General features: G+C 43.9%; 97 protein-coding genes, 3 tRNA genes and 2 riboswitches. Of the genes, 49 read left to right on the top strand and 51 right to left on the bottom strand.

Features of this window, described 5'->3' with window-relative positions:
* Nucleotides 1–245: 245 nt before the first annotated feature.
* The 4 genes from msrB to IP485_RS09140 all read left to right on the top strand — a co-directional run bounded on the left by msrB (nucleotide 246) and on the right by IP485_RS09140 (nucleotide 1698).
* Entirely contained in the window at nucleotides 246–671 is a 426-nt protein-coding gene (gene msrB / locus IP485_RS09125; protein WP_194197216.1) for a peptide-methionine (R)-S-oxide reductase MsrB, read from the top strand.
* A 138-nt stretch (nucleotides 672–809) separates the two neighbouring features.
* Nucleotides 810–1295 carry a glutathione peroxidase gene (locus IP485_RS09130; RefSeq protein ID WP_198326982.1) on the top strand — a complete coding sequence of 162 codons (486 nt, stop codon included), beginning with the start codon at nucleotides 810–812 and terminating at the stop codon, nucleotides 1293–1295.
* Between the two features lie 213 nt (nucleotides 1296–1508).
* Nucleotides 1509–1584, top strand: a tRNA-Val gene (locus tag IP485_RS09135).
* 37 nt (nucleotides 1585–1621) lie between these two features.
* Nucleotides 1622–1698 (top strand) — tRNA-Asp (locus IP485_RS09140).
* Between the two features lie 342 nt (nucleotides 1699–2040).
* Here the strand turns inward: IP485_RS09140 and IP485_RS09145 are convergent.
* A complete protein-coding gene (locus IP485_RS09145) occupies nucleotides 2041–3390 on the bottom strand; it encodes an MBL fold metallo-hydrolase (protein WP_198326983.1) in 1350 nt (449 codons plus the stop codon).
* A 337-nt stretch (nucleotides 3391–3727) separates the two neighbouring features.
* On the opposite strand from IP485_RS09145, the gene IP485_RS09150 reads away from it, so the two are divergent.
* From IP485_RS09150 to IP485_RS09165, 4 genes are all read left to right on the top strand, one after another.
* Nucleotides 3728–4090 (top strand): ArsR/SmtB family transcription factor, encoded by a 363-nt coding sequence (locus IP485_RS09150; RefSeq protein ID WP_197177345.1) that lies wholly within the window; start codon nucleotides 3728–3730, stop codon nucleotides 4088–4090.
* 44 nt (nucleotides 4091–4134) lie between these two features.
* Nucleotides 4135–4542 (top strand): arsenate reductase (glutaredoxin), encoded by a 408-nt coding sequence (gene arsC, locus IP485_RS09155; protein WP_198326984.1) that lies wholly within the window; start codon nucleotides 4135–4137, stop codon nucleotides 4540–4542.
* The gene (arsH, locus tag IP485_RS09160) at nucleotides 4529–5302 is read left to right on the top strand and encodes an arsenical resistance protein ArsH (protein ID WP_198326985.1); all 774 of its coding nucleotides are present in this window, start codon (nucleotides 4529–4531) and stop codon (nucleotides 5300–5302) included. The genes arsC and arsH overlap by 14 nt, the downstream gene beginning before the upstream one ends.
* Nucleotides 5303–5366: 64 nt before the next feature.
* Entirely contained in the window at nucleotides 5367–6677 is a 1311-nt protein-coding gene (locus IP485_RS09165) for an arsenic transporter (RefSeq protein ID WP_198327116.1), read from the top strand.
* Between the two features lie 231 nt (nucleotides 6678–6908).
* On the opposite strand, the gene IP485_RS09170 is transcribed toward IP485_RS09165, so the two are convergent.
* A tRNA-Asn gene (locus IP485_RS09170) sits at nucleotides 6909–6984 on the bottom strand.
* A gap of 240 nt (nucleotides 6985–7224) precedes the next feature.
* Nucleotides 7225–8427 carry a pyridoxal phosphate-dependent aminotransferase gene (locus tag IP485_RS09175; RefSeq protein ID WP_198326986.1) on the bottom strand — a complete coding sequence of 401 codons (1203 nt, stop codon included), beginning with the start codon at nucleotides 8425–8427 and terminating at the stop codon, nucleotides 7225–7227.
* 538 nt (nucleotides 8428–8965) lie between these two features.
* Between IP485_RS09175 and IP485_RS09180 the strand changes: the two genes are divergently transcribed.
* The 4 genes from IP485_RS09180 (at nucleotide 8966) to IP485_RS09195 (ending at nucleotide 14020) form a co-directional block, all read left to right on the top strand.
* Nucleotides 8966–9703, top strand: coding sequence for an SDR family NAD(P)-dependent oxidoreductase (locus IP485_RS09180; protein ID WP_198326987.1), 738 nt, complete (start codon nucleotides 8966–8968; stop codon nucleotides 9701–9703).
* 57 nt (nucleotides 9704–9760) lie between these two features.
* A complete protein-coding gene (locus IP485_RS09185) occupies nucleotides 9761–11485 on the top strand; it encodes an NAD(P)/FAD-dependent oxidoreductase (RefSeq protein WP_198326988.1) in 1725 nt (574 codons plus the stop codon).
* Nucleotides 11475–12503, top strand: a complete 1029-nt coding sequence (locus tag IP485_RS09190; RefSeq protein ID WP_198326989.1) for a DUF1365 domain-containing protein — start codon at nucleotides 11475–11477, stop codon at nucleotides 12501–12503. Before IP485_RS09185 ends, IP485_RS09190 begins: the two co-directional genes overlap by 11 nt.
* Before the next feature lie 134 nt (nucleotides 12504–12637).
* The gene (locus tag IP485_RS09195) at nucleotides 12638–14020 is read left to right on the top strand and encodes an SAM-dependent methyltransferase (RefSeq protein WP_198326990.1); all 1383 of its coding nucleotides are present in this window, start codon (nucleotides 12638–12640) and stop codon (nucleotides 14018–14020) included.
* Between the two features lie 153 nt (nucleotides 14021–14173).
* On the opposite strand, the gene IP485_RS09200 is transcribed toward IP485_RS09195, so the two are convergent.
* Nucleotides 14174–15364: an MFS transporter gene (locus IP485_RS09200; protein ID WP_198326991.1), complete on the bottom strand. Its 1191-nt coding sequence runs from the start codon at nucleotides 15362–15364 to the stop codon at nucleotides 14174–14176.
* 108 nt (nucleotides 15365–15472) lie between these two features.
* On the opposite strand from IP485_RS09200, the gene IP485_RS09205 reads away from it, so the two are divergent.
* From IP485_RS09205 to IP485_RS09220, 4 genes are all read left to right on the top strand, one after another.
* Nucleotides 15473–16357, top strand: coding sequence for a LysR family transcriptional regulator (locus tag IP485_RS09205; protein WP_265090944.1), 885 nt, complete (start codon nucleotides 15473–15475; stop codon nucleotides 16355–16357).
* Nucleotides 16358–16395: 38 nt separating this feature from the next.
* On the top strand, nucleotides 16396–16806 hold the full coding sequence (locus IP485_RS09210; protein ID WP_194363925.1) for a DUF2177 family protein: 411 nt from the start codon (nucleotides 16396–16398) through the stop codon (nucleotides 16804–16806).
* Between the two features lie 197 nt (nucleotides 16807–17003).
* Nucleotides 17004–17564, top strand: a complete 561-nt coding sequence (locus IP485_RS09215; RefSeq protein WP_194363926.1) for an acyl-CoA thioesterase — start codon at nucleotides 17004–17006, stop codon at nucleotides 17562–17564.
* Nucleotides 17565–17825: 261 nt separating this feature from the next.
* Nucleotides 17826–18932, top strand: a complete 1107-nt coding sequence (locus IP485_RS09220; protein WP_198326993.1) for a cation diffusion facilitator family transporter — start codon at nucleotides 17826–17828, stop codon at nucleotides 18930–18932.
* Between the two features lie 172 nt (nucleotides 18933–19104).
* On the opposite strand, the gene dps is transcribed toward IP485_RS09220, so the two are convergent.
* Nucleotides 19105–19587: a DNA starvation/stationary phase protection protein Dps gene (dps, locus tag IP485_RS09225; protein ID WP_197177332.1), complete on the bottom strand. Its 483-nt coding sequence runs from the start codon at nucleotides 19585–19587 to the stop codon at nucleotides 19105–19107.
* A gap of 390 nt (nucleotides 19588–19977) precedes the next feature.
* On the opposite strand from dps, the gene uvrB reads away from it, so the two are divergent.
* From uvrB to IP485_RS09240, 3 genes are all read left to right on the top strand, one after another.
* On the top strand, nucleotides 19978–22089 hold the full coding sequence (uvrB, locus tag IP485_RS09230) for an excinuclease ABC subunit UvrB (RefSeq protein ID WP_198326994.1): 2112 nt from the start codon (nucleotides 19978–19980) through the stop codon (nucleotides 22087–22089).
* A 265-nt stretch (nucleotides 22090–22354) separates the two neighbouring features.
* Nucleotides 22355–23407: a histidinol-phosphate transaminase gene (locus IP485_RS09235; RefSeq protein WP_320159130.1), complete on the top strand. Its 1053-nt coding sequence runs from the start codon at nucleotides 22355–22357 to the stop codon at nucleotides 23405–23407.
* A gap of 273 nt (nucleotides 23408–23680) precedes the next feature.
* Complete coding sequence (locus tag IP485_RS09240) at nucleotides 23681–24058, top strand: hypothetical protein (RefSeq protein WP_194363930.1); 378 nt, start codon at nucleotides 23681–23683, stop codon at nucleotides 24056–24058.
* Nucleotides 24059–24195: 137 nt separating this feature from the next.
* Here IP485_RS09240 and IP485_RS09245 read toward each other — a convergent pair whose 3' ends face one another.
* Entirely contained in the window at nucleotides 24196–24594 is a 399-nt protein-coding gene (locus IP485_RS09245) for a hypothetical protein (RefSeq protein WP_198326995.1), read from the bottom strand.
* 164 nt (nucleotides 24595–24758) lie between these two features.
* The gene (locus tag IP485_RS09250; protein WP_198326996.1) at nucleotides 24759–25274 is read right to left on the bottom strand and encodes a hypothetical protein; all 516 of its coding nucleotides are present in this window, start codon (nucleotides 25272–25274) and stop codon (nucleotides 24759–24761) included.
* A gap of 316 nt (nucleotides 25275–25590) precedes the next feature.
* Here IP485_RS09250 and recJ point away from each other — a divergent pair, with 316 nt between their 5' ends.
* Nucleotides 25591–27402: a single-stranded-DNA-specific exonuclease RecJ gene (recJ, locus tag IP485_RS09255; protein WP_198326997.1), complete on the top strand. Its 1812-nt coding sequence runs from the start codon at nucleotides 25591–25593 to the stop codon at nucleotides 27400–27402.
* A gap of 66 nt (nucleotides 27403–27468) precedes the next feature.
* On the opposite strand, the gene IP485_RS09260 is transcribed toward recJ, so the two are convergent.
* The 6 genes from IP485_RS09260 to IP485_RS09285 form a co-directional block, all read right to left on the bottom strand.
* A complete protein-coding gene (locus IP485_RS09260) occupies nucleotides 27469–28134 on the bottom strand; it encodes a trimeric intracellular cation channel family protein (protein WP_198326998.1) in 666 nt (221 codons plus the stop codon).
* Between the two features lie 90 nt (nucleotides 28135–28224).
* Nucleotides 28225–28860, bottom strand: a complete 636-nt coding sequence (locus IP485_RS09265; protein ID WP_198326999.1) for a trimeric intracellular cation channel family protein — start codon at nucleotides 28858–28860, stop codon at nucleotides 28225–28227.
* A 162-nt stretch (nucleotides 28861–29022) separates the two neighbouring features.
* Nucleotides 29023–30156 (bottom strand): multidrug resistance efflux transporter family protein, encoded by a 1134-nt coding sequence (locus IP485_RS09270; RefSeq protein WP_198327000.1) that lies wholly within the window; start codon nucleotides 30154–30156, stop codon nucleotides 29023–29025.
* Nucleotides 30157–30487: 331 nt separating this feature from the next.
* Nucleotides 30488–31219 (bottom strand): 7-carboxy-7-deazaguanine synthase QueE, encoded by a 732-nt coding sequence (queE, locus tag IP485_RS09275; protein WP_198327001.1) that lies wholly within the window; start codon nucleotides 31217–31219, stop codon nucleotides 30488–30490.
* Between the two features lie 241 nt (nucleotides 31220–31460).
* The gene (dapD, locus tag IP485_RS09280; RefSeq protein ID WP_110922464.1) at nucleotides 31461–32282 is read right to left on the bottom strand and encodes a 2,3,4,5-tetrahydropyridine-2,6-dicarboxylate N-succinyltransferase; all 822 of its coding nucleotides are present in this window, start codon (nucleotides 32280–32282) and stop codon (nucleotides 31461–31463) included.
* Between the two features lie 200 nt (nucleotides 32283–32482).
* Nucleotides 32483–33427, bottom strand: coding sequence for an alpha/beta fold hydrolase (locus IP485_RS09285; protein WP_198327002.1), 945 nt, complete (start codon nucleotides 33425–33427; stop codon nucleotides 32483–32485).
* Nucleotides 33428–34073: 646 nt separating this feature from the next.
* Between IP485_RS09285 and IP485_RS09290 the strand changes: the two genes are divergently transcribed.
* The 6 genes from IP485_RS09290 (at nucleotide 34074) to IP485_RS09315 (ending at nucleotide 40212) form a co-directional block, all read left to right on the top strand.
* Nucleotides 34074–35258, top strand: a complete 1185-nt coding sequence (locus IP485_RS09290) for an FAD-dependent oxidoreductase (protein WP_198327003.1) — start codon at nucleotides 34074–34076, stop codon at nucleotides 35256–35258.
* Nucleotides 35259–35501: 243 nt separating this feature from the next.
* On the top strand, nucleotides 35502–36497 hold the full coding sequence (gene arsS, locus IP485_RS09295) for an arsenosugar biosynthesis radical SAM (seleno)protein ArsS (RefSeq protein ID WP_198327004.1): 996 nt from the start codon (nucleotides 35502–35504) through the stop codon (nucleotides 36495–36497).
* Between the two features lie 142 nt (nucleotides 36498–36639).
* Nucleotides 36640–37461, top strand: coding sequence for a DUF547 domain-containing protein (locus tag IP485_RS09300; protein WP_198327005.1), 822 nt, complete (start codon nucleotides 36640–36642; stop codon nucleotides 37459–37461).
* A gap of 70 nt (nucleotides 37462–37531) precedes the next feature.
* Nucleotides 37532–38251, top strand: a complete 720-nt coding sequence (locus IP485_RS09305; RefSeq protein WP_198327006.1) for a TIGR04283 family arsenosugar biosynthesis glycosyltransferase — start codon at nucleotides 37532–37534, stop codon at nucleotides 38249–38251.
* 129 nt (nucleotides 38252–38380) lie between these two features.
* The gene (locus tag IP485_RS09310; protein WP_198327007.1) at nucleotides 38381–39055 is read left to right on the top strand and encodes a TIGR04282 family arsenosugar biosynthesis glycosyltransferase; all 675 of its coding nucleotides are present in this window, start codon (nucleotides 38381–38383) and stop codon (nucleotides 39053–39055) included.
* A gap of 113 nt (nucleotides 39056–39168) precedes the next feature.
* A complete protein-coding gene (locus IP485_RS09315) occupies nucleotides 39169–40212 on the top strand; it encodes a methyltransferase domain-containing protein (protein WP_198327008.1) in 1044 nt (347 codons plus the stop codon).
* Between the two features lie 192 nt (nucleotides 40213–40404).
* Here the strand turns inward: IP485_RS09315 and mtnP are convergent, their stop codons facing one another.
* The gene (gene mtnP, locus IP485_RS09320) at nucleotides 40405–41298 is read right to left on the bottom strand and encodes an S-methyl-5'-thioadenosine phosphorylase (protein WP_198327009.1); all 894 of its coding nucleotides are present in this window, start codon (nucleotides 41296–41298) and stop codon (nucleotides 40405–40407) included.
* 534 nt (nucleotides 41299–41832) lie between these two features.
* Here mtnP and IP485_RS09325 point away from each other — a divergent pair.
* From IP485_RS09325 to IP485_RS09335, 3 genes are read left to right on the top strand one after another with little or no spacing between them, the layout of a single operon-like run.
* A complete protein-coding gene (locus tag IP485_RS09325; protein WP_198327010.1) occupies nucleotides 41833–42867 on the top strand; it encodes a TAXI family TRAP transporter solute-binding subunit in 1035 nt (344 codons plus the stop codon).
* Nucleotides 42845–43405 (top strand): DUF1850 domain-containing protein, encoded by a 561-nt coding sequence (locus tag IP485_RS09330; RefSeq protein WP_198327011.1) that lies wholly within the window; start codon nucleotides 42845–42847, stop codon nucleotides 43403–43405. The genes IP485_RS09325 and IP485_RS09330 overlap by 23 nt, the downstream gene beginning before the upstream one ends.
* Nucleotides 43406–43415: 10 nt before the next feature.
* Complete coding sequence (locus IP485_RS09335; RefSeq protein ID WP_198327118.1) at nucleotides 43416–45419, top strand: TRAP transporter permease; 2004 nt, start codon at nucleotides 43416–43418, stop codon at nucleotides 45417–45419.
* Nucleotides 45420–45544: 125 nt separating this feature from the next.
* On the opposite strand, the gene lipA is transcribed toward IP485_RS09335, so the two are convergent.
* Nucleotides 45545–46588 carry a lipoyl synthase gene (gene lipA, locus IP485_RS09340; protein WP_194363950.1) on the bottom strand — a complete coding sequence of 348 codons (1044 nt, stop codon included), beginning with the start codon at nucleotides 46586–46588 and terminating at the stop codon, nucleotides 45545–45547.
* 148 nt (nucleotides 46589–46736) lie between these two features.
* On the bottom strand, nucleotides 46737–47132 hold the full coding sequence (locus tag IP485_RS09345) for a carboxymuconolactone decarboxylase family protein (protein ID WP_194363951.1): 396 nt from the start codon (nucleotides 47130–47132) through the stop codon (nucleotides 46737–46739).
* Between the two features lie 335 nt (nucleotides 47133–47467).
* On the opposite strand from IP485_RS09345, the gene acnB reads away from it, so the two are divergent.
* The 3 genes from acnB to IP485_RS09360 all read left to right on the top strand — a co-directional run bounded on the left by acnB (nucleotide 47468) and on the right by IP485_RS09360 (nucleotide 51339).
* Nucleotides 47468–50071, top strand: a complete 2604-nt coding sequence (gene acnB / locus IP485_RS09350; protein WP_197177313.1) for a bifunctional aconitate hydratase 2/2-methylisocitrate dehydratase — start codon at nucleotides 47468–47470, stop codon at nucleotides 50069–50071.
* A gap of 191 nt (nucleotides 50072–50262) precedes the next feature.
* Complete coding sequence (locus tag IP485_RS09355) at nucleotides 50263–50703, top strand: DUF805 domain-containing protein (RefSeq protein WP_227680621.1); 441 nt, start codon at nucleotides 50263–50265, stop codon at nucleotides 50701–50703.
* 192 nt (nucleotides 50704–50895) lie between these two features.
* Nucleotides 50896–51339 carry a PACE efflux transporter gene (locus IP485_RS09360; RefSeq protein ID WP_227669542.1) on the top strand — a complete coding sequence of 148 codons (444 nt, stop codon included), beginning with the start codon at nucleotides 50896–50898 and terminating at the stop codon, nucleotides 51337–51339.
* 132 nt (nucleotides 51340–51471) lie between these two features.
* On the opposite strand, the gene IP485_RS09365 is transcribed toward IP485_RS09360, so the two are convergent.
* A complete protein-coding gene (locus IP485_RS09365; RefSeq protein WP_197177311.1) occupies nucleotides 51472–52269 on the bottom strand; it encodes an enoyl-CoA hydratase/isomerase family protein in 798 nt (265 codons plus the stop codon).
* A gap of 357 nt (nucleotides 52270–52626) precedes the next feature.
* Between IP485_RS09365 and IP485_RS09370 the strand changes: the two genes are divergently transcribed.
* A complete protein-coding gene (locus IP485_RS09370; protein WP_198327012.1) occupies nucleotides 52627–53439 on the top strand; it encodes an alpha/beta fold hydrolase in 813 nt (270 codons plus the stop codon).
* 137 nt (nucleotides 53440–53576) lie between these two features.
* Here the strand turns inward: IP485_RS09370 and IP485_RS09375 are convergent, their stop codons facing one another.
* From IP485_RS09375 to IP485_RS09395, 5 genes are all read right to left on the bottom strand, one after another.
* Complete coding sequence (locus IP485_RS09375) at nucleotides 53577–54641, bottom strand: HpcH/HpaI aldolase/citrate lyase family protein (protein WP_198327013.1); 1065 nt, start codon at nucleotides 54639–54641, stop codon at nucleotides 53577–53579.
* Between the two features lie 70 nt (nucleotides 54642–54711).
* On the bottom strand, nucleotides 54712–55893 hold the full coding sequence (locus IP485_RS09380; RefSeq protein ID WP_198327014.1) for a cysteine protease StiP domain-containing protein: 1182 nt from the start codon (nucleotides 55891–55893) through the stop codon (nucleotides 54712–54714).
* 65 nt (nucleotides 55894–55958) lie between these two features.
* Nucleotides 55959–56789 (bottom strand): HAD hydrolase family protein, encoded by an 831-nt coding sequence (locus tag IP485_RS09385; protein ID WP_198327015.1) that lies wholly within the window; start codon nucleotides 56787–56789, stop codon nucleotides 55959–55961.
* 42 nt (nucleotides 56790–56831) lie between these two features.
* Nucleotides 56832–58136 carry a phosphoribosyltransferase domain-containing protein gene (locus tag IP485_RS09390; protein ID WP_198327016.1) on the bottom strand — a complete coding sequence of 435 codons (1305 nt, stop codon included), beginning with the start codon at nucleotides 58134–58136 and terminating at the stop codon, nucleotides 56832–56834.
* Nucleotides 58137–58179: 43 nt separating this feature from the next.
* Nucleotides 58180–59406: a trypsin-like peptidase domain-containing protein gene (locus tag IP485_RS09395; RefSeq protein ID WP_198327017.1), complete on the bottom strand. Its 1227-nt coding sequence runs from the start codon at nucleotides 59404–59406 to the stop codon at nucleotides 58180–58182.
* Between the two features lie 822 nt (nucleotides 59407–60228).
* Here IP485_RS09395 and IP485_RS09400 point away from each other — a divergent pair.
* Nucleotides 60229–60942: a hypothetical protein gene (locus tag IP485_RS09400; protein WP_194363961.1), complete on the top strand. Its 714-nt coding sequence runs from the start codon at nucleotides 60229–60231 to the stop codon at nucleotides 60940–60942.
* Nucleotides 60943–61069: 127 nt separating this feature from the next.
* Complete coding sequence (locus IP485_RS09405; protein WP_197177304.1) at nucleotides 61070–61810, top strand: MHYT domain-containing protein; 741 nt, start codon at nucleotides 61070–61072, stop codon at nucleotides 61808–61810.
* Nucleotides 61811–61936: 126 nt separating this feature from the next.
* On the opposite strand, the gene IP485_RS09410 is transcribed toward IP485_RS09405, so the two are convergent.
* Nucleotides 61937–63076 carry an ATP-grasp domain-containing protein gene (locus IP485_RS09410; protein ID WP_198327018.1) on the bottom strand — a complete coding sequence of 380 codons (1140 nt, stop codon included), beginning with the start codon at nucleotides 63074–63076 and terminating at the stop codon, nucleotides 61937–61939.
* A 285-nt stretch (nucleotides 63077–63361) separates the two neighbouring features.
* On the opposite strand from IP485_RS09410, the gene IP485_RS09415 reads away from it, so the two are divergent.
* Complete coding sequence (locus IP485_RS09415) at nucleotides 63362–64678, top strand: TerD family protein (protein WP_198327019.1); 1317 nt, start codon at nucleotides 63362–63364, stop codon at nucleotides 64676–64678.
* A gap of 125 nt (nucleotides 64679–64803) precedes the next feature.
* On the opposite strand, the gene IP485_RS09420 is transcribed toward IP485_RS09415, so the two are convergent.
* The 12 genes from IP485_RS09420 to queC all read right to left on the bottom strand — a co-directional run bounded on the left by IP485_RS09420 (nucleotide 64804) and on the right by queC (nucleotide 78288).
* Entirely contained in the window at nucleotides 64804–65412 is a 609-nt protein-coding gene (locus IP485_RS09420; RefSeq protein WP_194363965.1) for a TerD family protein, read from the bottom strand.
* A 46-nt stretch (nucleotides 65413–65458) separates the two neighbouring features.
* Nucleotides 65459–66211 carry a TIGR00266 family protein gene (locus IP485_RS09425; RefSeq protein ID WP_194363966.1) on the bottom strand — a complete coding sequence of 251 codons (753 nt, stop codon included), beginning with the start codon at nucleotides 66209–66211 and terminating at the stop codon, nucleotides 65459–65461.
* A gap of 203 nt (nucleotides 66212–66414) precedes the next feature.
* Entirely contained in the window at nucleotides 66415–66990 is a 576-nt protein-coding gene (locus IP485_RS09430; protein WP_110922674.1) for a TerD family protein, read from the bottom strand.
* A gap of 475 nt (nucleotides 66991–67465) precedes the next feature.
* Nucleotides 67466–68395, bottom strand: a complete 930-nt coding sequence (locus IP485_RS09435; RefSeq protein WP_227669543.1) for a glutaminase — start codon at nucleotides 68393–68395, stop codon at nucleotides 67466–67468.
* A 262-nt stretch (nucleotides 68396–68657) separates the two neighbouring features.
* A complete protein-coding gene (locus IP485_RS09440) occupies nucleotides 68658–69719 on the bottom strand; it encodes a DUF475 domain-containing protein (protein ID WP_197177301.1) in 1062 nt (353 codons plus the stop codon).
* Between the two features lie 331 nt (nucleotides 69720–70050).
* Nucleotides 70051–70626 (bottom strand): TerD family protein, encoded by a 576-nt coding sequence (locus IP485_RS09445; protein ID WP_194363968.1) that lies wholly within the window; start codon nucleotides 70624–70626, stop codon nucleotides 70051–70053.
* Nucleotides 70627–70872: 246 nt separating this feature from the next.
* A complete protein-coding gene (rlmKL, locus tag IP485_RS09450; protein ID WP_198327020.1) occupies nucleotides 70873–73179 on the bottom strand; it encodes a bifunctional 23S rRNA (guanine(2069)-N(7))-methyltransferase RlmK/23S rRNA (guanine(2445)-N(2))-methyltransferase RlmL in 2307 nt (768 codons plus the stop codon).
* Between the two features lie 150 nt (nucleotides 73180–73329).
* Complete coding sequence (locus tag IP485_RS09455; protein WP_198327021.1) at nucleotides 73330–74514, bottom strand: mechanosensitive ion channel family protein; 1185 nt, start codon at nucleotides 74512–74514, stop codon at nucleotides 73330–73332.
* 143 nt (nucleotides 74515–74657) lie between these two features.
* Nucleotides 74658–76148 (bottom strand): dihydrolipoyl dehydrogenase, encoded by a 1491-nt coding sequence (locus IP485_RS09460; RefSeq protein WP_198327022.1) that lies wholly within the window; start codon nucleotides 76146–76148, stop codon nucleotides 74658–74660.
* A 122-nt stretch (nucleotides 76149–76270) separates the two neighbouring features.
* Nucleotides 76271–76768 (bottom strand): peroxiredoxin, encoded by a 498-nt coding sequence (locus IP485_RS09465; RefSeq protein ID WP_198327023.1) that lies wholly within the window; start codon nucleotides 76766–76768, stop codon nucleotides 76271–76273.
* Nucleotides 76769–76935: 167 nt separating this feature from the next.
* Nucleotides 76936–77265: a hypothetical protein gene (locus IP485_RS09470; protein WP_198327024.1), complete on the bottom strand. Its 330-nt coding sequence runs from the start codon at nucleotides 77263–77265 to the stop codon at nucleotides 76936–76938.
* A 255-nt stretch (nucleotides 77266–77520) separates the two neighbouring features.
* Nucleotides 77521–78288: a 7-cyano-7-deazaguanine synthase QueC gene (queC, locus tag IP485_RS09475; protein ID WP_198327119.1), complete on the bottom strand. Its 768-nt coding sequence runs from the start codon at nucleotides 78286–78288 to the stop codon at nucleotides 77521–77523.
* Nucleotides 78289–78600: 312 nt separating this feature from the next.
* On the opposite strand from queC, the gene ttcA reads away from it, so the two are divergent.
* Nucleotides 78601–79767: a tRNA 2-thiocytidine(32) synthetase TtcA gene (gene ttcA / locus IP485_RS09480; protein WP_198327025.1), complete on the top strand. Its 1167-nt coding sequence runs from the start codon at nucleotides 78601–78603 to the stop codon at nucleotides 79765–79767.
* Between the two features lie 121 nt (nucleotides 79768–79888).
* Here ttcA and IP485_RS09485 read toward each other — a convergent pair whose 3' ends face one another.
* From IP485_RS09485 to ccoN, 6 genes are all read right to left on the bottom strand, one after another.
* On the bottom strand, nucleotides 79889–80470 hold the full coding sequence (locus tag IP485_RS09485; protein WP_198327026.1) for a FixH family protein: 582 nt from the start codon (nucleotides 80468–80470) through the stop codon (nucleotides 79889–79891).
* Between the two features lie 252 nt (nucleotides 80471–80722).
* Nucleotides 80723–82132, bottom strand: coding sequence for a cytochrome c oxidase accessory protein CcoG (gene ccoG / locus IP485_RS09490; protein ID WP_198327027.1), 1410 nt, complete (start codon nucleotides 82130–82132; stop codon nucleotides 80723–80725).
* Between the two features lie 720 nt (nucleotides 82133–82852).
* On the bottom strand, nucleotides 82853–83992 hold the full coding sequence (gene ccoP, locus IP485_RS09495; protein WP_198327028.1) for a cytochrome-c oxidase, cbb3-type subunit III: 1140 nt from the start codon (nucleotides 83990–83992) through the stop codon (nucleotides 82853–82855).
* Nucleotides 83992–84171, bottom strand: coding sequence for a CcoQ/FixQ family Cbb3-type cytochrome c oxidase assembly chaperone (locus IP485_RS09500; RefSeq protein ID WP_057760804.1), 180 nt, complete (start codon nucleotides 84169–84171; stop codon nucleotides 83992–83994). Before IP485_RS09500 ends, ccoP begins: the two co-directional genes overlap by 1 nt.
* Nucleotides 84171–84809: a cytochrome-c oxidase, cbb3-type subunit II gene (gene ccoO / locus IP485_RS09505; RefSeq protein ID WP_194363979.1), complete on the bottom strand. Its 639-nt coding sequence runs from the start codon at nucleotides 84807–84809 to the stop codon at nucleotides 84171–84173. The genes IP485_RS09500 and ccoO overlap by 1 nt, the downstream gene beginning before the upstream one ends.
* A gap of 9 nt (nucleotides 84810–84818) precedes the next feature.
* Nucleotides 84819–86300 (bottom strand): cytochrome-c oxidase, cbb3-type subunit I, encoded by a 1482-nt coding sequence (ccoN, locus tag IP485_RS09510; protein ID WP_197177291.1) that lies wholly within the window; start codon nucleotides 86298–86300, stop codon nucleotides 84819–84821.
* An 812-nt stretch (nucleotides 86301–87112) separates the two neighbouring features.
* Between ccoN and IP485_RS09515 the strand changes: the two genes are divergently transcribed.
* A complete protein-coding gene (locus tag IP485_RS09515) occupies nucleotides 87113–87502 on the top strand; it encodes an SCP2 sterol-binding domain-containing protein (RefSeq protein WP_194363981.1) in 390 nt (129 codons plus the stop codon).
* A gap of 141 nt (nucleotides 87503–87643) precedes the next feature.
* Here IP485_RS09515 and IP485_RS09520 read toward each other — a convergent pair whose 3' ends face one another.
* Entirely contained in the window at nucleotides 87644–88618 is a 975-nt protein-coding gene (locus IP485_RS09520; RefSeq protein ID WP_198327029.1) for a hypothetical protein, read from the bottom strand.
* Between the two features lie 451 nt (nucleotides 88619–89069).
* Here IP485_RS09520 and IP485_RS09525 point away from each other — a divergent pair, with 451 nt between their 5' ends.
* The 3 genes from IP485_RS09525 to IP485_RS09535 all read left to right on the top strand — a co-directional run bounded on the left by IP485_RS09525 (nucleotide 89070) and on the right by IP485_RS09535 (nucleotide 91542).
* Entirely contained in the window at nucleotides 89070–90305 is a 1236-nt protein-coding gene (locus tag IP485_RS09525; RefSeq protein ID WP_198327030.1) for a lipoprotein-releasing ABC transporter permease subunit, read from the top strand.
* Nucleotides 90306–90386: 81 nt separating this feature from the next.
* Nucleotides 90387–91067, top strand: a complete 681-nt coding sequence (lolD, locus tag IP485_RS09530) for a lipoprotein-releasing ABC transporter ATP-binding protein LolD (protein ID WP_197177287.1) — start codon at nucleotides 90387–90389, stop codon at nucleotides 91065–91067.
* A gap of 169 nt (nucleotides 91068–91236) precedes the next feature.
* Nucleotides 91237–91542 (top strand): hypothetical protein, encoded by a 306-nt coding sequence (locus tag IP485_RS09535; protein ID WP_194363985.1) that lies wholly within the window; start codon nucleotides 91237–91239, stop codon nucleotides 91540–91542.
* Nucleotides 91543–91624: 82 nt separating this feature from the next.
* Here IP485_RS09535 and IP485_RS09540 read toward each other — a convergent pair whose 3' ends face one another.
* Complete coding sequence (locus IP485_RS09540) at nucleotides 91625–92200, bottom strand: DUF2062 domain-containing protein (protein WP_320158532.1); 576 nt, start codon at nucleotides 92198–92200, stop codon at nucleotides 91625–91627.
* A 479-nt stretch (nucleotides 92201–92679) separates the two neighbouring features.
* On the opposite strand from IP485_RS09540, the gene IP485_RS09545 reads away from it, so the two are divergent.
* From IP485_RS09545 to IP485_RS09560, 4 genes are all read left to right on the top strand, one after another.
* Entirely contained in the window at nucleotides 92680–95673 is a 2994-nt protein-coding gene (locus tag IP485_RS09545) for a ComEC/Rec2 family competence protein (RefSeq protein WP_198327031.1), read from the top strand.
* A 182-nt stretch (nucleotides 95674–95855) separates the two neighbouring features.
* Nucleotides 95856–96911: a signal peptide peptidase SppA gene (gene sppA / locus IP485_RS09550; RefSeq protein ID WP_198327032.1), complete on the top strand. Its 1056-nt coding sequence runs from the start codon at nucleotides 95856–95858 to the stop codon at nucleotides 96909–96911.
* Nucleotides 96912–97140: 229 nt separating this feature from the next.
* Nucleotides 97141–98031, top strand: a complete 891-nt coding sequence (locus IP485_RS09555) for an alpha/beta hydrolase (RefSeq protein WP_198327033.1) — start codon at nucleotides 97141–97143, stop codon at nucleotides 98029–98031.
* 69 nt (nucleotides 98032–98100) lie between these two features.
* Nucleotides 98101–98889, top strand: a complete 789-nt coding sequence (locus IP485_RS09560; RefSeq protein WP_227686507.1) for a CPBP family intramembrane glutamic endopeptidase — start codon at nucleotides 98101–98103, stop codon at nucleotides 98887–98889.
* A gap of 212 nt (nucleotides 98890–99101) precedes the next feature.
* Here IP485_RS09560 and dusA read toward each other — a convergent pair whose 3' ends face one another.
* From dusA to IP485_RS09575, 3 genes are all read right to left on the bottom strand, one after another.
* Entirely contained in the window at nucleotides 99102–100073 is a 972-nt protein-coding gene (gene dusA / locus IP485_RS09565) for a tRNA dihydrouridine(20/20a) synthase DusA (protein ID WP_198327034.1), read from the bottom strand.
* A 107-nt stretch (nucleotides 100074–100180) separates the two neighbouring features.
* Nucleotides 100181–101485 (bottom strand): MFS transporter, encoded by a 1305-nt coding sequence (locus IP485_RS09570; RefSeq protein ID WP_198327035.1) that lies wholly within the window; start codon nucleotides 101483–101485, stop codon nucleotides 100181–100183.
* Between the two features lie 423 nt (nucleotides 101486–101908).
* Nucleotides 101909–103525 carry a phospholipase D family protein gene (locus IP485_RS09575; protein ID WP_198327036.1) on the bottom strand — a complete coding sequence of 539 codons (1617 nt, stop codon included), beginning with the start codon at nucleotides 103523–103525 and terminating at the stop codon, nucleotides 101909–101911.
* Nucleotides 103526–103959: 434 nt separating this feature from the next.
* Between IP485_RS09575 and IP485_RS09580 the strand changes: the two genes are divergently transcribed.
* From IP485_RS09580 to IP485_RS09595, 4 genes are all read left to right on the top strand, one after another.
* Complete coding sequence (locus IP485_RS09580; RefSeq protein ID WP_198327037.1) at nucleotides 103960–105252, top strand: O-succinylhomoserine sulfhydrylase; 1293 nt, start codon at nucleotides 103960–103962, stop codon at nucleotides 105250–105252.
* Between the two features lie 80 nt (nucleotides 105253–105332).
* Entirely contained in the window at nucleotides 105333–105662 is a 330-nt protein-coding gene (locus IP485_RS09585) for a YbaB/EbfC family nucleoid-associated protein (RefSeq protein ID WP_198327038.1), read from the top strand.
* Nucleotides 105663–105779: 117 nt separating this feature from the next.
* Nucleotides 105780–106373 carry a recombination mediator RecR gene (gene recR / locus IP485_RS09590; RefSeq protein ID WP_194363994.1) on the top strand — a complete coding sequence of 198 codons (594 nt, stop codon included), beginning with the start codon at nucleotides 105780–105782 and terminating at the stop codon, nucleotides 106371–106373.
* A 135-nt stretch (nucleotides 106374–106508) separates the two neighbouring features.
* Entirely contained in the window at nucleotides 106509–107858 is a 1350-nt protein-coding gene (locus tag IP485_RS09595; protein ID WP_320159131.1) for a ribonuclease D, read from the top strand.
* A gap of 68 nt (nucleotides 107859–107926) precedes the next feature.
* Here IP485_RS09595 and IP485_RS09600 read toward each other — a convergent pair whose 3' ends face one another.
* The 5 genes from IP485_RS09600 to gcvT form a co-directional block, all read right to left on the bottom strand.
* Nucleotides 107927–108616, bottom strand: a complete 690-nt coding sequence (locus IP485_RS09600; RefSeq protein WP_198327039.1) for an esterase/lipase family protein — start codon at nucleotides 108614–108616, stop codon at nucleotides 107927–107929.
* Between the two features lie 206 nt (nucleotides 108617–108822).
* Complete coding sequence (gene gcvP, locus IP485_RS09605) at nucleotides 108823–111720, bottom strand: aminomethyl-transferring glycine dehydrogenase (RefSeq protein ID WP_198327040.1); 2898 nt, start codon at nucleotides 111718–111720, stop codon at nucleotides 108823–108825.
* Between the two features lie 170 nt (nucleotides 111721–111890).
* A complete protein-coding gene (locus IP485_RS09610; protein ID WP_198327041.1) occupies nucleotides 111891–112649 on the bottom strand; it encodes a nitroreductase family protein in 759 nt (252 codons plus the stop codon).
* Nucleotides 112650–113061: 412 nt separating this feature from the next.
* Entirely contained in the window at nucleotides 113062–113442 is a 381-nt protein-coding gene (gene gcvH / locus IP485_RS09615; RefSeq protein WP_194363998.1) for a glycine cleavage system protein GcvH, read from the bottom strand.
* 69 nt (nucleotides 113443–113511) lie between these two features.
* Nucleotides 113512–114705: a glycine cleavage system aminomethyltransferase GcvT gene (gcvT, locus tag IP485_RS09620; RefSeq protein WP_198327042.1), complete on the bottom strand. Its 1194-nt coding sequence runs from the start codon at nucleotides 114703–114705 to the stop codon at nucleotides 113512–113514.
* A gap of 168 nt (nucleotides 114706–114873) precedes the next feature.
* Nucleotides 114874–115022: riboswitch (glycine riboswitch) on the bottom strand.
* Between the two features lie 57 nt (nucleotides 115023–115079).
* Nucleotides 115080–115219: riboswitch (glycine riboswitch) on the bottom strand.
* Nucleotides 115220–115343: the final 124 nt, after the last annotated feature.

The following is a 115343-nucleotide window of genomic DNA, read 5'->3' on the forward strand; positions in this document are numbered from 1 at the left end:
TTAAAGTATTCGATCTGTTATTCTTTTATATTAACTATGGTTATGTCTGATGCCAGCATACTTTTTAGAACACCACCAAAATTCTATCTAATGACATGATGATTCTAAAATATAGGCAGCATTACACTCATATATGCCTTGAATAGTACGTAAGTAATCAACAGATAGGGCACGTCGTTTTCATAATAGTATGGCGATAAACAGTGACAGAGATTAGATAATAAATACTCGAATAAGGACAAACCATGCAAGACAATCAACTAAGTAAAGAAGAGATCAGCCAGTTAACAGAAGCTGATTGGAAAGAGCGATTGAGTGCTGATGAATACCATGTACTGCGTGAGAAAGGCACAGAGCGCCCATTTACTGGTGTTTATAACGATGCGACCGATGATGGTGTATATCGTTGTAAAGGCTGCGGTGCCAGCTTATTTGACTCAAGCAATAAATTTGATGCTAGCTGTGGTTGGCCAAGCTTTGACCAAGGAATTGATAACAGTGCAATCGAAGAGCATGTCGATAACTCGCTAGGCATGACGCGTACAGAAGTCACTTGTAGTAACTGCGGCGCGCATTTAGGCCATGTATTCCCTGATGGCCCTAGTGAAACGACTGGCATGCGCTATTGCATCAACTCAGTATCTATCGATTTAGATAAATCTGAGAAGTAAGTAGTTTAGGCAGTATTAGCAGTATGAGAGGGAAGTACAGAGTACTTCCTTTTCAATAGCGTTTATTATGGATAGGATTAAAAAAGAAATACTGCATGAATACCTAAAACAATAAAAATCTCAATTTAAGGATAAATAATGAGTACTATCTACGATTTTACCGCTGAGCGTATGGATGGCAGTTCGCAAGCATTTTCAGATTACCAAGATAAAGTATTATTAATCGTCAATACCGCGAGTAAATGTGGGTTCACGCCTCAGTTCGAAGGCTTAGAATCACTATATCAACAGTATAAAGATCAAGGACTGGTTGTCGTCGGTTTTCCTTGTAACCAATTTGGTAGCCAAGACCCAGGTAGCAATGACGAGATTGGTGCGTTTTGCCAAAAGAATTATGGAGTCAGTTTTCCAATGATGGCAAAGACTGATGTCAATGGCGCAGATGCTCATCCTATCTATGAATGGCTCAAAGAACAAAAGGGTGGTGTGCTGACAGATGGTATCAAGTGGAATTTCACCAAGTTCCTAATCGATAGTAAAGGTCAGGTCATCGACCGTTATGCTCCAACGACCAAGCCGGAAGCCATTAAAAAAGACATCGAGCAAGCACTGGCTAACAAATAAGTATCAAATCTAAAAAATATTGATTTTGTATGAAAATATAAAATCAATAAAAACAAATGCTTGCTAGATATTCTAATAAATATCGAAAAAAGTGGTAAATACTGTTTGACACCCAACAGTAAATCTATATAATACACACCCACAGCAACGGAGCTTAGTGACAAACTTAAGAGCTCAGTTGATGTTGAATAAATTGCATAGCAATTGTTCGAAGGGTGATTAGCTCAGTTGGTAGAGCGTCTGCCTTACACGCAGAATGTCGGCGGTTCGAATCCGTCATCACCCACCACTTCTTAGCAAGTGGCTAAACAAGCTAAGAGACCTAAGCAGCGGTAGTTCAGTTGGTTAGAATACCGGCCTGTCACGCCGGGGGTCGCGGGTTCGAGTCCCGTCCGCTGCGCCATATTTAAAACGAATTTAGACTTTCGAGTCTAAGCAAGTTTCGCCTCAAACATTAGATTGTTTGGGGTTTTTTTGTATCTGAATTTTATGAGTTATAAGTCATATAAGGAAAAACAGTAAGAGTTAGAATCTAGAACCATGACTTACATTTATTTAAATCATATCACTTAGAGGTCAGCTAAAATGCAAACCCTTCTTTTATATCAGTCTTATATTGAATAAAAGAAGGGTTGTCGTCGTAATTATCTTAGATACAGCGCTTTAAAGTGCCTTTGCTTAAAACGCATTATCTAAAATTTGTGACGCGTTTAGCTCATTGTGGATTTTAGCTACGGATAAAGTGTTAGTCAAGCGTTGCTTGCCATGCGCCCATCGACCCTAGATAGATATCAATATTTTCAAAACCTCGACTAGCAAGCCATCCTGCTGCTATTGTTGCCCGAGCACCACTGGCGCACATCAATGTATAGTGGCGACTTTGGTCAAGCTCATGCCAACGTTCGTTCAGGTGTCCAACATAGATATGCTGTGAGCCTTCAATCGCACTAGTATTTCTCTCATCGATATCGCGTACATCGAGCAATGTCCAGTTTTGAGCATTATTAAGACGACTCTCTACCTCAGTTGTATCGATCATAGGGGTTTGCTGCATCTGTTCCCCTTTGGCAGCAGCAGGGACGACACCCACATAACCACCTATGACATTATCAAAAGCAATACGCACCAGATGCTCCATCGCAGTCGCCAGTTGCTCTTCATCAGAGGCAATCAGGGCCAAGCTTTGTCCTTCCTCGATAAACCATCCAGCAAACGCAGGTAGCATGTTGACAGGTAAGCTCATAGAACCGGGCAGGTGTCCTGACACATACGCCATTGGTTCACGAATATCGATGAGATGATCAGCATCGCAGTCATGCAGCTGTTTGAGCGAAAGGTTACGCGGACGCATAACGACTGGGGGCGCTTCACCACCTTCCATATTGAGACGCTCCATCAATCTGAAGTAGGGCGGCTGATAATGGTTTTCGCTAGTCTTGAAGTCAATAAATGCCTCACGATCGGTAATCTGTAAGCGTGGGTTGTTCATTCTTTCATGACCGACGGTAGAAAACTCGCGTTCCGCCATACCTGAACCACAGACTGACCCTGCACCATGAGCTGGATAAATAATCGCCTGATCACCGAGCGCTAGAATGTCTTGTAATGAGTCATAAAGTAAACCTGCAACTTCTCTACGACGATCAGGATAGAAGTCAGTACGACCGACATCACCTACGAATAGTGCATCGCCCGTAAAAACTCCAACCGCCTTCTCTGGATATGCTGTATCAAACAGCGCATAAGCAAGGTGATCATCGGTATGACCAGGGGTTTCTAAAATACGGATTTCTAATTGGCCAATTGAAAAGAAATCACCATTACGTACTGTCTGAGCGTATACAACAGGTCGTTCTGGATTGGGTCCATGCAAAACTGTTGCTCCTGTCATTGATGCCAAGATAGGTGCACCAGAAACCAAATCTTCATTACGATGGGTCTCAAAAATATGAGTAATCTCAAGCCCTGCTGCGCGTGCCTTTTCTACGTATATCGCACAGTCACGACGTGGATCAATCACGGCTGCTTGACCGCCAGAGCCTACCAAATAGGATAGGTGCGAAAGCCCAGGTGTCTTAATTTTCTCTAGTAGCATAGTCATTTCCTTATTGTTGTTTTAATCATATTCATTGGCAGTATGGTGGGAGAGCTATCAGCCAAATCTAGTTTTACTTTTACATAAGCTTGCATTCAATTTAGCATGAACTTCTAAGTATCATCAATATACAATAACATATACTAAACTTGTTATTTACATAAGGCCAAACGTAGAGAATTTTAGGTCAAAAGGGTAAGTGATCGTTATTTTTACTATTTAGTTAATCGCTTTTACTCGTCGATATATATAGTTTAATTACACAGGCATACATCTTCTAGAATAAAAATATCTGTAAAACATTGAATTATTTTAATATGTCTGTATTATTGGACATATGGAAATAACTAATGCTATCGCAAGCTTTGCTGCGCTCTCTCAAGATACTCGTTTAAAGGCTTTTAAGCTGCTAGTCAGTCATGAGCCTGATGGCCTACCTGCGGGCGAAATAGCCCGTCAGCTCTCTGTCCCTCATAACACAATGTCAGCCCATCTATCGGTGCTGGCACGAGCAGGGTGGGTGATCTCACAGCGTCATAGCCGACAGATTATCTATCGTGCTTCGCTATCTCATATGGATAACGTCATTCAGTTCCTGCTGAAAGATTGCTGTGCAGGACATCCAGAATTGTGTGCGTCACTCATGGATAGTTTGAGTGGCTGCAGAGTAAATGAGTCTACTGAGCAAAGTAATGATTAAACCAATTATCAACTCAATAAATACATAAAATAGGTGTAAACACTATGAAGCCATTAATTTTTCATAATCCTAAATGCGGTACATCTCGTAACACACTTGCCATTATTAAAGCGTCAGGTGAAGAGCCAGAAGTGGTGGAATACCTGAAGAACCCACCAACGCGCGATCGTTTAGTTGAGCTATTGGCACAAATGCAGATTTCGCCTAGAGAGCTATTAAGAAGTAAAGAAGCTATCAATGATGAGCTTGGTCTAGATAATTCTGAGTTGTCTGACGATCAAATTATCGATGCCATGATTGCGCATCCTATTCTAATCAATCGTCCTATCGTGGTGACTGATAAAGGCGCTGCTCTATGTCGTCCTTCAGAACGTGTGTTTGAACTGCTAACAAATCCGGTAAGTAGCTTCACAAAAGAAGACGGTGAGGTTATTACTCATGACAAACACTGAGGTTGACCAAGCATTGGCAGTTGATCCTACTGCTTTATATTCACCTAACTTCGACGAGCTGCCCAATATTGATATAGGTAATCTTCAGCCTGTCGATATTGAGTCTCTGGTCGCACCTAACGACTCACGTCACCCGCCTAAAATATTAGTGCTATACGGCTCTGTCCGCGCGCGCTCGTTTTCTAGATTGGCTGCTGAAGAGTCGAGCCGGTTGCTACGCTGGTATGGTTGTGACGTAAAAATGTTTGATCCATCCGGCTTACCGTTGCCTGACGATGTAGACTCAGACCATCCCAAAGTGCAAGAGCTGCGGGAGCTAGCGCAGTGGTCAGAAGGCATGCTGTGGGTGAGTCCAGAGCGTCACGGTAGTATCACCAGTATTATGAAAGCGCAAATCGACTGGATACCGCTGTCATTAGGTGGCGTGCGTCCAACTCAAGGTAAAACACTAGCACTGATGCAAGTCAGCGGCGGTAGTCAGAGCTTTAATACGGTCAATCAGATGCGTATTCTTGGGCGCTGGATGCGGATGATCACTATTCCCAATCAATCCTCGATACCCAAAGCCTTTTTGGAATTTAACGAAGACAATCGCATGGATATGTCTCCATTATATCTGCGTCTTGTCGATGTCTGTGAGGAGCTAGTGAAGTTTACTTGGCTCACACGTGGACGCTCAGACTATCTCACTGACCGCTATTCAGAACGCGTTGAGAGTGCTGAAGAACTATCGATCCGCGTCAATCAAAAATCGATCTAACCCCCTAATCGATCTAATTCCCTATATTAAATCGGCTGAATAAAGTCAGCTTAAGTAAGGTCGTATAATGCTTGCATTTGCTATTTTTGTGGTCACTTTAGTCTTAGTTATCTGGCAACCTAAAGGGTTGGGTATCGGTTGGAGCGCCATGGGTGGTGCCTTAGTCGCGTTAGCGCTTGGCGTCGTGCAGCTATCAGATGTCGGTGTCGTTTGGGATATTGTCTGGGATGCGACCTTTACTTTTGTGGCGCTGATCATCATCTCGCTTATCTTAGATCGGGCAGGGTTTTTTGGCTGGGCGGCATTGCACGTGGCACGCCTTGGCAATGGGCAAGGCCATCTACTATTTCCGATGATTGTCATACTGGGTGCCTTTATCTCTGCCTTTTTTGCCAATGATGGTGCTGCGCTATTACTAACCCCGATTGTTATCGCTATCTTGCTGCGTCTGAATTTTTCGCCACCATCAGCTCTAGCGTTTATCATAGCGACTGGTTTTATCGCTGATACGGCAAGTCTGCCACTGGTCACCTCAAATCTAGTGAACATCGTTAGTGCCAATTATTTTGATATAGGCTTTGGTCGTTATGCGGCGGTGATGGTACCAGTTAATATCGTATCGGTACTAGCGACGCTGCTTGTGTTGTGGATTGTCTATGCACGTCATATACCCAAGACCTACTCGATTAGTGAGTTAAGTGCACCAGAGTCCGCTATTACAGATCCACTAGTCTTTAGAGCCGCTTTTCCGTTATTAGGTTTGCTACTGGTCGCTTATTTTGCGACAGAGCCGTTGGGGCTGCCTATCTCACTGGTTACAGGTATCGCTGCTGCTGCGCTAATGGCAATCGCTGGACGCGTTTGGCAAGGCGGGCGTGGTGCGGTAGTCTCTGTGAGCGATGTGGTACGCAATGCCCCTTGGCAAATTGTCCTGTTTTCAATCGGGATGTATTTGGTGGTTTATGGTTTGGGCAATGCAGGTCTCACCGACTATGGCGCGCAAGTACTTAACTGGTTGGGTCAACAAGGTGCTGTCATTGCTACGGTTGGAACTGGGTTCTTGTCCGCTATAGTCGCTTCTGTTATGAATAATATGCCAGCGACCTTAGTCGGCGCGCTTGCTATTGATCAAGCACAAGTGCCTGCTGCAACGCGCGAGCTGATGATTTATGCCAATGTCATTGGTAACGATTTAGGACCTAAGTTTACGCCGATTGGTAGTCTTGCAACCCTTTTATGGCTGCATGTGTTAGCAGAAAAGGACTACAGAATTAGCTGGGGACAGTATATTAAGATTGGATTAGTTATTACACCGCCAGTGTTGTTAGTGACCTTGTTAGCATTGGTGTTCTGGTTGCCACTGTTGCCAAGTTAACTGATGAAAAACTTACTACAGTAATATTCGATGGTGACAATGATACTCATTTTTAAATATCATTGTCATAATCAAGTATGAGATAAAGTAGTTGTAAGCGTTTATCAAAATGGTAATGGTGATAAATAATATTAAATGAGAGACATAAAAAAACCCCCATCAAAGTGATGAGGGTTTTGGCAAATGCCATAATTGAATTAATTATAATTCAAAAAATTTACTACTAAAATGTGGCTCTCCAACCTGGGCTCGAACCAGGGACACACGGATTAACAGTCCGTTGCTCTACCAACTGAGCTATTGGAGAATAAGCTATAAGTACTTGAGACCTTACAACGAGCTTTAACAGTCTCTAACGAGTTCTTGCTAAGTGGGGCGTATTCTAACAAAGATAAAAAATACGTCAAGCCTTTTTTTCGGGTTTTACGCATTTTTTGTGAAAAAAACAGGTAAGTGCTTGTTTTATTAAGCACAAAAAAGACGCCTCATTTAAGGCGTCTTTTGTTAATAGCACTAGATGAGGACACGCCCTAATGCAGTCTATAGGTTACTCAGCAACATCTAACTCAGCAACTGCTTGCTCGATACGTGACAATGCGTCTTTTAGGGTGGCCTCATCAGTGGCATAAGATATCCGCATATAACCACCAAGACCAAAAGCATCACCCGGTACAACGGCAACGCCTACTTTATCTAATAACCATTCTGAAAACTCAGTACAGGATGATAAACCAGCAGCTTTGATCAGTGGCACAATGTTTGGATACACATAGAATGCGCCATCAGGACGCAAGCAAGTGATGCCTTTGATTGCATTTAAGCCATCGACTACAAGGTCACAACGCTTCTCAAAAGCGTTTACCATTGGCTCTAGTACGCTTTGGTCACCGCTAATGGCCGCTTCTGCTGCCACTTGGCTGATAGAGGTTGGGCATGAGGTTGACTGTGATTGTACTTTTTTCATCGCGCCAATCAGTTTAGCAGGGCCACCAGCATAACCGATGCGCCAGCCTGTCATCGCATACGCTTTAGACACACCGTTTAAGATGATGGCGCGATCTTTTAGCTCAGGGGCAGCGTTCAAGATATTGTAGAATTTATCACCCGTCCAGCGAATGTGCTCATACATATCGTCTGAGGCTACATAGACGTGTGGATGCTTTTTGAGTACTTCAGCCAGTGCTTTTAGCTCATCTAAGGTATAAATCATACCCGTTGGGTTAGATGGACTATTTAATACCAGCATTTTGGTTTTGTCAGTAATGGCGGCTTCTAACTGCTCAGGGGTGATTTTGAAGTCTTGCTCAGCTGGGCATTTGACGATAACTGGCACGCCTTCTGCGATGATAACCATGTCAGGATAGCTGACCCAGTAGGGGGCTGGAATGATGACTTCATCACCAGAGTTGATAAAGGCTTGAGCAAGATTAAAGAAAGACTGTTTGCCACCGACCGATACGAGAATCTCATTTGGCTCATAGCTGATATCGTTGTCACGCTTGAACTTCTCAATGATGGCGGCTTTTAGCTCTGGTGTACCATCGACAGCGGTGTATTTTGTGAATCCGTTATTAATAGCATCGATGGCGGCTTTTTTGATATGTTCTGGGGTGTCAAAATCAGGTTCGCCAGCGCCCAAACCAATAATATCTTTACCAGCCGCTTTTAGCTCTTTTGCTTTATTAGTAATGGCTAGAGTCGGTGATGGCTTGATGTTATTAACGCGGTCAGATAATTGCAACTCGCTCATGAGAGCTCCTTTTTATATGGGAGAGGGGATATAAAATGTCTACTATTCATTGTATAACTACTGATGGTATCACGTCTTAACGGTCATCAGCACACACTACCAGATGGCACGAAAACAAACAGCCGTTTATGGGTATCACGCTATTTTATGACCAATGATGCGCTGTTAACGGTTTGTGTGACTGATTTTTCATTGTAGCATGTGTTTATTGGGCTGTCTTATGGTGCAAGCCACCAACATGACAACATAAGCGGTATGAGTGTCCCTACAATCAGTAGCAAAAACGTGAAGGTTGCAGGATTTGATAGCGTTAATAAATACGGCCAATTGCGAAGTCACAACAATAAACCTGTCACCGACCACTATAATTATTTAGATTTGTTAAATAAAATGGCTTATCGCTTAATGAAATACGACCAATGGTATCTGTAAAAAAATAATAATAAATAGTTGCTATCAAAGGTCTAAGGTTTCACTAAGCGCTCAGTTTAAGACCATTCATTCTATATTATAAAAATACTCAAAAAGGATATTTACAATGACAAACTCATCTAAAAAGCAACATATTCTCATTACGGGTGCCACCTCTGGTATTGGTAACCAATTGGCAAAAGATTATTTGCTGGCAGAGCATCATGTATATGCTGTCGGCCGTGATGATGAGGCATTGGCTGAACTCAAATCGCTAGGTGCAGAAACAATTGATTTGGACTTAATGGATCGAGACAAGGTCATTGCAGCTTTTGAGACATTAGAACATGTTGATTTGGCAATTTGCGGGGCTGGTATGTGCGAGTATTTAGACATGCCGAATTTTGATAGCAGTGCGTTTATGAAAGTGATGTCCGTCAATATGGGCACATTATCGCACGCGATTGAAGGCGTGCTACCCAAGTTAATCGCCTCAAAAGGTCGTTTGGTTGGCATCGGGTCAGCCTCTGCTTATGTGCCTTTTGCGCGTGCTGAGGCTTATGGTAGCTCAAAAGCGGCGATTCATTACTTGATGAAAACCTTACAGATTAGCCTCGCTCCGCATGATGTGTCAGTTAGCTTAGTCGTGCCGGGTTTTGTAGAAACGCCAATGACCAAACAAAACGACTTTCCTATGCCGTTTATCCAGACGACAGCGCAGGCAAGCCAAGCCATACGTGATGGCATTGAGAATGGTCATGACGTGATCGAATTCCCCAAAAAGCTGACTGTGCCATTAAAGGCATTGGGGGCGTTGCCTGATCTGGTTTGGCAGCAAGTAAGCGAAAAGCTCAATAAAAAATAATTTATCAGCATTAACAGACATATCATTTACCATAAAAATACCAAAGGAAATGCTTTTATGCCGTTTACTCGTTTCAAGCGTGCAAACCGTCAAACGACTGCCAACAATGAGATTAGCAGTAGTGAGACTGCGATAAACTCCAAGCAAACCACAGACCAAAAGCGTATCGCCATCATTGGCTCAGGTGTCTCAGGATTAACCTGCGCGCATTATTTAGGAGCGCAGCATGAGGTAACGGTTTTTGAAGCGGACGATTATATCGGTGGGCACGTAAACACGATCGATGTGACCTTACAAGACGGTAAAAAGGCCAAGAGTAGCAAGACAGAAAGCAGTGCGATAGATACAGGGTTTATTGTTTTTAACGAACGTACTTATCCTAACTTTTTCCGGTTGCTACATGAGTTGCAAGTGCCGTTTCAGGCAACGGATATGAGTTTTTCTGTGAAAAACACTGCCCGTAAGTTTGAATACAATGGCCATACGCTCAACACATTGTTGTCTCAGCGCAAAAACGTGCTAAACCCAAGATTCTGGCGATTTCTCAAAGATGTATTGCAGTTCAATAAGCACATAAAGCAGTTACGCCAAGACTATGATATAGCACGGGCAGAAGGACAAGACGTCAGTGGGTTTACTGAGCAGACCCTAGGTGACTATCTCACACAGCAGAAGTATGGTCAGTTGTTTACCAATAACTATCTGCTTCCGATGGTGTCGGCCATTTGGTCAACCAGTCTCGATGAAGTGCAAGATTTTCCATTGGTGTTTTTTGCGCAGTTCTTTGACAATCATGGCCTGCTCGATGTGGTCAATCGTCCGCAGTGGTTTACGATAAAAGGCGGCTCAAAACAGTATGTCAATAAACTGGTGCCGCGTTTTATTAAAGCGGGCGGCAAGGTGCGAATCAACAGCCCTGTACACTCTGTGGTTCGTGATGGCGAGCAAGTAACATTGACTGTTCAGAATAAAGTTAGTGCTGACAATCATGTTGAGACGCTTGTGTTCGACGAGGTGGTCTTTGCGTGTCATGCAGATACTGCGCTGAACATTTTAGCAGATGCCAGTACTGAGGAGTCTGAGGTGCTCAGTCACTTTCGCTTCACCAAAAACACAGCGGTGCTGCATACTGATACCAGCGTGCTACCCAAAAAACCATTGGCATGGGCAAGCTGGAATTACTTAATAGATGAATCGGACTCAGGCAGTGTTAAGGGTAAGGAACAAGCAGCTAGAAACGGACAGATACCTGCAAAGCCAGTACTAACTTATCATATGAATATATTGCAGCGCCTGACCAAAAAGCACAATTATTTGGTCACATTGAATCACGATATTGACGATACGCAAGTCGTTAAAAGTATTGATTATAGTCATCCAGTGTTTGATCTAGCGATGATTGACGCTCAAACCAAATGGGACAGGATCTCTGGCAATGGCTTGCACACCCATTTCTGCGGGGCCTATTGGTTCAATGGTTTTCATGAAGATGGTGTGCGTAGTGGTCTGCGTGTGTGTCAGGCACTCGGGCATGACATTGCGATAAAGGACGAGGTTGATCCGGCACATTTGCCTGATGCCGATAGCGCGCATACGCCATTTCGCTATAAGGACTTACCCATAAAAGCTGATACAAAGTCGTGCCAACTCAACAACCGTCAAGTGACGATGGCAACGATCAACCAAGAGCTCGTTGAGTATGCTGAGCGTTTGCAAAATACGGCTATCGATACCAATCAAAAGAAAAAACGCAGTTTGTTCGGTCGTCGTCATGCCAAATAAAAAAGCGGCTCAATCCTCTAGTGCTATGCCGAATCACAAGCTGGCTGACGAGGCTGTATTGCCGCATCAGTTATTTGAGGGCACGACGTGGCACAGTCGGCTACTGCCTAATGTGAATAAGTTTGTCTACCCTTACCGCTACTGGGGTGTCAATATCAGTGCATTGGCCACAGGACAAGCGCTGCCAGAAATAACTACAGTAATAACCACCACAGCGTTGGGCGAGAGTAGCGTCATAAAAAAATGGTCAGTGAAAAAAATATTGCCAAAGACGCTGCTAGTGAAAGGTTTGCCGCTGTTTTCGACAAAGAGAAAGGCATTGCAACGATTTTGTCCTGATGACTATTTGCAAGGAATACGCCTAGATAAATCAAATAGCCTAAGCGATTATGATATCAAAGTTGATATGACTCAGAGCGATTTACCATCTGTTCAGGCATTGAATCATCGCCTTAAACAAGCATTTAATCAACATACAGGTAGTGTGCCGACAGGGGATATGTTGGGTCTACTCGTATGCCGTAATATCGGTGTGTACTTCAGCCCAGTCAATTTTTATCTGGGGTTTGATGAGCATCATACACCAACGCATTTATTGGCTGAGGTGTCCAATACACCATGGGACAAACGTCACTGCTATGGGTTTTTGCTAGATGGTGCTGAGACGGAATTTTGCCATGACAAGGATTTTCATGTGTCGCCTTTTAATCCCATCGATCAGCTATATCGCTGGCAAGTTAAGGTAAATCGGCACTCAGATAACTGTTTACAAGTTCGTATTGCCATTAACATCAGTGACGAGCGCGGCGAAGTGTTAAAAACGGGCATTAAGATATCAGGTGTGCCGATGACTGACATGACTGTCCGAAAAAGCTTGCGTCAGAATCCATTGATGAATATGACGTCTGTAATGCGTATCTATTGGCATGCTTTTAAACTCTATGCCATCAAAAAAGTCCCTTATATCAATTACGATGAAAAGCTTGCTGACAGTCAGCAGAAAAATACCGATGCGTAAGAAGCGAGTGTTGGATCATTGAGAAGACAGAATTGAAAATGTAAATCAAGAAGTAGAAATACGTAAATAACAAGTTGCCAGAATTTTTATCTTTCACCCAAAATATAAAGCACTTAGACAAGGACAATCATACGATGTCAGCAAGACCGACCGACCGAGCACCCGTCACCACATTAGCAAAGCTAACCGCCCGCGTGAGTAAAGCTGTGAATCAAAGCACTGTATTGCAGCCAGTGAGCAATAGTGCGAGCCATGTGGCTAGAAAACTGATATTTCGGGCGTTACATCACATTCAATTTGGTAGTCTTACGCTAATTGAAACATTTGGCAAGCAAGCTCCTAAGACCAGTAGCTTTGGTCCTGTGGCAGATAGTGTCATCAGTAGCTCGGCTGTGGGTCGCCATTCGCTACATGTGACGTTGCAGATTCACGATAGCGCTGTCTATCGCCAACTATTACTTGGTGGCTCTATCGCGCTTGCTGACAGTTATATCAATGGCGAATGGGATACGGATGATCTGACAGGGCTGATTCGACTGGCAGCTCGTAACTTAGCAGTATTGAATAAGTTAGAGAACCGTTTTGCTGGCGTGAGCAAAGCCTTTGAAAAAGCCAAGCATCAGCTGCGTAGCAATGATAAATCTGGCTCAAAATCAAACATCCTAGCGCATTATGACCTCGGCAATGAGATGTATGAGCGCTTTTTAGATGAGACGATGATGTACTCTTCTGCGGTATATAAAACGCCTGATGTGAGTTTGAGCGACGCACAGCAGCACAAACTGTCGCTGATATGCCAACGACTACAGCTCAGTGCTGAGGACAACGTAATTGAGATTGGCACAGGGTGGGGCGGTTTTGCGATTTATGCAGCCAAGCATTACGGTTGTCATGTCACCACGACCACCATCTCTGATGCGCAGTATGATGAGGCGCAGCGCCGAGTCGAAGCAGCTGGACTGTCTGACAAGATTACGCTGCTCAAGCAAGATTACCGTGAGCTGACAGGGCAGTACGATAAACTGGTCAGTATTGAGATGATTGAAGCCGTTGGTCATGAGTATCTACCGACATTCTTTGCTAAGTGTAATAGCTTACTCAAGCCAACAGGGCTGATGGTATTACAAGCAATTACCTTTAACGATCAGAATTATCAAGACTACGTAGGGTCGGTCGATTTTATTCAAACCCATATCTTCCCAGGTGGCTGTCTCCTCTCAAATCAGGAGCTGACCACACAATTTACCGAACAGACAGACATGGTCGTCAAGCAGTTGCATGACTATGGCTTTGACTATGCCTACACACTGCGTGATTGGCGCACTGCTTTTATGAAGCAGCGTAATGAAATCAAAGCACTTGGCTACGATGAGGCTTTTATACGCTTATGGGAGTTTTACTTTTGCTACTGTGAAGGGGGATTCTTGGAGCGTACCATTGGCGTGGTACAAGTGACCGCAGTTAAGCCGGACAATATCGACACACTACATTTTTCTGACTTGCCAGCAGCTGTCTAACCATTAGGCCGTTTAGATCATTGATTTTATTTTCAATGAACAGAGCAGGGCGAGACAGCTGCTCTGTTGGTGTCTGAGTTTTCAATGCTCGTATATCAGTGGCTGTATATTTAGTACTACTATATTCACGGTCTCTATTTTTAACACTTGTTTTCAGTAATTATGCTTGGCGGCTAATTGATGTGCTGCACGTTTGTCTAACATACCTGAATAACGCGTAACGACAAGTGCCAGTAGACAGATAACAGCACCTATCCAAGCAGTGTCTTGCAATGACATGTTTTCAACCACGCTGCCACCGATGATAGAACCCAGTGCAATACCGATATTAAATGCAGCAATATTTAAGCCAGAGGCGACGTCGACGGCGTTTGGGGTATATTTTTCAGCTTGCTTGACCACGTAGATTTGTAGGCCAGGTACGTTACCAAAGGCAAATGCACCCCAGACCAGAATCGTCAGCACGGCGGCGACTTTGGATTGCATGGTGAAGGTAAAGATTAGCAAAACAATGCTCAGCGCGCTAAAGATAATGCTAAGCGCACTAATAGGGCCGCGTTTATCTGCAAGCTTGCCGCCCCAGATATTGCCGATAGCAACAGACACACCATATATCATCATGATAAGGGCAACAGCCGACGGTGCAAATTTGGTTTGCTGCTCTAGAATAGGTGCAAGGTAAGTAAATGCGGTAAAAGTACCACCATAGCCAAGGATAGTCATGAGATAAACCAGTAGTAATTGTGGTTTTACAATGACCTGTAATTGCTCTTTGAACGTAGCAGGGATAGATTGTTTGAGGTTTTTTGGTACCAATAGTGCGCTGCCAATTAAAGCGATTAAACCCAAGACCGACACTACTAAAAACGTAGTGCGCCAACCGAAATGCTGTCCAATCCATGTGCCAAGGGGTACACCAGTGACAAGTGCAACGGTAAGTCCGGTAAACATAATGGCAATTGCGCTGGCTTCTTTTTCTTTACTGACAAGACTAGTGGCAATCATGGAACCAATAGAGAAAAACACACCGTGTGCCAGTCCGGTTAAAACACGCGCCAGTATTAAGGTTTCATAACTGGGTGCTTGCCATGCTACCAAGTTACCAATAACGAACAGACCCATCAGGCTCATGAGTACTATTTTGCGATTCCAGCGGCCAGTGAGTGCTGTGAGTACAGGTGCACCAATGGCCACACCCAGAGCATAAAGACTGACTAGCAGCCCAGCTGAGGGCAAGCTCACGCCCAAATCGGCGGCAATGGTCGGCACCAATCCAACAATGACAAATTCGGTTGTCCCGATTGCAAATGCGCTTAAGGTAAGCGCCCATAAAGCGAGTGGCATAACGACATCCTGATAATTAAATGATGTGCGCAGTTTGCCGGATTTATAGTTTGCAAAAAACAGCATAAATGACAAAATATATTTGTCGATTTTGTAAAGGTTAAGATGATGGGGCATGCTAAAACAGAAGATATAGAGATATTTTTGACCGTGGTAGATACGGGTAGCTTTACTAGCGCTGCCAATTTACTGAATCAGCAGGTTGCCAAAGTCTCTCGTGCTGTATCTAGGCTCGAAGACACGCTGCAATGTACGCTGCTCAATAGAACGACACGGCGATTGGAGTTGACGGAGGAAGGGCATGTTTTCATCAGATATGCGCGTGAGAGTTTAAATACCTTATATACAGGTGAAGAAGCGATCAAGCTGCTAAAACAAGCGCCGAGCGGGCATCTACGTATTGATGCTGCCAGCCCGTTTGTGTTGCATCAACTGACACCCTTGGTCGGCGAGTTTTTGTCGCACTATCCACACATTACACTTGACCTAACCTCTCATGACAATATCATCGATTTGCTTGAGCACAAGACCGATCTGGCCATTAGGATTGGCGACTTAAAAGACTCAAACCTGCACGCGCGTCTGTTGGGACAAAGTAAGCTGCGATTGGTTGCTAGTCCTGATTATTTGTCGCGATATGAGGCTTTGACTCAGATAGAGGATTTAGCCACTCACAAATTGATTGGTTTTAACGATGCCTCCAAGTTGAATAAGTGGCCTTTGACAAAGGCTGTCATGCTTGATTTTCACATGACAGCCAGTAGCGGCGAGACCTTGCGTCAGCTCTGTTTGTCTCACCAAGGTATTGCCTTGCTCTCGCATTTTATGATTGGTGCTGATTTGGCATCAGGACGACTCATAGAGGTGTTGCCTGAAGCAATTGTCAGACCGAACCATCGTGAATCGATACAAGCGGTATATTACAAAAACAGTGCCATATCATCGCGTATTCTGGCATTTTTGGACTTTATTCAACCACGACTGACGCTATAACTTTTATTCATTGCGCTTACTTTATTAAGGATATCATTATGGGTTACGTTTTTATTTATCTCGCCGCTGTGGTTATCTTTTTGGGTGTCGATGCCGTTTGGCTGACGACCATGAAAGGGGCTTTTTATGAGTCACGTATCGGGCATCTGTTGGCTGATGAGCCAAATATGATGGCTGCCGGCGTGTTCTATATGTTTTACATATTGGCACTCTGTATTTTGATTCTGTATCCACAAATCAAAGCAGGCGCATCTGTTGGTCATATTTTCTTGCTTGGTGGTTTGATTGGACTGATGGCATATGGAACGTATGACTTTACTAACTTGGCACTGTATAAAGGCTTTACCTTAGATACGGCGTTGGTAGATTTTGTTTGGGGCGGTGTTTTGACAGGTTCAGTGAGCGCGATTGTCGCATGGTTGGCTTATCGTTTTCACTGGTTGAGTTAAAATGATATGGCAGGTATAAAGAGCTTCAGCTTATACTGTATTCCCTTAAGCGTCTCTTATTTGTATAGCCTTGATTACACAACCTAGACTATTTACTGACAGAGGTCTGTTTGTGCTATCCCATTACCTGCTGTATAAATGACATATATCATTAAAAGTCTTAAGACCCAATAAGCCCAAACCATCAAGGGATCGTTATGCCGCAATACAATACCAGCTCATCCGCTCAAAAAGCTCCTTTAAACAGCGAGCTATATATGTCGATACTCATGACGCCCGATATGGCAAACTTCATTGGCAATGTGCATGGTGGTGATTTACTCAAAATGCTTGATCAGGTTGCTTATGCCTGTGCTAGCCGGTATAGCGGTAACTATGTGGTGACACTGTCTGTCGACCAAGTGATGTTTCGAGAGCCTATTTATGTGGGAGAGCTAGTGACCTTTGCTGCCAGTGTCAACTATGTGGGAAATACGTCTATGGAGATTGGCATTCGTGTTGAAGCAGAAGACGTTCGTGCTCGCACAGTGCGCCATACCAACAGCTGCTATTTTACGATGGTCGCTATCGATGATAAGGGTAAGCCAACTGCAGTGCCACCACTTGAGATTAAAAATGATCTGCAACAGTGCCGTGCTGATGCCGCGCTAGAGCGCAAAAACTTGCGTATGCAAAGCTCACATCGTCCAAGCTGCGACTTTGGTGGCATGATTAACGATATAGATAAAAAGGAAGATGCTGAACAAAAAAGTCAGTAGTCTGAGTACCGTCGCTATCAATGGCACTATGTAAGGCCTGACTAAAATAAGGCTGAGCCAACATAGAGCATATCTGAGAGCATTTATTTACAGTCAACCTATGTCATATAGTCAGTCTAATATTAAAAAGAGACAGCGAAACTGGGATGCGTTTTTGTGGGCAAAGCATGTAGATAGCATACTGCAGTCGCTTGATGTCATCAAACGTATCTGTTTTATTTGAAATTGACTATATGCACCTGTTCCTTTAGTGAGTCTGGTATGAGCTTAAAACCATCGATTGCCAATCCGCAGCAGCATCTAACGCCTTCTCGTAGCACCTCCGCGCCTCGTGCGCGTGGGGCTGGCCAGACTGCCAGTATTAGTGATGCTCATTCTGCTCTTACTCCTGGCCCTGACAAAGACCAAAAAAATAGTGACGACGACCATTCAGGTTCGCTTGTTACCGTGCTCATTGCGGTTGGTGCCAATTTTATCATCGCGATTGCCAAGACGGTCGCTGCTTTTATGACCGGTTCGGCCTCTATGATTGCTGAAGCAGCGCACTCATGGGCGGACACGGGCAACGGCACCTTGTTAATTGTCGCAGAAAAAAAATCTATCAAACCTGCTGATAAAAGTCACCCGCTAGGCTATGGTAAAGAGTCTTATGTTTGGTCAATGATTGCTGCTTTTGGTGTGTTTACCGCAGGCTCTATTGTGTCCATTTATACGGGTATTAAGGAATGGAATGCTGCTGAATCTGAGACCAATTACACGATTGGTTTTATTGTCTTAGCAGTGGCGTTTGTGCTCGAAGGGTTTTCGTTAATTCAAGCGTATAGACAGAGCAAAAAACATGGTGAAGCGCTTGATATTAGTGCGCTTGGGTATGTCATGGATACCTCCAACCCGACACTGCGAGGTGTGTTTTTTGAAGATTTGGCCGCCGTTATTGGCTTGGTGATAGCGGCCATGGCAATGGGCATGCATGCTTATACAGGAGAGCCGTATTGGGATGCGCTTGGCTCTATCATTGTCGGCTTGCTACTTGGTGTGGTCGCGATTTTTTTGATCAGTCGCAACCGAGATTTTTTGATAGGATATCGGGTAACTGAGCGCATGCATAATTATGTCTTGGAGGAGCTGCTCAATCACCCAGATATCGATAGTGTGTCCTATCTACATCTAGAATGGGTGGGCCCCAAAAAGATATTTATGGTGGCGGCAGTAGATATTGCTGGTAATCAAAAAGAGGCGCATATTGCTCAAAAATTTGAAGAGATAGAGAATCTTTTTCGTAGTAACCCCACGTTTCAAGAAGCCATTTTGACACTGTCTGTACCCAATGCAGATATTTTGACTCTGTCAGATGTTCAAATAAAGTAATGACTCGTTAGCAAATCCAAAAACGGGGTCACGACAGTTTGCTATTTAGCATAGTATTGCCTGTCAATGCTTCTTACAATGTTCCTTAACCCAAAGCACAAAAAAGCCGTCAATAGTGACGGCTTTTTTTATGTCATCCTACTGTCTGAGGACGCATCATCTTGTACTGCTATTATTTACTTGGGGCATTAGCACCAATGAACCATGCATCTTTGTCAATGATACGGCTAGCTTCTGTGAATAAATCAGCAGTATCTTCATCACCTGCATCGCCAGCAGCAGCGATTGCTTCACGCAACGTTTCAGCTACTTTCTTGTAGCGGCTGGTCAACTCGCGAACATGTTGATCGACTTCAGTAATGTCTGTTGGGTAATCGTCTAGGATAGATTCTTTTACCACACGACTGGCTAGACCGTTTGGCTGACCGCCCAAAATTACAATACGTTCGGCGATAGTATCTGACACTTCAAGGATACGATCTGACGTGTCATCTAGTAACTGATGTACACCGATGAAACCAGTACCCTGCAAGTTCCAATGGCACTGCTTGCCATCTAAAGTCAAATCAATCACGTTTGCCAAATTGGCATTTAACAGGTCGATCATTTTTTTGGCGGTGTCGTCTGAAATTCCACTTGCGTAACGTTCTCTCATATCTTACTCCATTTTCTATTATTGAATATTTGATTTGTTGTTATTTGACATTCTTTATATGAACTACTTGTTGATTCGTTATGAATGATAGCACCTTAAATCACTGTTGAAACCCTTGAGTGTTAGGCTTTGTGAGGTGGTCGTGTAAAGAGTTTGTTAACCATGAAAAACTTTGTAAATATAGCTAAAATCCTGTGAGTTTTTTATAACTGTCTTAGACTTTTTGCCAAAACAGGCGTATACAATATCGGTCTTATGCACCTCTATATAAGCTAAAACTGGTACCCGTTAGCATCGTATCCAGCCCATGATTGTCCTTTAAAAACCATCACTCAGACCCCATATTGTTATAAACCTTACCTCATTATAAAAATTAGGAAGAAAGCCATTATGCGTATGCCTGAACCGCGTTCATCGCGTCAGTTAAATCAATTGGCCACTCAGCTCCAAGGTGAAGCTGAAATCAGTGGTGTCAATGCGTCAGGGACGCAAATATCGAGCCGCGCCTTTGAGATGGTCACGGATTTTGAGCCAGCAGGCGATCAGCCGCAAGCGATAAAAAAGCTAGTCAACGGTATTAACTCAGGTATGGATGAGCAGTTGCTATTGGGTGTGACGGGTTCTGGTAAGACGTATACTATGGCGAAGGTAATCGCTGAAACCCAGCGTCCAACCATTATCATGGCGCACAATAAAACGCTTGCCGCTCAGCTATATGGCGAGTTTAAGTCGTTCTTCCCTAACAATGCGGTTGAGTACTTCGTCAGTTATTATGACTACTATCAGCCTGAAGCTTATGTTGCAGCGAGTGACACCTTTATCGAAAAAGACAGCGCCATCAACGATCATATTGATCAGATGCGTCTGTCAGCCACGCGTGCGCTATTAGAGCGTCGTGATGCGATTATCGTGGCGTCAGTATCTTGCATCTATGGCTTGGGTGATCCTGAAAGCTATCTAAAAATGCTATTGCATGTGGTTGTAGGCGATAAAATAGACCGTACGGCGACGATTAAGCGCCTAGTTGAAATGCAGTATATGCGTAACGAGTTGGATTTTGGCCGTGGTACGTATCGCTTGCGTGGTGAGCTGCTAGATATCTATCCGGCTGAGTCTGAGCAGTTAGCGGTACGTGTGCATTTATTTGATAATGAAGTGGAAAAGATCACTTGGTTCGATCCATTAACGGGCAAGACTGTGCGTAGCGTGCCACGTATTACCATTTATCCAAAATCACATTATGTGACGCCGCGTAATAAGTTGGAAGCTGCTAGCCATACTATACGCGCGGAGCTAGAGCCACGATTGGAATATTTCCGCGAGAATAACAAGCTGATTGAAGCACAGCGTCTCAAAGAGCGTACTCAGTATGATCTTGAGATGATACAGCAGCTCGGCTACTGTAACGGTATCGAAAACTACTCACAGCATCTCTCTGGTCGCCCGTCAGGGGAAGCGCCGCCGACGCTGTTTGATTATATTCCAGAGGACGCACTGCTGTTCCTTGATGAATCACACGTGACTGTCTCACAAATTGGCGCGATGTATAAAGGCGATAGATCACGTAAAGAGAACTTGGTCAATTATGGTTTTCGTCTACCAAGCGCGATGAACAACCGCCCGATGAAGTTTGAAGAGTGGGAGCGTATCAAGCCGAAAACCATTTATGTGAGTGCCACGCCAGCCTTATATGAGTTAGAGCACAGCGAGCAAGTGGTCGAGCAAGTCGTACGTCCGACTGGTTTGATTGATCCTGAGATTGAGATACGTCCTGTACTGACTCAAGTCGATGATGTGCTATCGGAGATTACCAAACGTCGTGAAAAAGATGAGCGTGTATTGATTACCACGTTGACCAAGCGCATGTCAGAAGATTTGACCAGTTATCTCAAAGAATATGATGTCAAAGTCGCCTATTTGCATTCTGATATCGATACTGTCGAGCGTATGCAAATCATTCACGAGCTACGGACTGGCGTGCATGACGTACTGGTCGGCATTAACCTATTGCGTGAGGGTTTGGATATGCCTGAGGTCTCGCTAGTAGCGATATTTGATGCCGATAAAGAAGGGTTTTTGCGTTCTGAGCGTGCTTTGATTCAGACCATTGGCCGCGCCGCGCGTCATATTAATGGTAAAGCCATACTATATGCCGATCGCATCACCAACAGTATGCAAAAAGCGATAGACGAGACCGACCGTCGCCGTGAAAAACAAGTCGCGTTTAACCTTGAGCACAATATCACGCCTAAAGGTGCGCGTCGTAGTATCACGGATAAAATCGATACAGGTGACGATCAGAATGCCAATGACAATCAAGTGATTCCAATCAAGAGCAATCTGCCTGATGTAGACATTAGCATCTTACGTAGCCCTGATTTGCTTGCCAAAGAAATCAACCGTCTTGAGAAGCTCATGAAACAGATGTCGCGTGACTTGAAGTTTGAAGATGCTGCGAAAACGCGTGATAAAGTATTAGAGTTAAAAGCACATTTAATCTGATAGGTCAGCACAGATATAGCAAAGGTGAGGTGATTAAGAATTGCCTCACTTTTTTTATGGTTGATTAAATACCAGAGCACACAGGATGCTTGTAATACCGAGCAATGCCACTTACCATATCGGGGTCAATCTCATCACTCACATAGCATTTTAAAGGTTTGAGCGGCAATAATGTTCATGCGAGGAAAATCTCTAACTAAGCTGAGTATCTTGCCATAGCAAATCAGATCTTTAAAATGAATACAATCTAGGCGTATTATTCACTGTGCTTACCAATAATTTAATAGAATTAAACTCTAACGAAAACTCACTGGGCATGGCAAACTCTGCCAAGCAAGCAGTCATAGATTCTTTAGACATCGGTTTTCGTTATCCAGATGACCAGCGTGCAGCGCTGATTACCAAAGTCGCAGACATAAACGGCGTTACAGAGAGCCAAATCTCACTAGGCAGTGGCTCTAGCGAAAACATCCGTACGGTCATTCAGATGCTACAAAACCAAGCATTAATATCAGGTAAAAAGTTCCAAGTCATAGTACCGCATCCAACCTTTGCTTATGCTGAGCTGTATGCTACCTCCATCGATGTATCTGTGGTAAAAGTACCACTAACAGATGAGAGCTATGCTTTTGACTTGCAAAGTATGCAAAAAGTAGCTGCTGACTTCGATGGTATCAGCTTGCTTTATCTGTGCAACCCAAATAACCCAACGGCGACCATTACCGATACCAAGATATTGAAAGAATGGGTAGGGAGCGCGCCAGACAATCACTACTTCTTATTAGATGAAGCTTATTCAGAGTATGTGACAGATCCAAGCTTTGAGAGTGGTGTTACTTGGATAAAAAAGCCGCATTCAGACAATATCGTCGTGGTGCGGACATTCTCAAAATTATGCGCCCTCGCTGGCATGCGTGTCGGTTATGCAGTCGCTAGCCCGCAAATGATTACTAAACTAGAGGCATTTATATCAATTGATAATACCAATTTGTCAGGGGCTGTGGCTGCGTTAGCGACCTTAGATGATGAGAAGTTTTTGGCATTAAGCTTGCAAACTGCCAATCAATCACGCCAGTTAGTTGAGCAGACGTTAGATGAGCTTGGCCTGCGCTACTTACCGTCGCAGGCCAGCTTTATATTTCATGAGATAAAAGGTGATGTACAGACCTACATTGATAGAATGCGCGAACATGGCATTGCCGTCGGTCGTGAGTTTGCGCCTATTACGGGATTCAATCGCTTGACGCTTGGCAGACCTGATGAGATGGCAGTATTCGTTGAAGTGCTCAAGTCATTTCGTGAGAGAGGTTGGGTTTAATCAAGCTAGATAAGACGGTTTGATAATATAGAAGGGAAGTTACTGATTGGCAGCTTCCTTTTTTAATCACTTGCGATTGAGGTCTCATGTTAGCCTGTCATTTTTACCAACACTAAACGCAGTTTTACATATCGTACCTTAAAAAATCTATTCCTATCTTATAGGATACGTGAACGAAACAAGCATCATTACGCACGCAAAAAAGTACTGAACAATAATCATAAAATTAAGCGTGCTAACGTATCTCATAATTCTAAAGCTAGGGAAGTAACTATGTTCGATATCAAATCATTTTTTAAACGAGAAGTAGAAAAAAAGCTCATCAATGTTGATGACTATATTTTTATGCCGGAGCGCATAGAGATGGAGCTTGAAGGTGGTTTATTGAACTGTGTGTTAAATAGCGACGGGCGCGTGGATATTTTTTATAGTAAGCAAGGGGTGACGGAAGTCGGTTCAGCTTCTCGTAAGCATCCATTTACCGCATTTGAGACAGAGTTATATCATGGTGTATACGATGATGTGATCAATGACTTGACCAAAGAAGTAGATAAGATCATTGATAGCTCTTCTAAGTATTTTCGCCGAGGTAGAGTGTTACCTGTTACAGCTGCCTTATCTTCATCGCCATCTGGTACGGGTAAGTTATAAGTCAGTTCGCACGACCAAACCTATTAAATGACAGAGGCCAATATTTAGTGATAAAAAGTTTGGCAATAAAAAGGGTGCGTTATAGATAACGCACCCTTTTTATTGGTTTACTGATTCTGTTTAGATAACAACTGAATCTATTTGGCAAAACTTGTATAGCAACTCTGGATAGATTTTGCGACGACTTGCGCCACCAATTGGGTGCGGTAGCTTGAGTCAATCGCCGCATTACCCAATTCAACGAGAGTGACCTGTTGAGGTGCTTGCTCACTGACACAACCACAAACATTGGTTTTGACAGATTCTTGCTGTGCTTCAGTCATCGCCACACTAGCAACACGCCAAGCAGTTTGTTTTTCGATTTCGCTACGACATTGGTTGTCGATTGCAGCTTTAAATACGTTCATACCGATACCACTTGCGGTCGTTATGGCTGTATTAGCGCTAGTACCAGCAGTCGTACCAGTGCCTGTTGATGTACAGCCAGCGAGCGCAAGAGTGGCAAGCATAGCAGTCGAAACGAGAAATTTTTTCATATATTAGTCCTTTAATGGGTTATCGGCTCTGCATTTTATCAGTAAAGCATATCAATAACATCACTAACCAACACGCTACTTTTTTATTATAAAGGTGATCCATAAAAAGAGCTGGCCAAAACAGTGTCTTGGCCAGCTCTTTACATGTGTATTTGCTTATTTTTCTAAACGTTTTTGCCGTGTTCTTTTTGCTGAATATCTTTTGCGAGTTTATAGCATTCATTGATATGGTCAGTGGCGATTTTCTTAAAGATCGTGTAACCCATGGTCGCTGCGACCAGTTGACCACCCAGTGGAATGAACTTAGTCACTTGCTTGGCTGCGATACGACCACCAAAGCCTTGAATAGTTTTTTTGACGATACCACGTGTCGCCATTAGACCAGCAAAATCGACAGTACGGTCTTTAACAGCACTCCAATGAACTTCACGTGATTCTAGATTGATGGCAGACTGGCGGTCTTCAATTAAACCAAATCGTTCACTAATCTCAGGAATCAATTGTGTCAACATGCCAGCATCAACTGCCACATCAAAGAAAGGCACAGGAATGATAGCAACACCAGCAGATACTCTGGCACGTTTTTTTACCATTCCAATGCATTCTTTTCGGACTTGCTCAAGATCTAAGCTAGGATCGATAGTGTTTGGTAGTTTTTCAGCAGCTGGTGTGGTTTTCATAAAGAATCCTTATAAATAATTAACATGTAAACAATGAAAAGTTCAATAAATAGCAAGTCTCTCAGTTGCCTACTATTTTATGGATTTCTGAGAGCCATACAATCATTGCTTTGTAGCAAAATGCAGAAAATTAGGGTACCTATGCATCCTTTTTGTAAATAAAGGACTGTATGCAATAGGTATGTACTAAGGGCATTATTTATTAAAGGTGCTTATTAAACTAAGGATTCTTCAGAATGAATACAACATTGAATGATGTACAGAGATGTTATAGATTGCCGTTGTGGCACTCAGTTAAAGCCAGTAGAATACACCCATGCTAAATTTAACCCCCCGTTATACCAGTACTCGCATCGACGAGTTGCCTACCGCGTTGCAACCACTTGCCGCCCAATCATTGACCCTTGCTCGCCTATACGCGGGGCGAGGTATCACTGTGCCTGATGAGCTTGAGACCAGTCTATCGGGTCTATTGCCGGCTGAGGCGCTGCACGGTGTCACAGAAGCAGTGCGTCTATTGGACGTCGCTATCGATGAGGGGCAGCGCATCTTGATCGTTGGCGACTTTGATTGCGACGGTGCAACCAGTACGGCATTGATGGTGCGCGCACTCACAAAAATGGGCGCTGTTGCTAACTTCCTAGTGCCAGACCGCTTTAAGTACGGTTATGGTCTGACACCAGAGATTGTCGAATTGGGTATTAAAACCTATCAGCCAGATATGATTGTGACCGTAGATAATGGTATCTCAAGTCATGAGGGTGTGGCTCGCGCCCAAGCTGATGGTATCGCCGTGATCATCACTGACCATCATCTAACAACCAAAGAGACGCCACCTGCGGAAGCCGTGGTTAATCCCAATCAACTCGCTTGCGATTTTGCTAGTAAGGCACTGGTCGGAGTCGGAGTGGCGTTCTATGTGCTTGGACGTCTAGCCAAGCTACGCCGAGAGGCTGGTAAGTCTACTGTACAAGTGAGCCAGTATTTAGATCTAGTGGCGCTTGGGACGATTGCCGATGTTGGGGTATTGGATAAGAACAATCGCATCTTAGTCCATCATGGGTTAGCTGCTATTCGTCAAGGCCGCTGCTGTATGGGGATACTGGCGTTGCTTGAGCAAGCGGGCCGAGATCCCAAGCAGTTGCATGCACAGGATTTTGGTTTTGTCTTAGGTCCACGTATCAATGCTGCTGGGCGCATGGACAATATGCGCATTGGTATCGAGTGCTTGTTGACGGAAGATTGGAGTACGGCACAGCGCTTGGCGCAAGAGCTTGAGCAGCTGAACCGTACTCGCCGTCAGGTAGAAGGCGAGATGCGGACGCAAGCAGATAGCATTGTAGCCACATTGGCAGTGGAGACTGATAATGATATAGATGAGAGTAGCGATATCATTATTCACAGTAAGCCTGAAAAGAAGGCTGTTAATGGTGCTAAAAGAAGCATTATTTTGTATCAAGATGACTGGCATCAGGGAGTCATTGGTATTGTCGCTGGTCGCCTAAAAGAGAGCCACTATTTACCTAGCATCGTTTTTGCACCAGCAAATACTGAGCGCACTGATGAAGACAGCGCCATTAAAGGCTCGGCACGTTCTATCGCTGGCGTGCATATTCGTGATGCGATTGAGCAAGTGGCTGAGCGTTACCCTGAGTTGATTACTCACTTTGGTGGACATGCGATGGCAGCAGGTTTAACGATTAAGCGCGGTAACTTTGAGGGATTTGTCACAGCTTTTAATGAAGTCATGGCGCAGATGGATGATGAGGTATTTGCTGAGCAGAAATTCACAGATGGGGCATTACAGGCAAGTGACTTTAGCTTATGGTTCGCTGAACACTTGGCGAATGCCAGTATCTGGGGTCATGGCTTTGCACCGCCGATATTTGATGGTATCTTTGAAGTATTAAGTTTTAAAGTATTAAAGGATAAACACCTGAAACTCTCGCTGCGTTATCCAGATGTTCAGTATCCGATTGAGGCAATTTGCTTTAACTTTGATAATGATGCTTGGGATTATCGTGCCAAAAAAGTGCATATACTGTTTCAGCTAGACATCAATGAATGGAACGGTAAACAAAGCTTGCAGCTAATGGTAAAAGACTTGGCTGTAGTAGAGCACGGTTAAAATGTAAACGCTGAACGCGCTCAAATACGGGCGCGTTGGCATTCTTAATGCTTATCTAGGCTAATATCAGTATTTCCACTCAAGCGTCGGGAACTGCCAGTCATAGCGAATAGCGAGCATACGCAACGTAAAGATCGTCGCCATCGTGGATATATCTGCAATCCAGTCTGTCACGCCTAAATTGGTCAGCGCAAAGTAGAGAATACCACCAGTTAGCGCTGCTGTGATATAAATCTCATGCTGTAGGACTAATGGAATCTCATTGCAGATCATATCGCGGATGATACCGCCGACGATGATGGTAATCACACCGAGCAATAACGCCACGGGTACATTGGCACCCATGCTATCAGCGACTTTAATACCGATTAATGTAAAAGCAGATAGACCGATAGTATCTGAGAGTTTAAGAAACTTATCAACGCGTCTAGAGTTGGGATGAAAAAATATCTGCATGACCAATGACGACAGGGTAATAACCGTCAAATAGCTCATATCGACCATCCAAAATAGTGGATGACGATCTAGGATGACGTCGCGTACTGTCCCGCCACCGATAGCAGTAACGATAGACACGAGTAGGCAGCCAAACACGTCAAAGTTTTTGTGTTTGGCTAATATCGTGCCTGACACACTACAAGCGATAATACCAATCATGTCAAAAACGTATATCAAAGAGCGTGGGTCAAACGTAGTAATCAGTACTGTAGGATCCACTGAGAGGGCCAACATGACAAAGTCTCACAAATTTTCAATGGTTATCAATTGATAAGGTAAAGGCTAATACAAAACCTAAAAATTCGATTAGCCATGATTTCCATCTTAAGCAACTAAGCGGATAGAAGGCAAGTGCCAGTCGAATCTAAGGGCTAGCATACGCACGAAAAAGATAACAAAGAGCATAATAAACTCATTGACCCCAGCACTTATCCCAAAGTACTGCAACACCAGATAAGTGACCGATCCTGCAACGCTGGCCGTGATGTAAATCTCTCGCTGTAGCACCAGTGGTATCTCATTACAGATGATATCCCGTAGCAGACCACCAAGAATCGCAGTCCATACGCCCATCATCACAGCGATAAGGGGTGCCATGTCTTGTGTCAATGCAATTTTAAAACCAATCACACTAAATGCTGCGAGGCCAATGGCATCAAAGAGTTTGAGCGCATTATCTATTTTATGATACAGATGAAAAAATATTTGTAAAATAAGAGACGTCACAGTAATAACAATCACGTAATTGAGGTCAGTCATCCAAAACAGCGGATGACGATCTAGCGCCATATCTCGTAGCGTACCACCGCCAATCGCATTGACCATCGCCACTAAGATACAGCCCGAAATATCGAAGCCTTTATGTTGAGCAAGTAGCGTACCTGCTATCGCGCACGCAATTACGCCCACCATATCTAACAAGTACAATAAAATATCAGGAAAAATTAAAGCATGAGCCATGGTTGTATTACCAAATCTAAATCATCAAAAATAGTAGAATGTTAAATAGCTGAATATAAAACCGCTGGTCATCAAGTGGCCAAACGTTAGGTCGTAGGGTAAGACACTTTTTGGCCATTTCTAGCCCAGCTAGATAGCTATCGCTTGAATTGAGAATATACCCTAGCCATCTTTTGCAAATAGAATCAGGCCTATTATGATCAGACCAATACCGAACAATCCCATCGCTGATGGCAGGGTGTTATTGAGCAGTATCATACCGCCAATCAAAGCAAAGATTACCTCACTAGCCTGAGTGGCATCGACACCAGCGACTTCGCTTGAGGTCTCTGCTTTTTCACGGGCATATAAAAAAATACTGGTAGCTGCCACGCCAGCTAATAAAGCAACCAGCAGCGTATTAAATACCTGCTTCGTCTCTGGCAACTCAGGATGAACGATCAGACCCAGCACTATCCAAAATGGTACAGTACCCAATGTCATGAGCCATACCTTGTTAAAAGCATTTTGCAGTAAGGTGGTTTGGATAGCGGGAATATTTGCAATTAAGCCTTGCAGTAGAGAAGGGGTTGGTTCGGCTAAGGCAGCGTCTGTCGTATGAGCAATACTGATCGAGTCTGCCGGATAGTGAGTATCAATAGCCGACAAAGGCGGCAGTTCAGTTTCCGCCGTCTGGTCAGTCGCTTGCGTCAGAGCTTGTGATTCAGTATTTTTCTGTTTGGCATTATAAGAGACCTGCCAAACCAACTGGTTACCAATGGGATAGCTAAAGGCTGCTACTAACGCAGGCAACGCACCGTAAAGCAGCATGTCTTTCATAGGAATGGCATCAGCACCCAATACAGAGGCAGCGTGTATTCCTTCACTAATGTTAACCAGTACTACACCGAAAAACACCAATAATGCATAAGCGATGAATTTCTTATCAAAACGCTGTCCAAACACTAGTAAAACAAGCAGGCTTGCGACGACGGTAAACATAAAGGTTGCTGCGACGACCCAGCCCGCAGCATGATCAGCCGCGTAGCATATGCCCGTATAGAAAACACCAAAGCCAATACTACCGGTAATGCACCAAAACTTCCAATGGTGGCTAAAGATAGCGAACAGCTCTCTAATACGTCCAAAGCCATGCTGCATGACGATAATGGCCGTAAGAATCAACCACATAAATAAATAGCGAAGGCTGGCTGACCAAAACCAATGTCCACCAGCAGCACTCATCAGCTCATTTAGGACAAACGTCGAGCTAAAAAATGCGCCCGATAATAAGCCTAATAAGATGAGTTTGACCATATCTTTATCTCTATTGATGGTTTGCTATTTGTTTGTATAGTCGAATCACTCTTGAAATGTTACGGCGTTAGACTCGCTTAGCCTACTACTGTAGTACTTGCGCTCGTCCGCCTTATACCATTTTTAACATTGATTGACTATATGTTCAGACGTTAGACTCGCTTAGCCTACTACTGTAGTACTTGCGCTCGTCCGCCTTATACCATTTTTAACATTGATTGACTATATGTTCAGACGTTAGACTCGCTTAGCCTACTACTGTAGTACTTGCGCTCGTCCGCCTTATACCATTTTTAACATTGATTGACTATATGTTCAGACGTTGAGGTGTTTATTTGCCTTTGGCATCTGCCCAAATGATTTTGTGCAGTTGCAATTGGAAACGTACAGGTAGCGCATCTGCCAACATCCATTCTGCAAGCTCACGCGCCAATACAGGTACTTCAGGGCTGAACTGTTCATCGACATCATCTGCGACATTGAACATCGGAGAAAACCATACCGTACCAACTAACTCGTGCAGCTTATGCTTGGTTAACATAGCTTTTGCCCAGTCATAATCGGTACGGTTCATGATGACAAACTTGATTTGATCATGCTGAGTGAGGTAGTCGAGGTTTGACCATAGATTTTTATCGACTTCACCTGAGCTTGGCGTCTTGAGATCCATCACTTTGCTGACCGCTGTTGGCACGTTTTCTACCGTGAGCGCGCCTGCCGTCTCAAGCGATATCTCATAGCCATCGCTCAGCAAACGTTTCATCAGTTCAATGGCATTCGGCTGCGCTAATGGCTCTCCGCCAGTCAAACAGATGCGTTTGCATGGATAGCCTTTGATGGTCTCCATGATGGTCTCTAATGACTGACGCTCGCCGCCGGTAAAGGCGTATTCGGTATCACAGTAGACACAGCGAAGCGGACAGCCGGTCAGGCGAACAAATATTGTCGGTAAGCCTGACGTTATCGCCTCACCTTGCAAAGAATAAAAAATCTCAGTCAGACGTAGACCCGCTTCAGGATCAGTGACAGGGATGGCGGCGGTGCGTAATAGCGATTCACTCATAATATGTCAAATACAGTTATAGGTTGATAATGGGATTAAGCATTTATCAATCGTAATAAAGAGGCAGGTTCTAGTATGGGAGTTTTGCGTTTGGATAAAGCCAAACCAAAAAAACGGATTATAACGCACCACCCTCTATTAAGCTGTAAAAAAGACGCTGAAGTTTTCTTCAACGTCTTTGATAAAGAGGAGCTGTCGTTATCCGTACTGTTTGGGTACGAGACTACAAATGCTAAAAATATTAGGCTAAGCGTAATAGCTCATTGACTGATGTTTTTGCACGAGTTTGCGCATCTACTTTTTTCACGATGATAGCGGCATACAAGCTGTGTGTGCCATCTTCTGACGGTAAGCTGCCAGGTACGACAACTGAGCCAGCTGGTACACGGCCACGATGAATCTCGCCAGTTTCGCGATCATAAATGCGGGTAGATTGACCGATGAACACACCCATAGAGATGACAGAACCTTCTTCAACGATTACGCCTTCAACGATTTCAGAGCGTGCACCGATGAAGCAGTTGTCTTCAATGATAGTCGGGTTGGCTTGTAATGGCTCTAATACACCGCCGATGCCAACACCGCCTGATAGATGGACGTTTTTACCGATTTGCGCACATGAGCCAACGGTCGCCCATGTATCTACCATAGCGCCTTGATCGACATATGCACCGATATTGACGTATGAAGGCATTAGTACTGCACCAGCTGCGATGAAAGAGCCTTTACGAGCAACGGCTGGCGGTACTACACGTACGCCAGCTTCTTTAAACTGTGCTTCTGTCCAGTCAGCAAATTTAGTCGGCACTTTGTCATAAAACTGCACATGCTCACCAGCTGCCTGAACGTAGTTGTCGTTTAAGCGGAAAGACAATAATACCGCCTTTTTCGCCCATTGGTTGACGATCCACTCACCGTCTTTCTTTTCTGCAACACGTAGGCTACCGTTATCTAGTTGCTCAAGCACCTGCTCGACAGCATCACGTACGTCTTGCGGCATAGTGCTTGGGCTATATTCGTTACGGTTTTCAAAAGCTTGTTCGATGGTTTGTTGTAATGACATAAAAAATCCTAACGTTAGTTAAAGGTAATTAAAAAATAAATCGTACTTATAGTTAAATGTTTGCTTAAATTTGGACTGAAAAATTACTTGCCGTATTGTCGCTAATTTGACCGCTTTTAGCAAACAAGTTCAGTGTCTCATTATGTCTGTACTAGAAAAAACATGAATAGGACTGCGTAAAACGACTCATGCATCATGGTTTAAGCGTCCGGTGTGGTGCTTTTTATCCATGCTAACAGATCTTGATAGACTATTTTATGGTCTGTTTCGTGCAGTACTTCGTGACGCATATTGGGATAAAGCTGAATATCAACTCGGCTAAATGTTTGCTTATTCAAGCGCGAGACAATCTTACGGATACCTTTACCCATCTCACCAATTGGATCATCTTCTCCGCTCACGAATAGCATCGGAAAATCTTTGGCAATCGTTGTCGCCCAGCCCTTGTTTAGCCCTGTATTCATTAAAGTAAATAATGTCATAAAGCCGTTGTTGGTAAAATCAAAGCCTGTTTTTGGGTCGGCTTCATAGGCTGCAATATTGGCCGTGTTTTCACTTAACCAAGCAAACTGTGATGAGGAAGCTCGGTCAGATAATTGACTGTTAAGCACCTTATTCATTACGTTGGAAAATATCGTATTTGGCTGTCTTGGTGCCACTTTTGTAAGCAACTTATTAATGGGCAGTAAAACTTTGGTTAATGGGTTTGCATCCGCAGTGCCCATCAATATCGCCCCTGAAAAATTACGCGCGTGATGCTTGAGCACATTGCGTACGATAAAAGAGCCCATAGAGTGTCCCAGCACGAAGTGTGGGACATTAGGATGACGCATTTTTAGGCTATCGGCCATGACTATCACGTCTTTTAGCAATGACTGTACAGGATGCTCGTCTCCAAAAAACCCCAGATCTGCCTCGGTCTTTACTGTTTGCCCATGACCCAAATGATCATAAGTTGCCACCGCGATACCGTTATCTGCCAAAAACTGTGCAAAGTCGCTATAGCGCCCACTGTGCTCTGCCATGCCATGTACAATCAATAACGTGGCACTGATATCAACGCCTGCATCGCTTGGTTCAAAAAATTCATGGTGCAAGTAGTGAGTATTGTCGGAGGAGAGAATATGGTCGTTACTGGTACTCATGTAGTATTCCTTGACGGGTTTTCAGTCGTTATAATTTTGATGAATAAAGAGGCAGTCTACCTGAAATATGCTAACAGCCACTATAAATGATATGTCAAAAAATTAAATAATTATAGGGCTTTAAAGAGTCTGCTTCATTGAATATGAGTGTATTTTACCTGCTTTTGCTAGGTTAAGTGACCCACTCGGACAGATTATTTTTAGTGTTATGGTCAATCCTATATAAAAGAGCGGAAGCGTTAACCTCGCTTGGAGTATCTCAGTTACCTCTGAGCTTAGTTGCCTTGAGTTGCCTTGTTTCCCTTTTAAAATGAATCAGCTATATAAAAATTAAGTGACTTTTAAACGGCTGAAGGTGCGCAGATGCTAGTAGATAACATGCCTGCTTCAACACTGTAAATATTATCAAGCCTGAGTGCTCAGGTGGCATCGTTTAACACGCATTGTTTACGCCATTAAGGTGGTCATCGCACGTCTACAACAGAGCAATCTTAAACCTGTTTCATTTGTATGGTACTTTTCTATAGAACACCAAAGCGCGGCTTTAATCGCTTAAGTGATTAAAGCCGCGCTTATCGGTAAAAAACCAGCACAGCTTCTTTTCTATATTAAACTGACTATACCACTGACTGATACAAAATAACCTATGAAACGTTTATCGAAAAAAACACTATTATTAGCAGGAGCAGGGCATGCTCATATCGGACTGCTGCGCCGAATCAGCGCTGATCGTTCAAAAAACAACGCATCGAATGCATTGATAGATACGGATATTCATCTGATTAGTGAGCAACCCCACACGCTTTATTCTGGAATGCTGCCTGGCTGGATGGCAGGGCATTATCAGCTCGATGATATTAGCATTGACACAAAATCTCTGTGCTTGCGAGCTGGCGTGCGTTTCATTCAGCAGTCAATTACCAAGATAACGGCCGCATCGAATACGGTAGACACCAGTGGCAATGAGCGTTTTGATTATGATGTGCTGTCCCTAAATACGGGTGCCGATACTGACTTGCGCGGGTTAAGCCAAGCAGATGATTATAAGGGCAATGATAACCGTGATGATATGAGCAATGACTTAAGAAATGAAGTCATTGCTATCCGTCCATTATCGACGTTTACCATACAATGGCAGCAGATTTTAGATGATGCTCGGCAGTCTGATCAGTATCGATTGGCTATCGTTGGCGCAGGTGCTGCCGCCACTGAATTGGTGATGGCGGCACAGGTTGCCTTACAGCAAATCAATGGCAATCATCAAGTGACACTGATCTGCGGTGAGAATCTGCTGTCTGGATTCGTACCGAGTTTTCGGCAGCGAGTGATCAAGCAGTTGCACCGCCACGGTATTACTATGATTGAGGCACGAGCGACAGCGTATCGTGATGGTCAATTGTCAACATCTAATGACTCGTTTCCGGTGAATGCGGTTATCGCTGCCACTGGCGTGAGAGGCGCGGCATGGACAGCGTCAACTGATTTGGAAACGGTAGATAATGGGTTTGTCGCGGTCAATAGCCAGCAGCAGAGTGTCTCGCACCCCAATGTATTTGCAGTAGGGGATGTGGCAACACGAGTAGACCAATATGTCGCTCACTCAGGTGTCCATGCGGTGCATGGCGGCGCGATAGAAGCGGGTAATCTACTGGCTTACTTGCAAGGTGAGGCGCTAACAGAGTATCAACCAAAAACACGTACGCTGTATTTATTATCTTGCGGTGATAAGTATGCCATTGGCAGCTGGGGGAGTGTGAGCCTCCAAGGGCGCTGGGTATGGTATCTTAAACGTCAAATCGACAAGCGTTTTGTGACATCTTGCGCAGCATAATATTTAATTTTCATAATTATAAAAGGCCCAATATTTTATTTGTCACTGTTCATTCACAATAAGGTAGTATTAGTTAGATAATATGTAAAGTTAAGAGTTTTGAAGTATGATACTTTAAGTGATATAACAGTAAAAAAGCCATTGCTTACGTTGAAGCATTTACATTGCAATAATGCTTATCTATACGCTGTTTCTACATTGTTATTTTCTTTAGCTGTACAACTAAAAGGATTTTGTACCACTATGAAATCGACTATTGAATTACTTGAGCATACGGACTTTCCTGCTATTAAACGCCAACAATTAACCATATTGCAGGTCAATATGGGTTACTTGTGCAATATGTCGTGCGTACACTGTCATGTGGCGGCCAGTCCTTATCGCACTGAGATGATGTCACGAGAGTTGGTTGAGCTGATACCTAAAGTGCTACAAGCGCAAAATATTGACACGCTTGATCTCACGGGCGGTGCGCCTGAGATGCATGAGGACTTTAAGTATTTGGTAGAAGCGGCTCGCGCACTCGGCGTCACAGTAATAGATCGCTGCAATTTGACCATTCTCATGGAAAAGGGTTATGAGGACATGGCGCAGTTTTTAGCAGACAATCAGGTAGAAGTGGTGGCCTCATTGCCATGCTATTCCCTAGAAAATGTAGACAAACAGCGTGGCAAAGGTGCATTTGATGACAGTATATTGGGGTTACAAAAGCTCAATAGTTTGGGTTATGGCAAGCCTGACTCAAGCCTGACACTGAATCTGGTCTTCAATCCGCAAGGTGCCACACTGCCGCCCAATCAGCAGCAGTTGGAAGCCGACTACAAGCGGGAGCTAAAAGAGCATTTCGACATCGAGTTTAATCAACTGTTTGCACTTACTAACATGCCGATCCAACGTTTTGGTGCAGTGCTATTGGCCAAAGATCAATTCCACCCCTACATGACCCTGCTCAAAGAGAACTATGTCGCTGCCAATCTAGCTGGGGTTATGTGTCGCTCGACCATTAGCGTCAATTGGCTAGGAGAGTTGTTTGATTGTGATTTCAATCAGCAGCTAGAGATACCAGTACCCAAACCCTCACGTCGACATTTGAGCGATCTGTTGACCCAAAATCCTTCTGGCGATGACATTGCCATTGCTGATCATTGTTACGGTTGCACCGCAGGACAGGGTAGTAGCTGCGGCGGCGCACTAGAAGAAGAGCTACAATCTCATATCGTAGAAGATACGATCGTTTAAAGCGTGATTAGCAGTCGCGTGTATAAGCTCTACTAGTTTGCAAAATCTACTAACAATCACGTCTAAAAGCTAACCACGTCTAAAAAATATATCAAATAGCTATGTCTTAGCAAAAATCATCGATTCAAATGGAGTCAACCTTATGCTCAAATCTAATTTTTCAGTCAAAAACCTAGTGGTACAACCAGTGATGGCGACAGCAATTTTATTATTTAGTGTTGCTGCTTATGCTGATTTTAACCATCAAAGCTGGGATAGCTTGTTAAATAAGAACGTAACCATGACCAATGGTGGCAAAGCTTCTGTTGTGAACTATGCCGGTATGAAGGCAGATAAAGCTAAGCTCACCAGTTATCTCAATTCAGCCAGTAAAGTATCGCAGTCAGAATTTAATCGTTGGAGTAAAAACGAGCAGTTGGCATTTTTAATCAATGTTTATAATGCTGGCACGGTCGATTTGGTACTAACAAAATATCCAAATATTAAGTCTATCAAGGATATTGGCAGCGTTTTGAGCTCACCATGGAAGCAAGAGTTTATTCCATTATTGGGCAAAACACGTTCGCTTGACGACATCGAGCATAATCTTATTCGTGGCTCTAAGCGTTACAACGATCCGCGCATTCACTTCGCCGTTAACTGCGCCAGTATTGGCTGCCCTGCATTACAAGATGATGCTTTCACTGGTAAAGGTTTGGACGGGCAATTAGAGCAAGCTACCTCGAAATTTTTGGCAGACAGTAGCCGCAATCGTCTAAAAGGTAATACGCTGAGTGTATCGCCAATATTCAAATGGTACAAAGAAGACTTTGCGACCAATTGGCGTAGTACCAACGATTTAGAAGGGTTTTTGGGTCGTTACTCTTCATCGTTGGGATTGAGCAAATCCCAAACCGCTGACTTAAAGCAAGGCAAAATCAAAATCAGTTATACCGATTACAATTGGAACTTAAATAAAAAGTAACTCTAGATTTTGGTCGATACAGGTGCTGATCTTTATCAAAGATAGGCGAAACTGATGATGATTCATCAAAATGGTGCATTTATTGAATATCTCTATCATCATTCCGTTGCTCAATGAAGCGGACAATATGCCGCAGCTCATTGCTCATATTAATGGTCTATATCCACCGCCATCACAAGTGATAGTGGTGGATGGTGGCTCGACGGATGATTCGGTTGGCATCGCTAGACGTTTATTAAACGATTTATCAAGTGTGGCGCAGCCTACTATCGACTGGCAAGTGATTGAATCCGTAGCAGGACGTGCTCGGCAAATGAATATGGGCGCTAGGCAAGCAACAGAGGATGTTTTGCTATTTTTACATGCTGATACCGAGTTGCCAATTGATGCGATAGATAACATTCAGCAGGCAATGACTCAGTATGACTGGGGACGTTTCGATGTGCGTCTAGACAGCCGTGATCCATTATTAAAAATCGTCGCCATGATGATCAATAAGCGTTCACGCTTAGTGAGTATCGCCACGGGTGATCAAGCGATTTTTATCAAAAGGTCTTTGTTTGAGCGAATGAATGGCTATGCCGATCAGCCATTGATGGAAGATATTGAACTTTGCAAACGTCTAAAAAGTATTGCTAAGCCTGCTTGCCTAAAAAGTAAAGTGACGACCTCAGCGCGGCGTTGGCAGCAACATGGTACGTGGCAGACGATTTTCTTGATGTGGCATTTGCGCTTTGATTATTGGCGTGGCGTACCCCCTGAAGTATTAAGGCAGCGCTACTATCGTTGAATCCAAATGACTTCGATATAAGAAAGTCGAGTGCAAGCTATACATTTGCACTCGGTTGCCCTGACTTTCTTTTAAACCGAATCAACGATATAAATATTAATATCCCTTAGATTAAGGATGCGGCCTGGTATGACTGAGTATTCAAGTCCTCACACAACCCGTACGATAGCTGATGCACAACACCCAGACACTTGTGTCATATTGTTTGCCAAATATCCGGCGCGTGATATGGCAAAAACTCGCCTGCAACCAGCATTAGGCGTAGAGGGTGCTGCTCGTATGGCAAGACAATTGCTGTTGCATAGTGTTGAGCAAGCCGTCGCTACTGATTTTGCTGTTGAGTTATGTGTCAGTCCAGTAGCGACAGACCCTTGCTGGCAAACTCTTAATTTGCCTGACTCATTGCAATGGTCGACTCAAGTAGAGGGCGACTTGGGCAAGCGTTTAATCACAGCAAGTCAAGATGCCCTCAAAAGATACCAAATAATCGTATTGATAGGGTCTGATTGTCCCTGTCTGACGGCAGAACGTATTCAGACAGCGGTAAAGCAGCTCGATGACCATGATGCGGTTATGATTCCAGCGACTGATGGTGGCTATGTATTACTCGGGTTTAAGCAAGTTGATGGTAGTCTGTTTTCGGACATTATCTGGAGTACAGCTAGCGTGGCCGCTGTGACCCAGCAGCGTGTGGCGGATTTGGGTTGGACATTGGCATTGTTAGCGCCGTTACATGACATTGATGAGCCTCAGGATTTAGAGCATCTGCCACCATATTGGCTTAAGTTTGCTCAATATTTATGACCATACGAACGACTAGGTGACTCTCAGCACACGCTTGTCATAGATGTATTTATATCATATCGCTTTACTTTTATGATGTTTACTCAGATTTTACTCTCAATAAGGATGTTGTTATGCATGACGTTGTGCAAAATTACTATGGTAAAGAGTTACAAGGCACTGCCGATCTAAAAACCTCAGCGTGTTGTGATGTGAGCAATATGCCGGAGTGGCTCAAGCCATTACTGGCCAATATCCACGATGAAGTGCTGAGCCGCTATTATGGCTGCGGGCTGGTATGTCCTGCACTGCTTGAGGGTTGCCGAATTTTGGACTTGGGCAGTGGTTCAGGCCGTGATGTCTATGCATTGGCACAATTGGTAGGCAAGAGTGGACATGTGGTCGGCGTCGATATGACGGATGAGCAGCTGGCCATTGCCAAAGAGCATCAGCAATATCACATCGACAAGTTTGGTTATGACAATGTGACTTTTTTGCATGGCTATATCGAAAAGCTAGATGAGCTCAATCTTGCAGATGACAGCTTCGATATTATTGTCTCAAACTGCGTGATCAATCTCTCACCAGACAAAGCAGCAGTCATGGCCAGTGTGCAGCGTTTGCTTAAGCCTGGCGGCGAGTTTTATTTTTCTGATGTGTATGCTGACCGCCGTATTCCGCAACATCTGATAGATGATCCAGTCTTGTATGGCGAGTGCTTGAGCGGTGCATTATATTGGAAAGACTTTATCCGTTTGTCACAAAACGCAGGGTTTTTAGACGTACGTTTGGTCGAGGATCGTCCGCTTGAGATTACTGATCCTGCCTTGGCGGCAAAAATTGGCGATATCCAGTTTTTCTCTGCCACTTATCGTTTGTTTAAGATTGTAGCGCTCGAAGATGCTTGCGAAGATCATGGTCAAGCGGTTATATATAAAGGATCTATTGCGCAGTCACCGCATCGTTTTGATCTTGATAAACATCACGCTATTGAGGCTGGCCGCGTATTCCCAGTCTGTGGCAACACGTTTAGGATGTTAAACGAATCTCGCTTTGCACCACATTTTGATTTCATCGGTGATGACAGTCGTCACTATGGTATTTTTGCCGGCTGCGGTGAGTTGATGCCATTTAACCAGTCTGTGATACCAACCTCTGGATTAGGCAGTTGTTGTTAAAACTAGAAGTGAATAACTGATTTGCGTTCCAGATATAGAGATTGCCATTAGCAAAGGCCATTAATTTACTTAATGGCCTTTTTTATGAGTTATTCGTTGTTGATGTTTGTATATTGGTAGACGCTATAGAAATAGCGTTTTACTGTTTGAACGATTGATTTTCGGTTAAATACTCATTTATCGACATGTTTATCAATGCTTAGGAAGCAGCGCCGCCAATCGAGTTTTTGTTGAGTCGTCCATCATATCTACTGACGTCACCAGTGCTTGAGAAAGCGCATCATGTGCAATTGAGTCAGGCAATTCAGCGGCAATCAAAGCGACGGCTTCCTTAATCACTTTTTGAGCATTGTCTGCATTTTTCATAAGATTTTTTATCGCATAGTCTGCACTGACGGCTTCTTCAGTCGGATGCCAACAATCAAAATCTGTCACCAGTGCCAAGGTCGCATAAGCCATACTGGCTTCACGTGCCAATTTGGCTTCTGGCATATTGGTCATACCGATGATGTCTGCCTGCATCTGACGATACCACTGGGACTCTGCACGGGTTGAGAACTGTGGACCCTCGATACAGACATAGGTCGCTTTTGGGTGGCTGGTGCCTTCTGCAATATCTGCATTGTCATAGGCACGCGTCAAGATTTCTGCGAGGGCAGGACAAAGCGGGTCGGCCATTGATACATGAGCGACTGCGCCCGCGCCAAAGAAAGTACTCACTCGCTGCTTGGTCATATCAATCATTTGATCTGGAATGACCATATCTAGTGGCTTAAGCGATTCTCGTAGAGAGCCTACTGCTGACACGGACACGATGTAGCGCACCCCAAGCGTCTTTAGCGCATAAATATTGGCACGATAAGGCACTTCAGACGGCGTCAGTCTATGACCTTGACCATGCCGCGTCAAAAAAGCAACGGTCACACCTGCCAACTCACCAAGGACAATATCATCAGAGGGGCTGCCAAAGGGCGTATCAATAGTGATATGACGCTTGTTGATGAGCGCATCCATTTGATACAACCCGCTGCCGCCAATGATAGCGATATCCGCAGAGAGTGATGCTTGTTTTGTAGGGGTTGTCATGAGTGTTATCCAATTTTAGTCGTCAGAGACAACCTTGCTAATATAGAAGAATTTTCTTGTTATTGAAGCTGATTAATATTTAAAGAAAATATCTTAAAATCACATCTCAGACAAAATATAGCAGAAATTGAGTGGTGATAGAAAGCAATCAAAAATAAGTATTTGGTCAGGTTTCATACACTATCTATAACAATACTTTGTCAAAGTAAAAATAGATACTACATCAAATATACAGTATGCGTAATCGATTCTGGTGGTGATAAAGGTTTACAACCCCTTAAAACTCTGCTTAAATAATTAATAATCGAAACTAAGTTCCACTTCGCGGAACTCTGTATATGTTCAATTATCAGTAATAAAACGTTGCTATGTCCTTAAACGGCTTTGAATATAAGGTATTGAAAGTAAAAGAGAAACCAGTCTACGGTTTATTTTTTGCAAAAATTGCTATATTATTACTCGTCTGTAACGTGTTTATGTATAAATACGAATATTATTAAATGTATTAAATCGATTACTTCAAGGATGAATTCAATGATCAGTTCTTTAAAATCCCCATTACTTTTGTCAGCAATGCTGAGTGTCACACTAGGCCTCACCGCATGCTCGTCACCAAGCTCAGAGAGTAGCGATGCCGCTGCTACAGATAGTACCGCAACGGATAGCGCAGCGACTGACACTGCTGCTGATAAGCTAGATACCAAATTCCTTACCATCGCGACTGGCGGTGCATCAGGCCCTTATAACATCATCGGTACGTCATTGTCTGAAGTCTATGTCAAAACCTTTGGGGTTAACTCAAAGACGCAAACCACAGGTGCTTCAGTTGAAAACGTCAATCTATTGACTCAAGGCAAAGTCGACATGGTATTGGCGCTTAGTGATGTGGTCACAGATGCTGTTGAAGGTAAAAACAACTTTGAGAAGCCAATCACTAACATTCAACAGATTGCGGTTCTGTACCCTAATGTTGTGCAAATCGTGACGACGAAAAAATCTGGCATCAAAAATATTGAAGATTTAAAAGGCAAGCGTATCGCTGTCGGCGATCAAGGCTCTGGCACAGAGGTCAATGCTCGCACCTTATTAGAAGGGTTCGGCATTACATATGATGATGTGACAGTTGATTACCTAGGCTTTGCAGAAGCGGCTGATGGCATGAAAGCGGGTAAAATTGAAGCAGCATTCTTTAGTAGTGGTCTACCAAATTCATCTTTGATGGAGTTAGAGCAAGGCTTAGATTTACAGATTGTCACGATCAACCAAGACAAGCTAAAAGAAATCATCGCGACCAAGCCTTATTTCAAAACCTTTGAAATTCCTGTTGGCACCTATGGTAACGAAGCTGCTATTCCAACTGCTGCCATCATGAATGCGCTATTGGTCAGCTCCGATTTGTCTGAAGCTGATGGTTACAAATTAACCAAAGCATTATTTGATAATTTAGACGGTCTAAAAACTGCTCACCAAGCAGCCAACGACATCAGCTTAGCCACTGCTCGTGAAGGTATGGTTGCTCCAATTCATCCTGGTGCTAAAAAATACTATGACGAACAAGCAGCCAAGTAATTCATTAGGGCTAACAGCTGGCGCGGCATTGATTGCCGCGCTGGTTTTTTTTACGTTATGGATGGGCACCGCTTATCAATCTGTCGTCGAAGTACGAGTTGTGGGTTTAGAAGAAGATGATAAGGTATGCTATTTTGTCGAACCTGACTTTCAACTGCGCTGGATACATTCCGTAGAAAAGCAGTGGTGGGAGGAGCAATACCAACGTATTGACGAAAGCGGTACGGAAAAAGGTGCATTGCTACTGACCACTACGTATTTTGAAGCATTTGGTGCAGGTACTCCTTCCACTGAAATGCTTGCCCCTATACAAAAGCCTGGCTATTTGGGCTATCAAATTAACGAAAAATTGCCAAATCTTAACTGGGTCGTCTCTCGACTGACCAAAGGCGAGATTGATTATGGCAACCATCGTTTTTTGATTCACCAGTGGGTGCCAGACTATTCTGAAGTGGTGATCATGCCTAAGACGTATGGTTTAATTGATAGATTTAACAAGGACTTTTGTCATGACCTCCCAAGTGACGGATCACGGTAGCGTAACTACCATGCCAGACGCTCATGTTGATATAGACGCTGAAGCGGCGGCGAACAACAAAGCGGTATTGGAAAAATATGACCGAGAGTCAATCACGCGTCATATTACCCAAGGACCAGTGAAATATTTGATCGCTGGAATTTGTATACTCTATTCGCTATTTCATCTTTATATTACCTTTAATCCAATGCCAGCATTGCTACAACGCTCTGTACACGTGGGCGTCGGTTTTGCATTAATATTCTTGATTTTCCCTGCTAGCAAAAAAAGCAGCCGAAAAAGTGTGGCATGGTATGACTGGATTTGGTTTGCGCTGTCATTATCTGGCATGGGCTATCTAATATATGAGTATCAAGATATTGTGACCTCGCGTGGCGGCATGGCCAACCAAGTCGATGTGATATTTTCACTGATTACTGTGGTCTGCGTGTTAGAGGGCAGTCGCCGTATCACTGGTTGGATTTTACCAATATTGGCAGGGATATTCTTGGCGTATCCATTTGTTAGTCATTTGGATTTTATGCCCGATAGGCTGCTGACGCGTCCTTATGACATGGGTGATATCTTTGGTCAATTATTCCTAAAAACCGAAGGCTTATACTCTGTTGCGATTGGTGCATCGGTCACGTTTATTTTCCTATTTATTCTCTTTGGTGCATTCTTAGCACGCTCGGGAATGGGGCAGCTGTTCAATGACTTGGCATTGGCCATTGCGGGTCACAAAAAAGGCGGGCCTGCAAAAGTAGCGGTTATCTCTAGTGGCTTTATGGGTAGTATCAACGGCTCTGCATTATCAAACGTGGTCAGTACTGGTGCCTTCACGATTCCGTTGATGAAAAAGGTCGGCTATCACAAAGATTTTGCTGGTGCCGTTGAGGCAAGTGCCTCAGTTGGCGGGCAGATATTACCACCAATTATGGGCGCGAGTGCCTTCATCATGGCGGAGACAACAGGACTGCCTTATAGCACGATTGCGTTGGCCGCGTTATTGCCTGCGATTTTGTACTATTTGGGTGTGATTGCACAGGTGCATTTTCGCGCTGGACGCCGTGATCTAAAAGGTATCGCTAAAGAAAACCTGCCAGCGGTAAAAGAAGTGCTAAAAGCCCGTGGTCATATGCTACTACCGATTGTCTTTTTGGTTTTCTTGTTAATCAAAAATGTCCCTGTTGGCTATGCAGCGGCTTATACCATTGGCTTTACTGTTGTGATCAGTATGCTACGTGCCGAGACTCGCATGGGGTTGTCTGATATTTTGGGTGCATTAGAAGATGGTGCGCGCCAATCGCTAGCGGTAATGGCAGCGTGTGCGGTCGTCGGTATTATCATTGGGGTGGTTAGTCTGACCAGCTTTGGTACAGTGATGACATCCTCTATTGTGACATTAGGTGCAGGGTCGTTATTCTTTACGCTCATCTTAACCATGTTAGCATCTATGGTTTTGGGCATGGGTCTACCGTCCATTCCTGCTTATATCATTACGGCGACGATGGCAGCACCTGCACTAGCTGGCTTTGATATTCCGATTTTATCAGCGCACATGTTTGTTTTCTACTTTGGTATCTTTGCCAATATCACACCGCCTGTCTGTCTAGCAGCCTTTGCGGGTGCGGGTATCTCTGGCGGCGATCCGATGAAGACAGGGTTCTTGTCACTCAAACTGGCACTTGCCGGATTCATCGTACCGTTTATGTTTATCTATAACCCAACGATGTTGATGATTGATCCAACAGGCTTGGCAGTCACAGCGAAAGAGTTCCCATTACCACCTATTGTAGATATTATCACCGTAGTAGTGACGTCAATCACTGGTGTGATTGCACTCAGCGCTGCGCTTGAGGGATATTTTAGAGGTAATATGAATACTGTGACTCGTATTATCTTAACGATTGGTGCGTTGTTATTGATTTATCCTGAGATGATGACAGGTATCGTTGGAGGCGCTATTGTTCTCGGTATTGCAGTATTTAATATTAAGACGAGTGAAGCACCGACGCCGACGTTAAGTGTCTAGCTTTTAGGTATGGATATTTAATCAAGTTACAAAAAAAAGGGTGAATAACAAATCTGTTATTCACCCTTTTTCTATTCTTAGTAGCTTTTCTTAGCGAATGATTTTATATCCGCTGTATCGTCAGCTTAGCAGCCCAATTTACCTTCTGCTGCCAATGCTTTTTTGCTACGGATTGGTGCAGGGCAGTCTTCACCGTAATACTGACGATCGGCAAAGTAACTTGAGCGTACCATTGGGCCTGCCCAAATATTAAAGAAGCCGATTTTTTTGCCATAGTCCATATAGCGTTGGAATTCATCTGGATGGACATAACGATCAACAGGCGCATGGTTTTTACTAGGTTGTAGATATTGACCAACCGTAATCATATCCACATTATGTGCCTTTAAATCATCAAGCAGCGCATAAATCTCTTCTTCGGTCTCACCAAGGCCAACCATAAAGCCACACTTGGTCGCGATATCAGGACGGCGCTCTTTATATAGCTTGAGTAAATCAAGTGAATGCTGGTAATCAGAACCCGGACGGAATGCTTTATACAGACGTGGCACCGTTTCGATATTGTGGTTAAACACATCGGGCGGCGTTTCCGTTAGTAAATCTAACGCAACATCCATACGACCACGGAAATCAGGTACCAATATTTCAATTAAGCAGTTCGGGCTAAGCGCTCTAGATTCATTGAGTACTTCGACGAAATGCGCTGCGCCGCCATCTTTGAGATCATCACGATCGACAGAAGTGATAACAGCATATTTGAGTTGTAAGCCCAAGATGGTTTCAGCAGTATGGCGTGGCTCATCAGCATCTAGCTCATTTGGACGACCATGGCCGACATCACAGAACGGGCAGCGACGCGTACAGATATCACCCATAATCATAAAGGTCGCCGTACCATCAGCGAAGCACTGCGGCAGGTTAGGGCAGGCGGCTTCTTCACAGACCGTATAGAGCTTTTGCTCACGCAGCGTTGACTTGATACGAGCCACTTCAGCAGGTGATGACATTTTTACCCGAATCCAATCTGGCTTTTTCTTAGCCTCAATGGTGGGAATCACTTTAATTGGGATACGGGCAACTTTGTCATAGCCTCGCAGCTTTTCGCCTTGAATGGCTTTTTTTGGTTTGGCTTTAGCAGCAGGTACATGCGTTTGTACGGCAGTTGTCATAATGGAATTATCTCTTAACCCTTTATACTATAAGGGTTTATGGAATTATCAGAATGTTTTATTAATGGCGATATTATAGCAGAAATTTGGCAGTCAATTTTGGAACAATATCGTTAAGATTACTACGATTGCTCTGACAACCATAGTTTTAAATATCTATGTTAATCTCTAACTCATTCAGTATATCTATAGCGGCGCGAAACGCTTCTTGGGTGGCGGGTGCACCGCAGTAGGGCAAGCTATGCATCAATACTTCTCGAATCTCAGCGACACTGGCACCATTATTAATCGCGCCTCGAATATGGCCTTTTAACTCAGTTGGGCTTTTTTGGGCAATCAAAAAAGCGATAGTGATTAATGAGCGATATTTGCGCGGCAGTACTGAGTCATCTTGCCATGTGCTGCCCCAAGCGTGTTCAATGATCCAGTCTTGTAGCGGCTGGGTAAATCCTGTGGCAGCATCAAGTGAGCGCTTCACGTGTGCCTCACCCATGACCTCAGTGCGTACTTTTAGCCCATTGTCATAGTTGGTGCTATCGTCCATATCGGCATCCTTAGTATTTATTGAAGGTATCTCTTACAGAGTTGCATAACAGTCATATGGTGACTGTATGCTCATAAAGCAAGTAATCATTATTAACAATAATCAATGGGACATCACTGATAATGGGGCATGCAACGCTATTGTAGAGGGCACTATTTTTATAATAAATGTTCGATATGGCCTTACTATCCGCCTTTTACTGGCTGAACCATTAACATTTAGAGCGTTTTAAGCTATGATTGCACCAATAATTATTCCCTATAGTATATCGACGCAGGCAGTCATGCTGACTACCCACGTAATGTGCTAAACCCCAACTAACGAGGACGACTATTGTGTTAGAAGCTTATCGTAAACATGTCGAAGAACGTGCTGAGCTAGGAACGGTTCCGCTACCACTGAACGAAAAACAAGTAGTAGAGTTAGTTGAACTCCTAAAAACGCCACCTACAGGTGAAGATGCGTTTTTGATGAATCTGCTAGAAAATCGTATCCCTGCTGGTGTTGATCAAGCAGCATATGTTAAAGCAGCATTTTTGGCCGCTATCTTGAAAGGTGAAACCTCATCACCACTTATCAGTAAGCAAAAAGCGGTTCAAATCTTAGGCACCATGCAAGGCGGCTACAACGTTCAGCCATTAGTTGCTGCATTAGATGATGCGGAAGTAGCACAAGACGCTGCTGAAGCATTAAAAAAGACTTTGCTAGTATTTGACGCGTTCAATGACGTGACTGAAAAAGCAGAAGCGGGCAACACTATTGCAAAAGAAGTGGTTCAGTCTTGGGCTGACGCAGAATGGTTCTTGAACCGTGCTGAAGTACCGAAAAAGACCACGTATACGACATTCAAAATCACTGGTGAGACCAACACCGATGACTTGTCACCTGCGCAAGATGCGTGGAGCCGTCCTGATATTCCATTGCATTCACTAGCCATGCACAAAAACTCTCGTGACGGCATCACTGCTGATGACGAAGGCGTTGTTGGCCCAATGAAGCAAATCGAAGAACTGAAGAAAAAAGGCCATCAATTGGCATATGTTGGTGACGTAGTTGGTACGGGTTCTAGCCGTAAGTCTGCGACCAACTCAGTACTTTGGTTAATGGGCGATGATATCCCTAACGTGCCAAACAAACGTGGTGGCGGTCTGGTATTGGGTAACAACATTGCGCCTATCTTCTTTAACACGATGGAAGATTCTGGTGCATTACCAATCGAAAAAGTAAATGTTGATAACCTAAACATGGGTGATGTATTTGATATCTATCCGTACGAAGGCAAAATCACTAAGCATGATTCTGATGAAGTACTATCAACGTTCGAGCTAAACTCGCCAACATTGCTTGATGAAGTACGTGCCGGTGGCCGTATTCCATTGATCGTTGGTCGTGGTCTGACCAATCGTGCTCGTGAGTACATGGGTCTTGGACATTCAGACATCTTTGCGAAGCCAGAAGAGCCAGTTGATACTGGTAAAGGTTTTACGCTAGCACAGAAAATGGTTGGTAAAGCTTGTGGCCTGACAGGTGTACGTCCTGGTATGTACTGTGAGCCTAAGATGACTACGGTTGGCTCTCAGGATACGACTGGTCCGATGACCCGTGATGAGCTAAAAGACTTGGCATGCCTAGGTTTCCAAGCGGATCTCGTGATGCAGTCATTCTGTCACACTGCTGCTTATCCAAAGCCAGTTGACGTTGAAACTCAGCACACCCTACCTGACTTTATCATGAACCGTGGCGGCGTCAGCTTGCGTCCAGGTGATGGTATCATTCACTCATGGTTGAACCGTATGCTACTTCCAGATACCGTTGGTACTGGTGGTGACTCGCATACTCGTTTCCCAATGGGTATCTCGTTCCCAGCGGGTTCTGGTTTGGTTGCTTTCGCAGCTGCGACTGGTGTGATGCCACTTGATATGCCTGAATCTGTCCGTGTTCGTTTTGTTGGTGAGCGTCAAGCTGGTATCACGCTACGTGACCTAGTACATGCTATCCCTTATCAAGCGATCAAAGAAGGGTACTTGACTGTTGATAAGAAAGGCAAAATCAACGAGTTCAACGGCCGTATTCTTGAGATTGAAGGTCTAGAAGACTTGACTGCTGAGCAAGCGTTCGAGTTGTCTGATGCCTCAGCTGAGCGTAGTGCTGCTGGTTGTACCATCACGCTATCTGAAGCGTCAGTGACTGAGTATCTAAACTCAAACATCACGCTGCTTAAGTGGATGATCTCAGAAGGCTATGGCGATGCACGTACGATCAGCCGCCGTGTTGAGCAAATGCAAGAGTGGCTAGCTAACCCAAGCTTATTGCGTGCTGATGCTGACGCTGAATACGCGATTGACATCACTATCGATATGTCAGATATCAAAGAGCCTATCCTTTGCTGCCCGAACGATCCAGATGATGCTAAGACACTAGCAGACGTGGCTGGCGATACCATTGATGAAGTATTCATTGGTTCATGTATGACCAACATCGGTCATTTCCGTGCCGCTGGTAAATTGCTACAAGATGTACCAGCAGGAAGCCTAAAGACTCGTCTATGGATTGCGCCGCCTACTAAGATGGATGCACGCCAGTTGATGGAAGAAGGCTACTACAACATCTACGCTCAAGCCGGTGCTCGTACCGAGATGCCAGGTTGTTCACTATGCATGGGTAACCAGGCGCGTATCGCACCGAAGTCTACTGCGGTATCGACCTCAACCCGTAACTTCCCGAACCGTTTGGGTCAAGGCGCTAATGTATACCTAGCATCAGCTGAGCTTGCTGCAGTTGCTGCAGTACTTGGTAAATTGCCTACCAACGAAGAGTATCAGCAGTACGCTGGTATGCTGGATAGTATGGGCGAGGAAGTGTATCAATACATGAACTTCGATCGTATGTCAGACTATACTGAAGAAGCAGATAAAATTAACGTTGCTCAGTTGAGCTAACGTTAGTCAAAGTGTAAGTTAAGTCTTTTTACGTTTTAAAAAACCCCGTACCGTGATGGTGCGGGGTTTTTTATTGATGACTCTAAGATAAGCAGTATTCATTTACAAACTTTTATTGAGTATCTATACTCAACGTTGTGACTGTTCAAATGTACGACTTTCAATACGCGAGACTTTTGAGGACAAATATTATGGAACGTAAAGTTATGCTTGATAAAGCGACACCGCCACCATTACCCAACTCCGTTATGGCTAATAATAGTGCTGAGGCAAACTATGGCATCATTGACTGGTTTAAAAAGTGCTTGCGTAATTATGTGAATTTTTCGGGTCGCGCTAGGCGCAAAGAGTATTGGTACTTTTTTCTAGTACAGATGGGTGTGGTCATCGTTGCTATGTTGCTAGATGCCATCATATTCAGCTCAGAGACAGGTTTATTCTATATAGTCGCGGTGCTTGGTTTATTTCTGCCTGGTCTGGCTGTGACTATCCGCCGCTTGCATGACACTAGCCGCTCAGGATGGTGGTTTTTGATAGGTGTGGTGCCACTGATAGGCTCTATTATATTACTGGTATTTTTAGCGAGTGACACCAAGCCTGAAACCAATAAATGGGGTCTGCCAGCAAAATAGTCTGGCTTAGGGCAAGGTTAAATGGTTAATAAAATTGCTTACGCCTGTTTACAAATGTGCTCACTGATTTTTTACGCGATCTTCTGTATAATATAGGGGCAGGCGGAAACCGTGGCTCTGCACTATATTTATCTTTTCTATCTCGGGACGGACCGATACTTTGATATGCACTTAGGTGCTTTGGAGTCTTGGTTGATTACTTTATCACCGTTCAAACGTCGTATCGTCTATGTGATTGCATTTGAGATTATCGCAATTATTTCCTCTACCTTTGTGCTCATGAAGCTAAGCAATAGTGATGCATCGGACTCTCTCCCTGTCGCTTTGATGGTATCTCTAGCAGCGATTATTTGGAACTTTTTATATAATACAGCTTTTGAGACTTGGGAGGATCGTCGACAAATAGCAGAGCGCACGCTGCTTATTCGTAGTGTTCATGCATTGATATTTGAAGTCGGTTTGGTTTTGATCTGCTTGCCGTTATATATGGTTTGGTATCATGTAGGTTTGCTTCAAGCATTTATGATGGAAGCGGCTTTGCTGGTATTCTTCTTGATTTATAACTTTGTGTTTACCTTTATCTTTGACAAGATATTTACCTTACCTTATCACTATAAGACCGCATCTACTGCTTAGCTAATGTCTGTCTTTCAATGAGTAATGGTGATGTTGACCACAAAAAAGCTGCCTATCTATGGGCAGCTTTTTCGATGATGCTATTCAATAGCAGCGGGGTAGTTATTCAAATTTATTATGCCATAGCATTATTTACTTACCTTGATAAACAGGTTTACGCTTTGCTATGAACGCGCTAACCCCTTCTATAAAGTCATCGGTTTTTGCCATTACCGTCTGTTGTTCTACTTCCGTATCTAGCGCTGCGCTCAAACCAGCGAAAGCATGCACGTTAAAGCTCTCTTTCATAGCGGCCAACGCTTTGCCTGGTAATTGGCTCAATCGGAGCGCCAATGCTTGTACGGTGGCATCTAGCTCGTCCACACTAACCACGTTGTTTACCAGATTTAAGCGCGCCATATCTTCTGCTTTTAGCTTATCACCCAGCATCACAAGTTCAGTGGCTTTTGCGGCCCCAACCAATTGATTCAACAAATAAATACCGCCAGCATCTGGCACTAAACCAATATTGACAAACGCTTGCACGAACTTTGCATTGTCTGCCGCAATACGAAAGTCACAAGTGAGCGCCAAGTTCATACCAGCACCTGCCACAGCGCCTTCTAATTTGGCAATAATCGGTTTATGGATCTGACGTAGCTTCAAGCTGACTTCTCCTGCGCCTTTTACCATACCTCTCAATTTGGTGGAAACAATGTCCTTATCTAAGCCTTCAGACAACATCTCTTTGATATCACCGCCGCTTGAAAAATTACCACCAGTGCCTTGTAAAATAATCACTCGTACTTGGTCATCAGCCGCTGCTTTATCGAGCGCTATCAATACGTTGTTTTTTAGGGGGGTACCAAAAGCATTCAGGCTTTTTGGATCGTTAAAAGTAATGGTCGCGATGTGCTGGTCAACTTGATATCCGACTATAGGCTGTGACATCTGAGATTTCCTTATTTTAAATGACTGTTTTAATATTTTGTATCAATGAGAATGGTACGAAATAAAGGTAAAAATGATTCAATGCCAATTACTATAGCAGCTTGCTAGGATTATAAAAGTGCATTTTATGAGCGCTTAAGACACATCTAAGCACTAGTCAGTTTTTTAGATTTATAATAAAAAATGAATAGTAAAATAACCATGACTAAGTGGACAAAAATTTTGTATGAATAAAACGACTGGTACGTAAAAATGTTACTCACTAAACCATTGTTGGACTATGCTAGTATTCTAAGGGTAGCATCAGAAATTATCTGATACAGCGCTTAATGTATTTAACCAAACAAGGATGTGGTTATGCCAACTATTAATGTCAATAATGCTGATATCTATTATGAAGACAGCGCACCAAATGATACGCAAAAACCGGTTATCGTGTTTGCCCATGGTCTGCTGTGGAGCTCACAGATGTATGACAAGCAAGTAGAGTATTTTCAAACAGACTATCGCTGCATTGCTTTTGATTTTCGTGGGCAGGGTCAGTCACAGATTACCAAGTCTGGCTATGATATGGAGACGTTGACCGAAGATACGCTTGGATTGCTTGCCGCACTTGATATTGATAAATGTCATTTTGTTGGATTGTCAATGGGCGGATTTGTCGCGCAGCGTATTGCGCTTAAGCGACCTGAGCTTCTGCTGTCTTTGACGCTTTTGGAGACATCTTCTGATCCTGAAGATCCAAAAAATATACCCCAGTATCGCAAGCTTGTAAAAGCCATTCGCTGGCTTGGCATGAAGCGTGTGAGCAATAAAGTTATGCCGATTATGTTTGGCAGTACCTTCTTGGCTGACAAACAGCGTAAATCTGATCGCAAGCAGTGGCTCACGGTGCTTCAAAGCAATCGTAAGGGTGGTGTCGTCAAGGCAACAGCAGGTGTCATTGAGCGAACAGGTACTTATGAGCAGCTGGGTGATATTATCACGCCAACACTCATCATCGTAGGTGATGAAGATGCAGCAACGCCTTATGCAAAATCTGAGCGTATGCACTTTGCCATTGCTGGATCTAAGCTTGCCATTATCAAGGGTGCTGGCCATACGTCGACAGTGGAAGAACCTGATCAAGTGAATAAAGTGCTCAGTCAGTTTTTAGAAAGTTGTGCTTAATATAGATAGGTATTGACGAGGGGCTTTGAAGTTATACATCGATCAATAAATATCGTGTGAAGAGCAACATCAAAAAGCCGCTATCTATGAAGGATAGCGGCTTTTTGCATAGTTTGAATAGATTAAATAGCTGAGGGCTACATTCGTGAGCTGTACTGGCTATGACCGTCATCAATCGTTCCAAATGCTTCGGCACGGTTGACGATTTCGGTGGCCCACGCACGATGCGTCGCAGGTTCTAACATCGTATTGTTATACTTAAATACTGCTTTAGCCTCAGAGTGTAGGATCGCTTGCGCCTCGTCCAACGTACTCAGTGGCACGCAGTAGGCTTGCTGTACCAATGCGATTTGGCTGGGGTGAATGACGGTTTTTCCCACCAGACCTAAGCTGACATCTCGGTTTAGCTCTTGCATAAAGAGTGTCGGCTGATCCAAATACTCAAATACGGGCGCGGTGAGATAAAAACCATGCGGCACAAAGCAGCCAAGTAGCTGATAGGCAAGGGTGCCGATAGGCGTGTCATAGACAATACTGTTCTTCGGGCGACGCAAGCGCAGCGCAGCAAATAAATCATTACCACCGATACGCAGCGCAAACACTGGCTGACTAAAGGCTTCTTTAAAAGCAATGGCCAGCTCTTGGTTATGATGCGGATTGAATAGGGCAGCCGTTTCAAGCGTAGGCATCAACAGATGGTCTACTCTCAGATTCTGACATGCCATTCGCCAATTAGATAAGCTGTACATATCGACTTTTGGCATGACAAAGCCATCAATCAGATCGATATGGGCATAATCAGCCAGTTGCTGTAGCATCATCGGACTACGCGGACGTATAAAGACCAGCGGGCGCGTTGGATGCTGGGCGTGAATGGCAGCGGCTCTAGATGGGTCATTGATGCTATTGACATGCTCAGCCCACGTATCGAGCAGCGTGCGCAGACGCTCAAGTGCTAGCTCAACATCCTCATGACTGACCGCATCCTCTAGACAAATAATAATACTATTGATCGTCGGTAGCTTGTCTCGCTTGATCACTTGCCAAATATCTTGGCGAGTGGCAGGCATGTATAAGCTTGCACCCAGCTGATATGGATGGTGCGTGTGCGGTCTGACCATCGCATGACGCTCAGTGATCAGATGTGTATAAGACTGGGTATCATGGTAAAACTCTGACTCGTGGTTTTTTATATCGGACATAATCGGCATCATAAATAGAGGGATGAAGGGCAAGCGTTCAATAATGCTAGATGTATCAATGCTAAAGGCATTAACTGTCTTTGGAGCGTTGTTTGATAAGCGTGATGGCTTGATAGGGAAGTATTTTATCACCTAATACACTGATTGTGATGTTTCGTTGTGCACATAAATGACGCAGTAGTATGGTATCGGGATGATCAGCAGTAGCGAGCAATATACGCTCTGGATCACGGCGTAATATGGCTCGCGTTGCCTCGGCAATCGTTGGCTTTATCCGATTGCGATTGGTGATGCCATAGTCTGCTGCGAGCGTATCTATCAAGGCTGCCGTTTGATAGCGCGGCTGCTGATAGGTTGGCAGCCGCTCTGGCAGAATAGCCAATGAACGCCTCGCTGCATCGATATGATCGATAAATGCCAAGCTATGATCTGTGTCTAATAAATCATCATAAAAGACACTGCGATGCAGGCCTGATGACGGCTCTGTATATAAGCTGCGCGAAATCAGTCCTGATACCGTACTATTTAACAAACCCGATGGGATCAACCAGTCTTCTTCACTAGCAGCCAGCCAAGCAACGCCAGCCGGATCAGCAAGGGTCAGTAGGGGTATGACGTCAGCACCTTGGTGAAAAATATTGGCAAAATTGGCATGAGTCGTGTCGCTAAATGTCTCTAAACTACGAGCCAGCTCTTTATAAATCGCACCTTTACCTGTCCAGCCATCGACGAATACAATCGGACTGTCTGGATAAGCATCCAGCAGCATTTGCAAAGCCACTGGGTCAAGGCCACGATCACGAATGATACTGATACCATAATGCATGCTTGGTAGAGAGTAGTCCCTATCCGTATCCGACAGCGCACGCTGCAATAACACCCCAATCGGTAGGCCTGCCCGCACTAAGCTCACTAAAATTAATGGATGCTCATCATTCACTTTACGTTGAAAAACATGATGTAGCGTATGTGCCAAATGAGCGATATCAGTTGCGGCTCTCTCAGTACCTTGCTCTAGTGCCTGCGTGTATAGCTGCTCATGCATGGCAGTGGGCGCTTGCTCTAAGGTCAACATATCAGAATAATGACGTTGTCCACTTTGAATAAGCGCTTCTTTTTGACTGACCGGCACATCGGCAACGGCGTCTTTATCGACCATATTGAGTAGGACAGTCACATCGCTCGCAAGATAGCTGCCTGAGCCATAGTTTTTTAGAGTAGCTCTTTTTGTCTGTATATTAGGTAAAGTCATAGTATGAATAATAGCACTCGTAATGATAACAGTGGGATTGCGTGGCTGTTGTTTAAACTCATGATTTAGCCTGACGATTTAGACTGGTATTGCTCATGCAGTTGACCGTGATTAGGCATACCGTACCAGTCTAGCAGTTGCAAAAATGGCAAGTCAGCTAAACTGTCACCAAAGCCAAAACTAGGACGCTGATGGTCCAAATGATTCTCTAATAAAAACTGCACGGCATGACGCTTATGCACAGCATGTGGCAAGATCGCTAGATTATTGGCATTCACATGCACATAAAAATCTTGATCAAAATCACGTATCAATGTTGGCAGTTTTGCTGCTAGATCCACTAATGCTTGATGGTCTTTTTGCGCATGTTTGATAGCCAGATAAATCGTTAATTCTTCATCCACAGAGCCATTGCTAAAGCTATCGATATGCGGTGTGAATACTAGATGACTCTGCTCGCTTTGACTGTGATTAGCGAACAATTGGCTCAGCTGGTTAAGCTTATCCTGCAATGGCGCAAGCTTGCTATACATATGCTGCTGCCACGCGCTTAGTAGCTGCTCATTAGACGTCAAAATAATCGCCCCATGGGTCAATACTTGCCAGCTATCAAAGGGCAGCTTCACGCGTTTGATTTCACTACGGTCACGTGCCGTTACCACTATCAGCTCAGTGCTAGCAAGTAACCAATTAAAAAGGGTTGCTTGGCGCTGACTCATAAAACTTAGTGGCTCGTTTTGCTTATTGACCGTTGCACACACTAAGTTTTCAGACTCAGTAGTGGGTAAATCCCAAGCATCAATTTTGCGTTGAGTTTGGAATAGCGTATCGTCTAAATCCATGAGTGCATAAGGTTTTATAATATCTGGGCTGGGCTTAAAAAATGGGGTAGTCATGACATCGTCCATACATAATAGGGTTAAAAATTAAAGAGCAATTTAAAGCGTAGGACTTACTACCAATACATTATCCAAACCTCGCCATATAGCATCCACGCTATCAGCACCCGTCTCCACGCACAGCACAATCAAGTCCCATTCTGTTGGATCGACATTATAAGAAAAATTGGTCATACCAAGCCCGTAATTATCGCTAAAGCTCAGCAACGTGGTGATGGCACCGCCAAGCGCAATCGGTGAACGGGTTAACGCACTAAAATTAACGATAGAATCTATGTTGGAGTTGAGATTTTTAGATTCTGTCTCAAGCCATTCAGCCAATAAAAATGGCAACCAAACAAACTCATTACTACCCAATACTAAGATTCTTTTTGGCAACTGAGTAACATCAAAGCTTTCTTGGCCATCAAGACGCGTAAATGCAGTCTGAAAACTCGAAAGATAGTTATCAAACCCATCTATACTATTGAGCGTTGGAAATCGGCCCCAGTTGCCCGTATCGCCGAGAGTCTGACTACCAGCTGCGGTAGTATCGACCGATGGCATCGTAATGGGCTCAGGGTTAGGCGCATCTGTCCACTGCCATGCGCCAGACAGTAAATGATGACGATGAAACTCAATACCAGTTAAACGATCTGACATTTTTGCAGGCTTAACGCCATCTGCTTGCTGGTTTGTATCTTCTTGATCTAATGACCAATCAACCAAAGTCGTCAGATGCACTTGCTCTAACTGAGTGAGTCCTGCTTGACGTAAGGCGGTGACGACATTGACGCAGGTATTGCCTGTTGAGGCCTCATCATCGACCATAATCAGCGTTTTGCTGGCCAGTAGCTGCTCTTGGGTGACAGTATCTTGACTTTGATAAATCAAATGTTGGCTGGCATGGCTGTGATCTTCACAAAACGTCGTTAGCAAAGCATCCGTACCATTAGCATCACTTTTCTCATCGTGCTGTGCATGACGAGTAGAGTTTAACAGGAGAGCCTGCGGATAGCGTGTTTGTAGCGCTTGATGGACACCAGCAGATAGACCGACAGCAGTCTCTGCCATACCAATGACCAAAACTGGTTCAGGCAAATCGCTAGGGATTAAGTCAGCCAAGTCAGTAAATGCATGTCGCATGGTGCTGGGTGCGACGGGGATATGACGCCCCAGTACTTTTGAGACAAACAAAAACGCACGTTTTGGGTTAATACGCTGCGCAAATCCAAGCAGATCTTCTAGTTGATAATGGTCATCCTGTTGTAGGCCATTTTTGGTCGTTGCTGAATTGGTCTGATAAGTTAGGTCTAGTGTGCCACGGGGTAGAGTGATGGTTGTGCTGTGTTGCTCATTTAACATTTATATTCCTTGGCGCTTTTAATTTTATATAGGCATAGATTTCTTAACCCTGACAGCCAACCAACCATAAGGCACTGCGACTTTGCTTGCTTAGTTGAGGTGTAGTCAGAGAGCTAGCGCTTGACAGGTCAGTCATGTTTTCCAAACTGATTCCAGCGCTTGCTAATAGGGCAGATAATAACTGAAATTTCACCGCATAGTTCATATTTTGTGCATGTTCATGATTCAGGCTAGCCGTCACCATACCGATAACCTCGCCAGTCGGCAATAATAAAGGGCTGCCGCTAGAACCGGGCTGAATAGGTGCAGTAAATTGCATATAACGGATATCATCATTTAAGCCTGTTAACCCTGAGATGCAACCTTGCGTCACTTGTAGCTGACTACTTAGCCCTGACAAGGGAAATCCCAGCGTGGTAACAGTCTCACCCAAGATATCACTACATCGTTGCACCAATGGAAGGTAACTAGGCAGAGGGTCGCTGACTCTGATAATGGCTGAATCACTACCGATATCGCTGAGCACGACTTGTGCTTCAAGATCGGGTTGGCCTTGCTGACGTATACCAATCATCTGAGCCGACTCAATCACATGATAGCAAGTCAGCAGATGGTGTGAATCGATAGCAAAGGCTGTTCCTGTCCACGTTTCACCTGCATTGACCTGACGAGGAGGGCGAGCTTCATTATTTGGGTGAGTGCGTTGCTGTTGCTGCGCTGCTTGTATACGTGCGTGCGTATCAGGATGACGAACATCCAGACTGACTTGTACGCGCTGCTCAAGGCTTGCCAAACCTTGGGTTGAGGACTCTCCAAGCGCTCGACATTTTAGCTGTCCATTACGTTGGTATATCTCCAATATGATGGCAGCTTTGACATGACGCTCATTTGCCGTAAAGTCATAGCGCAGCTTACCGTCATCTAGTATTAGACAGACATCGTTTAACGCTATCGAGGGCGAGTGGGTACTTGGGTCGCTATAAACATAAGCGATAAGCTGTAAAAACATGACACCTTGTTTTTCAAATAACTCCGTTAGGTCGAACAGCCATATGCTGGGACTGCCTGCGTTGTCTATCTTAGCCCACTCTTTAGGCTCATGCAGATAGGCAGGACTACAAACTGCCTTGCGATTTGCGTCTAAAGGCAAACATAATAATCCAAGCTGTTGACCAAACTTAAGCTCATTATTTGTAGAAAAATCGACCGAGCATTGCGCGCTTGTAAGAACCGTGTTGGCACCTAATGCCAATGTCGTTTGTGTGCTCATTAGTCCTCTTCAAATCAATTTTCACGTGATTATAGTTATTTTATTCCTTTCTCAATATTAGCCTGTGTTTACCGTTTAATCGATGATTATTTAATAATGAGAACATGGGTGAACATCATTGAGAAGGTCTATTTGGCTCTTGTAATTGGTTCCAATTTCAGATGCTCTATGGTTTGAGATTATATAAGCTTAAAGTGGTAAACACTAAGTAGGTAGTATAAAGTGAGTAGCCGTATGAATAAGCCGCGCAAAAAATCGCATAAATTTTTTACAATCTAAATTTCACATTATTTCGAGTTAACTAAGTAAACATTTTTTTACTAATTTACCACCTATCGGACAATGCAACCACCTATCGGACAATGTTTGGTAACATCTTGCTAGAAGGGACAAATCTAGCGATAATGTAGCCAATATCCACCACTGTTTAATGTTTTTATTGTCATCTTTGAGCAGTATGCGAACCAAGCTTTATCAGCCTCTTTAAGTATTGTGATTTTTTGCCAATTGATTTAACGACTGACCATATATTCGTTTAATAATAAAAACTACTGGCAAGAGTATGAATGGTCTTTTAGACGGTCAGTAATTATCGCATAGCTAGATTCAAAAACTATTGATAAAAATGTGTTCTACTTCGCAAATATAACAAATTTGATGTTCTCAAATACGGTGTTTCTAACAGTTATTAAATAATAACCCATATAAATAATAACTTATCTATCAAAACAACCTTAAAAACTTTGTCCATATTCATTATTTGGTCTATCGCAGTGGCTTAGTATACCTATGCTTAGCACTAATTTAGTAAAGGAGTGACCTTTGAAATTCTCTTGTGCACTAGAAACGTCTTCTGAACGCATTCGTTTGGTGAATGTTATCTCGCCACTTATTAAAGCCGGCTATCAACTGATTTCTCAGAAACAAGAGTCTTCCGAAAACGGTGGCAACATCATCCGTGTGGTTGCCAAAAGCCAAGAACCTAAGACGCAAGCAGATCTTATCGAAGACTTGTCTTCAATTGAGGGATGTACCCTCTTTAATCTAGAAATCGATGAAGACGATAATGCAGCTTCATCATCAGTACCAGCAAAAAAGGTGCTAGATGAAAAAAGCGTGTTGTCAGCCATTGGCGCCTATTATCCTAAAATCGCAGATATTGTCAGTCAGTATGAGGCCAGTTTGCCTGCTGATCGACGTATGACAGCATTACATGAGTTGGGACGTAAGGTTGGGGGCGGTATCTATCAACGTGACTATGCGCTTGGTAGTCCATTAAAGATGCCTAAGACGATCAGTCGTGAGCTTGTGCCAGCACTAAAAGGGCTTTCTAAAGTTAAAGCCAAAGACAATATCATCTATTTAATAAAATGCCCGTTCTGTAAGTCGTCAGATCATAATCACTCAGGATGTCATTTTGTTGTGGGCTATATAGAAGGCTTCTTGGCAAGCAATCCTGCCGTAGACATGATTCAGGTCGAAGAGACCAATTGCGGTGCTGGCAGTACCAATATTTGTGAATTTACCATCCGCTAAAAAATAAATCATAGACTCTTTAACGTCTATCAAAAATGAACGAGTGTGCAAGGTATCGCGGTGCGCCCCAAGCAGTATTGCTACGCTCAATTTTATTACGTTTTTATGGAATATATAAGGCAAAAAAATGATCGAAGTTGAATACAACCTACTACTGGTACTAGTCTCATACGCCATCGCAGTGTTTGGCTCTTATGTTGGCCTAAACCTTGCCATTCGAGTGCCGTCTGCAAAGCCGGGAACTGACCTATACTTTTGGGTTGCGCTATCTTCTATCGCGATTGGCGGTGCTATTTGGTCGATGCACTATATTGGTATGATGGCAGTTGATATGAAAATGCCGGTCACCTACGATCTAGGTTTGACCATTGTTTCAATGCTGCTAGCCGTTTGTTTTGTCGCGGTCGGTATCGTGATCGTTGGACGCGGTGAATCAAGCATTGGCAAGCTGTTAGGCGGTGGTGTTTTGGCTGGACTTGGAGTTGCAGCCATGCATTACACTGGTATGGCATCAATGCAAATGGACGCAACCATGTCGTACAACATACCACTTCTGATTGCCTCAATCGTTATCGCTATTGTGGCTGCGATTGCAGCGCTCTGGTTGGCATTCAATCTACGTGGCACGTTACAGCGTTTTGGTAGTGCGTTCATCATGGGTATTGCTGTTTGCGGTATGCATTACACTGGTATGGCGGCTATGGAAATGACGATGACGGATCATGTGATGTCTATGGACTACACACACGCAGGTGCCATCTCTTCATCGATTATGATTTTTATCGGCTCAGCGCTTGTATTAAGCTTACTATGGGTCATTGCCTCTAAAAATGCACCCAAGCAATCAAACCTTGTATTTGGTGAGTAGGTATCAGTGTTTGTTTTCTAATGATGTTAGCAAATGTTTAAAAAAAGGCTTTTAGATCATAATCTAAAAGCCTTTTTTGTGCCTGACAATATCAGTTATTCGTGAGGTGTATGCTCACTTATTTACCTACTCAGCAGCGTCTTCAATTTTGACGCTCATCATAATAGAGCGTACTTGGCAGGCTGTTATTTTCTGAATACTTGCGTCTAAGCTGGGTTTGTCTGTCAGGCCTAGCCAATAAGAAAAACCAGCTTGTGTCAAATCCAAACCGCTGTGAGAGGTATAGCCAATGCCGCCTGATGGTCGACTATTGATCTCAAGAACACGGTGTTGACCGTCATCGTCAGCTTTGGTTTGTACGCTGACAATACCATCACAGCCAAAGGCCTTAATTAATGGAATCACAACCTCCATAACAGAATGCTCATAGCCGATATGTTGGATTTTACCCGTTTTATGGCGTGTGATGGCGGCCAGTACTTCCCCATATTCGCAGACCACATCGATGGAGTATTCTTGTCCTGATAGGTAAGGCATCAACAGCATTGGAATAGGTCGCTCGTGTACCATTTGGCTGCTGGCGTAGGCATTCACAAACTGCGCGGTATTGATTTTTTTCTCTTCTGTGAAGTATAAGTGCTCAAAGCTATCGTAATGCTCGCCACATTCTTTACCGGAGTCTAATCGCCAAAATCCTTGTGCGAAAATCCCGACGACAGGTTTGACGCATAGAGGCTGATGCCCGTGCTCAGCCAGTAATGCTTCAAGCTCAGCGGTATTGTCAAAACGCCATGCATCCGCGACCGGAATATTATGCTGGTGACACTGCTGCATAAAGGCAAACTTATCATCGATTGACTCAAGGGCGGCGACGCTAGTAGCACCTGTCAACAAACGGATACCAGCCGCATTGAACTTTTCGCGGTGCGCTTCATAGTCAATGCCATTGCGCCCAGTCAGGAGTACTTTTACATTGTTCGTTTTGGCGTGCTCTAATACGAATTGCCAGCGTGGCATAACCGTCTCGCTTGTCTCTTGCGTATCATTCTCTATGGCAGCTTCAGACGGCTCGTAATACATCACGTCAGCAAATTCAAAAATCTCAGGTCTGTTATGACGGTGCGAAGCAATGACATCAAAAGGCTCGTCCGATTTACCCTTTAAGGCCTGTAAGCTCTCTAACATATCGCGCTGGCTGGATTGACCTTCAGCTAACCAAGCAGCGACTGGTGCCGAGTGCAAGCTATCGTTGGTAGGGTTGTTCATAATTTTCTCAGCATTATCATGGTTTATAGGGAATCGGGTCAGTTTATATGGTTATCGTAGCGCTAGTGGCAATATGTCAAAGCAAATTTTTAACAACAGACATTATATACAAATGGCACAGGTTATAAATGCCTCTGGCAAAATAGTCATCAGGATTTATACAAGTTTTTTTATGGCTTATAACGCAGTTGCTCGATTTAAAATTCTCATGATATCCATGCTACTATACAACGATAGTCAATCTAACAATCACAACGACATAATAAATAATACAGAGGATTTATGATGAGCCAAGCCCAACCTCAACCGTTAGTAGCAGGGGCTAATGCACCACTGCCGGCGGACAATATCAGCATTCGCATCTTAAGCCAAAACGCCATTGATTGTGCTGCGTATCGTCTGACAATAGATGGCAAAGTGCGCGGTGATGGGGACATGATATTTTATGGGCAGACACGCAGCGATGATGGCAGCGTCAGCTTTCGTGGTCATGACAGCGATGGGTTTTTTGATATCAATCTATCAGCACAGCCTGCGAGTATTGAAAAAGTCGCCCTAGCATTCTCCAGTGCGCAAACATTGGCGCAAGTCGGTGATGTGGATGTACAGGTATTGCAAGGCAGTCAGGTATTGATGACTTGTCAGCTCAGTGGCACAGGGCGTAATGAAAAAGCCATTATCTTGGCGGAATGTTATCGTCGGCAGGGCAGCTGGAAGTTTCGATTTATCGCTCAAGGGTTCGAGGGAGGGTTAAAACCTTTGTCTGAGCACTTCGGTGTTGAGATCGCTGATGACACGCCAGCCCAAAGCCAGCCACAGAGTCAAGCTCAAAACCAGCCACAGAGTCAAGCTCAAAACCAGTCACAGAGCCAGGCCCAACCTGTCAATACGCAGCGACCCATTAATACACAAAAAGCAGGTAGCACTGCTCAGGCGAGCACACCGCCGCCGATTCCTACTAGTCCTTCCATTAATCTTAGTAAAGTCACTTTAACCAAAAACCAATCTAGCATCAATCTGAAAAAGCGTGACGACTTTGGTAAAATCTCAGTCAATCTAAACTGGAATCAGCGACCGGATAGCGATAAGCCTACTGCCAAAAAAGGTATATTAGGCGATCTGTTTAAGCAGCATCAAGCAGGTGGTATCGATCTGGATATCGGTGCCATGATTCATCTAAAAAACGGTGAAAAAACGCTTATCCAAGCACTAGGCAATCGTTTTGGTAGCTTACCCTCTGCACCTTATGTTTGCTTGCGTGCTGATGATAGAACGGGGCAAGTCAGTGGTGGTGAGTGGCTCGATATCAATGGTCAGCAGTGGTCACAGATTGAGGAAGTGTTTATCTTTGCTTTCATTTACGAGGGCGCGCCGAATTGGGCGAAAACCGATGGGGTAGTGACCATTCATGTGCCCGAGCAACCACCGATTGAGACACGTCTGACGGAAGGTGCTGGTAACTTGCCGATGTGTGCTATTGCGCGCCTAGTCAATCAGCAAGGCAGTATCAATGTTGAACGTATCAATCAATACTATAAAGGTCATCAAGAAATGGACAAAGCATTTAACTGGGGCTTTAGCTGGAAGCGGGGCAGTAAGTAACAGTCGATTGTACCAATAGATAAAGTGTTATTGCTACAAACTGTCTATAGAAAACAGCCCGCCTATGAGTAATAGGCGGGCTGTTTTTTATAGGGTTTTACGCTATTTGCTATTATTCAAATAGTTTAGGCATGCGGTGTGATGGCCGGCATCAGGTCATGGAAGGTACGACCAGACGCAGTCTCACCAATGGCATGCATTTTCCATTCATTGTTATGACGATAGACTTTTGCCATGACCATAGCAGTATGTCCACCTTGTGCCGACAAATTATAACGTGCCACTTCGCTATTATTATTAGCATTAACGATACGGCAGAATGCGTTTTCTACGGTTTCAAACGTTTGACCCGTAAAGCTGTTGACCGTAAATACCAGTGAAACCACACTGGCAGGTACTTTTGAGAGATCAACATTAATGACTTCATCATCACCATCGCCATCACCAGTACGGTTATCACCTGTGTGAACGATGCTGCCATCTTTTGATTTAAGCTGACTGAACCAAATCGCATCGACGGCTTGTTTATTGGCATCGAACATGATGCATGAGGCGTCTAAGTCAATTGAATCACCGCCGCTACCGCCGCCGAACAGCTTGCCCAAAAACCCGCCTTTTTTGTTTTGTGGCCCTTGAGCAACGTCCCAGCCTAGACCCAATTTGACTTGAGTAAGCTCGCCGCCAGCTTCTTTGGTTAGGGATATTTTCTGACCCTTTTGTAGACTAACTGCCATGTGAGTGTCCTTATAATAATAGTGAGTAAAATCGTTCGAAAAAGTGCTATAAGATATTATTCAAAAAGCCGCCACCGCCGCCGCGTCCACCAGAGCTACTACCTAAAACGCTCTGTATCCAGCCTTGATAACTGTCACGATTACGCGAGCAAATGATGACTTTTCCGGTCCCTGAGAAATTTAAAACCATGCCTTCACCACTGGTGACGGAATTGATGATATTGCTCATGATGCCTTTTTTCTTACTGGTTGAAACGGACAGCTTGTACTCAAGGGTTGAATCCCAGCAGACGACATGACCATTATCAATAATGACGTCTTTGTCTGGTGTGACATCAATCTCAAACAGTGAACCAAACCCTGATACCACGACTTGACCTTGTCCTTGTGTCTGCATGACCATAAAGCCACCAGTATCACCAAATACTGCACCGCCTAGATTGCGCTGAATATTGGCTCTGATATCGACACCCGTCTGTGCCGCGACAAATGCACCATCGCTGAGTGTATATTGCTGCTTGCCGACATCGATGATTTGCATATCACCATCTAGCGTAGGTGCGAGCAGACAGTCACCTTCACCATGAGTCGCTTCAATCTGTTGTTGAAACAGGGACTCATCATTGGCAAAACGGCGCATCAAAGATTGCATCAGACCACCTTGCAACTTCCCTTTCAGCTCAAGATTGGACTCCATCATCACCATCGCATTGGCTTCACAATAGATTGAATCGCCTTTTTTGAGGTTGCAATGCAAAAAAGGTTCAATAGTACCAATTAAACTGAAGGTCGCTGCCATGGGCTTTACATCCTTATTCTAATATCTTTGGTTAATGCTTTTAGTGTATGTATCTCTACGTTCTCTATAATTTGTTATTGAGCGTCCAATTAAATTTAAAGCCATCAAATGCGTTAAAGGGGCACACTTGATGGCTTTTTAGATCATAACCAGACGTCTGGTTATGATAATTGGCTTGCTAAACGTTTACGTTGGATTAAACGTTAAACATTTACGCCATAAGAACCGGCTAATGGCCCAAGACCACCACTGAAGCCTTGACCAACGGCACGGAATTTCCAATCACCGCTATGACGATATAACTCACCAAAGATCATGGCCGTTTCAGTGCTGCCGTCTTCTGATAGGTCATAGCGTGCAATTTCACTACCGCCATTGTCATTGACGATACGGATATAAGCTTCGCCTACTTGACCAAAGTTTTGATTACGGGCTTGGCCTTCATAAATGATAGCGCAAAGTGCTACTTTATTAACGTCAGCTGGAATGCTCGCTAGGTTTACTTTGATCGCTTCATCATCACCATCACCCTCGCCAGTACGGTTGTCGCCTGTGTGCTCGACCGCGCCATTGTCTGACTTTAAGTTATTGAAAAAGATAAAGTCTTGATCGTTGCGAACCTTGCCTGCTTCATTGACCAAAAAGCCAATCGCATCTAAGTCAAACTCTTGACCGTCAGTGGCACGTGGATCCCAGCCTAGACCGACTGTTATATTGGTTAAACCTGGCGCTTCTTTTGATAAGTTTACGTTGCCGCCTTTCGTTAAGCTAATAGCCATACAAATATCCTTTGGATTAATAGTTAAGTGGATTGTGTTATAAAAAATTAAATAAAAGTTGTGCAGTGACTGATATATCAGGGCAAATAGCAAAAGACATACCTGTACGCCACGTCCTGCATATCATTACGTTTTACTATACTAAGCGTTTGCTCACTAAGCAAGGCGTATTTTGTGCGCTTACTATATGCTTACCAAGGGACATAGTTCTTGAGCATCTTTGATGGTTTTCAATCAACTTAGCAATAGTCGTTAAGGTATTGTTATGAAAACGTAAATTATTTGATGATTAAAAATGTTGGATAGAAACGCTTAGAGGTAGGGTGGGTAGCAGAGACGTATCACGACCAAATAGATGGCCTTAAACTAAAAAGGTCACACCAAATATATTGATATGACCTGTTATCAGCTTGTTAATTTTTAAAAGTAATACTGTGCCGAGTAATCAATCGAGCAAGGCATCTAGATTCTATCTCTAATCTCCAAAAACCGACCAGCCAGTTTCTTGTACAAATCGCTCTAATGCTCTTGTACCAAGCTTAGAGTTGCCTATATGATCCAGTCCTGGCGACCATACAGCGATTGAACCTTCGCCTGGTGCGATCGTTAAAATACCACCACCAACCCCACTTTTACCCGGTAGGCCGACACGATAAGCGAACTCACCAGAGCCATCGTAGTGACCACACATCATCATCAACGAATTAATCCGTCGAGAGCGCTGTGCATTAATCACCCTGACGCCTGTGTGCTCATTAATACCATTGGACACTAGATAAAGACCAGCTTGGGCCAGCTGTTGGCAATTCATCGCGATTGAGCATTGATGAAAATAAGTTCCCAATACTTTGTCCACGTCATGCTTTAGACGACCAAAGGATTTCATGAAATAGGCGAGCGACGCATTTCGATCTTTATGCGCCATTTCGGACGCTGCTACCTTGTGATCAAAACTGATCGAATCATCATCAGCAATAAAACGAACAAATTGTAGTATCTCACCCAATGTCTCTTTTGGCTCATGTCCCATCATAATCGCATCTACCACTGCAATGGCACCCGCATTGATAAAGGGATTACGTGGTCTGCCAGATTCATGCTCTAGCATCATGATTGAGTTAAAAGGGTCGCCGGATGGCTCGCGGCCAACGTGTGTCCAGAGCGCATTACCCAACTTACCAAGGCCAATGGTCAAGGTAAAGACCTTAGAGATACTTTGGATCGAAAACAGTGTACTAGCATCACCTGCTGTATAGACCTGCCCATCTGGTGTCGCAACAGCAATCCCAAACTGGTTCGGATCGACATGGGCCAGTTGCGGAATGTAGTCCGCCACTTTTCCGCGGTCTGTTTCATTTGCCATCTCTGTAGCAATATCATCAAGAATTTTTTGTATATTAATCATGTATTCGTATTTTTGAAGTGTTGTTAGAGGGTGGGGATTTTAACTGAATAAAAGGGGATAGTAATCATCGAATTGTATTTTAATGATGGGTCAGTATCATATACCTATGAATGCCTCATATATTTATAACTTGTCGCTTTAACTAGGGGCCTGTTTAAATATCAAACAGGTCCTAGGGTATAAAAAAAGCAGGTCACATCTGATGATATGACCTGCTCATAACTATGATTGGATATAGAAGACGTAATACTGACGGTGTTTTTTAAGTCAGTTTTGCAGCTTCAGCTTTACGATGCTGTAGTGACGCTAGTAGCGCCCAGCCAATAAAGGCAATACCAATCAAACCAGTAATCACTTCTGGTACATGGAACTTCACAGACAGCAACATGATGAGTGCCAATGCACCGATGGCATAATGCGCGCCATGCTCAAGATAAATGAACTCGTCAAGCGTGCCTTTGTCTACTAAGAAAATAGTCATCGAACGTACGAACATCGCACCAATTGCTAGACCCAGCATGATGACAATGACGTCATTGGTAATCGCAAATGCGCCAATCACACCATCGAAACTGAATGAAGCATCTAGAACTTCTAAGTATAAGAAACCAATGATACCGCCTTTCATGATAGCACTGGTCGCAGCTGCGCCATTTCCTTCGTTTTCTAGGTCTTCTTCGAGATCACCTTCAAGCATGCCAGATACGACCTGTACACCAAGGTAAACTAAGATACCCCAAACACCAGCGATTAAGACAGCACTTGATTGTTCAGCACTGGCCCACGATACCGCGATCATCAAGACAATAAGGGCTACAAATACGCTCATGGCATCGACTTTACCTAGCTTGGCTAAACGGCTTTCCAACCAGTCAAACCAATGCACTTCTTTATCATCAAAGATAAAGTTTAAGAAAACCAGCAATAAGAAAATACCACCAAATGCTGAGATTTCAGCATGGTGTGCCATTAGTCTTGCTGAGTATTCTTTAGGATCGTTCAATGCCAAATCTATCACTTGCATCATACCAAGGTCGGCAGTAACAGCGACGATGACAATAGGGAAGACCAATCGCATACCAAATACGGCAATTAAGATACCGACCGTTAAAAATATCTTTTTCCAAAATTCATCCCAGCCCTTAAGGACTGAGGCATTGACCACCGCATTATCAAAGGATAACGAAATCTCCATGACGGCCAAAATAGCAGTAATGGATAGCGTGGTTATCATTCCACCCATACCGCCATGTGAATATCCCCACCATGCCGCTACTGCTAAGGCAATCGCGGTGAAGATAAAGTCTAAATAAAAATGTCTCATGACACATCCTGTCTGGTTGCGTAAAGCTAAGGCCGGTCTATTATAGACACAAGCTACAAAAAGTGGCTATGGTGAATCCACTACAAAAGAGCGACAGCATCGACCTTGCTTAAGGTAAGACTTATACCCTAGCACCCGATTGCTGTAACGCTCTTTTACATTGAATCAACGATATTACTAACCGCTTTTTAGGCATAATTTTAAACGAAACGTAGCGCATTACTAGTCATTTGGACATTAAAATTGTGACTATTTGCAACGGTACAGCCGCGACGTTTTAGATGTGATAATTGTGGTATGTAGAAGTCCAATTATCACAAAAAACAGTGCCTTAGATATCAACACCGTACTGCTGACACATTGCTTGCAACCCACCTGAATATCCTTGACCCACTGCACGGAATTTCCACTCTCCATTGTGACGATATACTTCACCAAATACCATGGCAGTCTCGACAGAGTAATCTTCTGCCAGATCAAAACGCACGACTTCAGTACCTGTCTCTTCATTGACGACACGGATAAAGGCATTAGCTACTTGACCAAAGTTTTGGCTACGCGCTGCCGCATCATGAATAGTCACGGTGACGACAATTTTGTCGACATCAGCAGGTACTTGGGTGAGATTTACCTTAACCAGTTCATCATCACCATCACCTTCGCCAGTACGGTTGTCACCAGTATGCTCGACCGCGCCGTTATCAGATTTAAGCTGATTATAGAAGATAAAGTCATGATCACCGCGTACTTTACCTGCGCCACTTAGCAAGAAAACACTGGCATCAAGATCAAATTCAGCACCAGAAGTCGCGCGCTCATCCCAACCCAGTCCAATCAGCAGCTTGGTTAGATTTGGATCTGTTTTGGTTAGCGATAAATTACCGCCTTTATTAAGTGATAAAGCCATGATGTTATCCTTGTTATTAGATATTGGAGGTTTTGTTAAATAAAAGGCGATAGGTTTACGCTATAACTGCGTAAATCCATCGCCTAGTAATGCTCTATCATAACAACAAAAAATGACCCAATCAAAGCCGATTGGGTCATTATTGTATTTCATCGTCATTGGGCAAAAAACCCAAATTTTGAGAAGCTAGACTGCTGAGATGAATTTCTCTATTTGTCTAGCACTCTTGTATCGATAAGCGCTTGATTACAGGCTTTGACGGTGACGAATCTCAAAACTTTGATGGATTGGTTTTTTGATATTAAAATCAAAACCAATCGTTTTTTGGGTAATATCAACGATATCGTAGCGTTCGATCAACTGCTCATCTAGCTCAAAGCGCGTAAAGTTGTTAGAGAAATACAGAACACCATCTGACGTTAGACGATTCATTGCACGGTTGATGATGGCAGCATGGTCACGCTGTACATCAAAAGTACCTTGAAACTTCTTAGAGTTTGAGAAAGTCGGTGGATCAATAAAAATAATATCGAACTGCTCGGTATTTTCTTTGATCCATTCAAAAATATCCGCCGCGACGAATTGATATTTATTGCGGCTGACATCTAGGCCATTGAGCACAAAGTTTTGCTTGCCCCAGTCTAGATAGTTCTGTGACAAATCAACGCTGGTTACTTTTTTGGCACCAGCAAGGGCCGCATGCACACTCGCCGTACAAGTATAAGCAAATAGGTTCAATACCGACTTAGCGCGACTATTGTCTTTAATGCGAGCACGCATATTACGATGGTCAATGAACAGACCTGTATCTAAGTAATCGGTAAAGTTGACGTAGAAATACGCACCGTCTTCACGCGCGACATGAAATTTGCCACGTTTTTCAGTGGTATTCTGCTTGCTATACTGATCGTTACCAGACTGGCGAGCACGCGTTTTGATAAAGATTTGTTCACGGTTAATACCGAACACTTCACGAATGCCCATCAATGCCAAATTAAAACGTTTTTTGGCAGTTTCAGGTGGAATGGTCTTTGGTGGCGCGTACTCTTGTACATGAGCGTAATCACCATATAAATCAATCGCAACCTTAAAATCAGGTAAGTCAGCATCATAAACACGAATGTTGCTGACATTGTCTTTTTTGGCCAGTTTTTTCAGCTTGGCAAGGTTTTTTTGTAGACGGTTGATAAAGTCTTGTCCATCTTCTACGTCGATCTCGTTCTTCTCGAAGCGACTAACGAGGTTGCCCGTTTGCCCAGCGATAAGCGTTCCGTAGCGGAAATAGACGGTGATAGCACCATTATGACAACGCAACGTCTTTGGTTCTTTAATCGGTAGAATATCTACTTGTTCGACATGAGAGGCCAATATGCCAAGCATAGGGTCAATGCCACTACCAGCAAAGCTGTCTTGCAAGATAAGACCAATCGCTTGATACAATGGTTTGATCATTTCCTCATCACCTAAACGCTCTCCATAAGGTGGGTTAGTGATGACTAAAGGATTGCTCAATCGACCATCACTCACCAAGGGTTTGAGCACACCACTGAGTTGGTCAAGCGCACGATGTTCGATATCGAGTAGCGGTAGTAGGTCTTGCAGGCCTGCTGCAATAAGGTTTTTTTCTGTGGCGATAATCGCGCCATTATCAGCATCAAAGCCCAACATAAGCGGCAGAGTATCAGGTTGCTCATTGGCAATCTCTAATGCATCACGAAAACGCGTTTGAGCATCATCGATCATCTCTTGCCATAGCACATCATCATGATGCTGCCATTGGTAAAAGCCAAATTGATTGGCAGCTTTGTCGATACCTACAGCATAGTCGCAATGCATCAGTAGGGCTTCGATGAGGAATGTTCCAGAGCCACACATCGGATCGATCAGCGCATTATAGTAAGGCGCATCGCCTGCTTCGTTTCTCTTGTGCCAGCCTGCGCTATAGAGTAGGGCGGCCGCCAAGTTTTCTTTTAATGGCGCTTCTGTCATGGCCACGCGATAACCACGGCGATGCAAACTGGTACCTGATAAATCTAAATATAGCTCGGCTTGCTTGTCGTTGATCGTCGCAAAAATAGAGAAGTCTGGGTTTTTACTATCGACGTTCGGGCGGCTGTCGTAAACTTCGTTAAACGTATCGGCAATCGCATCTTTAATACGTAGCATGGCAAACTGCTGACTGACGGCGACACGCTTATCGACAGATAGACGGATGGCAAAGGTCTGCTCTAAGCTGAATTGCTCAGTCCAATTAACTGATTTTGCCAAACCATAAAGTTGCTCTGCCACGTCATATTCAGCATTGATATTTTTACGTTTAATCAGCATCAAGACCCGTGAGGCCACACGTGACCACAAGCAAATCTTATATAGAACACGCAAGTCTCCAGTCACGGCTAGACGGCCTGTGCTTTTGATTTCGCTATCAATGCCAAAACTGGTCAGCTCAGTCTGCAGTGGTGCCTCAAGCCCATCGGCACAGGTAATAATAAGGTCAAGCGACAACGCTGGTGAAGCTGCTGTTGGAGATGCGGGCGCGGTTTGTTCGGTCATACGGGTACCTGTGGGCTAAATTGACAAAAAAGCAAATAATGAGATAAACGGTGTAACCGGTAATTTTACCATAATTCACGGTAGGATGGTTCAAAGTGGCCGTGTTTAAGATTTTAAGATGCGATAGCCTAATAATCAGAAATAGCGTCTCTACTTGTCTTTTGCTAGCGGTAACTCATCTGTTACGATTTGAGTAGTGGTTGCGAAAGGTTTGGTGGCGATAGGGTAGTCGACATCCTTTGGCATCAGTAGCCGCATATGGGGATAGGGCGTAGAGATACTGGCCGCATCAAATGCAATCTTTATTTCTTCCTGCAATACTTCTTTAATTTTGGGTATACGGGCAACGGCTGCTGGTTTGACCCAAAAACGTACGATAAAAAATACGCCATATTCTCCAATTTCTGCCACGGTTGCTGAGGTCTCAGGACGATTAAGCACCGCGTCAGTATCGCTGAGCACTTGCAAAATCTCATTACGAGCCGTTTCGATATCATCTTCGAAGGCAATGCGCACACGAATATCAAAACGTATAAAGTTTTTGGACGTCAGATTAATGACCTCAGAGGAGGCAACGTTGGAGTTTGGGATAATGACAGTGATGTTGTCTCGAGTGAGGATATGAGTAGTGCGCAGAGCGATAAGTACCACGCGCCCCTCATTGTCATTGATATGAATCCAATCACCGACCTGAAAGGACTGCTCAAGCAAAATGGTAATACCAGCGATAAAATTGGCAAGGGTTGATTGAGCGGCGAAACCCACTGCCAAACCAACAATACCCAAACCTGCGACTAAGGATACGATGTCAAAGCCAAATTGTGCCATGACGCTGGCTAGCCCAAGTACTAACAGGAGTACAGACAAAATGTTCTTGAGTAGCTGCTCTATTGAAGCATTGAGGCCATAGTGCTGTAGGACTTTGTGAATAATTTGTCCTGATGAAGCCCACAGTACGTAATAGATGCCTGCCCAAGTGCTGGCTTTGGCTGTGGCCTTAATGGTTTCTGGTTCAAAGTTTATCTGACTCATGATAGCGATTAAGCTGGCCACAATCCAAATGTAGCGTAGTATTGAGCGGGCGATCTTAGTACGGCGCTCGTTTAGGCGAATTTTTGCCCGACTGTGTTTGAGGATATAGTTGGCCAACCAATAAAAAAATCCCAATACAGCAAGCAGTATCAGGATCTTAATGCCAGTACTGGCCAGCTCTACCGCTTGAGAGGACCAGTTCATCGATTCTTCATCTATAGAACCACCAAGAGACAGATATAAACTGGTGTGCAAATCGCGAATGATTTCGCTAAAAAAGTCAGTAATACTAGCGATTGCCATGTTTGCATCCAGGTAAGCGGTGTTTACACAAATTGATTGGTACGAACAGTTTAATCATAAACAACCTCAAGTTATCATTGCAATGATTGCGTCAAAATAAGCATGACAACTTGAGTATGCAAATATTACTTAGTATTTATCTGCTAGGAATTATCTTCCTGAGCGTCTTGAGACTGAAAAGGTATCTCCATTTTATATTGGACGTCACGTAATGCTGTACGTAGACCCTCTAGTATCGTTGGGTGATAAAAAGGCGTATCGAGCAGCGCCTTAACACACAAGTCATTGGTGATGGCAGTTGCAATAATATGTCCGATGTATTCGGCATCAGGACCTACCATGCTAGCCCCTAAGATTCTGTCGGTTTTTTTGCAGCCATAAATGTGCAACAATCCACAATTGACGCCCATCACGCGACTACGTCCTTGATTGTCAAAGCTGGCACTGCCAATGACAAACTCTAAGCTTGAGTCCTGCTGGATATCTGGCAAAGATCTGCCAATATTGACGATTTGAGGTGAACAAAACACAATAGAAAAAGGAGTAGCAGGCGGCCTGATATAGGCAGCTTCTGTGTTCTCACAGACCATATTGCCTGCACTATAGCCCTCATCGCTCGCCACATGTAATAATGGAATGTTGGTATTGGCATCACCAACGATATATACGTTTAAGTCGCCAATTTGACCTGTCTCTTTACTTAAGTCTTTTGGGCGGTTCTTATCGTCTAGCTCGACGCCTAAGTTTTCGATACCTAACTGCTTAATATTGTTGCGACGACCAGTAGCCACTAAGACATATTCACCTTGCCATTGCTGAGACTCACCAGCACTGTCTTCATACTCAACGAAGGCACTTTTATTACCTTCATTCTTCTTTGTGCCAACATCGGTAATCTTACTGCCCAAGTGCATGGTCAGCTCGTGACTGAGGCAGTCGATGGCTTTGTTATTGATGTCATCATCTTTGAGCCCAGCGACGCGCTTGGCACGATTGAATATTGTGACTTCCACACCCAACCGCGTAAATGCCTGTGCAAGCTCCAAACCAATTGCCCCAGCACCGATGACGGCCATGGATTTTGGTAAGTCTGGAAGCTCAAATACCGTGTCAGAGGTCAGCATAGTATCACCAAGCTTGTCCGCCCAACCCTCTGGCATAAATGGCGAGCTGCCTGTGGCGACGATGATTTGCTCAGCTTCAATCAGCTCGTCATTGACTTCGATTAAACCTTGCTTATTAATATGAGCACGACCAGCGATTTTTTTGTGATCAGGCCAGCTATCTACCTGTTTTTTGATATAGCTGGCAAAATGATTGCGTTCATCACGCACGCGTCCCATCACTTGCTTACCGTCGATTTTTGCTGTTGCATGAATACCAAACTCACTAGAATTATTGGCATCGTGTGCACGATCAGCCGCTGCAATCAGTAGCTTGCTTGGCATACAGCCCACAGCGATACAAGTAGTGGTCCAAAAACCTTCATTAATAATAACGACATCGTCTTTGATTTTGCTTGCTTGGCGAAATGCATTTTGACCAGCAGTACCAGCACCGATAACGGCAACAGATACTTTGCGCGTGATTTTTTGCTGCGTATCGTCAGTAGTAGTGCTAGGTTGTTTGTTCATATTATTCTCTAATAGGGGAAGGATTATAGTCAGTAATAGACTGAGTTCTTAGCTTATATTTTTTATGGTTTTGATGACGGATACTGATTTAGTGATAGAGCTAATAACCAAGGCGCCAATAATTAAGGCGCCAATATGGCTAGTAAACGACTGGTATAGTCTTTGGCACGTAGGTTGCGCTGTGCATGAGTCAATGTGCCATCTTTATCAAATACGAATGCCGAACGGACCAGTCCCAAGCTAACCTTGCCATACATGTTTTTTTCTTTGATTACCTCAAAGTGCTGACAGAGCGTTTCATCAGTGTCACTAATGAGCGGAATTTGTAAGTCATACTTGTCGATGAATTTTTTGTGAGACTCAACACTGTCACGAGAGACGCCAACAATGTCGTAGCCTAACTCATCAAAATCATGAAGATGAGCGGTAAATTCTGTTGCCTGTGTGGTGCAGCCCGGTGTGTTGTCTTTTGGGTAAAAATAGAGAATAAGACCTTTATTCGTATTGGCGACCATCTCTTTTAAGCTGATATCATCGTGAATAAAACTGCCAGCAATCTTGCGTACAATGCTCACTGGAAAATCAGGTAGGTGAAGGGTTTCCGTCGTTGGCTTAGCCATGGTAAAGTCCTTGTTAATTTTGGTGTTATTGGTTTTAGTATTATTGATAGTGTGCTTATTATAGGCAGATTAATAGCAATAAATAATCACTTTTACATTTTGCGCATTCATTGACAACAAAAAAGACTGGCAATGGCCAGTCTTTTGTATATCAAATCAGTAATCAGTTAAGCAGGCTTGGTCGGTTGCTTAAGATCCAAACCATCTGTACATTGCTGCAATTCCTTCTGCATCGACTTCACGTAAGGTAGACCAGAGGGATCTTTTTTGTCTTTGGCATAGCTCTCGATCTCCCACATTTGACCGATGGTCATTTTGCTGCGGACGCCAATGGTACAATTACACAGTTTGGTCGCATCGCCTTTGTCAGCCACTTTATATTTGACCGCGCCATTCACGCAAGTATTGATATTGTCTTGTTTGATATCGGTCGCATTGGCTTGGGGTACCGCAAAGATGGCCGCTAAGGCTAGGGGTAATATTGGCAAAAACTTCATAAATGTCCTCTTACAGATGGCGTCAGTTTTGTAAATCTTAGTCAATAATCAAGTTATTCACATAAGAATAACTAGGGCGTGTCTTCACTTTAAAAAAAATTTAGACACGGACTAGCCTAGTTATTTATGCTTTGGGGTAGACATAATCCTTCATACAATAACAAGTATACGGATTAAAATACAATGGCGACGTGCTGTATTAATGCAAGCGCATGTTGCTCAAATGTTGATTGTATTCACCGCCCAATAATCAGTCTATCCTGCTTGATAGTGAGTAGGGTCAGTGACGCCAGCTTGAGCGAATCCTTGACGGCGTAGCGAACAGCTGTCACAAACACCGCAAGCAAGACCGTTTGCATCTGCCTGATAACAAGAGATGGTCTGACCATAATCAACACCTAGTGACAGACCAAGCTCAATAGTTTGTGCTTTTGACAACTGCTGCAATGGCGTTTGAATCGATAGACGATGACCAGTAACGCCCGCTTTTGTGGCGAGATTGGCCATGTGCTCAAACGCTGCAATGTACTCTGGACGACAGTCCGGGTAACCTGAGTAATCGACTGAGCTGACCCCGATGACGATATGGTTGGCATCAGCCACTTCTGCCACTGCTAGCGCATACGATAAAAATATCGTGTTGCGGGCAGGGACATACGTGTTTGGAATGGCATCGTTATCGATTTCGTCGCGATTTTTGCTAGGAAATTTATCCGAATCTCCATCTGGTACGATCATGCTGTGATCGGTCAGCGATGAGCCACCAAGTTGTGCGATGTCAATATCAATAATTCTATGGTTGACCCCTGCGGTATCGGCGATGGTTTTTGCCGCGACCAGCTCACTGTTATGGCGCTGCCCGTAGTTAAAGCTTACGGCGGTTACCGATGCATAGCGCGCTTTTGCCCAATATAAACACGTTACCGAATCGAGACCACCTGATAACAGCACAACGGCATTTTGGTTTTTATTAAGGATATCAAGGTCAGCATTGGATGCTGAGTTGGTAGAGGAGTTTTGCATAGTTATGTTTGTCATAGTGGTATCTATTATTGATTTACGAAAACGGCTATTTTAGCAAAAATACTGCTATTACAGAACCATGAAGCGCCCAATCAAGCGTCACTAAAGTGACAAAGCGCATTTTAGGGGCGATTTTTTATCAAATGCTATGTGCCAAAAAATAAATAACGTATTTCGCTCATCTTTTCAAACTGTTAGCAATATTTGTTATAATCGCAGCGTTTAAAGCGCCAGTCAGGTGACGTCATGGGCGATGCTTTATTGCAGACCGCTTTATAGTAAAACCACCCTTATAAAGATATTGAGTAACTTATGACCGCAGCAACGTTATTTACGCCAACCTCAACCGATCAGTTAAATGAAGCTTCTACTAACACGCGTATCGATAGTCTTGTCTTAGAAGCTAACAATAGTACTGACAATCATCAGTATGATGATACCGCTGAAGAGGGTAGTCATCTAGATAGCCTTATTGATCACTCTGCTAAGACAGATGCTCCGACAGATTTTGGCAAACTACAAAAAAAGCTGCGTCGTCAAGTCTCTTGGGCGATTCGTGATTTCAATATGATCGAAGATGGCGATGTGGTGATGGTCTGTGTCTCAGGTGGCAAAGACAGCTATACCTTGCTCGATATTTTATTATTATTAAAACGCATTGCCCCCATTCATTTTGACATCGTCGCGGTCAATCTCGATCAAAAGCAGCCAGGCTATCCTGAAGATATCTTGCCTGCGTATCTTAATGAACAAGGGATTGCTCACTATATCTTAGAGAAAGACACCTATAGTATTGTCAAAAGCGTGGTACCGGAGGGCAAAACCTATTGCTCGGCGTGCTCACGTCTGCGCCGCGGCTCGTTGTATGGTTTTGCCAAGCAAATTGGCGCGACCAAAATCGCTCTTGGCCATCATCGTGATGATATGCTTGCGACTTTCTTTTTGAATTTATTTCATGGCGGCACGCTTAAATCTATGCCTCCTAAATTGCTGAGTGATGACAAGCAAAACATGCTGATTCGCCCGCTGGCTTACGTCGAAGAAAAAGACATCATTGAATACGCCAAATTGAAAGCATTCCCAATCATTCCTTGTAACTTGTGTGGCAGTCAGACCAATCTACAGCGAGCCATCATCAATGACATGCTACGCGAATGGGATAATGCGCATCCACAGCGTTTGGCCTCTATCTTTAAAGCGATGCAAAACGTAGCCCCATCACAGTTAGCCGACCGTGAGTTGTTTGATTTTGAAACGCTCAGTCTTGATCGTGATGATAATGAGCGTTTGTTTGAAGGCGACAATATTCAAGCAGGGCAGACGGATGATTTGGCTGAAATGGGTTTGCCAGTATCACCCAAGACACAAACCTTTAATCCAAAATTTGCAAGTGATAAGCCGTATGCGCTCGCATTAGAAAATGCCGAGAGCAATGAACGTAGCGCTAAAAAGATACCAACGATTAATCCGGTTATTTAACGTTTTGTGTTTTAGTGCTTTGTGAGTCAATACTCAGTGCATGAACAATAAAAAACCAGCCATTCTGTCATGAATGGCTGGTTTTTTTTGAGTCTCAATATTAGGCTATAGCCTAATAAAGTCAACTTTTAGCAAATACAGGCAGTGGGTTAAAGTTAACTTCTGAGCGTGGCAGTTTTGCCACATCTTGCATGCGCCAGTCTTCTTTACCATCGTTACTGACTTGCAAGTAGTATTTGGCTTTTACCGAATCGAGCTCTACTTGCGCGCTGTACTTATTGCCCTCGACATGTTTCAAAACGACGTCATGGTCTTTTTTGACATCCGTGGCGTGTGAGATAGAGAGATCTAGCGTATCAGGATAAGTCAGCGGCGTACCATTTAGTAGCTTGCCTGATTGTAGGCTCTGCTCAGGATAATTCAAATAAAACACAATATCACCATTGTCTGAAAATTGCATTTTGCCATGCAAGTCTAAGTCGTAAGTGAGCTTGTCACGTGACACGTCATGATAGAGCGTTTTGCCATCCATATACCAGTCGTCTCGTACCACGCTATCACGAATTTGATAAGAGTAATAAACGAAATATATACAGGCAATGACCACAAATGCGGGCATGCCAATCACAAAGATAACCACCATATAGTTCTTGTACCATGGCTGAGTATCTTGATGTTTAAAGTTCGGTGCTGGAGTAGACATAACATACCTATTAATAAAATACTTGTTCAGCAGATACCTATTCAGAATATATTTATTCGAGAAGTATCTACAAACGGTATAAACGGTAATCTGACGGCCAAATGCTATCAGTTTAAGGATAAATACTCATCCAATAGCCTATAGCGACTGAAGCCACTAATGACTGCATCCGCGAACTATTAGATGAAAATCCATTATTAAATAACTGAAACCAAGCCACTGATTTCTAATAAGCCACTGACTTCTAAAAATTTACTGACCTTGGGTGGTAAAGACATTTTGTTTACTGACTTTGTACTTGCCATCTTCACTGGTCACATTCAACGTCACAGGGGTTTGACCAAACTCAATCGTATCAGGATTACCATAGATACTCACCGGCATATCAAAACTTTCACCTGCCTCTAAAGGCACATCATTGAAACGCAGCTCTAGACTGAGACCTTTTTGCGGTGCCAGCGTGATTTTATAGGCGTGAGGCTCTTGGGTTTTATTGGTCAGCTTGACGATGTAGCTGTTCTCAATCATGCCTTGGCTGTTGATAGAGGATAATTGGTTGCGGTCGCGGCGAATATCAATCTCTAGTGGCACGCGATCTGTTAACGCATATACAACACCGCCGCATAGCACCAATAATAATGCCAAATAGGCAAATAAGCGTGGACGTAATAATCGGCTGGGTTCTTTTTCTACCAGTTGACGCTCAGTCGTATAGCGAATGAGCCCGCGCGCATAGCCGACTTTGTCCATCACCTCATTACAGGCATCAATACAAGCGGCACACTGAATACAACCTACCTGCAGACCATCACGAATGTCGATACCAGTGGGGCAGACCTGTACACACATGGTACATTCAATACAGTCGCCTAGATGCTCAGGGTTCGTGCCTTTTTTACGAGTACCGCGTGGCTCACCGCGCTCATAATCATAAGAGACAATTAATGTGTCTTTATCAAACATCACGCTCTGAAAACGACCATAAGGACAGATCTGTACACACATCTGCTCACGCATGTATCCCGCATTGGCATAAGTGGCAAAGGTAAAGATAAACATCGATACCCACACCCATGTTGGCCAGTCAGGCACAGGAATCATACCCACCGTCTGCCAGCTATGGTAAAGCGAATCTGTCCCTGCCACATAACTGACAAAGGTCGCGGCTGTAATGATAGAGAGCAGCAACCAAATCGAATACACCGTCGTGCGCTTAAAGACCTTGCTCGTACTCATCGGCTCTTTATCAAACTTCATGCGCTTATTGCGATCACCAATCACCCATTTTTCGACATACTGGTACAGATGCGTCCAAATCGTTTGTGGACAAGCATAACCGCACCATACACGACCTGCATATACGGTGACCATAAACAACGTAAACGCAGAAATCAGTGCAAATGCCGCTATAAAATAAAAGTCCTGCGTCAAAAACGTCATGCCAAAGATATAATAATGCTGAGATGGCACATCAAACCATATTGCTTGTCTGTCGTTATAGCGTAGCCATGGTAAAACCAAAAAAGCAGCCAAAAGCGCATACATCGTGATGACGCGAATATTTTGATAAAAACCTGTCACAAACCTTGGGTGTATACGATGCTTGGTCGCATCAAGATCAATCTGCTGTACAGGTATTTTATTGGATGGTTGTGCTGACATAAACGTGCCTCTTTAAAAAAAGAATCAGTCTGCTGGCATGATGAACAAACATCTTTGATGATCAGATGTATGAGTGTGTGATGTTATCAATGTCAGTAATTAATGAATAAGGGATTGAGCACAGTTCGAGTCGATCCACTTACTACAGAATATTTCGGTTCATTTGCTAATTATAAGTTTTAAATCACCCGATAGAGTGCTATCAAAGCCATCTAAATCCGTTATTAGCAGTCTATTTTAAAAACAGTTATTCTAACATTCTCCCTACTAATAACGGGGGAATGCATACGAAAAAAATTGATATGATAAAGTGTTTTTGCGTGTTTATAATATTCGTTGTTGGTAAAACTAGGGTCTGTTTGATATTCAAATATTAGGGCTGCTGATTGCTAAAATTGCACCAAACTAGGCGCAAGCCGACGATAATGTCGAGACCTTAGCTAGGCTTACAACAACGTTTGGGGTGATTTTAGCATCAGCCTTTCAGGGCAGTACTCTTTTTTGCCAATATATGGCGAAATTGTTTAACCTAGAATGACTCGGCATCAAAAATTTCACTGCATATTGTCTAAAAAATAGTCACTGCCAGCACCATATTTGAATGTTCAACAGACCCTACATATGAATAAAACAAAAAGGGAGAACTGTAATGACAGTTCTCCCTTTATCAAATCTCATCCATATACAGCACAGTCGTAGTAATTTAGAGTTAGCCGATGCTTAGTTAGCAGTCGTTTCTTCAGTTGCTACTGGTTGAACCGCAGCAGCCGTTACTTCAGCCGATTTGCCAGTTCTGTCCGATAGTGAGTAGATATAAGCAGCAAGTAGCATAATACGCTCATTACCTAGCTTAGTTTCCCACTGTGGCATGACGCCTGCACGACCATAACGTAGTGTATTACGTACTGTCTCACGCTCACCGCCATATAACCAGATATTATCGGTTAGATTTGGTGCGCCTGCTGAGATCATACCTTTGCCGTTTTCAGAGTGACACAGTGCACAATTCTGTTTAAAGATGGCTTCGCCTTGGTTCACTAGGGTTTGATCCAGCTTACCATTGCTCTTGCTGCCATTATTAGCAGATAGTGACAGCACATATTCTGACGCTGCACGTACACCATCTTCACCGATCTGATCACGCCAAGCAGGCATACCGCCGACACGACCATTATGCAATGTGGTCAAAATGTTGGTGGCTTCGCCGCCATGTAACCAATCATTGTCAGTCAGGTTAGGGTAGCCAGTAGCACCTTTGGCATTAGAGCCGTGACACACCGCACAGTTCTGTAAGAACAAACGGCTACCCACTTTTAGCGCATTTGGATTTTCAGACAGTTTTTCGACATAAGGAGCAAGTTCTGCCACTTTACCATCGATTTGAGTCTGTAAATCTGCTGGTGGGTTTTCACTACGGCGCATGTTTGCTTGTAGCTCATTTAGCGTACCAAGTGTCGCCGTTGCGCCTGCTGCATTAGCTTTCACAAGAATGCTTTTTTCAAAGTTATCTGTAAATACTTTGTTATTGCTTTCAAGATCACTGAACAGCTCATTCTTAGAGGTCCAAGGGACAGTTTCCCCATCGACTTCTACGGTTGCGATACCTTCCCAATGCTTAGGAAACATGGCTGGGAAAAATATCCAATAAGCGACGCCCCAAACGATTGAACCAAAAAATATCACCAACCACCATTTAGGAAGTGGTTTGTCGTATTCTCGGATGCCGTCATATTCATGACCGGTCGTACCGTCTTCTTCTAAGCTTGGCTTGTATTTTATTACAAACAACAAGACACCAAGAATAAAAGCCCAGCAGCCAATACTGATTAGCGTGATCCAAGAACTCCAAAAAAATGTCATCATTTATCCTTATTGCGCTGCTCTTCAGACAGAGATTTTATATCCTCGTCATCAAGCGCAAGTTGTGCATCTTCTTCGAAGCGTTTTTTGTTTTTTGGCGAATACGCCCACCATGCAACGCCTACGAAGGCAATAAAGGCAGAAACGGTCGCAATTGTTTGTAATTCACCAATACCCATTAGCGCTGTCCTTCCATTGCAGTGCCCAGCTGCTGTAAATAAGCAACCAAAGCATCAAGCTCTGTGGCACCTAGGACAGCATCAGGAGCGCCTTCGATGTCTGCTTCAGTATAAGGGACACCAAAGCGATCGCGGAATAGGCGCATTTTGTCTTGAATGTTTTCGCCATCCACTTCGTTTTCAGCAAGCCAAGGGAAACCGGGCATCACTGATTCTGGTACGAGTGAACGTGGATTGATCAAATGTTGCTTTTGCCAATCTTCAGAATAGCGACCGCCAACACGTGCTAAATCAGGTCCAGTACGTTTCGAACCCCATAAGAATGGATGATCCCACGTAGACTCAGCAGCACGCGAATATGGTCCATAACGTTCAACTTCTGCACGTAGTGGGCGAACCATTTGAGTATGACAAACATGACACCCTTCACGGATGTAAATATCACGACCTTCAAACTCAAGCGCTGTCCAAGGCTCCATTGCTGGAAGTGGCGCATTCACACCACCATCTTCAGGGCCCTTGTTATCATATATCAGTGGTACGATTTCAACGAGCGTTGCAAAACTAATAGCAATCACGATACCAATGACTAACAGGCCTGTATTTTTTTCAATAATTTCATGCGGTGTACCAGCCATGATCGCTCCTTATACGTTAGCTGTCGAAGGTTTTTCGACACTAGGTTCATGATCCGTTGGATCAGCGACATCTACAGGCTTACCTTCTGGCATCTTGAGTGTTTTATAGCAGTTATAAGCCATAATAAACATACCCGACACATATAAGAAGCCACCAAAAGCACGGCCAATATATGGGAAATGCGAGAATTCAACAGTATCAACGAAGCTATATACCAAAGTACCGTCTGGGTTCGTCGCAAGCCACATCATGCCTTGGCCAATACCTGAGATCCACATAGAGACGATATAGAAAATCGTTCCTGCAGTCGCCAGCCAAAAATGCGTGGTAATTAAGCTGATAGAGTACATCTTTGGTTTGTTATAAATACGAGGTAACAGTACATATAGAGAACCAATCGTGATCATACCAACCCAGCCAAGCGCACCTGAGTGTACGTGACCAATAGTCCAATCGGTATTGTGCGATAGCGCATTGACCGTCTTAATAGACATCATTGGGCCTTCGAACGTCGACATGGCGTAGAACGATAGTGCAACAATCATAAAGCGAATGATCGGATCGGTACGTAACTTATCCCAACTGCCTGATAGCGTGAGTACACCGTTGATCATACCACCCCAAGACGGTGCAAATAGGATGATTGAGAATACCATTGCTAATGACTGCGTCCAATCTGGAAGCGCTGAATAATGCAAATGGTGACCACCAGCCCACATATATGAAGCAATCAATGCCCAAAAGTGAACGATAGACAAACGGTAAGAATAAATAGGGCGGCCAATCTGTACTGGAACGAAGTAATACATCATTCCAAGGAAAGCTGCCGTTAGATAAAAACCTACTGCGTTATGCCCGTACCACCACTGCACCATCGCATCAGTTGCACCGCCAAATAGCGAGTAAGATTTAAAGGCACTAACAGGAATCGCCATGCTATTTACGATGTGCAGTAGTGCAATCGTAATAATGAAAGCGGCGAAAAACCAGTTAGCCACATAGATATGTGAGGTTTTACGTTTGATGAGCGTACCAAAAAAGACGATGGCATAAGAGATCCAGACCAACGCGATTAAGATATCGATAGGCCACTCAAGCTCAGCGTATTCTTTAGTTGATGTCAAACCTAGTGGTAAGGTAATAACGGCAGAAACGATAACCGCTTGCCAACCCCAAAAGGTAAACCAAGCCAAATACGGCGCGAACAGGCGTGTTTTACAGGTACGCTGAACGATATAGTAAGACGTTGCGAACAGGGCAGAACCACCGAACGCAAAAATCACCGCATTGGTATGCAGTGGTCTCAAGCGACTAAAAGTCAGCCATGGAATGTCAAAGTTGAGTGCTGGCCATGCTAACTGTGAAGCAAGGAACACACCAAGACTCATGCCGACGATGCCCCATACTACGGCCATGGTCGTAAAGAATCTTATGACTGTAATTTCATACTCACGGTCATTAGGGTTGGTTGCTGTGTTTTGTAAACTCATTGGATGATTCCTTTACAGCCCGAATTATCAACAGAATTAACCAATAATCCACACAATCTTCATTTGAGATCTCAATTATAGCTATGTATAAGCTGATAATTATCGTGGCACATATTGCTTTTTGGTCTGTTATCACCGTGATGTCATTAACTGTTAATCTAAGCTTTTGCTATGTATCAGTAAACACCAATAAATAGGAGTAAGCGCTTTGTGCGCTATTCTCAAAGCCAATTGACAGTAGGATTGTTAATATATCATCAAGGTAAATAAGAAGACGCGCCGTTTTTGGACATCAAACATCTAATGAGGCTAAATATGTATCTTAATTATTACGAAGAAATCTGTACTAATGAAGATAGATACCCTTATCTATAGGGCTATAAAACGCACTAACTATAGATGGATGCTAGCGGCAGCTGACAAAAAACATGCTTATGTAATGTTTGGTTAAAACTCCCGACTCTGTTTAAGGGTATTGTAACGCAATCCTAATAAAATATCATCAGAACTATGCGGCAAAATACAAACTCTTTGGTATAAATGTGAGCAGGCAACTTATTATTGCGGTGCCACTCCTGTATTTTATACACAATGTTGTCACTATTCTAGCTGCTCGTTTCAAACCCTTACGGTAAAAGCCAACTTCTAAAGGAATTTTGTAACAGGGCTATTGCTTGGCCTATAAATAGATTTTACTTATTATCAGGTCGACCCTTATAATGACCTTCGAGCTAGGGATACCCCAATAGACCAATCACTGGTATATTGATGAATAGTGTCCGTACAATAAAATACCAATTAAGGATAATAAGATGGCAGTTTTTTTGAGTAATGAATGGTTTGAGCAAGTAGAAACAATGGGTAATGAAGCGGGCGAGTTGAATCTGCCGCCAGCACTTGCCAATATGATCGTGAATCTAAAAGTCTCTGACGCTGAGCAGGATATTGAGGCAAATTTCACCAATGGCTTGTTGCATCGCGGCTTGAATGATGCGGCAACGACTACCTTGTTACTTGACCGCAGTATTTTGCAGTCTATCATCACAGATTTTGATACTAATCAGATCATGGGTGCCTTTATGAGCGGTAAAATTCGCGTCGAAGGCGATATGTCACAATTGATGGCGGTACAGACTGCCCGCCCAAGTGCTGAGCAAAAAGAGCTGTATACCCGTATCAAGTCAATGACCACAATGGCTTAATTTATTTTTAGTCGACTGTTTGATGCATGTGTCATGCGTAACAGTCGCTGAGTTAATAAGTTCATGAGATGTAAAAAGCCTCTAATACAAATTAGAGGCTTTTTTATTGATAAATGCGACGGTCACCCAGTCGTTATTTGATTAGCTGGCTTTTGATGACTGTGAAACGGTTTTTTGATTTTCTTTATATATGGCCGCCTGTAGCCAGACGTTGGCTTGTACATAATCATGTACGTTGATACTGGCAGTTTCAGGTGTATTAAGCGCGCCAACACGCACAACGAACGGATCTGCATCTTGCTCACGTAATGTCACGACATCAAACAAAATAATAGACTTGCCATTAAATACGGTTTCTTGTTTGCCAAGCACTTGACCTTGGCACCATGCTTCGTCCTCTTGACCCAAGGTATCACCAAACAAGTACGCGCACATGTGACCCAAATTGATTTCGATGGGTGCCATTTGCTCTTTGGTTTCAGATTTCCACTTGGCTATCTGCTCTTGTAAATCATCTGGGATATTTCCGTCATTCGCCGCAACAATATCATTAAAGGCACGGTGATAGCGGATGGATTCTTGATCCTCCACCATAATGACTTCGTTCTGCTCACTGAGCTTAATCTCGTGCGCCCATGCGCTAAAATTCACGTAATAATAGGCGTCACGCTGATATAAGTGGCGATTGGCCGTGTAAAGCTGATCAAAAGCATAAATGATACTGCCATCAGCCGTACGTAAGCGTAAAACGGCATCATGAGAGTTGTCATTGGCGATGACACGCTCAATTTTACAATTGAGCCCATAAGGGCTGTCCACACAAGGGTAGGCATTGATAAAGCATTCAGGCTTACCATCTTTCATCGCCAGTACTTGATTGATGTGGCAGGGTTGATCTTCTGACAACAACAAGCAGCTGTCTTGCGCGCTCACATTGTTGTTGAGACCTTTAGGCATTGCTGCGACTTCAATCATTTTTTGTAGCCATTCTGGCACATCATGACTCATGTCATCGGTCAGGATACGCCAGTGATCACCGTGACCGGTAGACTGCTCATCGGTCAGCGTGATCTTGGTGGGCGCTTGAATGTTTTTATATTGATAGTTTATGGTCATGAAAATACTCAAAATTAAGTCAGCTTGGGGTTTTAATCTAATACGGCGGTCGCTTATGCATTATCCAATACGCTGAGCGCTTGGTGTATGAGGGTCAGCAGCCTAGCTCGCAAAAGATCAGAAACCGCAATGAGGGGTTAATGACAATTGTCTTTAGCCTATAATATATAGGTATTGACACACCTAATAGCAAGACCTCTATAAAAAATAATAACAACAAAACCCAGTTTTTTGGTGAATAATACGCTCAGTTTTAGCTAATGACTGGCACATATCCGCCAAATTGTGTCAAACTAGCTCCCTTTTGATGGCCGTTTTTGGCTCGTCTGAACCCCTGTTTTTGTGTTCGATTTATATGTGCGTAAGGCAAGCGCAGGCTTGTGATGCATTTGTTGCTGCTCGTTTTGTAGCCTATATAAAGTCGTACGTAGATAAGATAAAGAGTTTGAATATGTTTCGTCCTTTAGCGTTATTTATTGGCTTACGATACACCCGAGCAGAGCGCAGTAATGGCTTTATCTCATTTATATCACTCATCTCAATGATTGGTCTGACGCTTGGGGTTGCCGTATTGATTACGGTGCTATCGGTGATGAATGGTTTTGATCGTGAATTAAAAACCCGTATTTTGGGCATGGTGCCGCAGGCGACTGTGGTCTCAAGCGAGATCATCAGTGATTGGGAACAATTGGCTGACAAGATTAAAGAAGATCCAGAAGTGGCGGCGGTTGCCCCTTTTATCCAATTGCAAGGGATGCTGACATCAAACGGTCAGGTCGCAGGGATTATGGTGACAGGTGTCGAGCCTGAATACGAAAAAAATGTCTCTATCATCAATGAGCATATGGTCGAAGGCAGCATTGATACCTTACAAAGCGGTGATTTCAGTATTGTGTTAGGCGAGGAGATGGTACAGTCTTTAGGCTTGCAGATAGGGGACAAGGTAACTTTAGTGTTGCCAGAAGCGTCACCATCACCCGCAGGTGTGATACCACGGTTTAAGCGTTTTACCTTAACCGGTATCTTTACCATCAGCCCCGAAGTGGATAGCCTCATGGCATTTATCCCGATGGGTGATGCGGCAAAACTGCTGCGTTTGCCAGAAGGGGCGCAGGGCGTACGTATGAAGCTCAATGATATCTTCACAGCGCCAATGGCTGCAGAGAAAGCGGCTGCCATTGCACCTCAGCAGTTGTATCCTAATGATTGGACGCAAACGCATGGCAATCTATTTGGTGCGATTCAAATGGAAAAAGCCATGGTCGGCTTGCTATTGTTTTTGATTATCTTAGTGGCTGCTTTTAACATTGTCTCAAGCCTAGTGATGCTCGTTACTGACAAAAAAGCAGATATTGCGATTTTGAAAACCTTTGGTGCCTCTCCTCGATTAATTACTCAAGTGTTTATGGTCCAAGGTGTGGTCATCGGTGTCATCGGTACCGTTGCTGGCACGATATTGGGTGTGATATTTGCGCTCACGGTCAGTGATATTTTGGGTTTTATCAATCAAGTCTTTAACCTGAACCTATTTGATGCATATTTTGTGAATTATTTACCGTCAGAATTGCGTTTTTTAGATGTGGTATTGATTACAGGTGCATCGTTTGTACTGAGCTTTTTGGCCACTATATATCCAGCGCGCCGAGCGGCTAAGATTCAGCCAGCTCAAACACTACGCTACGAGTAATCCCAAACGTCTAAGCATGCAATTAAGTATCAAACCAAATATTAAAATAAGTATCGAAATAAATAAAATAAAGGAAGCGCTATGTCTGCCATTTTAAAGGCGACCAATATCAATAAGATATATGATGAAGGGGCGGTCAGTACACAGGTATTGACAGGCCTTGATATTACGGTTAATGCCGGTGAGCGTATTGCCATCGTTGGCACCAGTGGTTCAGGAAAAAGTACCTTGCTACATTTGCTTGGCGGACTGGATACGCCAACGAGTGGTGAAGTCTGGTTACATGGTCAATTATTAAACAGCATGAATGAGACTGAACGCGGTGCCATGCGCAACAAGCACTTGGGTTTTATTTATCAGTTTCACCATTTATTGGCTGAGTTCACCGCAATTGAAAACGTTGCGATGCCTCTGCTAATGCGTCCAGAAGTATCGACGAAAGACGCTCGTAAGCAAGCCATTGAGATTTTGGAGAATGTCGGCCTTGAGCATCGATTGATGCATAGACCTGGTGAGTTATCAGGTGGTGAGCGTCAGCGTGTCGCCATTGCGCGTGCGCTAGTGACCAAACCATCGCTTATTTTGGCAGATGAGCCAACGGGTAACTTGGATTATGACAACGCGCAAAGTGTTTTTGGTCTATTGTCAGAACTACAAAACACCATGCAAACGGCGCTATTGATGGTGACTCATGATCGCAATTTAGCGGCACTTGCTGACCGTCAGTTATTGCTACGTAATGGTCATTGGGAGCAATATTAACACTTTTGTGTACAGAGAATATAAGGCTGACATAGATGTTGTTTATTAGCACTTATGATGTCTTTTCTCATGAAATGTATTGTTGTATGATTAAGTAAATATTCCATAGCAACAGATATAAAGGCGGCTATCAATTGGCCGCCATGTCCACTTTATAGGAACACATGCAATGACTGCAGATGAAAATCCAATCGCCGCTTTTGGCAGTGCTGAAGAAGGTGATGAGCCATTAAAGCCATATATCGATCCGAGCCTGTTTGAAACCATTGATAGACAGTCGCAAATGGATCTGCTTGCCCCTGTATTTGACGCCATTACTTTGGCTGGGGTTGATTTTGATCTGAAGGTTCAAGACAGTGCCACTGGCAAGCGATACACCTTATGTAAAAACGATAAAGTTATCGAAATTGTACCGATGGATATGGATTTTACTGACAAGGTATTGGCTGCGATAGAAAAAAACAAAGAAATATGACTTGTATAGGCGTGTCTGAGATATTCAGTCAGAGCGCCGATTGCTAGTTTTAGACACTTAACCGCATTGAAGCCTGATCCTATCAAGAAGTAGGCGGTTCAACCGAAGATTTTTTCTGGCGCTTTTGCCAACTTGCGACAGTTCTATAACGCCAAACAGCCTTAAATACCAGTCCGCAAACAATACTGGTCACCACTGCCAAAATCGTCAATCCAATACAAAATGCGGCAATCGAGACAGTGCCGCGATAGGTAATAAATGGATTGGCACCATTTGACAATACCCATAAACTAAAGTCAGCAATCATCCTGCCGATGAGTCGCAAACTGATCATTGGTGCATCTAAAATCTTTGCACCAATATAGTATCCGGCATAAAAAATAGGCAAGCTGGTAAGCGGATTGGTAATCCACGTCAGACCAAGTGCCATCGGGACATTGGCTCGAAAAATAAGCGAGCCAATCAAGGCCAGTAACATCTGTCCTGGTAATGGGAAAAATGCACTAAGCACACCAATATAGACCGCTTTATTTAGGCTGTGACGATTGAAATGCCATAATCGTGGATCTGCCAAATGCGGTGCAAATAATTTTAAGGTGCGACTTTCTAGGACTTTTTCTGGTGTAGGAAGTAAATCTTTTAGACGTTTTTTGGGCACAAGATTGCCTTTAATCATTAACGATAGCCCGCTCAATCAGTTTGATGGACTGCTATAGAGTAATATGATGAATAAAAATGGTGAATAACGATAGATAGGATACTGATGTCAGACAATCAGCCTCTCAATATCTGTCATCAGTATAGGGCAATATAAATATAAATGCTATTGAACGATGTGCCAGTTATTGTTATTGATAGGGTGCTGTATTCATGCTTATATCTATAATCAAAATATTAAAATCTAGGGTGTGTCATCAATTAACACATGAATACATTTAGTGGCTTTAAAATGGCTAAATTTTGCTAAACATCGTCAGTAATTTTTTCAATATGTTCATATTAACGGCCATTTCTTCCTTGTTTATCTACAATTTTTCTCATTTTAAGCCTCACAATTTAATTGATGACACGCCTTAGCTGACTCGTTATAAAGTTGATACCGTCTTATGTCGTTAAACCATCAAGCAAGGAGTGCTGGTGTACTGGTTAATTGGCAGCCTAATAATTATCATTATGATGGGCGTTTTGGCAGTCGCAGACGATGCGTTGGTGCCAGTCGACCTGTTTTTATTAGACATGGTCAGTGTCTCTAAACTCTCTCTGCTACTCATCGTATTAGCTGTTATTCTGATGGTCAGCGCTCAATTTAATACTCCACCAGTAGTCATTCAAAAAGTCGTCAAAGACCACGCCACATACCTGCCTTATAACAATAACCTTTCCTTACGCATCATCAAGTATTTACTGTTTGCTATTTTGACGATCGCATTGGTAATCGGTAGTGCGTTACAAGCCTTGGTCAGCCATCAACAGGCAGAATCTGCCAAAATCATCGACCCAATACGAGTACAAGCCTTGGTGCGTATTGAGGGATTAAGCGACAGTGTTTATGATACCAGTACAGATAGTGGCTATCGACAAGTTGCCGTGGTCACAAACTTATCACCATTGATCGCTGAGCTAGATGCTCAAGACTTGGCGGAGAGTACGTCAAACCATCTAGAAAATAAGCAAAATAGCCTAAGTGATAATACTCTAAGTAATAATGGCAATATCGAATATCGGGTACTGCTCAATGCTTATCCAAAACCATTATCAAGTAGTGACTCACTGGCAGCATTGAATGACCTACAGCCCGGTGATCAATTGTTTATGAGCTTGGCGCTGACACCATTGGCTAGCTCTGAGCAAGTACTTAACAATCCTTCTGGGTTTGATAGCTATCGCTGGTTACGAGGTCGCCAAATTGATGGTGCTGCTAATATACTGGCGGTCAGTACATCTACCATCAGTTATGAGGCACTGCCAAAGCAAGTAGTGACCTCTCAATCGTATCTCCAACGCTTCCGTACTTATATTGACCGAGGACGTTGGCAACTGCGTCAGCATTTTTATAAAAACTGGTCACTACATTCTACCGCGGAGCAACAAGCAAAAGCGGTCACATTGAGCTTACTTACTGGTGATCGTAGTTTAATCAGCCTTGATACCAAAGACTTGTACCAGTTGGCAGGTATCTCACATTTGCTGGCTATTTCAGGGACTCATGTGCTGTTTTTAGCCATTGTTATGGCGGGTACAGTCGTACTGCTATTCAATCGGTTTTGTCCGATAGGTTATCGCTATATTCCGCGCTGGCAAGTGCGGTGGTGGGTAATGATTGGGGCTGCTTTTATTTATGCGCTATTCACAGGATTTGATGTGCCAGCTGCACGGACAGCTTGGATGCTACTGGCAATTGGTCTAGTTAGATTGACAATGTTGCCTACCAGTACCATGAAGGTATTATTGGCATTGGCCATACTGATGGCATGGCGTGATCCTTATGTGTTATGGCAAGCAGGATACTGGTTGTCCTTTATCGCAGTGGCGCTATTGCTGAAGTACGATGATACGTCATATCAGTACAATACTTCTGCATCAGCACCACACCGTGTCCATTCAGGCACGAATAGCAACAATGTCCGTACTAAAAACACTGTATTGAACCACGCTTGGCAAGTTGTGAGACGCATCGCCAAATTACAGTTTTGGCTATTTATTACGTTACTACCAACCACATTGCTCTTATTTGGCAAAGCATCATTATGGGGCCTTGTAATCAACCTATTCGCTATAGGTTTGTTTGGATGGGTGATCGTACCGCTGAATTTATTGGCAGGGCTGTGTTATCTGCTATCCCCTACGATAGCAGACGGTATCTGGATGTTGGTCATTGCAATCGTTGGCGCTTTGCATGATTTCATCACGTGGCTAACATCGTTGCCATTACTGTCAGGTGTTTGGCTGTATACACCAGTCAATATAGCCATCGTGCTCATGGTGTTTTTGTTTATGCTGCCTTGGCTATTACCGCGAGGTTTTATCAGTCGATGGCTGGCGCTGACCCCTTTGACGCTGTTAATAATGACGGTGTACGCCAACCAACAGTCGCTCACAACCGTACCGACTTTATATGTCTTGCCCACTGGGGATTCGTATATTAGTGCTTCATTATTACAATATCCTATTGCTCATAATGCGGCTCGATCAGGCATAAATAAGCGTCAAAAAAGCACCCATTGGCTATTTTTGGCAGATCATAGACCGAAAAATGCGCGCACGATGACCAGCAGCCTGACAGCAGATGCATTATCTGCAATTTTAGAGCAGCAGCTGGGCAGTTTATCAGTCAATAATTTAGAAGGTATCATTGTACAAAGTAATAGTATCGGACTGACTGATACGATTAATACTAACGATCAGCGCGTTGATTTTGATATCGGAACGTCCGAATTATTGCCAATGACCATGGCTCAGTTAAGTCAGAAATTACCTGTCAGTCAATACTGGCAAGCGGGACGCTCTGATAGATGGACGCAACTACAACAAGCTTATCAAGTCACCAGCCAAGCTGATAGGGCATCGAATATCAGTGCCCAGCGCTGCGATCAGGGTAAAATATGGCAATTGCCTAGTGGATGTTTGACGATACAGGTGTTGACGGGCTGGAGTACTATTAATGATGCCAGTGTCTGGGACTGTAGTATCGCTATCGATACTGATTTGCCCATACAAGTGCTAAGGTACAATGCAGCAGACCCCCTTCAATCATTGGATATGACAGCTCAGATGGATATGGAACATACGCATTTGGCAGATACTAAGCTGAAGAGCAGTAAAGTGATTGAACATCAGGAAACGCCTGCAGTATCACGGCTCATACTAAATACCGATACCCATCAACGGGTCTGGCAGATGTGGGAGTTACTGTGCTCGGATGAAGGGTTTAATGAGATCATCGCCTCAAGCCAAACGAAATGGCTTGGTCATAGTGCCTCACATATAACCGCTGATATAATGCGTCATCAAAATATTGATAATGTCATAACCTTGGATGATAAACCTTTAGATGCGGCATCATCTCTAAATAAGCATGACGATGTGGTCAATACCAATACCAATACCAATACCAATATCAAAAGTCCTTAAAATATCGCTCATCCAATCGGCGTTACAATATGGTGATATTTCACAGTTATACTATTGAACCCTTATTAAAATACCACCATACTTAGCAGCCTATTAATACCGGTGATTGATATCGTCAGAAAGCATCTGACTGTTTTTATCATCTTTTATTGTTTTAGATTGTTTCTGACTTAGGAAGTTATATGCCCAACTGGCCACCAGACCCTAACAAACGTCCCGATAATTCGGCCAATCAGCCAACACAAATACAGCAACCAAACTCGCCGAGTGGACAAGAATGGAAGGTGCTTGAAAACACCTTATTGGCTAGTGTGGTTGAGCAGCGCCGCGCTCGTCGCTGGAGCATCTTTTTTAAACTACTGACCTTTGGTTATATCTTATTGATATTTTTGACCCTTGGTCGTGGGTGCAGTAGTTCGCCGACAGGTATGGATGCGGTCGATACCAGCGAGCCACATTTGGCTGTGGTTGAACTGCAAGGCGTTATCAGTAGTGACGATGTGGCCAATGCCTATGATGTCAATGAAGCACTGAGAGACGCTTTTGCAAACAGTAATTCAAAAGCGGTGGCACTAGATATTAACTCACCTGGTGGTTCACCGGTACAGTCTGATGAAATCTGGCAGACGATGATGGACTTGCGCGAAGAGTACCCAGATAAAAAACTGTATGCGGTTATCGGTGATATCGGTGCCTCGGGTGCTTATTATATCGCGTCTGCTGCAGATGAGATTTATGTCAATCCATCAAGTTTGGTTGGCTCTATCGGGGTCATTATGCCAAGCTACAATGTCAAAGGCTTAATGGATAAAGTTGGCGTAGAAGATCGTACTATCACTGCGGGTGAGTATAAAGATATCTTAAGCTTGTCACGTCCATTGACTGACTACGAAGAAAACCATGTTGAAAAGGTGTTGGCGAATACGCACGAGCATTTCATCAACGCCGTAAAAGAAGGTCGCGGCGACCGTCTTAAAAATCCTGAACAAAACAAACTGTTTTCAGGATTGTTCTGGACAGGTGAGCAATCTATCGAGCTAGGGTTGGCTGATAAAAAGGGTAGTATTACTAGCCTTAGCAAGCAGCTGGAGCTGGATACGATCATTAGTTATAGTCCGAACGATCCGTTCCAATCGTTTATGGACCGTTTTGCCGTGCAACTGGGTGCAGGCATTGGCTCTAGCGTTAGTCTTGATGGTTTTTTACCACAAGAAGAAGGTAACGTAAAGATGCGTTAAGCGTTTAATGTTTTAGATATACTGTGTATGATTGTTGGGGCTGAGCATATAATTGTGCTCAGCCTTAATTGTATGTAATGCTAAATAAAATCTTTGTTTGAGACTAAGTCGCTATCAATGCCGCGATAGTTATGAATGTTGCTATCTTAGCGACGTTTGGCTAAATGATGCTACAAGGCTCAATGATTAAAAATAATATATCACATAAACCCTTCCACGAGAGCCTGTTATGAGTGATGAAATAAATTTGCAGACCTTTGCTGCACTACCTGTCTCTAAGATAACCAATAAGCCGGTGCTTCATTTTGCCCATGCCAATGGAATGCCAAGTGCTGTCTACGAGCCATTTTTTGAAGGTTTGTCAGAGTTTTTTACGATTGAGTATATTGCGATGCTGGGCGATACACCGAGCTATCCCGTAGATGACCATTGGCGCAGTCTGACGCAACAAGTCATCGATAGCGCAAAAAGTGCCTGCGAGAAGCATGGTGTTGCGCAGGTGTTAGGGGTAGGTCATTCGCTGGGCGCTATGTGTACCTTGCAGGCCACGTATCGTCAGCCTGAACTGTTTGCTCAAGCAGTACTCATGGATCCACCTTGGCTGTATGGCAAGGTCAGTTTAATGTGGCATTTAGCAAAGACAGCAGACAGATTGCCCCTCATGGATAATCGTCTGATGGATAAACTGTCACCCGCTGGCGTGTCCAAGCATCGCCGCGATGTATGGGATAGTCGCGCAGACGCGTATGAGAAAATGCGTCATAAAGGGTTTTTCAAAAACTTTGATGAGCGTAGCTTTCAAGGGTATATCGATCACGGCTTGCATGAGCGTGCGGATGGCAAGGTGACATTGGCTATTCCTAAAGCCAGTGAAGTAGATGTATTTCGTACCAATCCTTCTTGGTATTGGCTGGCACCAAATCGGGGGCCCAAAGTACCTGTTACATTGATTATTGGTCAAGACAGTATCTTTTTAAAGCGTCGTTTTCCGCAGCAAATCAAGTCACGTTTGGGTATTGCTTATGAAACGCATGAAGGGGGCCATATGTTCCCACTTGAGCATCCACATTCTGTCTCAATGCAGGTGCTAGGCTTGATCAAGCTGCAACTGTCAAAATAAAAGCAGCATATCATTAGTCATGCTTGTAATGGATATGAGCTGCCAGAGTATTTTTTAAGTGATACCTTTATGCCAAAAAACGTAACTGCTCCATCTGATATGACTGCCTCACCTAAGTCTCCGCCGATATTTTCTCGCTTGGGTACATTTCTGCTAACAGTAGGGATGGTGTTTGCATTTTTTGTCAGTCAGTTGATAGGCATCTATGTCGCGGGCAAGCTAGTATTACCTGCTACCCAAAACGCATCGATAGGGAATATATTCTTTTTTGGCGGTAATGATGGAACGGTTGTGAGCCTCTCCATAATAGTGGGTTGTGTGCTGCTATTGGCAGTCAGCATTTTTATCATTCGTTTGAGGGGTGGTAGTCTGCGCCAGTATCTAGCCTTAAAGCCGTTCTCACTATCGGTAGGTATGGGAATGCTTGGGCTGTTACTGATCTTCATGATTGTCAGTCAGGCGCTCACGTATCTGCTGGATATGACGCCGCTGGACTTCGTAGATCCTCTCTATCAGTCAGTCAGCTCGGTATGGCTATTGGTTTTTGCGATGGTCATCGTTGCACCCATTTATGAAGAGGTGGTCTTTCGCGGTATATTATGGTCAGCCATTGCAGAACAGTTTTCATCTGCATCATATTCAGAGAATTACGGTGCGATCGTCGCGAGTATGATAACGAGTTTGATATTTGCCATTATTCATGTGCAGTACGGCATTTATGAAATCAGTACCATCGTTGTGTTGGCATTGATATTTTGCTACGCACGTATTAAGTCAGGCTCGCTACTACTGCCAATCGTGTTACACATCGTCAATAACGGTGCAGCGATGTGGCAGTATGTCGCGCAAGCAGCCTAAGGTTTGAATATCAAGCAGACCCTAACTAAGATAAATGCCAATATGATGATTGGCATTTATCTTAGTTAGGGTCTGCTATAGTCGATTCAATTTAAAAATAGTACAAGGCAACCGAGCGTAGATGTATATTTAATACTTCAAGCGAGTTTAACGCAGTAATACTTTTATAGTGGAATGACTATACATGTAGCCAATAATAGATAGAGATTGGGCTAGGCATCAGGATTGAGCGCCAATACTTCATCGGCCGCTCGTTTAACATCATCAAGTGTTAGTTGAGGTTTACCACTCAATGCTTGTCGCCATTTGCGCGCACCCGTCAGTCCTTGAAATAGTCCTAAGTAGTGTCTCGTCATCGTGGGTAGCGCTTCACCTTTCTCGATTTGCTCTTGCATATAAGGATAAAGCCGCGCCAAAATATCCGAGCGTTTGGGTGTGGCCTCGCCCCATAAGCTGTTGGCTTCTGCTAGCAGGTAAGGATTATGATAAAACGCGCGACCAATCATCACACCATCGACATGCTGCAAGTGTGTTTTGATGGCTTCAACCGTATCAATGCCGCCATTGATTTCGATATCCAGTTCAGGAAAGTCCTGTTTTAAGCGGTACACATCCTCATAACGTAGTGGTGGTATCTCGCGGTTTTGCTTGGGGCTGAGCCCTTGCAGCCATGCAGTACGCGCATGTACTGTGAATCGCGTACAGCCCGCGTCTGCCACTGCCTGCACGAAATCCACCATAAACTCATAGCTATCAAAATCATCAATACCAATACGATGCTTTACGGTCACTGGTATGTCGACAGCGGCTTGCATATGCTTGACCAAATCAGCAACGGTCTTAGGCTCTGCCATCAGACAGGCGCCTATCTTATTATGCTGGACACGATCGGAGGGGCAACCAACATTGATATTGACTTCATCATAGCCGTGTTGCTGAGCAAACTCGGCGCACTGTGTCATCTCATCAATATCAGCGCCGCCAAGCTGCAAGACAAGTGGGTGCTCAAGCGTATCAAAGCGCAAGTGCCGTGCGCGATTACCATGAATCAATGCACCAGTGCTGATCATCTCGGTATATAAATACGTATACGGGTTAAACAGTCGCGCAAAGTAACGATAGTCTGTTGTAGTCCAGTCGATCATGGGAGCGACTGAGAGGCGTTTGTTGGTCATATCAACCATGGTTATTGAGCCTTAATATTCGTGTCTTAAATAAATGGGTAAGGTGCAATGGATGAGCGATACCATTGCACCTTAGTGTCAATCATTGTATGTATACCGTCTGATATTTATGTGACGACGTGATCAATCTTTTTGAATTCAGGAAGATTGTAAAAATACATGCCCATAATGATACCGACAAAGCCAATAAACACAATGTAGAGTGCAGGTGAAAAGCTGATCAATGTGGTGGCATAGCCAAGGCCAAAAGGTATCAGCACCCCAACGATACCATAGGTAATATTATAGCAAAAAGCGATACCCGTCAGTCGTACATTGGTAGGAAACAATTGTACTAAGATGGCTGGCACCATACCAACGATACCTGAACAGAATCCTAAAAGTGCATACATGATCAAGATATAATCGCCGCCTGCTTGTAGATGATAAAAGAAGGCTAGTATTTGGACGATTAAGAGAGTAGAGCCGATGACCAGTATTTTGCCAAAGTTTTCGTGGTTAGAGATCATTCCATAAAATATGCAGCCGATAATCATGAATACGATACCCAAGCTATGGGAAAACCCAAACAAATCACTGTCTAAGGTAAAGTTAAGCTCTATCAGATCCGGCAGTAGTAGCACGATGACAGAAGTCACGCTGGATATCACTAAAGTGAGCACTATGCCAACAAAGATACTGTGCTTACAGCGTTTAAAAAGCATGGTGAGCGGTTGGCGTGCCGCTTTGCCAAGCTTAGGCTTATCTAATGCAAGGAAAAATGGTGTCTCTCCAACCAGTTGCCAGAACGCTAGTGGCAAAAAGCTCAATACCGCAGCAACCAAAAACGGTAAACGCCAGCCATAATCAGCCAGCTGTACCGACGTCATAAAGCTAGACAGCCACATAAAAAATGCATTAGAGAAGAGCACACCTACCAAAAAGCTGGCCGTCACGTAGCTACAGGCCACCGACAGATACTGCCGAGGTACGTGCTCTGCGACAAACACCCAAGACAAGGGCACATAAAGACCAAATGCCATGCCCTGTATGATTCTGAGTAAAATAAATAAAATGGGTGCAATAACGCCCCACTGCGCATAAGTTGGCAACGCCGCCATGGCGAGCAAACTACAAGCGGTTACGAGTATGCTGAACAACAGTGTCGGTTTTCGACCAATGATATCGCCATATCGACCAAATAAAATACCACCAAAGGGACGTGCCAAATAACCGACGACAAACAGTCCCAACCCTTGTAGCTTGGCCACATTTGGATCGGTATCAATAGGAAAAAACGCGGCCGACACAATATCTGCAATGTACAAATAAATCAAAAAATCAAAAAACACCACAGCACTGATAGAGCTAATAAACAGTACCGTGTTTTTGTCTTTGGTCGACATTAACGCATATTGAGAACGAGATGGCATAATAGATTACGTATCCACAGAGTAAAGTGGTCATTAAATCGGTGGCCGCTTGGACAACCGATCATGATAAAAAACTGGCAAATCATTCGGTTATAAATAATGACTTGCCAAAACAATAGGTCTAGAAATAGTAAATTTTGGTGTTTTAGACTGAAGTATGTCTGAGAAATGGTTGACGTATTCAGTTCAATACGTGCAACTCAACACTTCCAATTTAATATAATCAGGACAAATAAGATCTGTGCACTATAAAAGGAAACTGAGGTATGTTTTCTGCAGTCTTTAGCAATATAGATACAGCATGCAAAAAATGTACCGCATTCGCATGTCATCGCAAAATCTCTGATTAAATAAGTATTATTTGCTTAAGTAGTGTCAACAGGGATAGCGTTTTGTCATTAAGAATATGGCAGGTTCATGGGGTTATAGTAACCAGTCAATCGGCAACCACGACATAATGGTCAGCCAAACATGGTCACTTATACCGACTTTAGGTTCTGAGTCGTAGACGACTTCTTTGTCATTTTCCATGGTGTGCCATTGCAAGCTGCCGTTATCTAATAGTTTGACTTCATACGCTTGATTCAACAAATCATCGCTTAAAGCACCATGTAGCTGCTTGGCAAGTTCATCATCATTGATAATGACACCCATTTCAGTATTGATGTTAGCAGAGCGAGGGTCAACGTTGTATGAGCCAATAAACACTTGATAGTCATCGACGGCAAACGTTTTTGCATGCAAGCTGGTCGATGACTGACTACGTGCGCGCCACAGTTTATTATCACGTTTTTCTTCAGCAGCGGTTGATTTTAGCTCGTATATTTTGACGCCTGAGCGCAACAGATTCGGTCGCCATTGGCTATAGCCAGAATGGACAGCAGTGACATCGGTTGCATCAAATGAGTTGGTCAAAATCTTAATATCGACACCCGATTCAGCCAGTTTTACCAAGGTGTCAACACCATCTTTGGTCGGTACAAAATAGGATGAGATAATCGTTAGTTTCTTGGTTGGACTACCGAGTAACGTCCGCAATTGGTGTACCAAGTTGCTGTCGGTAGGGACGCTTTTGCTCAGTTTGCCAACGTCATCGCTCAAGAACTGCATATCTGTCCAGCGAAAGGGTACCCGTTTATTGATTAGATCACTGTCTATCGTAGAGTCTTTGATGGCCGCTTTGTAGACCGTCAAGCTACTGCCTTCATTGTTTTCTTCATCAAGCCCCAACTTGTCCAGTGCGGCTGGAAAGTTAAGGGTCACATCCTTATCAACTTTGGCCAATGTCTCGATATCAAACGACAAATAAGATGACCAATAACTGTCGAAGCTGTTATCAATATCAGCGACTACTTTACCGATTAGCAGCACATCCAAATCTGCAAACTGGCTACTTTGGTCATTACTTAGGTATTCATTGCCAATGTTGCGACCACCAATGATAGTAATCTGCTTATCAAAGGTCATGCTCTTGTTGTGCATCCGGCGATTGATTCGTGGCAACCCTGTGACGTAATTCAACGTCGGAATTTTACGGTGCATCAGCGGATTAATAATGCGTACAGCGATATTAGGATGACTGGCAAAACGTAATAGGTGCTGGTCAAACTTGGCACTGTTATTAAAATCATCCAACAATAAACGCACGATAACACCGCGCTCGGCGGCATCCCATAAGTCTTTTAAGAGCAGTTGACCGGCCTGATCGTTATGCCAAATATAATATTGCGCATCGATACTGCGCGTGGCCATATCAGTCAAGATGCTACGAGCGGCAAACGCGTTCGCGCCAGTCACTATCGGATGATAACCTGACAAATCAGGATGGATATCACTCTGAGCACTGATGGCGGACACCAGATCCGTCTGAATCGTTTCGCTGTTATCGTTTTGATATAGCTCATGTACACGTTCTGATAATGCTTGGCTTTCAGGCAGATGCGGCTGCTTGGGCAAGCTTTGGCATGCACTCAAGGCCAAGGTCAGCCCTAGCGTTAGACTCAATGATAAGTGGCTTGATTCTAGACTGAACAGTGACATAACGAATTTACCTTAGTGAGCCTAAACATACTGATAAACAACTTATTAAAGGGTTTGCGCAATTTTCAAACATGACAATGGTGAAAGTTCTACCATAATATCAATTAAGGCTGTACTCAAATCGTCGCTAGCTTAACAGCTGTTGTGATATCTGCCTATTATAAATACGTTATTTTTGTTAGATTTGACTCATAAAACCATTGTTTTTTAAGTATTGTTTAACTATATATGTGGCGACATTTAATCGTAAGCATTTAGGGTTTTTAGGTATGCAAAAATAATATTTAGGTGCTATCTGAAACCAGCTGTGCGGAATAAGTCGACATGATATGATAACGCTGATGAATTCGGTCGATAATCAGAAGAATAAGCAGTCATTTTATCTTAATTAAAATATCACCCAATAACATACTAACTAAAGTAACGGAACGTTTATGAGTCAGTCGCAAAACCATGATGAGAGCAGTTTGAACCAAAAAAATTCAAATGATGGGTTAGATCCAAACTGGCGCAACGATGCGCTAGATTTAGATCTGGACTATGGCATGCAAACCATTGCAGTGCGGGCAGGTCAACATCGCACGGATGAGGGCGAACACTCAGAAGCTATTTTTACCACCAGCTCTTATGTTTACACTTCAGCTGCCGATGCCGCCGCGCATTTCAATGGAGAGAAGACGGGCAATGTCTACTCTCGTCATACCAACCCAAGCGTGCGCACCTTTGAGCGTCGTTTAGCCGCACTAGAGAACGGCACGCGTGCGGTGGCGACTGCTTCTGGTATGGGTGCAATTTTGACCATGTGCTTGGCATATCTCAAAGCGGGCGATCATCTGCTCGCGGCCAACCAGTTATTTGGCTCATCTATCGGTCTGTTTAACAATTATATGGCCAAATTCGGTGTTGAAGTCAGCTATGTTGATTGCTTCGACAATGAGGCATGGGCCAATGCGGTTCAACCAAATACCAAAGTGATTTATTGTGAAAGTCCAAGTAATCCATTGGCGCAGATTTGTGATATCGGTTATCTGAGTCAGCTATGCAAAGCCAATGACATATTACTCGTCGTCGATAACTGCTTTGCGACACCAGCCTTGCAGCGCCCATTAGACTTAGGTGCGGATGTGGTGATTCACTCTGCGACCAAATATTTAGATGGACAGGGTCGAGTGCTAGGCGGTGCACTAGTTGGTAGTGATAAACTGATGCAAGAAGCGTTTACTGTTGTGCGCTCAGGCGGTATCAGCATGAGTCCGTTTAATGCTTGGGTATTTACCAAAGGGCTTGAGACACTTAAATTACGTATGCAAGCACACTGTCAAAATGCCAATCAAGTCGCAGAATTCTTGGTCAATCATCCTAATGTGAGCACGGTACATTTCTCAGGCTTGAGTGATCACCCTGCGCATGAGCTTGCTACTCGCCAGCATCATATGAAAGGTGGCTATGGCGCTATCATGGGTTTTGAAGTTAAGCCATCTGCTAGCCTTGACCCAAAAGCGGCTGCGTGGCACGTGATTGATTCAACTCGAATGGTTTCTATTACTAATAATTTGGGTGATGCTAAGACCACGATTACCCATCCTGCGACGACCACTCACTTTCGCCTGACTGCTGAGGCTAGAGCAGAAGCTGGCGTTAAAGATGGCCTGATTCGTCTGTCGGTAGGTCTAGAAGATGTGGACGATATTATCAAAGACTTAGCACGTGGTTTAGACAGTTTGTAAAGATAGCGGTATAATGCTGTCAGTATTTTATTTTAAACTTTAAAGTATCCCATTTATTATTATAAGACAAAGAGGCAACTATGAACATTCAAGCATTGATGCAACAAGCACAAACGATGCAAAAGAAAGTAGAAGCAAACGTTGAAAATGCCAAAAAAGAGCTAGGCAACAAAGAAGTGCATGCAGAATCGGGTAGTGGTCTAGTTAAAGTAACGATGACCGGTCGCCATGTGGTCAAGCGTTTGACTATTGATCCAAGTCTGCTAGAAGATGAGCCAGATATGATCGAAGACTTAATTGCTGCTGCGATCAATGATGCGGTTCGTCAAGCGGATGCACTATACGAAGAAACAATGGCTGGCGCGACTTCAGGCATGGGTCTGCCACCAGGTATGCAGGGCATGTTTTAAGCGTTAAATACTTCATACTGAAGACAAAAATGGGGTTGTTATCGACACGATACGACCCCATTTTTATAGCTACGATTTATAAATTCAGTTAGATAAAGTCAACTAAAGGAAGCCACTTTGCTTACAGCCAAATTTGATCAGCTCGTCAAACAGCTGCGTATCTTGCCTGGTGTCGGTCAAAAAAGTGCCCAGCGAATGGCATTGCATCTACTCAGCAAAAAACGCCCGCAAGGATTGTCACTGGCCCAAGCGCTTGATGATGCCATGCGTGATATTGTTGAATGTCAGCGTTGTCATAGCTTCAGCGATGATGCGGTTTGTCCACTATGCCAAGACCCTAGGCGTGATGACACTTTATTATGTGTGGTCGAGACCGCAGCAGATGTGATGGCAATTGAGCAAACCGCTGGCTATCGCGGCCGTTACTTTGTGCTGGGCGGGCATTTATCGCCGATTGACGGTATCAGTGCTGACGACTTAAATATTGATCAGCTGGTCTGGCGAGTCAAGCAAGAGCCTGTGGAGGAGTTGATATTGGCCACAGGGACGACCGTTGAGGGGCAGACCACCGCTCACTTTATCCGTGAGGCAGTGAGTCGTCATGTCAATAAAGTGACACGTCTGGCGCAAGGCGTGCCGATGGGCGGCGAGCTTGAGTATCTGGATAGTATGACGCTTGGTCAAGCCATGCAAAATCGTTCTTTTTTATAATGTTTTGATTGCTTCAAAGTCTTACCCAATTCATTTATTGAAATTGTTATAATTGCTTTATTATTGTTTATCTTTTAATTTTATTAAGGCGCAGTTTAGCGTTTTATTTTCTCCTATTAATGCAGGTATCTGCCCGTGTCCAACAACACTTCAAACGCTTCAGCTTATTCAAACCCTTCTGATATCAATGATGGTTTATTACAGGAAGTAGCCAATACTGAGTTAATGTCAGCATCACCATCAGAGCCAGATGTTCATACGCCTGATATTGCGGCGCTTGATCTTGATGTAATTGATATCGATGCATTATTGGATATTGCTGATGACGTTGCTATTACTTGGGTACGTAAGCAAAGTGAACTGGCTGAGGTCATCGATGCCTTGGCCACTTGCGGACGAGTGGCATTGGATACTGAGTTTATCAAGCGCGATACCTATTATCCACGTTTGGCACTTGTACAGTTGAATACAGGTGACCATGTTTATTTATTAGACGCTCCGCAGCTGCAATTGGCTGAGCTATGGGAAGCGCTACGCAAAGTAGATGTGGCGATTTGGCATGCTTGTGGTGAGGATTTAGGGATTTTTTATCTGCTATCTGGTTGTCCACCGCTGACCAACATCTTTGATACGCAGATTGCATTGTCTTACTTAACAGGACAGTTGCAAATGGGCTATCAGCAGGCATTGGCAGATCAGCTAGACATGCATATTGATAAAGAACATAGCCAGTCTGACTGGCTCCAGCGTCCCTTATCAGAAGAGCAAGAGCAATATGCGATCGATGACGTGCGTTATTTGCCAGCGTTGTATCTGAGTATCGAGCATGCCCTAAAATCGCAAGGGCTATACGAGTATGTATGGGCTGATTGTCAGCTTTATGCCAGTGATTTGTATAACACGCAGCATATTGAAGATGAAGCGGTATACCTGACGATGGCAGATTATCGTTATAACTCACAAGAAATGGCAATACTAAAAGAGGTTGCCACATGGCGTGAGGAGCTGGCACGCGCGACCAACCAGCCACGTACGTTTGTGATTAAAAAGCAAGCCGTCCGTGAGATTGTCACCGAAAAGCCAAACAGCATGCGCGAGCTGTCACATAAAACGACCATGCACCGTAGTATGCTGCGAGTCTATGGTGAAGAGTTGCTTAAGATTGTCAGAGCAGCCAAAGCGTTGCCATCTGCTGAGCACCCAGCTTGTCTATTGCCGCCATATCGCTCAAAAAATAAAGTACTCTCAAAAGCGGTGCAGCAGGCGATTGATGATCGTGCACAAACGATCGGCGTACCTGCCAGCGTATTAATGCGCAAAAAATGGCTAGGACAACTGTATGAAGTCATTGCTTTTGATAAAGATGTTAGTGAACTACCGCAAGGACTCAAAGGTTGGCGCAATGATTGGGTAATTCATACTTTGATTCCAGTCATTAATGAACACAAAACTGAGCTACAGCAGGGTATGGGCATCCATGCTTGATAAGGCAAAGATCAATAAGATAACACTTGATAAGAGTGAGCACCTCTGTCTAAGCGTCTTTTCAGGTTTTAGCGTTTAAATCGTCCATGTTCTAAAAAGTATCTGGTCTGCTCAGCGACCTCTGGGTTCACTAGCATCCCAGTATGCGAGACGAGCAGGATAATGTGGTCTGCTGCGGCCTCAATCTTGGTTTCCTCTATATATACGGTCCCGTCATGTGCAAGCTGCTCGTTAAGTGGTGGCTTGTCAGATTTGCGCAGCTTGCTATTATGATATTGCAAAAACAGTTGACCCATACCATAAGGACGGTTGCCAGCAATCACGCCTAGCGTAATATGAGCTGGTAAGGGCGCAACGGTTCCATCCAAAGCATCGACATAGGATCGACCTACGACAGCAGGAGTCAGTCGCCAGATATAATCGGCACAGACACTGCCTACGTGCGGCGTCCCTAGGGTCACACAACGTCCAATTTGCCATTTAGGGTACTGAGCGACAAAGTCACGAATAATCAAACCGCCCAAGCTGTGTCCGACCAGATCTATGGGCTGATCTGGATGATGGTTCTTTTCTAGCCAGCTATTTAGGCGTGCGCTATTGGTTTTGATACCATCACGCATACTACGGTAGCCAAACTGATGAGTATCAAATCCTGCTGCTTGCAGGCGCTTAGCCAATGGCCGCATGATCCATGGGGTTTGATGCAGACCATGTATCAGAATGACGCGAGTTTTTTGTTTAGGCGCTTTTTGTTGCATAAGAATGTCCAAATAATGGCTTCAGAAATTTAATAAAAATAGCTTATTATCGATACAAGCTTTTATTGCATGGTTTTCTTATCATTTATGCTACTCATAATATTACCTGCTAATGTAGTAGATAAAAAGCCGGCAAAATAAAGCCTCCAAGTCAGCTGCTGACTTGGAGGTTTTTTACCACAGAGAATAACTATCGAAAATGATAATTACAGATAGTTTTCGATACTTGGGCAAGAGCACATTAGGTTCTTATCACCATACGCATCATCGACACGCGCCACGCTTGGCCAGAACTTGTTTGCACGGATATAAGGCAGCGGGAATGCAGCCGTATCACGGCTGTACGGATGCGTCCATTCGCCACTAGTAATCATGGCAGCCGTATGCGGCGCATTGACCAATGGATTGTCTTCTAGCGTCCAACCATTTTCGCCAGCTTTGGCTTGTAACGCCTCAGCTTTGATAGACTTGAGCGCACTGATAAAACGGTCCAACTCTTCTTTTGACTCAGACTCTGTCGGCTCAATCATCAGCGTACCAGCAACTGGGAAACTCATGGTTGGTGAATGGAAACCATAATCCATCAAGCGCTTGGCAATATCGCTTTCACTGATGCCAGTCTCTTCTTTTAGCGGACGAATATCGATGATACATTCGTGAGCCACACGGCCGTTTTTGCCAGCATACAAGACAGGGTAATGGCCTTTTAACTCAGCAGCGACGTAGTTGGCGTTCAATAATGCCAATTCAGTGGCTTTTAATAGACCATCGCGGCCCATCATAGCAATGTACATCCATGAGATAGGCAAAATGCTCGCTGAGCCATAAGGTGCTGCTGATACGGCTGAGCAGTCTTTTTGTGCATTATGCACAGGGCTTAGCGTATGGTTGGCCATAAATGGTGCCAAATGCGCCTTCATGCCGATAGGACCCATACCTGGGCCACCGCCGCCATGCGGGATACAGAAAGTCTTGTGCAAGTTCATGTGCAGTACATCAGCACCAACATCTGCAGGCTGCATCATACCTACCTGAGCGTTCATGTTTGCGCCGTCCATATAGACTTGACCACCATGCTTGTGGGTCAAATCACAGATATGACGGATGCCTTCTTCAAACACACCATGCGTCGATGGATAGGTAATCATTAAAGCACCCAAACGCTCGCTGTGCTCTTCGCATTTGGCGGTCAGATCAGCAATATCAACGTTGCCGTTTTCATCGGTTTTGACCACGACCACTTGCATGCCCATCATCATAGCAGTTGCAGGGTTGGTACCGTGCGCTGACATAGGGATCAAGCAAACGTCACGATTGGTCTCGCCCAGTGATTCATGATAACGACGGATAGCAAGCAAACCCGCATACTCACCAGAAGCGCCAGAGTTTGGCTGCATAGACACATCATCAAAACCGGTAATGGCTTTTAGTTGGTCTTGGAGACTATCAATCATCGCGATATAACCGGTGACTTGATCACGCGGTGCAAAAGGATGCACGTTGGCAAACTCAGGCCAAGTGATGGGTAGCATCTCACTGGTGGCGTTGAGCTTCATGGTGCAGCTGCCCAGTGAAATCATGCTGCGGTTCATCGCTAGATCTTTGTCTTCAAGCGACTTTAGATAGCGCAGCATCTCGTGCTCGGTGTGATGCGAGTTGAATACAGGATGGCTCAAAATATCGTCAGTACGCAAATGCGCGCTATCGAGTGAGATACGAGCGGTTTCAGGCAAGTCATGTGACTTATTAACGAACAATTGAGTCAAGGTATTAAAATCTTGCTGATCACTGGTTTCACTAAAAGCGACGCTCAATTTGGTGTCGCTGATGCGCCATAAGTTATAACCAACATTGTCTGCATTTTTGAAGATTTGTGTGGCAAGTTTTTCTGAACCACAATCAACAACGACGGTATCAAAGAATTGATTATGTACCACATTCAAGCTGCTGTCATTGGCTGCAGTGATGGCATCAGCAAAGGCAGTTGCAAACGCATGGATACGAGTGGCAATACGTTTGACACCGCTTGGGCCATGGTACACAGCATACATACCAGCGAGGTTCGCTAGCAATACTTGTGACGTACAGATGTTTGAGTTGGCTTTTTCGCGGCGGATATGCTGCTCACGAGTTTGTAGTGCCATACGCAATGCAGTATTGCCTTGCGAGTCTTTTGAGACACCAATGATACGGCCAGGTGCTGAGCGTTTGGCTTTGTCAGAGAACGCAAAGTAGGCAGCATGCGGACCACCAAAGCCCATTGGGATACCGAAACGCTGCGTACTACCTAATGCTACATCGGCACCCATATCGGCTGGTGATTTCAATAGCACCAAGCTCATGATGTCACTGACGACACTCACGTAGGTCTTGTTTACTTTTACCGCAGCGATGACATCTGTTAAATCTTTAACATCGCCTTCTGCGCCGACATACTGAAACAGCGCACCGAAATAGTCACCAGATTTGGCGGTTTCAAAATCACCAACGATGACTTCCCAACCAAAGTATTTAGCACGGGTATTGATAACATCTAGCGTCTGCGGATAAACACGTTCGTCGACGAAATACTGCGTTGATTTGCTTTTGCTCACACGCTTTGACATCGCCATGGATTCTGCCGCTGCCGTGGCTTCGTCAAGTAGTGATGCACCCGCTAGCTCAAGACCAGTCAGGTCGATACAGACTTGTTGGAAGTTAAGCAAGGCTTCTAGACGACCTTGCGCGATTTCAGCTTGATAAGGCGTATAAGCAGTATACCAACCTGGATTTTCAAGGACGTTGCGCTGAATGACAGCAGGCATACGCACAGGCGAGTAGCCTTGACCGATGTAGCTCTTATTGACGGTGATGTCGTCTGCCATCGTACGCAGTTTGGCAAGTGCTGCATGCTCACTCATCGCCAATGGCAAATCCAATTCTTTGTGCAAACGTACTGGCTCAGGTACCGTGTCATTGATAAAGCTTTGCATGTCTTTATAACCAACAGCACTGAGTAGGTCAGCTTGCTTGGTGTCATTTGAACCTAAATGGCGATAGACAAATTCAGCTTCGTTGAACAAGCCTTGAAAGGTATCAAACGATGGGTTTTGAGAGATAGTCATGACAATCCTTGGTTAGGGGAGTAATAAAGAAAATAGCAGTTACAGCCAATCCTTTATGAATTAGATACGGTGTCAGTCTCGTTTAGTCTACTACTTGTAGTACTTTCACTCGGCTTCCTTGTATCTAAATCATATTGAACCGACTATAAAATCATAGTTTGAGTTGTGAGTTATACGTAATGTACAAACTGTGTCTGATCAAAGCGGAATTGGCTGTTATAAACACCGTTATCAGCACGTTCGCCAGCACCAATCATCATAATGATATGTTGATCGCTGCCTAACTTTAGCAATCGCTTCATGGCAGGCTCATCGAAGCCGCCCATGGCACAGCTATCAAACCCATGAGCGCGTAGTGCTAGCATCAGGTTTTCGGCGGCAAGCGAGGTGTTGTTGGTTGCCCAGTTTTTGGTGTCTTCAAAGGTATAGTAAGGCGATTTTATTGGGCCTTTTACCCGTCTAACCACTTGCGTCGCGCCCCATTTTGCGGCCGAAACTACATTGGCTGGTCCTCGCAAAAAGTCCATCATGACGACTTTGGTGTAGTAGTCTTTCACTTTCTTAGGCACTGGCTGGTCAGGGTATTCGCGCAGTACTTGCTGGGCGTGATCCTGCCAAACATCGGTACGAGCAACGATTGCGATTAAGCGTGCTGCTGTTTTTGCAGCGTTTTGATTCATGCAGTTCTTCACCGCACGTTTGCGATTGTCAGCATCATCGATAACATAAAACTCCCACGGCTGTAGGTTGCTAGAGTTCGGCGCTAGCATGGCCAAACGCAGACAGTCTGCCAATACATCGTCAGGTATTGGCGTATCAGTGAAGCGGCGTACTGAGCGGCGCGACTCTACAATATCGCGAAACGCTTGAAGCTGCGGCGTATGATTGGGCGTGGCAACGCTGTCTGTATTATCGGTGTTGGTGGTCATATTGGGATCCATGCTGGGAGTTGGGTTATCGGTATGAGATCGTGTTTTCAGATTCACTATGACAAATGCCTGTTTAATAGGCTTTGCACCAGTGGTGACGATTCAATGTGACAACGCTTGAGAGCAATAACATCGGGCGATAATGATTGGTGACGATCTATATATAAAGCTGCTTTCAAACAATAAGCGTACCCAATGAGCAAACGCTTTTGATAAGAAAGGGTTTTCAAATAGGGGGTATGGATACCAGTCAGTACCAGTATCCAAAATAATTAGTTAGGTCTCATATCTTATAAGCGCTAGTGTCTTATCAGTACTAATTTCTGACGAGTGCTAATTTCTTACAAGTGTTAGCGCATCGGCAAATAGCGATGTACTTTGATTATCACTATTCGCTGAGAGCATACTTAGCTTATAGGTCGCTTTCGTACTCATCAGCAGTCAACAGTGCTTCGTAATCAGCAATATTGTCAGGCTTCATTCTGAAGAACCAACCTTCGCCGTATGGGTCAGAGTTGATGATTTCAGGATCGTCTTCTAGGCCTTCATTGATAGCAACCACTTCACCTGAGATCGGTGCATAAACGTCAGAAGCCGCTTTTACTGATTCAACAACAGAGATTTCGTCATCGACAGCGATGATATCGCCCACATCTGGCAATTCAACGAATACCACATCACCCAATAGGTCTTGAGCATGGTCTGTGATACCAACAGTGATCGTACCGTCGTCTTCTAGGCGCAACCACTCGTGGCTGGCAATATATTTTAGATCTGCTGGGATGTTGCTCATGGTCTCTCTCCTAAGTGATAGAGGTTAATTAACAAAAGTAATGGAAGCCAATAATAGAATTTATAGTGCCTACGAGTCAAACTGCTGTTTGCCATTACGGACAAAAGGCAGCTTAAGTACGCGTACGTCAACGAATTTACCTTTGCCGCGTAGATCGACCTGTACGTTATCATCGTCTGATACGCTGGCAGGAACACGGGCAATCGCGATTGAGTTTTTTAGGCTAGGAGAGAATGTACCACTGGTGATAATGCCAGTTTGTTCATTGTCTGTGCCTTGATTGATAGTGACTGTCATGCCTTCACGTAACACGCCGCGTGTCGTCAATAGCAGACCCACTTGCTTCATAGCTGTGTTGTCATCTTTTGACTGCTTGCGTTTGCTGACTAATGCTTCGCGGCCGACAAAAATGCGCTCGTCTTTTAGTGCAAGCGTCCAGCCCATGTTGCACTCATAAGGACTGATGGTTTCGTCCATATCATGACCATACAGGTTCATACCTGCTTCCATACGCAAGGTATCACGTGCGCCAAGACCAGCAGGTTTGATGCCATTCTCTTTTAATTGCTCAAAGAAAGCAGGCGCATCATCGGCATGCATAATGACTTCGACGCCATCTTCACCCGTATAACCTGTACGAGCCACGAACCAATCAGTGCCTTCGATATCGGTCAAGTCAGCCCCAACGAAAGGCTTAAGTGCTGCTAAGGTATCGGCCCAGCTTGGTTTGGCTTGAGCCAGTTTTGCAATAGCATTAGGGCCCTGAACCGCAAGCATCGCAAGCTCTGGACGCTCAGTAATTACGATATCAAAGCCTTCAGCGACTTTAGTAAACTGTGCTAAATCTTTATCACGAGTGGCTGCGTTAGAGACGATGCGGTATTCAGTCTCATCAGCATTGGTCAAATAGACGATCAAATCATCGATGACACCGCCTTGCTCATTGAGCATACCAGAGTATAGTGCTTTACCAGGGGTGGTGAGTTTATTGACATCGTTGGCGAGCAGTTTTTGTAGCCATGCTTTGGTATCAGCGCCTTCGATATCGGTCACAACCATATGTGAGACATCAAACATACCTGCATCTGTACGTACGGCTTCGTGCTCTTCAATTTGTGAGCCGTAATGAATCGGTAATTCCCAACCAGAGAAGTCGACCAGCTTGCCCTCACTATCAATGTGAGACTGGTAAAAAGGGGTGCGCTGAGGGGCTTGGGTTTGCTCGTTTTGAGAAGTGATGTCTTGAGAATAGGTATCAGTCATAACAAATCCTTATGTGTACATCAGCAGTACTCGGTAGAGTAGGCCGCGATGCGCAACGTAAAAGTAGCGAGAAGCAATATTGCAAGGTGCAAATATTACATCAAAGGGTGACACAGAAAACAAAGATGAAGACATGAGCCAAACAGACGCTAAACGTCGGTTTGGGCAGTAGCCCTATCTGTCCTGTGACCTGAGATTTTCAACACGAATCATCATTAATGGGCAGTTGTATGAGCCCTATAGTTGATGATAGCGTATTTTCTCCCCTTCGGTGGGTAAGACGTCGTCCGTGCTTACCACTCTCCAGATTTGTTATGCCTTATGTTTGAGAATGTAGTGCGCCTATAGGCATCAGACTACCAAACAAAAATGACATGCGTTTTTCAGTCCTTTTACCTGAGCGATTGGCAGGGTAGATGCGCCTTCGGTGGCTTGTAGCAATTTATTTTTTTTGTATGACCAATGCGGTGTAATACAAAATCTATGCTTACAAACGCTCTCCTGAAAAACGCTTTTATTATGAAAGGTTCAAAGCGCTTTTACAAGTCATCAACGCCATTAAAATAAATAAATTTGGCAAAAATAACGTTTTGCTAGGATAGTCCGCTAAATAAGATGTATTTTATAACAGTATTTTC

Source organism: Psychrobacter sp. NG27 (assembly GCF_016106655.1).
Taxonomy (GTDB): domain Bacteria; phylum Pseudomonadota; class Gammaproteobacteria; order Pseudomonadales; family Moraxellaceae; genus Psychrobacter.

Excerpts from the sequence above, each read along its gene's own strand:
- msrB (WP_194197216.1), top strand. The coding sequence starts at position 246 with ATGCAAGACAATCAACTAAGTAAAGAAGAGATCAGCCAGTTAACAGAA.
- IP485_RS09130 (WP_198326982.1), top strand. The coding sequence starts at position 810 with ATGAGTACTATCTACGATTTTACCGCTGAGCGTATGGATGGCAGTTCG.
- IP485_RS09145 (WP_198326983.1), bottom strand. The coding sequence starts at position 3,390 with ATGCTACTAGAGAAAATTAAGACACCTGGGCTTTCGCACCTATCCTAT.
- IP485_RS09150 (WP_197177345.1), top strand. The coding sequence starts at position 3,728 with ATGGAAATAACTAATGCTATCGCAAGCTTTGCTGCGCTCTCTCAAGAT.
- arsC (WP_198326984.1), top strand. The coding sequence starts at position 4,135 with ATGAAGCCATTAATTTTTCATAATCCTAAATGCGGTACATCTCGTAAC.
- arsH (WP_198326985.1), top strand. The coding sequence starts at position 4,529 with ATGACAAACACTGAGGTTGACCAAGCATTGGCAGTTGATCCTACTGCT.
- IP485_RS09175 (WP_198326986.1), bottom strand. The coding sequence starts at position 8,427 with ATGAGCGAGTTGCAATTATCTGACCGCGTTAATAACATCAAGCCATCA.
- IP485_RS09180 (WP_198326987.1), top strand. The coding sequence starts at position 8,966 with ATGACAAACTCATCTAAAAAGCAACATATTCTCATTACGGGTGCCACC.
- IP485_RS09185 (WP_198326988.1), top strand. The coding sequence starts at position 9,761 with ATGCCGTTTACTCGTTTCAAGCGTGCAAACCGTCAAACGACTGCCAAC.
- IP485_RS09190 (WP_198326989.1), top strand. The coding sequence starts at position 11,475 with ATGCCAAATAAAAAAGCGGCTCAATCCTCTAGTGCTATGCCGAATCAC.
- IP485_RS09195 (WP_198326990.1), top strand. The coding sequence starts at position 12,638 with ATGTCAGCAAGACCGACCGACCGAGCACCCGTCACCACATTAGCAAAG.
- IP485_RS09200 (WP_198326991.1), bottom strand. The coding sequence starts at position 15,364 with ATGCCACTCGCTTTATGGGCGCTTACCTTAAGCGCATTTGCAATCGGG.
- IP485_RS09205 (WP_265090944.1), top strand. The coding sequence starts at position 15,473 with ATGGGGCATGCTAAAACAGAAGATATAGAGATATTTTTGACCGTGGTA.
- IP485_RS09210 (WP_194363925.1), top strand. The coding sequence starts at position 16,396 with ATGGGTTACGTTTTTATTTATCTCGCCGCTGTGGTTATCTTTTTGGGT.
- IP485_RS09215 (WP_194363926.1), top strand. The coding sequence starts at position 17,004 with ATGCCGCAATACAATACCAGCTCATCCGCTCAAAAAGCTCCTTTAAAC.
- IP485_RS09220 (WP_198326993.1), top strand. The coding sequence starts at position 17,826 with ATGAGCTTAAAACCATCGATTGCCAATCCGCAGCAGCATCTAACGCCT.
- dps (WP_197177332.1), bottom strand. The coding sequence starts at position 19,587 with ATGAGAGAACGTTACGCAAGTGGAATTTCAGACGACACCGCCAAAAAA.
- uvrB (WP_198326994.1), top strand. The coding sequence starts at position 19,978 with ATGCGTATGCCTGAACCGCGTTCATCGCGTCAGTTAAATCAATTGGCC.
- IP485_RS09240 (WP_194363930.1), top strand. The coding sequence starts at position 23,681 with ATGTTCGATATCAAATCATTTTTTAAACGAGAAGTAGAAAAAAAGCTC.
- IP485_RS09245 (WP_198326995.1), bottom strand. The coding sequence starts at position 24,594 with ATGAAAAAATTTCTCGTTTCGACTGCTATGCTTGCCACTCTTGCGCTC.
- IP485_RS09250 (WP_198326996.1), bottom strand. The coding sequence starts at position 25,274 with ATGAAAACCACACCAGCTGCTGAAAAACTACCAAACACTATCGATCCT.
- recJ (WP_198326997.1), top strand. The coding sequence starts at position 25,591 with ATGCTAAATTTAACCCCCCGTTATACCAGTACTCGCATCGACGAGTTG.
- IP485_RS09260 (WP_198326998.1), bottom strand. The coding sequence starts at position 28,134 with ATGTTGGCCCTCTCAGTGGATCCTACAGTACTGATTACTACGTTTGAC.
- IP485_RS09265 (WP_198326999.1), bottom strand. The coding sequence starts at position 28,860 with ATGGCTCATGCTTTAATTTTTCCTGATATTTTATTGTACTTGTTAGAT.
- IP485_RS09270 (WP_198327000.1), bottom strand. The coding sequence starts at position 30,156 with ATGGTCAAACTCATCTTATTAGGCTTATTATCGGGCGCATTTTTTAGC.
- queE (WP_198327001.1), bottom strand. The coding sequence starts at position 31,219 with ATGAGTGAATCGCTATTACGCACCGCCGCCATCCCTGTCACTGATCCT.
- dapD (WP_110922464.1), bottom strand. The coding sequence starts at position 32,282 with ATGTCATTACAACAAACCATCGAACAAGCTTTTGAAAACCGTAACGAA.
- IP485_RS09285 (WP_198327002.1), bottom strand. The coding sequence starts at position 33,427 with ATGAGTACCAGTAACGACCATATTCTCTCCTCCGACAATACTCACTAC.
- IP485_RS09290 (WP_198327003.1), top strand. The coding sequence starts at position 34,074 with ATGAAACGTTTATCGAAAAAAACACTATTATTAGCAGGAGCAGGGCAT.
- arsS (WP_198327004.1), top strand. The coding sequence starts at position 35,502 with ATGAAATCGACTATTGAATTACTTGAGCATACGGACTTTCCTGCTATT.
- IP485_RS09300 (WP_198327005.1), top strand. The coding sequence starts at position 36,640 with ATGCTCAAATCTAATTTTTCAGTCAAAAACCTAGTGGTACAACCAGTG.
- IP485_RS09305 (WP_198327006.1), top strand. The coding sequence starts at position 37,532 with ATGGTGCATTTATTGAATATCTCTATCATCATTCCGTTGCTCAATGAA.
- IP485_RS09310 (WP_198327007.1), top strand. The coding sequence starts at position 38,381 with ATGACTGAGTATTCAAGTCCTCACACAACCCGTACGATAGCTGATGCA.
- IP485_RS09315 (WP_198327008.1), top strand. The coding sequence starts at position 39,169 with ATGCATGACGTTGTGCAAAATTACTATGGTAAAGAGTTACAAGGCACT.
- mtnP (WP_198327009.1), bottom strand. The coding sequence starts at position 41,298 with ATGACAACCCCTACAAAACAAGCATCACTCTCTGCGGATATCGCTATC.
- IP485_RS09325 (WP_198327010.1), top strand. The coding sequence starts at position 41,833 with ATGATCAGTTCTTTAAAATCCCCATTACTTTTGTCAGCAATGCTGAGT.
- IP485_RS09330 (WP_198327011.1), top strand. The coding sequence starts at position 42,845 with ATGACGAACAAGCAGCCAAGTAATTCATTAGGGCTAACAGCTGGCGCG.
- IP485_RS09335 (WP_198327118.1), top strand. The coding sequence starts at position 43,416 with ATGCCAGACGCTCATGTTGATATAGACGCTGAAGCGGCGGCGAACAAC.
- lipA (WP_194363950.1), bottom strand. The coding sequence starts at position 46,588 with ATGACAACTGCCGTACAAACGCATGTACCTGCTGCTAAAGCCAAACCA.
- IP485_RS09345 (WP_194363951.1), bottom strand. The coding sequence starts at position 47,132 with ATGGACGATAGCACCAACTATGACAATGGGCTAAAAGTACGCACTGAG.
- IP485_RS09355 (WP_227680621.1), top strand. The coding sequence starts at position 50,263 with ATGGAACGTAAAGTTATGCTTGATAAAGCGACACCGCCACCATTACCC.
- IP485_RS09365 (WP_197177311.1), bottom strand. The coding sequence starts at position 52,269 with ATGTCACAGCCTATAGTCGGATATCAAGTTGACCAGCACATCGCGACC.
- IP485_RS09370 (WP_198327012.1), top strand. The coding sequence starts at position 52,627 with ATGCCAACTATTAATGTCAATAATGCTGATATCTATTATGAAGACAGC.
- IP485_RS09375 (WP_198327013.1), bottom strand. The coding sequence starts at position 54,641 with ATGTCCGATATAAAAAACCACGAGTCAGAGTTTTACCATGATACCCAG.
- IP485_RS09380 (WP_198327014.1), bottom strand. The coding sequence starts at position 55,893 with ATGACTTTACCTAATATACAGACAAAAAGAGCTACTCTAAAAAACTAT.
- IP485_RS09385 (WP_198327015.1), bottom strand. The coding sequence starts at position 56,789 with ATGACTACCCCATTTTTTAAGCCCAGCCCAGATATTATAAAACCTTAT.
- IP485_RS09390 (WP_198327016.1), bottom strand. The coding sequence starts at position 58,136 with ATGTTAAATGAGCAACACAGCACAACCATCACTCTACCCCGTGGCACA.
- IP485_RS09395 (WP_198327017.1), bottom strand. The coding sequence starts at position 59,406 with ATGAGCACACAAACGACATTGGCATTAGGTGCCAACACGGTTCTTACA.
- IP485_RS09405 (WP_197177304.1), top strand. The coding sequence starts at position 61,070 with ATGATCGAAGTTGAATACAACCTACTACTGGTACTAGTCTCATACGCC.
- IP485_RS09410 (WP_198327018.1), bottom strand. The coding sequence starts at position 63,076 with ATGAACAACCCTACCAACGATAGCTTGCACTCGGCACCAGTCGCTGCT.
- IP485_RS09415 (WP_198327019.1), top strand. The coding sequence starts at position 63,362 with ATGAGCCAAGCCCAACCTCAACCGTTAGTAGCAGGGGCTAATGCACCA.
- IP485_RS09420 (WP_194363965.1), bottom strand. The coding sequence starts at position 65,412 with ATGGCAGTTAGTCTACAAAAGGGTCAGAAAATATCCCTAACCAAAGAA.
- IP485_RS09425 (WP_194363966.1), bottom strand. The coding sequence starts at position 66,211 with ATGGCAGCGACCTTCAGTTTAATTGGTACTATTGAACCTTTTTTGCAT.
- IP485_RS09430 (WP_110922674.1), bottom strand. The coding sequence starts at position 66,990 with ATGGCTATTAGCTTAACGAAAGGCGGCAACGTAAACTTATCAAAAGAA.
- IP485_RS09435 (WP_227669543.1), bottom strand. The coding sequence starts at position 68,395 with ATGATTAATATACAAAAAATTCTTGATGATATTGCTACAGAGATGGCA.
- IP485_RS09440 (WP_197177301.1), bottom strand. The coding sequence starts at position 69,719 with ATGAGACATTTTTATTTAGACTTTATCTTCACCGCGATTGCCTTAGCA.
- IP485_RS09445 (WP_194363968.1), bottom strand. The coding sequence starts at position 70,626 with ATGGCTTTATCACTTAATAAAGGCGGTAATTTATCGCTAACCAAAACA.
- rlmKL (WP_198327020.1), bottom strand. The coding sequence starts at position 73,179 with ATGACCGAACAAACCGCGCCCGCATCTCCAACAGCAGCTTCACCAGCG.
- IP485_RS09455 (WP_198327021.1), bottom strand. The coding sequence starts at position 74,514 with ATGGCAATCGCTAGTATTACTGACTTTTTTAGCGAAATCATTCGCGAT.
- IP485_RS09460 (WP_198327022.1), bottom strand. The coding sequence starts at position 76,148 with ATGAACAAACAACCTAGCACTACTACTGACGATACGCAGCAAAAAATC.
- IP485_RS09465 (WP_198327023.1), bottom strand. The coding sequence starts at position 76,768 with ATGGCTAAGCCAACGACGGAAACCCTTCACCTACCTGATTTTCCAGTG.
- IP485_RS09470 (WP_198327024.1), bottom strand. The coding sequence starts at position 77,265 with ATGAAGTTTTTGCCAATATTACCCCTAGCCTTAGCGGCCATCTTTGCG.
- queC (WP_198327119.1), bottom strand. The coding sequence starts at position 78,288 with ATGCAAAACTCCTCTACCAACTCAGCATCCAATGCTGACCTTGATATC.
- ttcA (WP_198327025.1), top strand. The coding sequence starts at position 78,601 with ATGACCGCAGCAACGTTATTTACGCCAACCTCAACCGATCAGTTAAAT.
- IP485_RS09485 (WP_198327026.1), bottom strand. The coding sequence starts at position 80,470 with ATGTCTACTCCAGCACCGAACTTTAAACATCAAGATACTCAGCCATGG.
- ccoG (WP_198327027.1), bottom strand. The coding sequence starts at position 82,132 with ATGTCAGCACAACCATCCAATAAAATACCTGTACAGCAGATTGATCTT.
- ccoP (WP_198327028.1), bottom strand. The coding sequence starts at position 83,992 with ATGACATTTTTTTGGAGTTCTTGGATCACGCTAATCAGTATTGGCTGC.
- IP485_RS09500 (WP_057760804.1), bottom strand. The coding sequence starts at position 84,171 with ATGGGTATTGGTGAATTACAAACAATTGCGACCGTTTCTGCCTTTATT.
- ccoO (WP_194363979.1), bottom strand. The coding sequence starts at position 84,809 with ATGGCTGGTACACCGCATGAAATTATTGAAAAAAATACAGGCCTGTTA.
- ccoN (WP_197177291.1), bottom strand. The coding sequence starts at position 86,300 with ATGAGTTTACAAAACACAGCAACCAACCCTAATGACCGTGAGTATGAA.
- IP485_RS09515 (WP_194363981.1), top strand. The coding sequence starts at position 87,113 with ATGGCAGTTTTTTTGAGTAATGAATGGTTTGAGCAAGTAGAAACAATG.
- IP485_RS09520 (WP_198327029.1), bottom strand. The coding sequence starts at position 88,618 with ATGACCATAAACTATCAATATAAAAACATTCAAGCGCCCACCAAGATC.
- IP485_RS09525 (WP_198327030.1), top strand. The coding sequence starts at position 89,070 with ATGTTTCGTCCTTTAGCGTTATTTATTGGCTTACGATACACCCGAGCA.
- lolD (WP_197177287.1), top strand. The coding sequence starts at position 90,387 with ATGTCTGCCATTTTAAAGGCGACCAATATCAATAAGATATATGATGAA.
- IP485_RS09535 (WP_194363985.1), top strand. The coding sequence starts at position 91,237 with ATGACTGCAGATGAAAATCCAATCGCCGCTTTTGGCAGTGCTGAAGAA.
- sppA (WP_198327032.1), top strand. The coding sequence starts at position 95,856 with ATGCCCAACTGGCCACCAGACCCTAACAAACGTCCCGATAATTCGGCC.
- IP485_RS09555 (WP_198327033.1), top strand. The coding sequence starts at position 97,141 with ATGAGTGATGAAATAAATTTGCAGACCTTTGCTGCACTACCTGTCTCT.
- IP485_RS09560 (WP_227686507.1), top strand. The coding sequence starts at position 98,101 with ATGCCAAAAAACGTAACTGCTCCATCTGATATGACTGCCTCACCTAAG.
- dusA (WP_198327034.1), bottom strand. The coding sequence starts at position 100,073 with ATGGTTGATATGACCAACAAACGCCTCTCAGTCGCTCCCATGATCGAC.
- IP485_RS09570 (WP_198327035.1), bottom strand. The coding sequence starts at position 101,485 with ATGCCATCTCGTTCTCAATATGCGTTAATGTCGACCAAAGACAAAAAC.
- IP485_RS09575 (WP_198327036.1), bottom strand. The coding sequence starts at position 103,525 with ATGTCACTGTTCAGTCTAGAATCAAGCCACTTATCATTGAGTCTAACG.
- IP485_RS09580 (WP_198327037.1), top strand. The coding sequence starts at position 103,960 with ATGAGTCAGTCGCAAAACCATGATGAGAGCAGTTTGAACCAAAAAAAT.
- IP485_RS09585 (WP_198327038.1), top strand. The coding sequence starts at position 105,333 with ATGAACATTCAAGCATTGATGCAACAAGCACAAACGATGCAAAAGAAA.
- IP485_RS09600 (WP_198327039.1), bottom strand. The coding sequence starts at position 108,616 with ATGCAACAAAAAGCGCCTAAACAAAAAACTCGCGTCATTCTGATACAT.
- gcvP (WP_198327040.1), bottom strand. The coding sequence starts at position 111,720 with ATGACTATCTCTCAAAACCCATCGTTTGATACCTTTCAAGGCTTGTTC.
- IP485_RS09610 (WP_198327041.1), bottom strand. The coding sequence starts at position 112,649 with ATGACCACCAACACCGATAATACAGACAGCGTTGCCACGCCCAATCAT.
- gcvH (WP_194363998.1), bottom strand. The coding sequence starts at position 113,442 with ATGAGCAACATCCCAGCAGATCTAAAATATATTGCCAGCCACGAGTGG.
- gcvT (WP_198327042.1), bottom strand. The coding sequence starts at position 114,705 with ATGACTGATACCTATTCTCAAGACATCACTTCTCAAAACGAGCAAACC.